At 33.4% G+C, this 115343-nt stretch carries 124 protein-coding genes, 4 tRNA genes and 1 riboswitch (2 of these 129 running past the window's edge); of the genes, 27 read left to right on the forward strand and 101 right to left on the reverse strand.

Going from position 1 to position 115343, the window contains the following annotated elements:
• The 22 genes from WKK_RS00780 to trmB all read right to left on the reverse strand — a co-directional run.
• Positions 1–42, reverse strand: the start of a protein-coding gene (locus WKK_RS00780) for a Na+/H+ antiporter NhaC family protein (RefSeq protein WP_013989140.1). The gene continues 1326 nt to the left of window position 1, outside the view; 42 of the gene's 1368 nt are visible here — the first part of the coding sequence; it begins with the start codon at positions 40–42; its stop codon lies beyond the left edge, outside the window.
• 285 nt (positions 43–327) lie between these two features.
• Entirely contained in the window at positions 328–1206 is an 879-nt protein-coding gene (gene dprA / locus WKK_RS00785) for a DNA-processing protein DprA (RefSeq protein ID WP_013989141.1), read from the reverse strand.
• Positions 1207–1249: 43 nt separating this feature from the next.
• Positions 1250–2014 carry a ribonuclease HII gene (locus WKK_RS00790; RefSeq protein WP_013989142.1) on the reverse strand — a complete coding sequence of 255 codons (765 nt, stop codon included), beginning with the start codon at positions 2012–2014 and terminating at the stop codon, positions 1250–1252.
• Positions 2007–2885, reverse strand: a complete 879-nt coding sequence (ylqF, locus tag WKK_RS00795) for a ribosome biogenesis GTPase YlqF (RefSeq protein ID WP_013989143.1) — start codon at positions 2883–2885, stop codon at positions 2007–2009. Before ylqF ends, WKK_RS00790 begins: the two co-directional genes overlap by 8 nt.
• Before the next feature lie 12 nt (positions 2886–2897).
• Positions 2898–3119, reverse strand: coding sequence for a YozE family protein (locus WKK_RS00800; protein WP_006845552.1), 222 nt, complete (start codon positions 3117–3119; stop codon positions 2898–2900).
• Entirely contained in the window at positions 3119–3727 is a 609-nt protein-coding gene (locus WKK_RS00805) for a YpmS family protein (protein ID WP_006845553.1), read from the reverse strand. The genes WKK_RS00800 and WKK_RS00805 overlap by 1 nt, the downstream gene beginning before the upstream one ends.
• Positions 3727–4572 (reverse strand): GDSL-type esterase/lipase family protein, encoded by an 846-nt coding sequence (locus WKK_RS00810; protein WP_242821444.1) that lies wholly within the window; start codon positions 4570–4572, stop codon positions 3727–3729. The genes WKK_RS00805 and WKK_RS00810 overlap by 1 nt, the downstream gene beginning before the upstream one ends.
• Before the next feature lie 249 nt (positions 4573–4821).
• Complete coding sequence (locus tag WKK_RS00815) at positions 4822–5676, reverse strand: DegV family protein (protein WP_006845555.1); 855 nt, start codon at positions 5674–5676, stop codon at positions 4822–4824.
• 44 nt (positions 5677–5720) lie between these two features.
• Positions 5721–6587, reverse strand: a complete 867-nt coding sequence (locus WKK_RS00820; RefSeq protein ID WP_006845556.1) for a DegV family protein — start codon at positions 6585–6587, stop codon at positions 5721–5723.
• Positions 6588–6700: 113 nt separating this feature from the next.
• On the reverse strand, positions 6701–7117 hold the full coding sequence (locus WKK_RS00825; protein ID WP_006845557.1) for a MarR family winged helix-turn-helix transcriptional regulator: 417 nt from the start codon (positions 7115–7117) through the stop codon (positions 6701–6703).
• Between the two features lie 309 nt (positions 7118–7426).
• A complete protein-coding gene (locus WKK_RS00830; protein ID WP_013989145.1) occupies positions 7427–8761 on the reverse strand; it encodes an FAD-dependent oxidoreductase in 1335 nt (444 codons plus the stop codon).
• 106 nt (positions 8762–8867) lie between these two features.
• A complete protein-coding gene (locus tag WKK_RS00835) occupies positions 8868–10340 on the reverse strand; it encodes a sensor histidine kinase (RefSeq protein ID WP_013989146.1) in 1473 nt (490 codons plus the stop codon).
• Positions 10341–10356: 16 nt separating this feature from the next.
• The gene (locus tag WKK_RS00840) at positions 10357–11046 is read right to left on the reverse strand and encodes a response regulator transcription factor (RefSeq protein WP_006845560.1); all 690 of its coding nucleotides are present in this window, start codon (positions 11044–11046) and stop codon (positions 10357–10359) included.
• Positions 11047–11204: 158 nt separating this feature from the next.
• Entirely contained in the window at positions 11205–11969 is a 765-nt protein-coding gene (locus WKK_RS00845; protein ID WP_006845561.1) for a YibE/F family protein, read from the reverse strand.
• Complete coding sequence (locus WKK_RS00850) at positions 11969–13081, reverse strand: YibE/F family protein (protein ID WP_013989147.1); 1113 nt, start codon at positions 13079–13081, stop codon at positions 11969–11971. The genes WKK_RS00845 and WKK_RS00850 overlap by 1 nt, the downstream gene beginning before the upstream one ends.
• Positions 13078–14061 (reverse strand): primosomal protein DnaI, encoded by a 984-nt coding sequence (gene dnaI / locus WKK_RS00855; protein WP_006845563.1) that lies wholly within the window; start codon positions 14059–14061, stop codon positions 13078–13080. Before dnaI ends, WKK_RS00850 begins: the two co-directional genes overlap by 4 nt.
• Before the next feature lie 2 nt (positions 14062–14063).
• Positions 14064–15356: a replication initiation and membrane attachment family protein gene (locus WKK_RS00860; protein WP_013989148.1), complete on the reverse strand. Its 1293-nt coding sequence runs from the start codon at positions 15354–15356 to the stop codon at positions 14064–14066.
• Positions 15357–15378: 22 nt separating this feature from the next.
• Entirely contained in the window at positions 15379–15969 is a 591-nt protein-coding gene (gene coaE, locus WKK_RS00865) for a dephospho-CoA kinase (protein WP_013989149.1), read from the reverse strand.
• 13 nt (positions 15970–15982) lie between these two features.
• Positions 15983–16810, reverse strand: coding sequence for a bifunctional DNA-formamidopyrimidine glycosylase/DNA-(apurinic or apyrimidinic site) lyase (gene mutM, locus WKK_RS00870; RefSeq protein ID WP_006845566.1), 828 nt, complete (start codon positions 16808–16810; stop codon positions 15983–15985).
• Between the two features lie 357 nt (positions 16811–17167).
• A complete protein-coding gene (locus WKK_RS00875; protein WP_013989150.1) occupies positions 17168–18046 on the reverse strand; it encodes an aldose 1-epimerase family protein in 879 nt (292 codons plus the stop codon).
• Positions 18047–18203: 157 nt separating this feature from the next.
• On the reverse strand, positions 18204–20345 hold the full coding sequence (gene topA, locus WKK_RS00880) for a type I DNA topoisomerase (protein ID WP_013989151.1): 2142 nt from the start codon (positions 20343–20345) through the stop codon (positions 18204–18206).
• Between the two features lie 332 nt (positions 20346–20677).
• Positions 20678–21340 carry a tRNA (guanosine(46)-N7)-methyltransferase TrmB gene (trmB, locus tag WKK_RS00885; protein ID WP_006845569.1) on the reverse strand — a complete coding sequence of 221 codons (663 nt, stop codon included), beginning with the start codon at positions 21338–21340 and terminating at the stop codon, positions 20678–20680.
• A gap of 359 nt (positions 21341–21699) precedes the next feature.
• On the opposite strand from trmB, the gene WKK_RS00890 reads away from it, so the two are divergent.
• The 4 genes from WKK_RS00890 (at position 21700) to WKK_RS00905 (ending at position 23536) form a co-directional block, all read left to right on the forward strand.
• A complete protein-coding gene (locus tag WKK_RS00890; RefSeq protein WP_006845570.1) occupies positions 21700–22122 on the forward strand; it encodes an HIT family protein in 423 nt (140 codons plus the stop codon).
• Positions 22123–22125: 3 nt separating this feature from the next.
• Positions 22126–22374, forward strand: a complete 249-nt coding sequence (locus WKK_RS00895) for a hypothetical protein (protein ID WP_006845571.1) — start codon at positions 22126–22128, stop codon at positions 22372–22374.
• A 159-nt stretch (positions 22375–22533) separates the two neighbouring features.
• Positions 22534–22893: a DUF1304 domain-containing protein gene (locus tag WKK_RS00900; protein WP_013989152.1), complete on the forward strand. Its 360-nt coding sequence runs from the start codon at positions 22534–22536 to the stop codon at positions 22891–22893.
• Positions 22894–23071: 178 nt separating this feature from the next.
• Positions 23072–23536 (forward strand): TspO/MBR family protein, encoded by a 465-nt coding sequence (locus WKK_RS00905; RefSeq protein WP_006845573.1) that lies wholly within the window; start codon positions 23072–23074, stop codon positions 23534–23536.
• A gap of 415 nt (positions 23537–23951) precedes the next feature.
• Here WKK_RS00905 and WKK_RS00915 read toward each other — a convergent pair whose 3' ends face one another.
• The 3 genes from WKK_RS00915 to WKK_RS00925 are packed head-to-tail and all read right to left on the reverse strand — an operon-like array spanning position 23952 to position 26232.
• Positions 23952–24893, reverse strand: a complete 942-nt coding sequence (locus WKK_RS00915) for an aldo/keto reductase (protein WP_013989154.1) — start codon at positions 24891–24893, stop codon at positions 23952–23954.
• Positions 24894–24935: 42 nt separating this feature from the next.
• Positions 24936–25469 carry a DapH/DapD/GlmU-related protein gene (locus WKK_RS00920; RefSeq protein WP_013989155.1) on the reverse strand — a complete coding sequence of 178 codons (534 nt, stop codon included), beginning with the start codon at positions 25467–25469 and terminating at the stop codon, positions 24936–24938.
• Between the two features lie 7 nt (positions 25470–25476).
• Positions 25477–26232: an SDR family oxidoreductase gene (locus WKK_RS00925; RefSeq protein ID WP_013989156.1), complete on the reverse strand. Its 756-nt coding sequence runs from the start codon at positions 26230–26232 to the stop codon at positions 25477–25479.
• Between the two features lie 128 nt (positions 26233–26360).
• Between WKK_RS00925 and WKK_RS00930 the strand changes: the two genes are divergently transcribed.
• Positions 26361–27230, forward strand: coding sequence for a LysR family transcriptional regulator (locus WKK_RS00930; RefSeq protein WP_006845577.1), 870 nt, complete (start codon positions 26361–26363; stop codon positions 27228–27230).
• An 83-nt stretch (positions 27231–27313) separates the two neighbouring features.
• On the opposite strand, the gene WKK_RS00935 is transcribed toward WKK_RS00930, so the two are convergent.
• The 3 genes from WKK_RS00935 to WKK_RS00945 form a co-directional block, all read right to left on the reverse strand.
• Complete coding sequence (locus tag WKK_RS00935; RefSeq protein WP_006845579.1) at positions 27314–27556, reverse strand: GlsB/YeaQ/YmgE family stress response membrane protein; 243 nt, start codon at positions 27554–27556, stop codon at positions 27314–27316.
• Positions 27557–27588: 32 nt separating this feature from the next.
• The gene (locus WKK_RS00940; protein WP_006845580.1) at positions 27589–27795 is read right to left on the reverse strand and encodes a CsbD family protein; all 207 of its coding nucleotides are present in this window, start codon (positions 27793–27795) and stop codon (positions 27589–27591) included.
• A 156-nt stretch (positions 27796–27951) separates the two neighbouring features.
• Entirely contained in the window at positions 27952–28494 is a 543-nt protein-coding gene (locus tag WKK_RS00945; protein WP_006845581.1) for a nucleoside 2-deoxyribosyltransferase, read from the reverse strand.
• 527 nt (positions 28495–29021) lie between these two features.
• Here WKK_RS00945 and WKK_RS06990 point away from each other — a divergent pair.
• Positions 29022–29726, forward strand: coding sequence for a hypothetical protein (locus tag WKK_RS06990; RefSeq protein ID WP_013989157.1), 705 nt, complete (start codon positions 29022–29024; stop codon positions 29724–29726).
• A gap of 124 nt (positions 29727–29850) precedes the next feature.
• Positions 29851–31359, forward strand: a complete 1509-nt coding sequence (locus tag WKK_RS00955; RefSeq protein WP_013989158.1) for a glycosyltransferase family protein — start codon at positions 29851–29853, stop codon at positions 31357–31359.
• Positions 31360–31879: 520 nt separating this feature from the next.
• Here the strand turns inward: WKK_RS00955 and WKK_RS00960 are convergent.
• The 8 genes from WKK_RS00960 to WKK_RS00995 all read right to left on the reverse strand — a co-directional run bounded on the left by WKK_RS00960 (position 31880) and on the right by WKK_RS00995 (position 35579).
• A complete protein-coding gene (locus tag WKK_RS00960; RefSeq protein ID WP_420794673.1) occupies positions 31880–32176 on the reverse strand; it encodes a CsbD family protein in 297 nt (98 codons plus the stop codon).
• 278 nt (positions 32177–32454) lie between these two features.
• Entirely contained in the window at positions 32455–32709 is a 255-nt protein-coding gene (locus WKK_RS00965; protein ID WP_013989159.1) for a hypothetical protein, read from the reverse strand.
• A gap of 14 nt (positions 32710–32723) precedes the next feature.
• Positions 32724–33086 (reverse strand): iron-sulfur cluster biosynthesis family protein, encoded by a 363-nt coding sequence (locus tag WKK_RS00970; protein ID WP_013989160.1) that lies wholly within the window; start codon positions 33084–33086, stop codon positions 32724–32726.
• Positions 33087–33255: 169 nt separating this feature from the next.
• Positions 33256–33498 (reverse strand): GlsB/YeaQ/YmgE family stress response membrane protein, encoded by a 243-nt coding sequence (locus WKK_RS00975; protein WP_006845588.1) that lies wholly within the window; start codon positions 33496–33498, stop codon positions 33256–33258.
• A 22-nt stretch (positions 33499–33520) separates the two neighbouring features.
• Positions 33521–33727: a CsbD family protein gene (locus tag WKK_RS00980; protein ID WP_006845589.1), complete on the reverse strand. Its 207-nt coding sequence runs from the start codon at positions 33725–33727 to the stop codon at positions 33521–33523.
• Between the two features lie 305 nt (positions 33728–34032).
• Entirely contained in the window at positions 34033–34287 is a 255-nt protein-coding gene (locus WKK_RS00985; RefSeq protein WP_006845590.1) for a hypothetical protein, read from the reverse strand.
• Positions 34288–34583: 296 nt separating this feature from the next.
• Complete coding sequence (locus WKK_RS00990) at positions 34584–34973, reverse strand: tautomerase family protein (RefSeq protein ID WP_006845592.1); 390 nt, start codon at positions 34971–34973, stop codon at positions 34584–34586.
• Between the two features lie 138 nt (positions 34974–35111).
• Entirely contained in the window at positions 35112–35579 is a 468-nt protein-coding gene (locus WKK_RS00995; protein WP_006845593.1) for a GNAT family N-acetyltransferase, read from the reverse strand.
• A gap of 324 nt (positions 35580–35903) precedes the next feature.
• Here WKK_RS00995 and arsC point away from each other — a divergent pair, with 324 nt between their 5' ends.
• Positions 35904–36314, forward strand: coding sequence for an arsenate reductase (thioredoxin) (arsC, locus tag WKK_RS01000; RefSeq protein WP_081461275.1), 411 nt, complete (start codon positions 35904–35906; stop codon positions 36312–36314).
• Between the two features lie 145 nt (positions 36315–36459).
• Here arsC and WKK_RS01005 read toward each other — a convergent pair whose 3' ends face one another.
• Positions 36460–37188 carry a class I SAM-dependent methyltransferase gene (locus WKK_RS01005; protein ID WP_013989163.1) on the reverse strand — a complete coding sequence of 243 codons (729 nt, stop codon included), beginning with the start codon at positions 37186–37188 and terminating at the stop codon, positions 36460–36462.
• Positions 37189–37540: 352 nt separating this feature from the next.
• Between WKK_RS01005 and WKK_RS01010 the strand changes: the two genes are divergently transcribed.
• The 6 genes from WKK_RS01010 (at position 37541) to WKK_RS07190 (ending at position 40134) form a co-directional block, all read left to right on the forward strand.
• Positions 37541–37921, forward strand: coding sequence for a PH domain-containing protein (locus WKK_RS01010; protein ID WP_006845599.1), 381 nt, complete (start codon positions 37541–37543; stop codon positions 37919–37921).
• 494 nt (positions 37922–38415) lie between these two features.
• Positions 38416–38664, forward strand: a complete 249-nt coding sequence (locus tag WKK_RS01015; protein ID WP_038241142.1) for a SemiSWEET family transporter — start codon at positions 38416–38418, stop codon at positions 38662–38664.
• Positions 38665–38712: 48 nt separating this feature from the next.
• A tRNA-Ile gene (locus WKK_RS01020) sits at positions 38713–38786 on the forward strand.
• 42 nt (positions 38787–38828) lie between these two features.
• Positions 38829–39194: a TIGR02328 family protein gene (locus tag WKK_RS01025; RefSeq protein ID WP_013989165.1), complete on the forward strand. Its 366-nt coding sequence runs from the start codon at positions 38829–38831 to the stop codon at positions 39192–39194.
• 29 nt (positions 39195–39223) lie between these two features.
• Positions 39224–39721, forward strand: a complete 498-nt coding sequence (locus WKK_RS01030; RefSeq protein WP_006845601.1) for a GNAT family N-acetyltransferase — start codon at positions 39224–39226, stop codon at positions 39719–39721.
• Positions 39722–39993: 272 nt separating this feature from the next.
• Positions 39994–40134: a hypothetical protein gene (locus tag WKK_RS07190; RefSeq protein WP_006845602.1), complete on the forward strand. Its 141-nt coding sequence runs from the start codon at positions 39994–39996 to the stop codon at positions 40132–40134.
• A gap of 359 nt (positions 40135–40493) precedes the next feature.
• On the opposite strand, the gene WKK_RS01035 is transcribed toward WKK_RS07190, so the two are convergent.
• The 7 genes from WKK_RS01035 to WKK_RS01065 all read right to left on the reverse strand — a co-directional run bounded on the left by WKK_RS01035 (position 40494) and on the right by WKK_RS01065 (position 44432).
• A complete protein-coding gene (locus tag WKK_RS01035) occupies positions 40494–40763 on the reverse strand; it encodes a hypothetical protein (protein WP_006845603.1) in 270 nt (89 codons plus the stop codon).
• A gap of 106 nt (positions 40764–40869) precedes the next feature.
• On the reverse strand, positions 40870–41685 hold the full coding sequence (locus WKK_RS01040) for an FtsK/SpoIIIE domain-containing protein (protein WP_013989166.1): 816 nt from the start codon (positions 41683–41685) through the stop codon (positions 40870–40872).
• Positions 41686–42023: 338 nt separating this feature from the next.
• Complete coding sequence (locus WKK_RS01045) at positions 42024–42245, reverse strand: hypothetical protein (RefSeq protein ID WP_013989167.1); 222 nt, start codon at positions 42243–42245, stop codon at positions 42024–42026.
• 446 nt (positions 42246–42691) lie between these two features.
• On the reverse strand, positions 42692–43054 hold the full coding sequence (locus tag WKK_RS07295) for a phage portal protein (protein WP_423219057.1): 363 nt from the start codon (positions 43052–43054) through the stop codon (positions 42692–42694).
• A gap of 143 nt (positions 43055–43197) precedes the next feature.
• Positions 43198–43599 carry a type II toxin-antitoxin system HicB family antitoxin gene (locus tag WKK_RS01055; protein WP_041942383.1) on the reverse strand — a complete coding sequence of 134 codons (402 nt, stop codon included), beginning with the start codon at positions 43597–43599 and terminating at the stop codon, positions 43198–43200.
• Positions 43600–43682: 83 nt separating this feature from the next.
• Positions 43683–43808, reverse strand: coding sequence for a type II toxin-antitoxin system HicA family toxin (locus WKK_RS07130; RefSeq protein WP_013989171.1), 126 nt, complete (start codon positions 43806–43808; stop codon positions 43683–43685).
• A 204-nt stretch (positions 43809–44012) separates the two neighbouring features.
• On the reverse strand, positions 44013–44432 hold the full coding sequence (locus tag WKK_RS01065; protein ID WP_013989172.1) for a hypothetical protein: 420 nt from the start codon (positions 44430–44432) through the stop codon (positions 44013–44015).
• Between the two features lie 655 nt (positions 44433–45087).
• On the opposite strand from WKK_RS01065, the gene WKK_RS01070 reads away from it, so the two are divergent.
• From WKK_RS01070 to WKK_RS01100, 8 genes are all read left to right on the forward strand, one after another.
• Entirely contained in the window at positions 45088–45426 is a 339-nt protein-coding gene (locus WKK_RS01070) for a helix-turn-helix domain-containing protein (RefSeq protein WP_006845609.1), read from the forward strand.
• Positions 45427–45537: 111 nt separating this feature from the next.
• Complete coding sequence (locus WKK_RS01075; protein ID WP_006845611.1) at positions 45538–45879, forward strand: ImmA/IrrE family metallo-endopeptidase; 342 nt, start codon at positions 45538–45540, stop codon at positions 45877–45879.
• A 24-nt stretch (positions 45880–45903) separates the two neighbouring features.
• Positions 45904–46122: a hypothetical protein gene (locus tag WKK_RS07050; RefSeq protein ID WP_242821446.1), complete on the forward strand. Its 219-nt coding sequence runs from the start codon at positions 45904–45906 to the stop codon at positions 46120–46122.
• A gap of 125 nt (positions 46123–46247) precedes the next feature.
• The gene (locus WKK_RS01080) at positions 46248–46703 is read left to right on the forward strand and encodes an Ltp family lipoprotein (RefSeq protein WP_423219061.1); all 456 of its coding nucleotides are present in this window, start codon (positions 46248–46250) and stop codon (positions 46701–46703) included.
• Between the two features lie 74 nt (positions 46704–46777).
• On the forward strand, positions 46778–47116 hold the full coding sequence (locus WKK_RS01085) for a hypothetical protein (RefSeq protein WP_013989176.1): 339 nt from the start codon (positions 46778–46780) through the stop codon (positions 47114–47116).
• Between the two features lie 256 nt (positions 47117–47372).
• Positions 47373–47446, forward strand: a tRNA-Ile gene (locus WKK_RS01090).
• 47 nt (positions 47447–47493) lie between these two features.
• The gene (locus WKK_RS01095) at positions 47494–48429 is read left to right on the forward strand and encodes a hypothetical protein (RefSeq protein ID WP_013989177.1); all 936 of its coding nucleotides are present in this window, start codon (positions 47494–47496) and stop codon (positions 48427–48429) included.
• A gap of 282 nt (positions 48430–48711) precedes the next feature.
• Positions 48712–49617: a site-specific integrase gene (locus tag WKK_RS01100; RefSeq protein ID WP_013989179.1), complete on the forward strand. Its 906-nt coding sequence runs from the start codon at positions 48712–48714 to the stop codon at positions 49615–49617.
• Between the two features lie 134 nt (positions 49618–49751).
• Here the strand turns inward: WKK_RS01100 and WKK_RS01105 are convergent.
• Positions 49752–49840, reverse strand: a tRNA-Ser gene (locus WKK_RS01105).
• A gap of 113 nt (positions 49841–49953) precedes the next feature.
• A complete protein-coding gene (ccpA, locus tag WKK_RS01110; protein WP_006845618.1) occupies positions 49954–50952 on the reverse strand; it encodes a catabolite control protein A in 999 nt (332 codons plus the stop codon).
• Positions 50953–51166: 214 nt separating this feature from the next.
• Between ccpA and WKK_RS01115 the strand changes: the two genes are divergently transcribed.
• Positions 51167–52267: a M24 family metallopeptidase gene (locus WKK_RS01115; RefSeq protein ID WP_013989180.1), complete on the forward strand. Its 1101-nt coding sequence runs from the start codon at positions 51167–51169 to the stop codon at positions 52265–52267.
• Between the two features lie 133 nt (positions 52268–52400).
• Here WKK_RS01115 and nrdF read toward each other — a convergent pair whose 3' ends face one another.
• The 3 genes from nrdF to nrdH all read right to left on the reverse strand — a co-directional run bounded on the left by nrdF (position 52401) and on the right by nrdH (position 55909).
• Positions 52401–53363 (reverse strand): class 1b ribonucleoside-diphosphate reductase subunit beta, encoded by a 963-nt coding sequence (nrdF, locus tag WKK_RS01120; protein ID WP_006845621.1) that lies wholly within the window; start codon positions 53361–53363, stop codon positions 52401–52403.
• 26 nt (positions 53364–53389) lie between these two features.
• Positions 53390–55561 (reverse strand): class 1b ribonucleoside-diphosphate reductase subunit alpha, encoded by a 2172-nt coding sequence (nrdE, locus tag WKK_RS01125; protein ID WP_013989181.1) that lies wholly within the window; start codon positions 55559–55561, stop codon positions 53390–53392.
• Between the two features lie 114 nt (positions 55562–55675).
• Complete coding sequence (nrdH, locus tag WKK_RS01130) at positions 55676–55909, reverse strand: glutaredoxin-like protein NrdH (RefSeq protein ID WP_006845623.1); 234 nt, start codon at positions 55907–55909, stop codon at positions 55676–55678.
• Between the two features lie 280 nt (positions 55910–56189).
• On the opposite strand from nrdH, the gene WKK_RS01135 reads away from it, so the two are divergent.
• Entirely contained in the window at positions 56190–56879 is a 690-nt protein-coding gene (locus tag WKK_RS01135; RefSeq protein WP_013989182.1) for a class Ib ribonucleoside-diphosphate reductase assembly flavoprotein NrdI, read from the forward strand.
• Between the two features lie 88 nt (positions 56880–56967).
• On the opposite strand, the gene WKK_RS01140 is transcribed toward WKK_RS01135, so the two are convergent.
• The 25 genes from WKK_RS01140 to WKK_RS01260 all read right to left on the reverse strand — a co-directional run bounded on the left by WKK_RS01140 (position 56968) and on the right by WKK_RS01260 (position 82558).
• The gene (locus tag WKK_RS01140; RefSeq protein ID WP_013989183.1) at positions 56968–57417 is read right to left on the reverse strand and encodes a MarR family winged helix-turn-helix transcriptional regulator; all 450 of its coding nucleotides are present in this window, start codon (positions 57415–57417) and stop codon (positions 56968–56970) included.
• Positions 57418–57613: 196 nt separating this feature from the next.
• Positions 57614–60409, reverse strand: coding sequence for an isoleucine--tRNA ligase (ileS, locus tag WKK_RS01145; protein WP_013989184.1), 2796 nt, complete (start codon positions 60407–60409; stop codon positions 57614–57616).
• A 254-nt stretch (positions 60410–60663) separates the two neighbouring features.
• A complete protein-coding gene (locus WKK_RS01150; protein ID WP_006845627.1) occupies positions 60664–61464 on the reverse strand; it encodes a DivIVA domain-containing protein in 801 nt (266 codons plus the stop codon).
• A 15-nt stretch (positions 61465–61479) separates the two neighbouring features.
• Positions 61480–62271, reverse strand: a complete 792-nt coding sequence (locus WKK_RS01155) for a YlmH family RNA-binding protein (RefSeq protein WP_013989185.1) — start codon at positions 62269–62271, stop codon at positions 61480–61482.
• Positions 62272–62295: 24 nt separating this feature from the next.
• Positions 62296–62559, reverse strand: a complete 264-nt coding sequence (locus WKK_RS01160; protein ID WP_006845629.1) for a YggT family protein — start codon at positions 62557–62559, stop codon at positions 62296–62298.
• A gap of 12 nt (positions 62560–62571) precedes the next feature.
• Positions 62572–63060, reverse strand: a complete 489-nt coding sequence (locus tag WKK_RS01165; protein WP_006845630.1) for a cell division protein SepF — start codon at positions 63058–63060, stop codon at positions 62572–62574.
• Between the two features lie 13 nt (positions 63061–63073).
• Positions 63074–64321, reverse strand: a complete 1248-nt coding sequence (ftsZ, locus tag WKK_RS01170) for a cell division protein FtsZ (RefSeq protein ID WP_006845631.1) — start codon at positions 64319–64321, stop codon at positions 63074–63076.
• 30 nt (positions 64322–64351) lie between these two features.
• On the reverse strand, positions 64352–65701 hold the full coding sequence (gene ftsA, locus WKK_RS01175) for a cell division protein FtsA (protein ID WP_006845632.1): 1350 nt from the start codon (positions 65699–65701) through the stop codon (positions 64352–64354).
• Between the two features lie 140 nt (positions 65702–65841).
• Positions 65842–66699 (reverse strand): cell division protein FtsQ/DivIB, encoded by an 858-nt coding sequence (locus WKK_RS01180; RefSeq protein ID WP_006845633.1) that lies wholly within the window; start codon positions 66697–66699, stop codon positions 65842–65844.
• A gap of 27 nt (positions 66700–66726) precedes the next feature.
• Positions 66727–67821, reverse strand: a complete 1095-nt coding sequence (gene murG / locus WKK_RS01185) for an undecaprenyldiphospho-muramoylpentapeptide beta-N-acetylglucosaminyltransferase (protein WP_013989186.1) — start codon at positions 67819–67821, stop codon at positions 66727–66729.
• Positions 67821–69173 (reverse strand): UDP-N-acetylmuramoyl-L-alanine--D-glutamate ligase, encoded by a 1353-nt coding sequence (gene murD / locus WKK_RS01190; RefSeq protein WP_006845635.1) that lies wholly within the window; start codon positions 69171–69173, stop codon positions 67821–67823. Before murD ends, murG begins: the two co-directional genes overlap by 1 nt.
• Before the next feature lie 45 nt (positions 69174–69218).
• Complete coding sequence (mraY, locus tag WKK_RS01195; protein WP_006845636.1) at positions 69219–70208, reverse strand: phospho-N-acetylmuramoyl-pentapeptide-transferase; 990 nt, start codon at positions 70206–70208, stop codon at positions 69219–69221.
• A 48-nt stretch (positions 70209–70256) separates the two neighbouring features.
• Complete coding sequence (locus WKK_RS01200; protein WP_013989187.1) at positions 70257–72386, reverse strand: penicillin-binding protein; 2130 nt, start codon at positions 72384–72386, stop codon at positions 70257–70259.
• A 16-nt stretch (positions 72387–72402) separates the two neighbouring features.
• Entirely contained in the window at positions 72403–72762 is a 360-nt protein-coding gene (locus WKK_RS01205; RefSeq protein ID WP_013989188.1) for a hypothetical protein, read from the reverse strand.
• Positions 72763–72786: 24 nt separating this feature from the next.
• The gene (gene rsmH, locus WKK_RS01210) at positions 72787–73731 is read right to left on the reverse strand and encodes a 16S rRNA (cytosine(1402)-N(4))-methyltransferase RsmH (protein ID WP_013989189.1); all 945 of its coding nucleotides are present in this window, start codon (positions 73729–73731) and stop codon (positions 72787–72789) included.
• Positions 73732–73754: 23 nt separating this feature from the next.
• Positions 73755–74195 (reverse strand): division/cell wall cluster transcriptional repressor MraZ, encoded by a 441-nt coding sequence (gene mraZ, locus WKK_RS01215; protein WP_013989190.1) that lies wholly within the window; start codon positions 74193–74195, stop codon positions 73755–73757.
• 302 nt (positions 74196–74497) lie between these two features.
• Entirely contained in the window at positions 74498–74884 is a 387-nt protein-coding gene (locus tag WKK_RS01220) for a hypothetical protein (RefSeq protein WP_006845641.1), read from the reverse strand.
• 12 nt (positions 74885–74896) lie between these two features.
• Entirely contained in the window at positions 74897–75658 is a 762-nt protein-coding gene (locus WKK_RS01225; RefSeq protein ID WP_013989191.1) for an RsmE family RNA methyltransferase, read from the reverse strand.
• Between the two features lies 1 nt (position 75659).
• Positions 75660–76616: a 50S ribosomal protein L11 methyltransferase gene (prmA, locus tag WKK_RS01230; protein WP_013989192.1), complete on the reverse strand. Its 957-nt coding sequence runs from the start codon at positions 76614–76616 to the stop codon at positions 75660–75662.
• 249 nt (positions 76617–76865) lie between these two features.
• A complete protein-coding gene (locus tag WKK_RS01235; RefSeq protein ID WP_006845644.1) occupies positions 76866–78341 on the reverse strand; it encodes an amino acid permease in 1476 nt (491 codons plus the stop codon).
• 128 nt (positions 78342–78469) lie between these two features.
• Positions 78470–78638, reverse strand: a riboswitch (Lysine riboswitch).
• A 59-nt stretch (positions 78639–78697) separates the two neighbouring features.
• Positions 78698–79057: a DUF1634 domain-containing protein gene (locus tag WKK_RS01240; protein ID WP_013989193.1), complete on the reverse strand. Its 360-nt coding sequence runs from the start codon at positions 79055–79057 to the stop codon at positions 78698–78700.
• Positions 79057–79896, reverse strand: a complete 840-nt coding sequence (locus WKK_RS01245; protein WP_013989194.1) for a sulfite exporter TauE/SafE family protein — start codon at positions 79894–79896, stop codon at positions 79057–79059. The genes WKK_RS01240 and WKK_RS01245 overlap by 1 nt, the downstream gene beginning before the upstream one ends.
• A 90-nt stretch (positions 79897–79986) precedes the next feature.
• Positions 79987–80835: a rod shape-determining protein MreC gene (gene mreC, locus WKK_RS01250; RefSeq protein ID WP_006845647.1), complete on the reverse strand. Its 849-nt coding sequence runs from the start codon at positions 80833–80835 to the stop codon at positions 79987–79989.
• Between the two features lie 54 nt (positions 80836–80889).
• A complete protein-coding gene (locus WKK_RS01255; RefSeq protein ID WP_013989195.1) occupies positions 80890–81894 on the reverse strand; it encodes a rod shape-determining protein in 1005 nt (334 codons plus the stop codon).
• Positions 81895–82141: 247 nt separating this feature from the next.
• Positions 82142–82558 carry a JAB domain-containing protein gene (locus WKK_RS01260; RefSeq protein ID WP_013989196.1) on the reverse strand — a complete coding sequence of 139 codons (417 nt, stop codon included), beginning with the start codon at positions 82556–82558 and terminating at the stop codon, positions 82142–82144.
• 107 nt (positions 82559–82665) lie between these two features.
• Here WKK_RS01260 and WKK_RS01265 point away from each other — a divergent pair.
• Together WKK_RS01265 and WKK_RS01270 are read left to right on the forward strand one after the other, a co-directional pair.
• Positions 82666–82749 (forward strand) — tRNA-Leu (locus WKK_RS01265).
• 860 nt (positions 82750–83609) lie between these two features.
• Positions 83610–84689 (forward strand): type I restriction endonuclease, encoded by a 1080-nt coding sequence (locus WKK_RS01270; RefSeq protein WP_013989197.1) that lies wholly within the window; start codon positions 83610–83612, stop codon positions 84687–84689.
• Between the two features lie 321 nt (positions 84690–85010).
• On the opposite strand, the gene WKK_RS07240 is transcribed toward WKK_RS01270, so the two are convergent.
• The 6 genes from WKK_RS07240 to WKK_RS01300 form a co-directional block, all read right to left on the reverse strand.
• A complete protein-coding gene (locus tag WKK_RS07240) occupies positions 85011–85928 on the reverse strand; it encodes a hypothetical protein (RefSeq protein WP_013989198.1) in 918 nt (305 codons plus the stop codon).
• Positions 85929–86082: 154 nt separating this feature from the next.
• Complete coding sequence (locus WKK_RS01280) at positions 86083–86580, reverse strand: hypothetical protein (RefSeq protein WP_013989199.1); 498 nt, start codon at positions 86578–86580, stop codon at positions 86083–86085.
• Between the two features lie 33 nt (positions 86581–86613).
• Positions 86614–87336, reverse strand: a complete 723-nt coding sequence (locus tag WKK_RS01285) for a CPBP family intramembrane glutamic endopeptidase (protein WP_013989200.1) — start codon at positions 87334–87336, stop codon at positions 86614–86616.
• Positions 87326–87538, reverse strand: a complete 213-nt coding sequence (locus WKK_RS01290; RefSeq protein ID WP_006845656.1) for a hypothetical protein — start codon at positions 87536–87538, stop codon at positions 87326–87328. Before WKK_RS01290 ends, WKK_RS01285 begins: the two co-directional genes overlap by 11 nt.
• A gap of 3 nt (positions 87539–87541) precedes the next feature.
• Positions 87542–88381 (reverse strand): Cof-type HAD-IIB family hydrolase, encoded by an 840-nt coding sequence (locus WKK_RS01295; protein ID WP_013989201.1) that lies wholly within the window; start codon positions 88379–88381, stop codon positions 87542–87544.
• A 210-nt stretch (positions 88382–88591) separates the two neighbouring features.
• On the reverse strand, positions 88592–89299 hold the full coding sequence (locus tag WKK_RS01300) for a glucosamine-6-phosphate deaminase (RefSeq protein ID WP_013989202.1): 708 nt from the start codon (positions 89297–89299) through the stop codon (positions 88592–88594).
• A gap of 194 nt (positions 89300–89493) precedes the next feature.
• Here WKK_RS01300 and WKK_RS01305 point away from each other — a divergent pair, with 194 nt between their 5' ends.
• Positions 89494–90405, forward strand: coding sequence for an AraC family transcriptional regulator (locus WKK_RS01305; RefSeq protein WP_013989203.1), 912 nt, complete (start codon positions 89494–89496; stop codon positions 90403–90405).
• A 118-nt stretch (positions 90406–90523) separates the two neighbouring features.
• Here WKK_RS01305 and galT read toward each other — a convergent pair whose 3' ends face one another.
• The 21 genes from galT to rpsT all read right to left on the reverse strand — a co-directional run.
• On the reverse strand, positions 90524–91993 hold the full coding sequence (gene galT / locus WKK_RS01310; RefSeq protein ID WP_013989204.1) for a UDP-glucose--hexose-1-phosphate uridylyltransferase: 1470 nt from the start codon (positions 91991–91993) through the stop codon (positions 90524–90526).
• 24 nt (positions 91994–92017) lie between these two features.
• On the reverse strand, positions 92018–93193 hold the full coding sequence (locus WKK_RS01315; protein ID WP_013989205.1) for a galactokinase: 1176 nt from the start codon (positions 93191–93193) through the stop codon (positions 92018–92020).
• A gap of 18 nt (positions 93194–93211) precedes the next feature.
• Positions 93212–94642 (reverse strand): glycoside-pentoside-hexuronide (GPH):cation symporter, encoded by a 1431-nt coding sequence (locus WKK_RS01320; protein ID WP_013989206.1) that lies wholly within the window; start codon positions 94640–94642, stop codon positions 93212–93214.
• A 518-nt stretch (positions 94643–95160) separates the two neighbouring features.
• Positions 95161–97041, reverse strand: a complete 1881-nt coding sequence (locus WKK_RS01325; RefSeq protein WP_013989207.1) for a hypothetical protein — start codon at positions 97039–97041, stop codon at positions 95161–95163.
• Positions 97031–98050 (reverse strand): WxLIP family cell surface protein, encoded by a 1020-nt coding sequence (locus tag WKK_RS01330; RefSeq protein WP_013989208.1) that lies wholly within the window; start codon positions 98048–98050, stop codon positions 97031–97033. The genes WKK_RS01325 and WKK_RS01330 overlap by 11 nt, the downstream gene beginning before the upstream one ends.
• 94 nt (positions 98051–98144) lie before the next feature.
• Positions 98145–98708 (reverse strand): WxL domain-containing protein, encoded by a 564-nt coding sequence (locus WKK_RS01335; RefSeq protein ID WP_013989209.1) that lies wholly within the window; start codon positions 98706–98708, stop codon positions 98145–98147.
• 238 nt (positions 98709–98946) lie between these two features.
• Complete coding sequence (locus tag WKK_RS01340) at positions 98947–99459, reverse strand: cysteine hydrolase family protein (RefSeq protein WP_006845666.1); 513 nt, start codon at positions 99457–99459, stop codon at positions 98947–98949.
• Positions 99460–99551: 92 nt separating this feature from the next.
• Positions 99552–99887, reverse strand: coding sequence for a DsrE family protein (locus WKK_RS01345; protein WP_013989210.1), 336 nt, complete (start codon positions 99885–99887; stop codon positions 99552–99554).
• 1078 nt (positions 99888–100965) lie between these two features.
• Complete coding sequence (locus WKK_RS01350; RefSeq protein WP_013989211.1) at positions 100966–101211, reverse strand: type B 50S ribosomal protein L31; 246 nt, start codon at positions 101209–101211, stop codon at positions 100966–100968.
• 131 nt (positions 101212–101342) lie between these two features.
• Positions 101343–103178, reverse strand: coding sequence for a translation elongation factor 4 (gene lepA, locus WKK_RS01355; protein WP_013989212.1), 1836 nt, complete (start codon positions 103176–103178; stop codon positions 101343–101345).
• A gap of 187 nt (positions 103179–103365) precedes the next feature.
• On the reverse strand, positions 103366–103722 hold the full coding sequence (gene rplS / locus WKK_RS01360) for a 50S ribosomal protein L19 (protein WP_013989213.1): 357 nt from the start codon (positions 103720–103722) through the stop codon (positions 103366–103368).
• A 159-nt stretch (positions 103723–103881) separates the two neighbouring features.
• Positions 103882–104424: an NADPH-dependent FMN reductase gene (locus WKK_RS01365; RefSeq protein ID WP_013989214.1), complete on the reverse strand. Its 543-nt coding sequence runs from the start codon at positions 104422–104424 to the stop codon at positions 103882–103884.
• Between the two features lie 133 nt (positions 104425–104557).
• The gene (locus WKK_RS01370) at positions 104558–105511 is read right to left on the reverse strand and encodes a 3'-5' exoribonuclease YhaM family protein (RefSeq protein WP_013989215.1); all 954 of its coding nucleotides are present in this window, start codon (positions 105509–105511) and stop codon (positions 104558–104560) included.
• A complete protein-coding gene (locus WKK_RS01375; RefSeq protein ID WP_013989216.1) occupies positions 105504–107831 on the reverse strand; it encodes an ATP-binding protein in 2328 nt (775 codons plus the stop codon). The genes WKK_RS01370 and WKK_RS01375 overlap by 8 nt, the downstream gene beginning before the upstream one ends.
• On the reverse strand, positions 107821–109029 hold the full coding sequence (locus WKK_RS01380) for a metallophosphoesterase family protein (RefSeq protein ID WP_013989217.1): 1209 nt from the start codon (positions 109027–109029) through the stop codon (positions 107821–107823). Before WKK_RS01380 ends, WKK_RS01375 begins: the two co-directional genes overlap by 11 nt.
• A 96-nt stretch (positions 109030–109125) precedes the next feature.
• Positions 109126–109464, reverse strand: a complete 339-nt coding sequence (locus tag WKK_RS01385; RefSeq protein WP_006845728.1) for a YlbF family regulator — start codon at positions 109462–109464, stop codon at positions 109126–109128.
• A gap of 12 nt (positions 109465–109476) precedes the next feature.
• On the reverse strand, positions 109477–111621 hold the full coding sequence (locus tag WKK_RS01390; RefSeq protein ID WP_013989218.1) for a transglycosylase domain-containing protein: 2145 nt from the start codon (positions 111619–111621) through the stop codon (positions 109477–109479).
• The gene (locus WKK_RS01395) at positions 111622–112080 is read right to left on the reverse strand and encodes an arginine repressor (RefSeq protein WP_013989219.1); all 459 of its coding nucleotides are present in this window, start codon (positions 112078–112080) and stop codon (positions 111622–111624) included. It abuts the gene before it with no gap.
• 200 nt (positions 112081–112280) lie between these two features.
• Positions 112281–114098 (reverse strand): FtsX-like permease family protein, encoded by a 1818-nt coding sequence (locus WKK_RS01400; protein WP_013989220.1) that lies wholly within the window; start codon positions 114096–114098, stop codon positions 112281–112283.
• Between the two features lie 23 nt (positions 114099–114121).
• Complete coding sequence (locus tag WKK_RS01405) at positions 114122–114871, reverse strand: ABC transporter ATP-binding protein (RefSeq protein WP_006845732.1); 750 nt, start codon at positions 114869–114871, stop codon at positions 114122–114124.
• A 257-nt stretch (positions 114872–115128) separates the two neighbouring features.
• Positions 115129–115343, reverse strand: partial view of a 30S ribosomal protein S20 gene (rpsT, locus tag WKK_RS01410; protein WP_006845733.1) — the 3' portion only. The gene runs 37 nt beyond the window's last position; only the last 215 of its 252 coding nucleotides appear in the window; its start codon lies beyond the right edge, outside the window; it ends in the stop codon at positions 115129–115131.

The following is a 115343-nucleotide window of genomic DNA, read 5'->3' on the forward strand; positions in this document are numbered from 1 at the left end:
TAATGCTAATTTAAAGCTCACTTTATTTGTATTTTCATTCATATTCATTTTCCTTTTCAATAAAAAAGTCCCAACTACGTTAAAAAACGTAGTTGGGACGAAGCATCATTTTCCGCGGTACCACCCAAAATTACCCGTCCAAAAAAGAACGAGTCACTTTACAAAGTTAAATTGTTAATAGTTCAACGAAATTACCTGCACCACTCACAGCAACCGTGGCTTCTCTGACATTGAATAAGGTCGTCTACTGAATATCAAAAGTCTAACCAAATTTTCATAAACTGTCAACCATTTTAATTATCTTACAAATATACAAAAAGTTTTATATTAATTTAACCAATAATATTCATTAAAAGCTGATATCACATCTTTAGCAGATAAAACTGGTTGAGCACCCTGTACTAATAATTCATTACAACCCCTTGATAAGGCAAAGTCCACCCGACCTGGAATGGTCAAAACACCTCGGTTTAAATCAAGTGCTAAATCAGCAGTAATTAAAGATCCCGATCTGTACCGTGCTTCTACTACCAATACGCAGTGACTTAAAGCCGCAATCAAACGATTTCTTTGCGGAAATTGATATTTACGAGGACCCTGATTTGGTAAATATTCACTAATAACTAATCCTTTTTCGCCAATAGTTTGTTGGAGCCTCTTATGGTGCCGTGGATAAATTTGATTCAAACCCGTCCCCAACACACCAATCGTGCGTCCCCCAACCTTTAAGGTATTATGATGAGCAATCGCATCAATACCCTCAGCTAACCCTGAAACAATAGTTAATCCCGCCGTATTTAAAGATGGAATCCAAGATTGCAATAAAAAATTACCATAGCTACTATTTTTACGTGCCCCAACAATCGCTAAACAAGGCGTTTTTAACAAGTCCAAATTACCTTGATAAAACAAAACCAGTGGCGGATATGCTAATACATGTAATTTTAATGGATAAAATTCATCTAAAATACAAATATAATCTGTTCTTTCGATTCGTCGTAATTGTTCAATTAAATCTTCTAACAAATTGTCTAAGCCAATCTTTTTAGCTAAATTAAGTTTATCCATAGCAATCATTAAACAGTCCATCCATGACGACCAGGACTGTTCTTGAGGCCAATCAATATTTTGATAAATTTTAATACGCTGTTCCAAGGTTATTTTTGGAATTAACAATAAAACTAAAATAAAAATTCGATTTGTCATAGACCACTTCCTCCAATATAAAGAAAGGATCTCAAAAATAATATTAATTCAGATAATTTTTAACGGGTGAAAAAGTTTTTCGGTGAATTGGTGTAATGCCAAACTTTTCTAGTCCAGATAAATGCTTAGCAGTACCATATCCGGCATTATTTTTAAAATCATAACCTGGATATTTTAAATCGTATTCTGCCATTAAATTATCTCGATAATCTTTAGCTAAAATGCTAGCAGCTCCAATACTAATACTACGATCATCACCTTTAATTAAACTAGTTTGATCAAGCTCTATGTCCAAGTCCATTGCATCGATTAATAAACCATTTACATTATATTGGAGCCCTTTATAAGCCTCAAGCATAGCAACTCGAGCAGCTTGATATATATTAATTTCGTCAATCTGTTCAGATGTAACTACTCCAAAGGCATAATCTAAAGCTTGGGATTTTATTTTAGGAACTAGCGCTTCTCTTTTTTTCAAAGACAATTGTTTTGAATCATGGACTTCAATTAAATCAAAATTGTCATCTAATACCACTGCTGCCGCAACAACAGGGCCAGCTAAAGGGCCACGTCCAACTTCATCAATACCAGCAACAAATTGACCTTTTTTCCAATATGCTTGTTCAAAAACTTGTCGTTCATTAAAAGTAGCTTGCATCTTTTGCTGCTTCTCAATTCGGCGTTGATAACTAACTAATAAACGTTGAACGCCTTTACGATCATCCTCTGCTAAATGTTTTAAAATGTCAGCCTTAATTTTTGGTTGTTGTAAGATTGATTTAACTTCGGCTATCGTTAATTTATCCATTTTTAACATCATTTTGCCCGATTTGATCATTAGGCACTTCAATCGTATATTTTCCCAATTTACCACGACGCAAATCTAGCAGAATTCTTTCACCAGCACGATTATAATCATCCTTAAAACCTAATTTTTGAGTAATCAAAAGCAAGATGTTAACATCAGTTTCTTCGTCCCAAATATCTGATGGCAGTTTATACCGCTCAGTAATCGATTGTGGATTATACTCACGCATAAATTTCAAAACTTCTAAAGCAATATCATCCACATTAATCAATTGATCTTTAATTGCACCAGTCATAGCTAAATGTTGACCAACGCGTTGATCATCAAATTTAGGCCATAAAACTCCTGGTGTATCTAATAACTCTAAGTTAGTAGGTGTTTTTAGCCATTGTAATTTTTTAGTAACTCCAGGTCGATCACCAGTAATGGCTACATTTTTCATCACCAGATGATTCAAAAGTGTTGATTTACCAACGTTTGGAATCCCAGCTACTAAAGCTCGAATCGCCTTGTCTTTAACTCCTTTTTCCAAAAGATGATCCCACTTTTCAGCCAAAACTTTACGCGCCGCTTTTGTAATAGTCTGAGGGGTCTTCCGGTCACGTGAATCAAGAGCGACTACTGCTAATCCTCGTGTTTCAAAATATGTAATCCATTCCTTAGTCCGGGATGGATCAGCTAAATCGGTCTTAGTCATTACCAATAACCGTGGCTTATCTCCTAAGACATCATCTAGTTCAGGATTCCGTGAAGACAATGGAATCCTGGCATCTACTAATTCAAATACAATATCTACATACTTCATATTTTCGCGCATTAAGCGGAAGGCCTTCGCCATGTGGCCTGGATACCACTGAATAATTTGTCCCATAAAAATAAACCTCTATTCTTCTGATGCTAGATATTGACGCCAAGCTGCATCAAAAATATCCATTGCTTGTAAATAATTGCCATTTTCTTCCAAATATCTTGAAAGTTCATCAAAATCTGTGCTTTGCTTTGGAAATGCTTGATCATAAAAAGTTCCATTCGCAAAATTTTTAACTTCATCGTGTGTGACTGGATCTCTTTGTGTCATCAACCATTGATAAAATGAACGCCTCATTATTTTGGTAACCCCACTTGGAACACAAAGTGATCCTTTTTCATATTAATTTGCTTAATTTTAATCTGCATACCAGAAACCTTAGGAACTTTTTTAAAATCAATTAAAATTGTCTGCTTCTTAGGATTCACATCGGCCCATGCTGGCAAATCTAAGTGCGAAGCTAGTCCACCCATCACATAATTGACTGGTAAAGGCAACTGCCCCACTGCAACTGAATCAGCGTGCAATAATAAATTACCATCTTTAGTGACAGATGGTGTCATCTTCATTCCATAGTCTACATCTTGCCCTAAAAGGCGTTCTGTTCCATAGACCATCATACTTGACTGCCCCATTTCAAAGCGTAATCGTTTTTTCAATGATGGATCATCATTCAAATATTTATTCATCCAAGCATTCAAATTTTTCTTCGTTAATTGTACATCCATTGAAGCATCGGTCATTTTAACTTGTTGCTGGGTACTAAATTGTTTTTCCTTTCCTTGTGGCATCACCATTAAAATTAAAGCCACAAAAACTAAAACAATTAAAGCTCCTCCAATCCCCCACAAAATTCCTTGTTGTCTAAACTGATGTTGTTCTTTAGTCAATCCTTTTTTAACCATTATTTATATATCCACTCATCCTTTTGTTTTTGAACAGTTTTAAAAAGTGCCTTACTCATCTGATCATACCCCTTATTATTTGGATGATAATGATCTGAACTAGTAATATATTCGTTTTTCTCTTTATTGGGACCATTTAAAGTCGATTTAACTACTTTATTATCTACTGTTCCTGTAAAAGACGCTGCTGATTGTTTTTCTAGCTTAGCCTGCTGTTTTTTGCTTTGAAACTGACCATAAGTAAGTTTATTAAAAACTGAAACATAATATGCATTATTATTCTCACGAGCTGTTTCACTATTTATTGAATTATAAAGATGCACAGCTTGATTAATATCAGGTCGATTAGCTAAATAAACATACAAAGGATTATAATTTCCAAAAATAAATATAGGAGCATCTGGGTTCAAACTTCTAATGTAATTCATAAGTTCATTCAAACTATCAGAATATTCGTCTTTATGTGATTTTACCTTTAACAAAATATCTTTTTCTTCTTTAGTTTGAATTAATTTAAATAATTCTTGTTGTAAGTCATTTCCACCTGATGTCATTACAATGATATCAGCCTCTTTAATATTTTTCTGTGCTATTCCATTTTTTTGAACACGCTTTAAAATTTGGTCGGAACGATCACCCGATTTACCATAATTATTGGTTTTAACCTTAACATGATCTTTTTTCTCAATTAATTTCGCAATTCTTTTTTCATAACCACCCTGATTAGTGGTATCTCCCACACCTTGTGTTAAAGAATCACCAACCGTCACTAATTGAACTTGATTCTTAACAATTTCCTTAGCCTCAATATACGGTGAAAGACTAAAACTAATCAATAATGTCATTAAAACGATTAGTATTCTTTTCATAATCGATCCCCCCTTTCACGCAGAAATTAATTATACCAAATAAAATTCAAGACATTTCTAATCATTATACTTTATTTTTAGTAAATTCTAACATAATACCTTTTCCTAATCATGAATTAACAATTATTAAGACCTTATTTTAAGGATGATATACTAAATTATTTCTGTTAAATGAAAAAAAATAGAACTGAAACAAGTTCCAGCACTATTCTTCATTAGTAATAATTAATATTGTTTTAAATAACTAAGCCCAAATGCACCAGCGCCAGTATGCGTTGATACAACTGGTGTCGTTTGTTGAACATGAACTTGGGCTTCAGGAAACTCAGTTCTTAAAATATCAGCTAATTCTTGCGCCAATTCTGGAATTCCAGCATGTGATAATCCAATTCTTTGAATACCTTTAGCTTCATGCATTTGATCCACAATTTTCTTCAAATAATTCTTAATTGTTTTTGACCCACGTCCTTTAGTCTCGGCAATAATGTCACCATTAACAATATGAGCCCCAATTTTAATATTTAACAAACCACTAATAAAGCCAGTTGCTTTCGAAATACGTCCACCCGCTGTTAGATTATCTAAAGAACTCAAAGTTAAGTACAATTCCGTATTTGCATGAACCGCTTTAATTTCTTGCATAATTTCTGTCGCAGACTTACCTTGTTGGGCTAATTCAGCAGCCTTAATTGCTTGGAACCCTAATGCACAATCAATGAAGGTTGAATCAATAACATGAATTTTATCAGTTTCCAACATCTTAGCTGCTTGTTGTGCAGTGTCAAAAGTCCCTGACAAACCTGGAGTTAAGTGAATACTAATAATTTCCACATCATCATCATTAGCTAATAAATCTTCATAAGCATCGGTAAAAACACCCAACGCAGGAGTTGATGTCTTAGGTAGATTTTTGGCCTGTGCCATTTTATCCATGAATTCCTCACGTGATAAATCAACACCATCTGTATACGTCTTATCATCAATCATAACATTCAAAGGAATTACTTTAATCCCCAAATCCTTAATTTCTGCATCTGACAAAACTGCCGTCGAATCGGTTACAATTTTAACTTTAGTCATCTTTCTCTCCTACCTAATAAATGTAATACTAATAATTTAATTTTTTACAAACTTTCTGGATCACGCATCCAAGCAACCGCTAATGCTCCCTGACCCAAATGGGTTCCTACCACCGGGCCAAAATAAGAAAGTTCAAAGTTCAATTCAGGATACATTCCTTCAAGCTCTTGACGCCACTTCTCACCTTCAATTGGATCATTTGCATGAATAACCAATGGTTTCAAAGGATAATCAGTATTCATCAATACATCCTTAAAAATGGCTTCAACTCGTTTTTTAGCTTTCTTCATTGAACGAACTTTTTCAAATGGGACAATATAGTTTGAATCGTTATCAAAGGTTAAAATTGGTTTAACCTTTAACATTGTTCCAATAATGGCCCCAGCATTTGACAAACGTCCGCCACGCACTAAATTATTCAAATCATCAACTACGAAATATTCATCTATCGAATCACGAAGTTGATCTAAAGTTGATAAAATTTCATCAACACTTTTGTCATCTTGTGCCATTTTAGCAGCTTTTAAAACCAACCATCCCATCAAACGAACCGTTATTTTTGAATCATATGGAATAACTTCCAAACCATCAATTTTATCTGCAATTGATGCTACATTATTGATAAACCCTGAAATTGTAGATGCTAAGTGAATTGAAATTACTTTATCATAGCCTTCGGATTTCAAATCTTCATAAATTTCCATCAATTCTCCAATAGCTGGTTGGGAAGTTGATGGAAATGAATCTGAAGTTTTTAATTTCTCATAAAACTGTTTTGGTGTAATTTCAGTTCCTTCTTTATACGCCTTACCATCTAAAATAATTGGAATTGGAATTACTTTAATATTGTATCGTTCAGCCTCTTCAGAGCTAATTGTTGCCGTTGAATCGGTCATAATTGCAATCTTCATAAATAAATCTCTTTTCTAATCTAAAAATATTTGGGCATCTAAATAATTCAAATAATAAATTAATTATTCATTATACGCTGTTCCACTAGAACTGACTAGCTTCCACCCGAGATTTACAATCCTTTTTGAATTGATTTGTCCAATCGATTTATTAAAATTTGCAACATTGACTTTTCTTCTTCAGACCAAACGGAAAAAATTTGTTGCTCAGTCGCCTGATACTGTGCTTTAATTTTGGCCAAACTTTCTGCCCCTAACGGTGTAACTTGATATATAAAATGTCGATGATCATGGCCAACAACCTGATGTTCAATCATCTTTTTTTTCATTAAAGCATTTAACTGTCGTGAGAGGGTTGAAGTATCTAACCCTGTTGTTTGGCTCAATTGATCTTGAGTATCAAATTCATTGTCCACTTTCATTAAAAGATGCCATTCTGCAATGGTTATTTTATAATCTTTCATAATTTCTTTTAAAATTTTTTGAAAATCTTTATCTGTTTCATGTAATGCATTTAAAATTTCTTTCATTAGCAACTCCTCCCAATAGGACTAGCTCAATTTTAAATAATCTTAAATCATGGCTACTTTTTCTCAAAATTTAAAAATAAAAGTGCTTAATAAATATTATAATCGCTTCCATGGTAGTTTCCTATTAAATTTTATGATAAGAATAAATATATTTAAAAATAAAGAATAATATTATCTATGTTTTATTTAAATTATATTTTTCACATTCCGCCGGTTAGATTTAAAAAATATTTAGTGTTTATATAAGTTTATAAAAAGGCTGGGACAGACTGTCCCAACCTTAAAAATTTTTAGAAATTTAACAATAGCTTATTGCTTTGCTGCTGCCATAGCCACTGCCCCTAAGAAATTAATTGGTTGGCTGAAATTTGGTTGGAATAAGAAGTCTGAAAGCGCCAATTCATCAATTGTCATCTTATTTTGAATCGCTAATGATAAGGCATTAGCAGTTTGTGAAATATCATGTTCAGAATAAAATGATCCACCCAAAACAGCCCGAGTGTTTTCATCCCAAACCAAAGTAGCACGTACAGGGGTTGTCGTTAACATGAAATCAGGTCGATAATCTTGTTCAATGGTAACGGTCTTGATTCCTTCAATACCACGTGCTTGAGCTAATTGCTGATTTAATCCAGAACTGGCCATTGCCTTACCATAAAGCTCAACAGCCGACGTTGCTTGAGTTCCCAAGTATGCTACAGTGGGCTTCAAAATGTTTTTACCAACTAAAATTCCTTGACGTACTGCATTTGTTGCCAATGGAATGTAGTCATCTTGCTGTGTTGGATTATAAAATACAGTCGCAGAATCACCAGCCGCATAAACATCTTTAACTGAAGTTTGCATATACTTATCAACAATAATAGCTCCATTCTTAATCATATCAACTTGCCCAGTAAATAAATCAGTCCGTGGTAAGAATCCAATTCCTAAGACAACAATATCTGCTTCATAAGATCCCTTATCAGTTGTTACCTTAACACTGTCATCAGTAGATTCAAACGCTTGTACCATTTGCCCTAAGCCTAAAGTAACATCGTGTTTTTGATATTCAATCTCAACTTCATCCGTAATATCTTTATCAAAGTTTTTTGCCAGAACCCGATCAAGACCATCAATCAAAGTTGTTTTAATTCCGCTTACTGAAAATTGTTCTGCAATTTCAGCTCCAATATATCCAGCCCCGATTACGATCGCTGATTTAACATCTTTGACGGCCTCATTAATAGCTTTGGCATCATCCCAATTCTTGCATAGATAAATATTTTTTCCATTAATTCCAGGAATTGGTGGCATAACTGGCTTTGAACCAGTTGTCACAACAATTTTATCGAATTTTTCAGTTTTCTCTTGTTGATTCTCCAAACTTTGATATGTTACAACTTTATTTTCCAAGTCAACATTCGTAACTTCATGCTGCATCTTCATATCAATACCATCATTTTTCATGGCTTCAACTGAATCATAAAACATTTTCTCAGGGTCAGAAACGTGATTACCTACCCATAGAGCAATTCCACATGAAAGAAAAGAGACAGTATCATTCTTTTCAAAAACTGTAATTTCAGCCGTTGGATCTGTTTCTAGAATTCCACGAGCTGAGAAAATACCTGCATGAGTACATCCGATAATTGCAACTTTCATTAGTCCATCCTCCGATAATAAAAAAACGCTTTCATTTGTATAAGTCAATTATACAACGTTAGCGTCTTTTTTCATATACTATCTTTTAAAGAATATATATTTATAATTATTTCGACTTACGATCATTGTTTTTAATAGGTAATGTAATTCTAAAAATCGACCCATGACCTTCAGCAGATTCCAAGATGATGGTCCCACCATAGCCCTCAATCAATTTTTGAGCAATACTTAAGCCCAAACCATTTCCACCTTGCTTACGTGATCGAGCTTTATCAACACGATAAAAGCGATCAAAAACATGATGGGCTTCCTCAGGACTAATCCCTTCACCAAAATCTTGTACCGCAATCTGAACTTGTCCTCCATTACGTGACACAGAATAGTGAATTTCTTTGCGATCGCGTGAGTATTTCACAGCATTATCAGATAAAATAATCATAATTTGCTCCAAATGATCTCGTGACATATTTACAAAAGTTGGATGTTTTAAATCATCATCCAGAATAAAAGTAAAATCATCATGGATCATTTTGAAATTATTATATACTAAGGTTACCACTTCACGAATATCAGTATTTCCATCTTTAAAAGCTAATTCCACTTGGTCTGCACGTGTCAAATCCAACATTTCTTGGACCAATCCTTGCATCCGGCTAATTTCCTTTAAAGATGCTTCAATTGATTCATTTAAAATCTTAGGATCATCCTTACCCCAACGGTTTAAGAGTTCCATATGGCCCTTAACAATTGCTACTGGCGTACGAAGTTCGTGCGAAACATCTTCCACAAACTGATGTTGAGCCATCATAGTATGTTGCATTTGATCTAAACTACGATTCACAATTTTACCTAAATCAGTTATTTCATCATTTCTAGTTCCATCTGAGTCAACTCGAGCCTGCGATTGAGAATCAATTCTAGCTGCATCTACCACTTTTTTAATATCATCCATCGGTCTCAACAGATAATCAGCTAACCAGTAACCCCAAATTGCAGTAAAGAAAACTCCCAAAAGTGTTGCTATAATCGTAATCATATAAATTCGATTAAATAAACGGTTAAATTGTTCTAAATTATTATCTAATCGAATGACTCCGATCGTTTTACCATTTTTATTATGAATGGTTTTATAACCAACCAATGTTTGATTACCATTTTGGTCATGTTCTAAATGAATCTTTCTATTTTCTAAATTAATCATTGCCGGTTTATGTTTGGGATAAACTTGATACGATCCATCGTAAATTATGATTTTAAAGTCAGGGCGCATAGTTTCTACCAATCCGACCTCTTGTTTTTGTGACAAGGCGTTATCTCCAATAATCGCTGATTCAATTTCTTGCGATTTAACCTTGTCAATTGGGACCTTTTCTAATCGTTGGGCTACCCAATTAAGAGATTCCCGCGATGAAATTTTTTCATCCACCAACATACGATTAGCAAATGCCATAATTAAAATGTAACTAAAAATTATAAATATTAAAAAAAATCCCAATGCTGAGCCCATGGCCCACTTCCATTTAAGTGACAAACCTGGCTTTTGCTTGGGATTATTTTTAACAATGGCTGTTTTATCCATTGTATCTCTCCAAATTCTATTGACGCATCACATAACCGGTTCCACGAACAGTTTGAATATATGAAGTTTTAGAGTCACTATAATCAATTTTATTACGTAGGTAACGGATATAAACATCTACAACATTGGTTTCAACGTTATCATCATATCCCCAAACCTTGGCCAAAAGTACTTCTCTTGATTGAACAACATTAATATTCTCCATCAAAATAACAAGTAATTCATATTCGCGTTTCGTTAAATTGATAATTTCATCACCACGTCGCGCAATTCGATTTTCTTTTTCAACCACCAAATCACGATACTTTACAATACTTTGATGACTAGCATGCTCTTCAGTTTCAATATTAATTCGACGCAATAAAGCCCGGATACGTGCCAACAATTCTTCAATTGCAAACGGCTTTACAACATAATCGTCAGCCCCATAGTCTAACCCTGAAACGCGATCAATAACTGAATCACGAGCCGTCATCATAATAATAGGTGTGTTTTTGACTTCTCGAAGTCTACGTGCAACTTCTAACCCACTTAATTCTGGTAACATTAGATCTAATAGAATCAAATCGAAATTTTCTTCTAACGATATTTCTAACCCAGTTCGACCATTATCGGCAACTGTCGTTTCATAGCCTTCATGTTGTAATTCTAACTCAACAAATCGTGCTAAATTTTCCTCATCTTCAATTATCAAAATTTTATTCATCTTAGCACCCTATTCTTTCAAAACATTATTTTTAACAAACTTATTAAGTTTAACATAAATATCTAATTTTCATCAAGTAAATACTAATTTAATAGAGTTTTTTCATATTTAACGCAGCGAGGTATTATATTGCATACAATTTAAAAATATTTTTAACTTTAATTCTCAGAATTTATTACTTTTAGTTGATGAATCTTAATCAAACCCAAGGTTATTGGTAACACCATAATAACACCAAAAAAGGCATACAGCATTGATAAAATAGCTGAAACTAATAATTTAGAATTAACGATATCTCCAATACCATAATTAAGTTTAGCAAACATAATTCCCAAGCTCAAAAAATCAGCCATAAAACCAAATAAAACAGTATTTAAAGCCGTTCCTATAATTTGATAACCTAGTTGGTAACCTGATCGTATTAATTTATTTACTTCCATATCTGGGTGGTGTTCCATAATCTCAGATAATCCTGATGTAATTGCTACAGACGCTTCAGCGATTGCTCCAAGTGTTGCTAACAGTGCGGCTGCAATTCCCAACTGCCCAAAATTTAAACCAATTTGCAAAGATAAGCCTTCCAACTCTTCTGAATTTTCAACGGTAAATCCTTGTACAAAGTTTAAATGTTCAACAGGAATAATCACCAAAATTAAAATCAACATAACGATTAAACTACTTTTCAATGATACCATCGTAGTTTCTTCATCAGCTCCAGCACTATATATCGTAATCAATAAGACCAAACTACTCCCAATTAATAACACCATAAACATACTAAATCCCCAACTAATTAAGAGAAGCATGCCCATTAATAAAATAAAATTAATCCATAGACTAACAAAAGCACCCATTCCTTTTTTACCACCAATAACTACCATTAATACTAGTAAAATGAGTGCTAAAACGAATGTAACTGACATTAATTAAGCCTCCTTTTATGCATTTCATACTTAGAATCAATGATAACCCACAAAATTCCAGCTGGAACTGTTAACACAATTCCGATCGCACTAATCAGAGTTTGAACCATCCCCAATGCCATGTTCATATCATAAGTATACCCAATGTTATTCCCATTTCTTAAAAACAAAATAGCCATCGGGATCTGTCCAGCAATAAAAATCAAGAATAACACGTTGGTTAATGCTCCGAATATTTCTTGTCCTACATGTCGTCCTGCAATTATTAATTCTTTCGTTGTTACATCATGATTTTCTTTTCTTAATGCAAATAAAGTAGCAATCATGTCCGTTGATTCATCCATGACTGCCCCCAAAACTCCTACTAACGTCATTGAAAAAAACATTGGAACTGGTAATTGTGTAATGAACCCTAACAATTCAAAGTTAACACCTTGATTATGATTCAACTTAAAAACTAAAGCAGCTAAAAGCATTATAATAAGTGTAGTTGTAACCACTGTTGCAAAAATCACCCATGTTTGCCTTTTTTTAAATCCCATCACCAATCCAAGAGTCAATGCAGACACAATTAAACTAAAGATCACAAATAATGGTAATAAATAATGGGTCCCAGTTTTTAAATTTAAATCAATAGTAATAATAAATAAAATTGTATTTAAAACCAAAGAAATGGCTGTTAGACGTCCAGACTTCCCCATCAAATTAATTAACAAACCAATTAGTGCAATTAATAACGGAATCCAGGTGGCATCTCTTTTAACATTATCAAAGTTCCAAGCATCCCCTTGTTGACGTAAAAAAATCTGCATTTTTGGCTTTAATTTTTGATCCATTCCTTGACTACTATCATAATTATTTTCAATCCAAATTTTTTCACCTTGACGATCAGTGTTTAAAAATTTAGCTTTAACTTTTTGTCGATAATTAGTCACATGATTCAGATATGCATCAGTCGAATTATTTTCATCAATTACTTTAACTTTTTCTATCAATACAACAGGTTTACTGTATAACGATGCATCATGCCGTAATCCAAAATATGTAAATAATATAACTGTTAATAAACATAGCCAAAACAAAAAATGTCTCTTGCCTTTATTTAATATCATGGATTTAGCCTTCTATTTTGGCCGTTAACTGGGATCTCCTTTGCTAAATATTTAATTCTTTGCATAATTCGAGCAGCTTTAACTGGTTCAGCCCCATTCTTGGTCAATGTGAAGTGTTCTTCCTCTAATTGTTTCATAGAGAAGTTAGATGTAAAAAATGTTGCTAGTCCATTTTGCATTCGATAATCAAGAACAACACTCAAAACATCATCTCGAATCCAACCACTTCCATCACTTTCAGCTCCAATGTCATCTAAAACTAGAATATCTACCAATTTCATATCTGACCGTACTGTCTTAGTGTCAATACTGTGATCACTTATTGCATCTTTCATATTGGTAGCCAAAGTTGGATAGTGCAACAATAATACATCAATATCATCAAAAGACAGTTGATTAGCCATTGCTCCCATCAAATAAGTTTTACCTACCCCATATGGTCCTTGTAAATAAGCACCTTGATGAAATTCTTGAGGCCGATCAACATAATCTTCAATAAATTCCGAAACTGCTAAGACAGCGGCAGTCATTCCCGAATCCATTGACTTAAAATCATTCATTGTGGCCGATTTTAATTGTTTAGGCATACCAATTGCCATAATTTTACTAGCTGCTCGTAACTTTTCATGTTGTTTTTGCATTTTTTGACTTGCTCGATATTGAATCACCACACGTTTATCAACAAATAACAACTCTGGATCATAACCAGGATGAACATCTGGTAAGCCATCTTGTTGTTTTTTATTTTGCAAATAATATTCATAGATGGTTGCTAAATCGCGATTGAAAATTGCTTCGCTTAAATCCGGCTGATGCTCTTGAATAAAATTTTTAATTTCTGCATCTTCCAACATAATTTGCCTTATTTTTTCATATTCATTTCTCATTTGAGGCCGCTTTTTTAAAATATCTTGGAATGATTTTCCGATATTTTGAGTTCCTCGATTATTTTGAAAATTAAATGGTTCTACATTTGGCATTATCACTCCTTTTTGATGGCACGCTTAGCTTCCATCTGGGCTAACATTTTATCTAGTTTAGCCTGATCGGCTGAGCTAACCTCCTGAATTGGTTGATTTTCCCAATCGGGTTTTGTTTCATGTTTCTGCTGTCCAGCTCGACTTGATGTACGATTTTGCTGACCTTGTTTAATTTTTCTCTCTCGTTGCTGAATATACTTAATGGCCTCACTGGGCGTTTTAATGTTAGCCTGAGCCCAGTCTGAATAAGTTGCCTCTAAGATTGCTTTCGGCAAAGTTTTGCGATCTTGTAAAACACTCAGTGTATATAATTCTATATTTATAACCGGGTTAGGTAACCGTCCATATTTTATTAATTGCTCAATTGCATATTGTTCGCTTGCCGTTACGACACCCCCACGTTGTTCGCGAATATTTTTTAAAAATTCTAATGGGCTCAACTGGTTAGCTTGATCAATTAGGATATTTCCTGTCTTGGGTTGTACATCAGTTACAGGTTGGATCGTAACTTCTTGTCGCTGCTGAAATTCTTGACGTAACTCATTTTCGATTCCTTTGATGTCAATTTGATGATCGTCAAGCATATGCCCTTGTATAAGTCGAATTAATTTTAAATCATCAATTGCATATAATTTTTTGAAAAGCATTAAATTATCTTTATTTTTCAATAAAGTCATCCGAGAAACTCCATACACCTTTAACATTTCAAACATTAAATCAAAATCAATAGTTGGCTGATCCTTTTGACGAGCTTCATCCCATGCTGTTGACCTTTTATTAATCGGCTTCAACGGTTCAATCTGATCAAAATTATCCTCTCGAATAATATCAAATAATCCCTTTGACACATTATTTCCCTCGATTTCTGCTGAATCAGGTAATAAACTTGTTTTTAATATCTCAAATTGATCATCACCTAAATAAGATGAAAGAAGTTTCACTAGCAATTTATCACTAAGAAAATTTTCAGCATCAATCGGTTGATTTATTTCATAAACCCATTGTGATTCTAATGTTAATACTTGTTCGAAAGTCCGAATCAGCCCATAGCCTTCTAGCTTTTCACGTGCTTGAATCAAACGTGGACCAGATAGGTTCAATTGATTCAATAATTCAACGTGCGTGATGGTTACATCTTTATTTGATCTTTGAGGTTGATGCATCAAGGCCATATAAACTGTAAAGGCTTCAATCCCAATTAATGGTAAGTATAAATTACTTAAACTGGTTAAATTTTTAAGGGTTAAATTTTCAATACCCACGACTTTAAATTTTTGATGAATATTAAAAGACATTAGTCCCCCACTTTCATAATTTTTAATTCTTCAATTCACTGATAATATGATCAACTTTAGCATGCATTCGATCTAACCGATCATTTTCAACAACATAATCAGCCATCTGCACTTTTTGGTCTAATGGCATTTGTGCCTTAATACGCTGACGAGCTTCTAGTAAAGTTAGATGATTTCGCTTCATCAACCGTATTTGTTGCTCTTCAGGTTCAACCGTAACCACAATAGTTTTATCTACTCCTGCTGCATTGTTAGTTTCAAACAATAAAGGAATTTCCAAAAACACAAGTTCATGCCCATCATTAAATAGTTTTTGTGCCTGTTGAATCAAAATTTGATTGATTTTTGGATGCATAATTGCATTCAATTGATCTATTTTTTGTGTATCACCAAAAACAACACTCCCCAACAATTGTCGATTGAGTGACCCGTTTTGGTTTATGATTTGAGGACCAAATTGCAACTCCAGCGCATGTAACGTAGATGAACCAGGTTCAACAATTTCACGACTAATAACATCTGCATCTAAGACTGGATACCCTTTTTCACGAATATAATTTGCAACACTCGATTTACCGGTTGCAATCCCTCCAGTAATTCCAATTTCAAGCATGTTTAAATCCTCTTTAATCGTGCAACACTTGGCAATGTGGGCAATAAGTAGTTCCACGTTGTGCTACCTTAGTTTTAACAAGAATCGTTCCACATCGATAACAAGGTTCTCCTACTCGACCATAAACCTTCAATTGATTTTGAAAGGTCCCGGCCTCACCAAAAGCAGTGGTAAATGAATGAACTGTTGTTCCATGATTTTTAGTGGCCAAAGCTAATTCATCAATAATAGCTTTGCGTAAATGGGTCAGATGTTCTAAATCAATAGTATTTGCTGGTTGTAATGGGTGAATTTTTGCCATCCATAATGTTTCATCAACATAAATATTACCTAACCCAGCGATATGACTTTGATCCAATAGAAATGGTTTAATAGCACCTTTCCTTTGAAACTCTTTTTGCATGTACTCTAAAGTCAAATCATCTTCAGTTGGCTCAGGTCCAATTTTAGCCAACCCGGCCACCTGCATTGTATTAGGTGTATCGACTAAATTCATCCGTCCAAATTTACGAGTATCCCGATAAAAAAGATCGATCTCATCATCCAGATGGAAGGTGATCAAATCATGCTTTCCTGGCTCTGTCCCAGCGGGAACTGTATAATACGCCCCTTCCATGCGTAAATGCGACACTAACGTTTTATTTCCACTCAATCTGAATAACAAATATTTTCCACGACGATCTATTTTTTCTATCTTACGATCAGCCATTTCTGCATCAAATTCCGCTTCTGACATACCGACAATTTTTTCCCAACGTACTTCAACTTTTAAAATTGTCCGACCTTGAACAAGATTTGTTAATCCTCGTCGAACTGTTTCTACTTCTGGTAGCTCTGGCATATAGTCTCCTAACCGTTGATATAACAACACTTTAACGTACAACCACTAACTGAGGCGCTAATTTTTTATTTTATATCTTTTTTCTTTGTGAAATCAAATAATTCCATGTCAATTATTACTTCCCTATTGTACCAAATAATTGAAGAATTTATTAATATCAGTTATGCGTTGTATCACACTGAAATTAAATTTAAAGAAAGCTATCATTTAATGTTTCATCATCGCATGCAAAAAACGTCTTACAAATAAATGCATTTATAATTTAGTACAAAAAAACGTATTCCTTCCTTACTCTGGAATACGTATTAAACATAATAACAATTAAAACTCTTATTTTTTATACAAAACATCAATTCATTAAAAAACTTGAATTGAATACTCACCAACATATTCATCATTTACATCTAACCGATTAATAGCATATTTATCAACTAATTGCCCAGTTGTTTCCAATGTATCCGCAATTCCCCACCAAGGCTCGATGCAAATAAATGGTGCTTCAACATTCGATTTGGTCCAAATACCTGCAAATTTAGCATTTTCAATATTAACTTTAATACCATGTTTCTTATCAGTATCAATGATTTTGATTTCAACTGGACGTTCATCTAGTTCAAGAATTATTGCATCATTTTTGTAGTCTGAACGATTTAATACCAATTCTTTTTTGGCATCAAACATAATGTCTTGGTGTAAATCTAAAAACGGTCCATTTAAAACTTTACGTTGATACAACTTAGCTGGCGTAATTTGGATTTGATAGTCTTCAAATTTTTTGACACCTGACAATGGAATATTGAAACCAGGGTGTCCTCCCAAGCCAAAATAAATCACTTGCTGATCAATATTTTTAACTAAGTATTTAACTCCAATTTCACCAATTTCAGATAAGGTAAATATTACATCAAATTGAAATTTAAAAGGATATTGCCGGTGTGTCTCAATAGAATCTTCTAATCGTAATTGAATCATCTTTGAATCAGCATTAATTATCTTAAAAACTAGATCACGAGCAAATCCATGTTGCGTCATATCATATGTTTGGTCTTCAAATTGATATGTATCGTTTTGTAAGCGTCCAACAATGGGGAAAAGATGAGGTGCATGTCTTCCCCAAATTTCAGGATTAGCTTGCCAAAGATACTCTGTCTCATTATTTTTCAAATAAATACTATTTAATTCCGCCCCCTGTTCATTTACAGCTACTCGGACTTTTTCATTTTCTAAATATAGCATGCTATCCCCCGTGAATTGTATAAAGCGCTTTCAATAATTTTATTTTACCAAAGTTTAATCTATTTTCAAAATATAATTTAGATAATAAAAGGCTGAGATTATAACAATCTCAGCCAAAAATTCAAAATGATCATTCAACTGCGCTTATCAAGCTTTATTACTTTTTAGCAGCTTTCTTTTTAGTTGCTTTTTTCGTGGCTGGTTTCTTACTTTTAGTGGTCTTAGATTTTTTATTATCTTCACCATCTTTAGGTGTAGTTCCATCAGCTAATGTCTTTTCAGTTGGCTTATCCCATGAGATAAACTCACAATCAGGATAACGTGAGCAACCATAGAAAGTCCGACCGCGTTTTGTCTTTCGTTCAATAATTTGACCTTGATGACACTTAGGGCAAACTAAGCCAATTTCTTTTACAATTGTTTTAGTATTCCGACAATCAGGAAAACGTGAGCAAGCAAAGAATTTACCATATCGTCCAAGGCGTTCCAACATAGGAGCCCCACAAATTTCACAGTTTTCACCGGCTAACTTATCTTTGACAACAATTTTTTCCATTTCTGATTCAGCTATATCTAGCTCACCTTTAAATGGTTTATAAAATTCATCAACTACTTTAACCCAATCTTCATTCCCAGTTTCAACATTATCTAGTTCCCCTTCAATTTGGGCAGTAAATTTTAGATCAGCTACATCAGGGAAATAATCTCGAACGGCGTCTTGAACCATTTTACCAATTTCAGTTGGAATAAATTTCTTTGCGTCCATTTTGACATATGCTCGTGATTTCAAAGTTTCAATCGTAGCAGCATAAGTTGATGGTCGTCCAACACCAGCTTCTTCCAAAGCTTTAACCAACGCAGCTTCAGTATAACGTGGCTTGGGCTGAGTAAACTTTTGTTCAGGATTAATTTTATCAAGCTTAACATTACCACCCTCTACCATTTCAGGTAGAACATTATCTTTAGCTTTAGCAGCTGGGTAAGCTTTTGTATAACCAGCAAATTTAGTCGTAGCTCCATTAGCTCTGAACATAACTCCATTTTGTGTCAAAGTAACTCGGACCCGATCAATAACTTCTGCTGTCATTTGAGAGGCCACAAAACGTGACCAAATCAATTGATAAAGTTTAAATTGGTCATTAGTTAACTTGTCCTTAATTGATTTAGGTGTTCGGAAAACCGAAGTAGGTCGAACTGCCTCATGAGCATCCTGTGCCCCTTCTTGCAATTTACCTTGTACTGGTTTAGTGGCAGCATATTCATCACCATATTCTTCATGAATAAATTTAGATGCATCATTTTTAGCAATGGATGATATTCGTGTGGAATCGGTACGCATATAGGTAATTAACCCAACTGAACCTTCTTTACCACCCAGATTAATTCCTTCATATAATTGTTGCGCTGTAGACATCGTACGCCGAGTTTGAAAACTCAATTGCGTGTTAGCTGCCTGTTGCAAAGTTGAAGTTGTAAAAGCTGGACTGGGATTGTTTTTTCCTTCGCTCTTAACGACTTCACTTATATCAAATTCTTGATTTTGATCGATTCGTTTCAAAATTGATTGAACCATTTCATTGTCTGGGATTCGCTTAACCTTTTGACCATCTAACCCATAAAATCCAGCTTTAAATTTCTTATTAGATTTTTTGAATTCAGCTGGTAATTCCCAGTATTCTTCAGGCTGAAAGGCTTGAATATCATTCTCACGATCAATAATTAAACCCAATGCTCCAGATTGAACCCGACCAGCACTCAGTCCTTTTTTAATTTTCTTCCATAGAAGAGGCGAGATTGAGTAGCCAACCAAACGGTCTAAAATTCGGCGTGCCTGTTGAGCATTAACCAAATTCATATCCAATTGGCGTGGGCGTTTAAAGGCATCTTTAACTGCATCTTTAGTAATTTCATTAAAGACCACTCGATTTTCTTCAGAACTAGTATCAAGATCTAAAATATGCGCCAAATGCCAGGCAATTGATTCTCCTTCACGATCCGGGTCAGATGCTAAATAAACATGTTTAGCTGCTTTAGCTTCTTTTTTCAAGTTTTTTATGACATCCCCCTTTCCACGAATATTTATATATTTAGGGTTATAGTCATTTTCAGTATCAACTCCCATTTGTGACTTTGGTAAATCACGAATATGTCCGATACTGGCAACTACTTTATATCCAGATCCTAAGTATTTTTCAATGGTTTTGGCTTTTGATGGTGATTCAACAATTACTAAATTTTTCTTTCGTTTAGTGGTGGTACGCTTTTTAGCTTTTGGTTTATCTTTTGTCGTTGTTGGCACGTACTCATCCCCTTTTCTTTAATATTTTTATTCTTTATGTTTGCTTACTATAATATAAAAAATAAAAAATTACCATACTATTGTAAATAAATCATTTTTTTCAACATTGGCTAATGTTATGCCAATTATGAATTTTTTTAAAGTAACAGATTATCCCATTAACTTAATTTACCATACTTAAATCATAAATTCAGTTTAAATTTCACCCTTTTAAATCTATACTTTATTAATGAAACTTTTGAAACAATATATTGCTTATTTTATACAAAAGTATTCATTTAATATCTTATATAAAAAGCTTGAAACATAAAATGCTTCAAGCTTTTTTAAGGTTATTCAAAATGACCTAAAAATTGATAAATTGGGAAACCGGCACTTGAAAACTTCTCTTCATATTCAGTTTCTATATTATCTTCCATCTTTTCAGTGTCTTCATGTAAATTCAAAGAAATTCCCTTTGGATCAAATTTAATACCAAAATTAGCAAAACTATATAGTGAATACTCAAAAAGTCCTCGATTGTCAGTTTTAAATGCAAGATCTCCACCAGCTGGTAAAATTGACTTATACCCAGCTAAAAATGATTTATACGTTAATCGACGGGTTTCATGTTTATTTTTGGGCCATGGATCTGAAAAGTTTAAATAAACTTTACTTACTTCACCCTTTGAGAAATAGGTTTCAACTCCTGCACCATCACCATATATAAATTTAAGATTAGGAAGTTCAGCTTCATCTTCATCGGCTTTTCGTGCTGCAACAGCAATTGCTGATTCTTGAATTTCCATCCCAATAAAATTAATATCGGGATATTTTTTAGCCATTCCAATAATGAATTGACCTTTCCCAGTTCCAACTTCAATATGAATTGGGGCTTCTTGAGCAAAAATATTCATCCAATTTCCTTGAAGTCCGGTTGCTCGATCTTGTGTAATAACTAATTCATCATGATTAGTTAACCAAGTATCAGCCCATTTTTTATTTCTTAATCTCATTTTTCTTCCTTTTCCTGAATTTAAAATTGAATCAACACGTAAATAACAATAATTGATTCTAATGAAAAATTCAACGTCCCAGATAAGATAAACTCTTACCAACATTAATTGCCATAGTTAAGCACTAATAAATCTAAATTGGCTAACTTTTAAGCTAAAACCAATTAAAACACAACATTGTCAATAATAACAAGATAATTACTAGATTGGTACCTAAATTTATTATTGAACGATCTAGTGCTTTAAAAACATTCGATAATTTAAGTATAGTAATAAGTCTGAATATTATGCTGATTTAATTAACAACATGGTACAATATTCGTATATTGAATTTTTTATTCTACGGAGGAAATCCTATCATGCCTGATATTTTTGATAAAATTATTGCTGGTGATGTTCCATCATTTAAAATTTATGAAGATGATGACGCCCTTGCCTTTTTAGATCTCTCTCAAATCACACCTGGACATACCCTTCTAATTCCGAAAAATGACGTTACTGATATCTTTGATTATGATGATGAAACGGCCGCTAAAGTTCTTTCTAAGTTACCAATCATCGCCCGCGCCATTCGTGCTTCTAATCCTGATATTATCGGAATTAACATCTTTTCAAATAACGGAACTGGAGCCGGTCAAGTTGTTCCCCATTCTCATTTCCATATTGTACCTCGATATAAAGATGATGACTTTAATATTACTGAATTTAGTAACGCTGACCTTTATGATACTGATAAATATCAGACAATTGCAGATTCCATTATTGAAAAATTAGAGGATTAATTTATGCCTATTAACAATTTTTCAAGCCGCTTAAAAAAAGAATTTAATAGTTGGAAAGTCCTTTTTAATCAAGCCAAGGACGCTAATCACCACTTTCAAAAGGCTCAAGCGGATTTGAAACATGAAATTCCAAAAGCAGAAGAAACGATTGTTGACTTACAACATAAACTTGATTTATACCAAGAAAAAAATTCTTTTAAAATTAATCGCATAAAAAACACTTCCGAAAAAATAAATCGCAAATTAAAGTAAGAATTGGAAACCTAAGTTACTTTTATAAAGTAACCTAGGTTTTTATTCTTTATCAAAGATAACAATGTTTTTACGTATTCAATTTTATATAATTAATGATATTAATAGTTTCTATTAATAATATTATTTTAGAAGCAATACATTCAAAAGGAGAAATACATGATTTTATTCTTGACCACTATTATTGCATTAGAATATCTTATTTTTATGCTTATTGAAATATTTGCTAAGCCTGAATTACAATCCAAATTGTTTGATTTGCCAACATCATTCTTAGAAAACCCCTACGCTAAAAGTGCTTTGGGAAATCAAGGAATTTACAATGGAATGTTAGCAGTAACCATTATTCTATCTAATTTTCTAATCCCATACCCTCAACTAAAAACCATCTTAATTTTGTTAATGTTTTATATTTCAGTTGTTGGGATCTATGGTTCACTTACCGTGACGAAAAAAATATTCTTTATTCAATCCTTACCAGCGATGATCACAATGCTTCTTATCTTTATTACTAAATAAGTAATAAATTAATCGCAAAATTGATAATTATATAAAAATAATATGGTATAAAACATTTTTATTTAGAATGGGCATAAAAATTAATATATTAGATATATTGATTAGTCAAAGTGTAATTGTTAAAATTAAATTAGTTAATTATGTGCTTTATATAATCAAACAAACATGGAGGTTTTTAATGAATCATTCTAATACTCTATCAAAAAGTTTCTTATATTCTATAATAATTATTGTTCTAGGTTCTATCTCATCTTTTCTCGTCCCTATCTTTTCTAATATGTCGATAAAAGATATTTACAGTTCATTATCATTGCCTGCAATCTCGCCTCCCAATTGGATTTTTGGACCAGTCTGGATTATTCTCTACATTCTTTTAGGAATTTATCTAGCTAATTCAAATAAGCATAATGTCAAGCTTAATTGGCTGATGTACATTCAACTAATCCTAAACTTCATTTGGACCCCTATATTCTTTGGGACAGGTAATTATCTATTAGCATCAATCATCATTGTTTTGATGGATGTTTTCACTTTAATAATATTCTACAAAGATAGAAGCAATCATAAGTATCTACTATTGCCCTATATTGTCTGGATACTATTTGCAACGTATTTAACAATATCAGTATTCATTATGAATTAAATCAAAAAAGGCCACTGACAATTAAATCGGTAGGCCTTTTAATTTCAACTAACATTTAAGTTGTGATATTATCTTAGATAATTAAAATATTGCTTCAATAACTCAAATATGGGAGGTGTTACTTTGAAAATAATAATCAATACTAGTTTAATAATTATGCTAATTATAACAATTACCTTAAATTTCATGTACGACGCAGACTGGCTCTACCTGGCCATGGCTATTGTATTATTTATATGGCAAGTATCTCAATTTCAGCAAACTAAAAATCATACTAATAAATATCTAGCAATAACGTTTTTAATTTTAGGCATATTCTTCGTTTTTATGAAATTAATTGGATGGAATTAAAATATTCGATGGTAAACTAACCATTTTATAAACATGTTTAAATTTGAATATATTGGGTACTTACTTAAGCTTTGCCTTCCCAACCGCCTTTAGTATTAACGTTTGCTTCCAAAGCAGCCGTTTCTAATTGCTTCATCTCAAAATCACTTAATTGAATATTTAATGCCAGTTTTGCATCAGAAACCTGAGGCAATTTAGTCACACCAAGAATGGGTGTTGTTCCTTTTTTAATAGCCCAAGCAACCGCAATCTGCGCAGGATTGACTTGGTGAACATCTGCAATCTGATTCATTAAATCTAGCAAATTATCCATCTTAGAGAATATTGGATTATATGTTTTTCCACGAGTGGAATCAGCTGGCATTGGATTATCAATATTGTACTTTCCAGACAAAGCTCCTTGCTCCAAAACCATGTATGAGAAAAACTCAATGTCATTATTTTTACTATATTCTAATAGACCAGAATCAATTGATGCTGGATATAACAAACTAAAATGATTTTGAACTGCATCAAGTTTTATACCGTGTGGTGCTAAAATTTCTTGAACTCTTTTTACTTGTTCCAGATCATGATTAGATACACCAATCCGCTTAACCTTACCTGACTTTACAACATCTACAATATATGGCGTCCATCGTTCAATATCAGCAGCATTATGAATCCAGTACATATCAATGTAATCAGTACCCAAACGTTCAAGACTACCATTTAACATGTCCATAATTGGGTTTTCGGCATTATCATTCTGCATTCCTGGGGTAAATTTATCAGAAATAGTTAAATCTTTACGAATATAATTTTTAGCTAATAACCCTAAAATTTTTTCAGATTGACCATTCGCATAAGCATAAGCTGTATCAAATAATTTAAGATCATTATCTATTGCTGCATCAAAGACTGGTTTTAATTCATTAACGCCTAAATTATTACCAAATACAACGTTACCGCCAGCTGCTCCGCCGACCCCCCATGACCATGTTCCAATTGCAATTTTATTTTTCATTTTAAAGCCTCTTACTTCTTTCTTCTAATTTATAATTACTAACTATGATAAAAGACTTGCTGGAACACCAACGACAGTACTATCATCCGCGACATCATGAGTAACTACTGAACCAGCACCCACAATTGCATTTTTACCGATTGTTACTCCTGGTGTAATCGTACTATTTGCGCCAATCCAAGCATTTTCTTTAATATGAACTGGTTTTAATTCTAAATCGCGCCGTCTATTCGGATCTTTAGCATGATTCACAGACACAATGGTTACATTTGGTGCAATGAGAACATTATCGTCGATTACAATACCGCCAACATCAACAAACATCGCATTTTTATTAACAAAAACATTTTTACCAAATCTAATATTCGCTCCATAATCCGTTTGAAACGGTAAATTAATTTCTACAGTTTCATCAATATTTGAGTTAGTTATTATCGAAATTTTTTCCCTAACTGATTTAGGACTTTGCACATTAGTATTTAATTGTTGTATTAATATCTCATTATCTGTTTTAATTTCATTTATATTATTAAATTCCGAACTATTAGCAGAAATAATCTTGTTTGTAAATTCCATCTGTCCATTAAACCTCTTGAGCCGTTGGTCGTACAATCATATCTGAAATCGTGACATGTTTTGGTTGATCAATAATGTATGCAACTGCATTAGCAATATCCTCAGGGTCGAGAACATTCATTCTTAAGTCTTCAGGGTTAGACCCCGCAAACATTTTAGTCATTTCTTTTTCTAGTGCTGGGTTATCTAATGTTGAGTTTAGTTCAGAATTAACTGCACCAGGCGATACTATTGATGATCTAATTCCATGCAAACGTTCTTCTTGACGAAGACCTTCCATAATAGCTCGAACGGCAAATTTTGTTCCATTATATACAGCTGATTCAGGATAGACGACATGTCCAGCGACAGAATCTGTCGTAATAATGAGACCATCATTTTGTTTTTTCATAATTGGCAAAACTGCCCCAATCCCATGTAAAACTCCCATAATATTTATTTGAATTTCATTTTCCCAATTTTCATATTTTGCATCTGAAAGATTTTCTCGGGGCATAATACCAGCGTTGTTATATAAAACATCTACTCGACCATATTTGGTCATTGCAAAATCAATTAGCTTTTTTACGTCTTCTTTACTTGCTACGTCGGTAACCTTATAATCAATCTCGCCATCAATTTCAGTCACGAGTTGCTGTAAGCGTTCTTCACGCCTAGCACCTAGAATTAATTTTGCTCCTTTGCTAGCAAGTAATTTTGCCGTCGCTGCTCCAATCCCTGATGAAGCCCCTACTATAACTACTACTTTATTTTCGATTGCCATTATTTTTTCCTCTTTTTAGATTAAGTTTTATCAATAAATATATCTTACTACCATTCATTAATGATGTATAATATCAATATTGCATGTCTAATTATGCAAAAAAACGCATACATAGATAAGGATATTTTATGGAAATTCAAACTTTGAAAAATTTCATCTCAGTTATTAACGAAGGGAATATATCTGCTGCTGCCAAAATAAATAACATTTCACAGTCAACTTTATCAAGACAAATGACTGAACTAGAAAGAGAAATAAATATTAAATTATTCGATCGAGGTAGTCGGAAAATTTCATTAACCGAGGCGGGAACAATATATTATCAACGAATTAGAGAACTTCTATTATTACTAAATAGAGCCGAAAAAGAAGTTCATCAAACTAAAATATTGTCAGGTGAATTATATATAGGTGCCCCAGAGACTGAAGGTATGGAGATAATTGCAAGTGCAATCAGCAATCTTACGAAAAAGAGCCCTGATATTCGTGTCCATTTATATAGTGGAAATGCAGAAGATTTGAATTTCAAAATGAATAATGGAATCCTTGATTTTGTAATATCACTTAATAACGATACCCAAAATGCCAACTTTATCCGTCTCCCAAAGGCAGATTCTTGGGGAATAATAATGAAGTCCAATGATTCTCTAGCCAATAAACATGAAATAACCCCTGAAATGTTAGAAAATAGAAAATTAATTATCTCTAATCAAAGTAGTGCAAGAAGTGAACTAGAATCATGGCTAGGATACTCGCTGCTAGATTCACAGATTACTGGTACTTATAATCTGATTTTTAATGCGGCCCTTTTAGTCCAAAAAGAAATCGGGATTGCCATCGGTATAGACAAATTAATCGAATCAACGGCAATGAATGGCTTAATATTTAAACCATTCGCTAACTATCTAACTTCTCATCTAGATATTACTTGGAGTAAAGGGAAAGAATTATCAGAAATTTCATCGGCATTTTTAGAAGAATTAAGAAAGTTACTTTAAGGTAAATAAAAATAAGAGAGGTGTCATTATGACCACCCCTCTTTTTTAATTTATAGTAACAATTTATTAAATATATTGTAACTTTAATTTTTACTGCGTCCATATAGCCATGAAACAATTGCTACAATGATAACGGCTCCAATAATAGATGGCACCAATGCCATTCCAGCTACTTGTGGTCCCCAAGAACCAAATAACATCTCGCCTATCCAAGAACCTGCTAACCCAGCAATAATATTAGCAATCCATCCCATCGATGTCTTTGTAATAGCCCCACCGATAGCTCCAATAATTGCACCAATAATAAGTGTCCAAATTAATCCCATAATAGAACTCCTCCTAACATATTTTTTAGCGCTTACTTTTTGATCTTTTCTTTTAATTTATCATCCATGTCTGATGCTGCATCCTTAACGTCACCTACAACTTCTTTAACCTTACCCATAAATCCTTCAGCTTTTCCTTCGGCTTCAGTCTTAGTGTCACCAGTCACCTTACCTGATACTTCCTTAACTTTACCTGTTGTCTGATCCTTCATTCCAGCTAACTTGTCGTCTAAAGCCATAATAGATTCCTCCTGTAGTTGTGTAAACGAATATTTCATTTAGGGCGTCATTTGTTTGTACTTAAATTATAACACAATTAACAAAACGTTACCATTGCCATCGTTTTATAATAAAAAAGCAATAACATAAGTCATTGCTTTAAATATAATTTAAAATTAAATGATTTTTGCCTCATATGCTCTTGAAGCGATATCCAAGAAATTAAATGATTCAAACTCATCTGGATTATATACATAATTATCAGCACTAAAGCTAACCATCAAATTAACTGGATTTTCATTAATATCGCCATAATAACCTATCACAACTGGTTTATTAGTTCCAACAGCATATCCAATTTCTATGGCTCCACCCATATCAGGAGCATCAGCAGGATACGTTGCAACCACTAAATCAGCATTATTAATTGCTCGAATATCTGCCTTATACGTCATAGTTGCCCATTCGAAATCTGGCTCAAACTCGCCACCTTCGACAAAGACTAACCCTTTATATTGATGTAACAATGGAACATGGATATGTGCGATTGTTGGGTTTTGCAATAATGCTTCATAAGTAGCTAAAGTTGCATCAATTTGTGTTTCAGTCCACCATGAATGAGCTAAATAAACTGAACGAGCTCCTGGAAGCTTTTCAAGATCTTGGTACTTTTCTTCTAACGCAAGTAGTTCTTTCATAACTTCATTTTCAGATAACATTGTCTAATCTCCTAAAGTATTTGATCTAATAAGTTTACGATTTATTTTCTTATTTTTCAAGAAATGAATAATCATGTTACTAATTTATAAGTACTTAAGATACATGAATAATCTAACATGATTTTATACGATTAAATGAGCCTATAAATTATTATCATAGATGAATTCTTGAACTTTAACCGTAACTTCAATTAGTAAAACATTCAATTTATTCTTAATAATATTAAAAAAATATATATTGATTATTTTTTTATTTATTACTTAACATTTTTTTGATATTATTAAATTGTTTTGGCTTATTACTGCCCTAAACTTACGTAATAAATCATATACCATTACTATAAGCTATAATTACGAATTAACTTGTTTAGTAGATCTGGATAAAGATCTACAATAAAAATTTAGATCTAAAAATCATTCATGTCTAAACATAAATATTCAATAAAATGTCTTATATACATTTACTTAATAAATACGTGCTGAATATCCACGTTAAACTGTTCCCTTTAAGGAGTAGATAATTCGTCATGAATAAGATCAAAGAATTATGGACCACTACATTGTGGTTTAAAGTCGTTATCATACTAATTGCAATTTTTATCGCGTATAGTTTACCAAGCTTTGCCGTCTTTATTGGTTTTATAGGTTTAATTTATTCTTTTATTTCGTATATACGAAAATTATTATTAAAAAAGAAAACAAAATTTAATCCAAACTATCTTTTATTAGCTGGTTTAATTTTTATAATCATTGGCTCAAGTAATCCTGCTTTTCATAAAGGCACTACGAACCAAAATGAGCCAATCTCGTCTTCATCATCTATTAAAAAGTCTAAAGCAGAGTCTGAAAGCAAAGTTAATTCTGAGAGCAAAGCTAAGGCCAGCTCAGAAAGCAAAGCTAGGTCTGAGAGCAAAGCCAAAGCCACCTCAGAAAGCAAAGCTAAGTCTGAAAGTCAATTAGAGTCTGAATCCATTGCTTCTAGTGAGTCTGCTGAAGAATCACAAAGAATAGTTAATTCGGAATCAGCCGCAAGTTCCAGCGTTGCTGCAGCTGCATCTCAAGTACAGCAAGCCCAAGTTCAATCCACACCAAGTAGCTCTGGTGGTTCTAGAACTGGTAGCCATTGGGCAATTCAAGACGGTTATGATTGGTCTACTAGAAAAGGGCATTCTCATATTATTCCGGCTGGTGGCGCTCTTCCTGCTGGATATCATTGGGAAGTCGCCCAATAGACATTTTTATCGATTAAATATAAACCAACGTATTAATGATTTATGATATTATAGAATAGGCTCAATACCCAGTAAATTTTAGTATTTAGTTTAATAAACATTATATTTTTAAGGAGTAGTTGACTTGCGTATTAATAAATTGTCGATATTTAGCCTTATTGAAAAGATAATAAATACATTATTTTTTATCTGGATTTTTATCATTTTAATCGGGGCTTTATATTCAGACCATCTTTTTTCTTTAGATAATCCTTATCGATTATCCACAATAACTGGTTTGGTCGCATTAATATTAATTGTATTAGGTGCTTTTAAATTCTCAAAATTCAAATCCTTATCATTGCCCATTTTTAATTCATCTAAAAAACATAAAATATATTTACTATTATGTATATCTGTAATTGTTTTTTCATGGCAAATATATTTTATAAATAAAGCGAATACCGGAATTGGTTTTGATGCTGGAATCGTTGCTTCTGAAGTAATAAATCATAGTAATATTAATGACTGGTTTAGATACAATTATTTTAGCTTTTATCCAAATAATTTGTTACTTTTATATACAGAATATTTTTGGAGTAGCCTTTTCGGTTCATCATGGTTATCTTTTAGTTATCTATCTTTACTTTGCGTTGATTTATTCATGGTTACTTCTTTAATATCAATATATTTAATTGATAAAACTAAGACATTTAAAACTTGGTCAATTTTCCTTATATGGTTAAGTGTATTTCCTTATATCATTGTCCCTTATACTGATACTACAGTATTACCACTAATTAGCACTTATATTTTAGGCTACACGCTACTTAAAAAAGCTACAAGCCGTAGTCAACAAATAATCGGTGCTTTCTTACTTGGTATTTTTGCAATGTTGGGATATTTGATGAAGCCTACAGCAGTCATACCTTTAATAGCCATTATCGTAGTTGAATTATTATACCTATTTTTTAATCGATCAAAAAAAGAAGATAATCTAAAATTAATAATAAAATGCATACTAGTTATCATAGCTGCACTTTGTGTTCAATTTGGTTACCAAATAAAAACAAATAATCAAAAATTTGTACATATTGATCAAAAATTAAAGGTACCTGCTATTCACTTTATCTCTATGGGTATGCATGACGAAGGCGGATTTTCTCAGATTGACGCAGGGCCTATGTACTCGGCTCATAGTTCAGATGAAATGAAAAAAATATCAAAAAAAGATATTCAAACTCGAATTAGTGAATATACACCTTATACATATGGTTTATTTTTAATTTATAAAAATTACAATAATACCGCTGATGGTTCGTTTGGATGGCTACAAGAAGGTAACTTTATAGATCAACAACCAAGTAATTTTGTGCAAAATTGGGTTTATCCCAATGGTAAGTATTTAAATAGCTTTTACGTTATCGTACAAATATTGTGGATTTTGGCGTTATTAATGTTGATACTAACCAAGGCATCTTCCGAAAATTCACGGTTATATTTACTATTATTTAAAGTAGCTTTGCTTGGTGGTTTTGCTTATCTTTTGATTTTTGAAGGTGGTAGAAGTAGATACTTAATTCAATTTATTCCAGTTATAATATTACTATTAGGATTATCAAATTTTAGCCATTCAACAAATAACTTAAACTAAAATATTATTTATAAAAAGATTATTGAACAAGATATATGTTTTTGTAGCATATACCGTTAATAATTCCTAATGTTAGAAAAAATAAATTTATTTATATCAAAAAGGACTTTGTTAAATATAACAAAGTCCTTTTTAGTATATTTTATCAATATGGCAGGTTCTAAAATTAATCTAACACTTTAATTTGGAGGAATAAGAATGAAACACGAGGAACGTCACAATTTAACAACACCTGCTTCACTTCCATTGATAAAATAAATCATTTTATGCACTGATAAGTTGATAGTGACACAAACAAAAAAGCAATAACCTGAGTCACTGCTTTAATGTGTAAAAATAATTAAACTAGTAACGCTGGAATAGCTTATTTATAGATTAATAACTAATTCAATCTTATAAACAGGGGAAGGCTACCCAGCGTCACCGCAAGCATAACACTTTAATCTATATATACCTATTTCATTAATCAATTTAAAAAACGCCTGAACCTGATCAGACGTTAATATATAATACTTATAATTTAATTCTTTTTATGATGTACCAAAACAGCGGTTGTAACCGCCGCAACTGCTGCGGCGACAATGATTGAAGTCATTATTGGCATTTGAGAAGCGTTATCTTTAACCACTTCCCACTTCTCCTCAGTCTTACCCATCAATTCTTCAGCCATACCTTCAGCTTCAGTTTTATGATCACCAGTGACCTTACCTGCTACATCTTTAACTTTACCTGTTACTTGATCCTTCATTCCATCTAACTTGTCATCTAAAGCCATAATAGATTCCTCCTCTAGTTGAATAAATGAATTTTCATCCATAGTTAATACTGCTAATATTTATATTATAACACGATAAAGAAACCGCTGTTATTGTTATCTTAAAACAAAAAAACAATAACCGAGGCCATTGTTTTTCATTATGGACTATGTCCATTGACGCCGGATAAGCTTTTTAAAGAGAGTGCTTCTTACATAAAAAAGAGGAATAATATCCGACGTCTGAGCAAGCATAACACGTTTATCTAATTATACCTATTTTATTGGTAAATTTAAAAAACGTATGTTACGACTATCAGACGTCCATAAAATATTTTTATTTAATCTTCTAACATATAATCAGTGACATAAAGATGATCCAAAAAATCCTGTGCATTATCTTTATCCGTAGTTTCATTATCAATTTCAGACTGTACAGACTTTTCAATTTCTTTGCGCACTTCTTCTGAGCGTCCATATTCAACACTAATGTGAACACGGTGGACTTTTTCATTCCAATCAATAGTAGTTGGGCCCCATGTGCTTAAGTGTAAATCTTCTATCCAGTTTGATACCTCTTCTTTTGAATATGCCATTCTTCACTCCTTTATTATGCCATCATGGGCCCATCACGGACAATAACACTATCATCCAAAATACCTTGTTCACTAGTAATAACTAGTCCACCAAACGTTGACACTTCAACCTTCATATTTTCTGCTAAGTACTCTTTAGCATAGCCTTTAACTGGAATCTTTCCATAATTAGAATCGACTTCCATATCAAACCATGGTAATAGTGGTTGATCATTTCGCAAAATTAATATGACTAATGAAATTTGCATTGCTCCTTCTGCTGTTATTGAATAGGGTGAAACACCATCTTCATACATAAGTACAATACGTCGATCATTCTTTTGATTTAAAATGGGACTGATTTTTTTCATTGCTTCATCAGTGAAAGTAATATACATTTGCTTACCTCCTAATTTTATAAATAAATTATACAACTTTTTCAAAAATATAGATTAAAAAAAGCAACAACCTAAGTCATTGCTTTTCGTATGTGACATTAAAAAATCTCGGTGTATTAATACTATTAAGAAATATATAATACTAATTCAATGTCTTTTTAAAATTTAACTAGTTTTTACTACGTCCCATTAACCATGAAACTAAAATTACAACAATTACTGCACCTATAATAGATGGGAAAAGTGCCATTCCTGCTAAATGTGGTCCCCATGATCCCAGTAATGTTTCACCTAACCATGAACCAATCAATCCAGCGACAATATTACTTATCCATCCCATCGATGTTTTGGTAATAGCACCACCAATTGCTCCAATAATCGCTCCAATAATTAACGTCCAAATTAATCCCATATTGCCCCCCTAAATTAATTCTTTAGTTTTTAAATTTTTCCTTAACATCTTCAGCCATTTCAGAAGCGGAATCTTTAACCTCACCTAACTTCTCTTTAGCTTTACCCATTAAGCCTTCAGCTTTACCTTCAGCTTCTTTTTGTGAATCACCGGTAACCTTACCAGAGACTTCCTTAACCTTACCTGTTGCTTGATCCTTCATTCCATCTAACTTGTCATCTAAAGCCATATAGAATCCTCCTCTAATAAAAAAATGAATTTACATTCATAGTTACGTTATTTACATTAATATTATATCATAGCCAAGAAAGCGCTGTCATCATACTTTTTAAATATTTAAAAAAGCAATAACCGAAGTCATTGCTTTTCATTATGGACGGCTGTCCCTGACGTCGAATATTTTTTTAATAGAGTTAAAAGAAATAATATTCGTCCGACGTCTGGGCAAGCATAACACGTTTATTCATTTATACCTATTTTATTTAAAATTTAAACATTATTAGCCGCTGTAGGATTAACTCTTTAGAATAAATATTAACCTTTTAGTCCCTTTGCTTGGCGTTCCATATTTTCTATCACTACATCAAATACAGTCCCAATAGTAATTAGATAATCTATAACACGTCCTGGATTATCAGTATGATAATGTACCTTCATTAGTTCATCATCCCCACCAACGATTAAACTATTACCTGGAAATTTAGTTTCTATTTGTTCAGTTAAATCATCTTCATTTAAAGTTGATCCTTCAATCAGTGCTTGAGTATCAAAAATATATTCATCATTCATTTTGTAGGCCTCCGTAAATTTTAAGATAATTATACTGCTTTAATATTCTTAATACCATTTATATATACAAAAAAAGCAACGACCTAAGTCATTACTTTTATGTAGAACAATAATTCCACGCAACGTCAAATTATACTTTTAGATATGTGTCTCTTGAGGGGTAACACAAATCCATTCGACGTTATTATAAGCATAACACTTTTGTTCTATGAAACTTAAACATATCATATTGAACCAGTATGTTAAAATCGATTACTCAATTTTTAAATTCACATGGGTCTGAATGAATTATTTAATTATAATTTATCGTTTAAAAATTGTGCTTCTCCATTTCCAAAGCTCCAGTCATCATCATTATTAGGAATAAGGCTAAACATAATGTCCTCTTCACGTATACCTAATTCATTATGTAGTCTTTCAACCACCTTGCTATAAAATTGTTGTTTAGCCTTCGTCGAACGTGGTCGTGTTACTAGATTGAATAAAACAAAATCATCAGTACGTTCCATCCCCAAACCTGTATCCAAAATTTGCATCTCAAACTTTTCATGTTGCGTCAAAATTTGGTATCGGTCTGCTACTGGTGTTTTAAAAGTTTCCACTTGAACCTCATAAGCAATTTGAAGTAATGTTTTTAAATATTTTTCATCATGACCTTTGATCACGTCAATCCTCATTAATGGCATATTATTATCTCCCGTTTATGGATCATTATATTCCTTGCAAGTCATACATTCAAATTAACCATTAACAATATATTTAATTGAACAATAAGCCAATAAATTTAGTCTGACCTGATTTAAGTCATCCCATAAAAACATGTTCTATAATTTTTTATACATTTTATAGTTATATAATTCTACATGGTCCCTTATAACCGATTGCTTAAGCAAAATTTTAAATCCTTGATTTTGGAACATACTTTTTGCAATGGCACTAGCATGTACCGTCATTTCTTTTAGCTCTAATTCATAAGCATGGATTTCAAGTTCTTTTAAAATTTTTGTAGCTATTTTTTGATGTTGGTATTCAGGAAGTACATACATTAAATCGATGTATCCATCATTTTTGATATTCGAAAAACCAACTATTTTATCATCTTTAATCGCAACTAATGTATATGTTTTTTGTAACTCATATTGCCATATAAGCATTAATTCGTCTCTTTTATCTATATTTCCCCATGCTTTCAATTGCTCCACAGAGTAAGATGTATCTATGGAAAGAATTGCCGTAAAAAATATATCTATTATAGACTTGAGATCATTATCGGAGTATTGTCGTATAATCATTAAATTAATTCCTTTTTATTAAAAATTATTTGCTAAACTAAGTCGGAAAGCTCATAACGCCTTTAATTAAATGTTTTAAATATCTGTATTATACTCAAATACAGTAAGCAAGGATAGCTAGTTGAAAATGTTAAAAAGACCTTTAAAGACAATTATTGGATATGAATTATTTTGATCACATATTTACATAGATTAAAAAAATTATTATTATGGATGAAATTAATTTATATTTATATCTTACTATTAAGTTATTGATAAATTGTTATATTTAAGCTAAAGTATAGTATCATTAACTTAATAATATAAATAAGTAAGGATTAAAATATGCAAATATATTTCTTGTGTACTGGTAACTCATGCAGAAGCCAAATGGCTGAAGGATTCGCTAAGCAATATGCCCCTTCAGATTGGATTATTAAAAGTGCTGGTGTCGAACAACATGGTTTAAATAATATTGCTGTTAAGGTAATGGCTGAACGTGGCATTGATATTTCCGCCAACACATCTGATTTAATTAATAATGATTATTTACAATCAAGCGATTATGTCATTACATTATGCGGAGATGCAAAAGATAAGTGTCCTATGACGCCAGCCAGCGTTAAAAAAGAACATTGGCCATTAAATGACCCCGCACAAGCTACTGGGTCAAATGATCAAATATTAAATGTTTTTCGAACTACCCGTGATGACATTGATAATTTAGTATATGACTTAATAAATAAAATAAAATAGCTAACATCACTTCTAAAACGTCGTCTTGGACGTTTATTTTTTTACAATAATTTATTGCAATTTCCTTTTGCTTGAAGAACATTTAAAAAGATAATCCTCCATAAAAAACGTCCGATAATAATTATCGGACGTTTCAATTTATAAATTATAATTTTCTTGCTGATAAAATCATCATCATTGGACGACGGAACTCATCCTTCATACCAGGAATATCCAGCATTGAATCTGGTGGTGTTGGCTCAACTAGATGTTGAATTGTAAATCCATTTTTAATCAAAGTTTCAATATACGTTTCCAACGTACGGTGATACTTGATAACTGGTGTCTCCCAAAAGTTTGTTTCCCTAACTGACTCATCAAAATAACGATCAACTGGAAAATTTTTAATTGACCCATCTTCATTTAACGTCCATTGTTCCGTTCCTTCAGACGTAAATATTGGATGTTCCACTGAAAAAATAAATTCTCCATTTGGATTCAATAATGTTTGAACATTAGCGACGACTTTTTCAAAATCTTCTACATAATGTAAAGCTAAAGAACTAAATACTAAATCGAATTTAGCATTCATAGAATTCAAATTATTAATATCAATTTTCTTAAACTCTACATTATTAAATTTATTTTTTTGCTTTGCAATAGCCAACATTTTATCTGAACTATCTATTCCTAAAACGCTATTAGCTCCATTTTCCGCAGCATAAAAACTATGCCAACCATAACCACTGCCCAAATCTAACATAGTTTTATTTTTTAAATTAGGTAATATTTTTTTTAGCTGCTCCCATTCACCAGCGCCATTTAATCCATATTTACTTCTATTCATTTTTGAATATTCATCAAAAAACTTTTCATTATCATATATATTGCTCATAATCCCACCTCTAATGAAAAATTATAGCAAAAAAATCTTTATTCCTGTTTATTTTTATTCTAATTTTGTTATCTATACCGATTAAAATAAAATCTAAAATCAATCGTTTCAATCAATGTATCCGTAAATTTCAAATAGATCGTATTATATTTCAACCACTATCCCTTGGATTTTTTAATCATCATACATACAAACATATCTTTGATATACTTTTATTTATGAATATTGAAAATGACTTATCATTTATTTATCAAGGTAAAGTTTTCGGAATTAATATATTTATTGCTCGCTTTTAAAGCAGGTAGAAACACGTGCTAAGTAACCACGTTAAAAGACAAAAGGAGAATGAAACATGGACTTAATCAATGGTTTGATGGGTAATGCTTCGGAAGTATCGATTAAAAGTGTTCGATCAGAAATAGCACCATTACTAATTCCAAATGAGGGAATTGAACATGCATTCAAGTTAGTTAGGGATATGCTTATATTTACTAACAAACGATTAATTGTTGTTAATAAGCAAGGAATTACTGCTTCAAAAGTTGAATATAAATCAATTATCTACCGCTCTATTTCAAAATTTTCTACTGAAACTTCTGGACATTTTGACTTGGATGGAGAAGTTAAAATTTGGATTTCAGGTCAAGCTGAGCCATCTGAAATTTTAACTTTCAAAAAAGGCGGAGATTTGAAAGATGTTCAAAGATTACTTGCAGTAAATGTTTTGTTATAAAAAATCAATGAATATTAATTGACCTGTAAGTCATTAAACTGCCACGGACTCTTAGCTCAGTTAGTTAGTTCGAATGGTTCAATAATCGTTCGATCGTTGGTTCGAGTCCGACAGGGTCCTTTCATCTAAGCTCTTAGTTAAAATAGTGATATCAAACTCATTATTTTCAGTTAATAATTAATAATAATGACTTAAAATATCATTGATGCTGCTCATTTTTATGTACCAATTTTGTGACCGATCAAAAATGATTATATTGATCCCTTCAACAAAGGTTTTACAACATTGAGTGATAAAGATTTGGTATTCTAAATAAAGATATATTTGATCATGAAAAGAAAAAAATGTAAAATAATGCATAACTAATACAATCAACTCTTTTCAATATTAATTGTATTGGTTATAAAGTTTCCTAAGCATTTCTCGAAACTGCTTAAATAATAAAAAGTAGAGGTTTCAATATATTGAATAATAACCAGAATAAAACACTACATATGATCGCTGTAATTGCTTCTATCATGTCTGTGCTTATGTATGTTTCTTACATTCCTCAAATCATGTCTAACTTGAGTGGTGAGCAAGGTAATCCTATCCAACCATTAGTTGCTACTATTAACTGTGTTTTTTGGACAATTCATGGTATCTTTGGTGAAGATGGTCATACTCGCGATGCGTCTATTATTTTCGCAAATGTCCCTGGAATCATTTTTGGACTATTAGCATTTATCACTGCTATAATTTAATAAAATAATTAAAATTAAAACTTGACCTACAAGTCGTTAAACTGTTTTGGACCTTTAGCTCAGTTGGTTAGAGCACACGGCTCATAACCGTTCGGTCGTCGGTTCGAGTCCGACAGGGTCCATAAATAAAGATATTTATCTATAAATAATTGAGGATTATGAACATGAGACTCTGGCATGAAAATTTAATCTCTAAATTACCAAGGCAGCAGCTTTTAGGCCAACATAGGGAATGCTGCGCTTTAAGAGGTGGAGGATGGGGAAAGAAGCACTCTACCGTTGATTATGTGTTTAATTACTCTCCTTATAAATTATTTCAGTACCATCAAAAGGTTATGTCCGAGATGGCAAGACGTGGTTACAAACCTAATGAATTATGGCTAGATCAAAATTATAGAGGATCGAAACTTTCACGTCACACAAATTTACAAAAAACATCTCTTGATTCACCAATCTATCCTGAGCATAATGATAATTACTATTTAGATTGTATTTTGAATTTAGAATCAAAAGGTATATATATAAAATAACAAACACCCTAAAATATAAGGATAAATATATGAAAATAAGACCGTTAGAAAAGAAAGACTTGAGTTATATTTATACGCAAGAAAATTCACGTAAGATTATGGCACTTTGGTTTGAAGAACCATATACGTCTTTTGATGAACTACAAACTCTCTATGATAAGCATGTACTCGATCAAACTGAGAGACGTTTTGTTGTAGAAGAAGATTCTCAATTTATAGGCGTAGTTGAATTGATGGAAATTGACTCGCTCCATCGTAATACTGAAATTCAAATTATTATTCATTCAAAATACCAAGGTCATGGCTATGCACAAATGGCAATGAGTGCTGGTATTGATTATGCATTTAATGTTTTAAACATGCATAAAGTTTATTTATATGTTGATGCAGATAATTCCACAGCTATTCACATATACAAAAAATTAGGTTTCGTTGAAGAAGGTAAATTAAGAAAACACTTCTTTGCAGAAGGTGATTATCATGATAGTTTGATCATGGGAATTTTTAAAGAAGAAATTTCAAATTAGCTTCTATCAATGGATTCGCCACAAAAGCTACTACTCTTTGGCCTCAAATAATTTATTAGATTTAAATAAAGTCAGCTACCTCAAGCCGGATACTAATATTTTTTATATAGTCTTCGACCTGTAAGTCGTTAAACTACTACGTACCTTTATCTGATATCTGACGGTTAAAACACGTGAATAATGAATATTCAAATCGCCAATCATAGTCTGACATATTCATTGTACTATTAAATTAATATTAAAGTGTACTAAATATTATATAGGAGTTTTATATGCACAAAAAGAAAATAAATAACATTAACGAAGCCTATGGTAATGAAATATTTGATAGCCCAGAGCTTAATTTTTCAGATGAATTTAAAGAGATCATTTTAGATGATTTAAATAATTTTGAAGGACTTAACAAAGCATAAAAATTAGATTAAATAGATGTTTTTCAAGATAAATATAAAAAGTAGCTGCTAAACCCAATTTGAGACTTAAAAGTTAATAGCTAGCTAAACATCAACCATATTTTTTTATAAAAAAGCATAAAATAAACTCCTTATTTAAAAGATAAGGGGTTTATTTTTTCTAATAGTTCCTTACGTCTTATACTTGATCTAATATAGGTACAGGATGAATATTTCTTCAAGTTGTTCACTTGCATATTAATTGTTAACTTGCCTGATAATTTTCTGTTTTGGAAAACATATTCTTAATTATTCTCTCCCTACTTATATTTTAACAAACAAAAAAAGAGCCATAACATTAAAAGCTCTATCAACAAACATTATTTATTTTTTCGAACATAAGTATCACCGATTTTAAAAATATTTCCATCTTCTAAGTGGTCCCTAGCAAAACAATAATAATCAAATTCTTCTTCATTATTTTCCAATACCAATTCTGATAAACCACCAATATTATCAACTAACTCTTTACCCAAATCATTTAAATTATGAGATGCAAAAACATCGAATTTTTTAACTTCATCTAAAATTGTATTAGATAAATCTAGTAAATCGTTATCAATTAAAAATTTAACCTTATCCCCATCCATAATCTAATACCCTCACTTCCACTTTTATTATGGATTATAGCCTGCTTATTATTTTTTGATGTATCAAATGTAACTGAATTTTTAATGATTTCATTTTTTTACTTCCTTAGATTCCAATATATTTGATGAATTCATGCAAATTATTATTTTTTGGAATTTCCGGTGAGTAGAATGTATGCATCGACCCATCATGCTTCTTTACAGCACCCCAACCTTTTAATTCAGAATACAAAGCAGGAACAGTTCCATTATCATCTAACATACCCATGAAAATATTTAAATTTATCTGGCTACGTATTATTGAGGGTAATACACTTAATAAACTGTCCTGTATAGAAATAATTACATAAATTCCTAAAGCACGACCTCTAATCAAAATTTCAAAAAAATCTGATAACGCTAATTTATAAGCTTGACGTTCATCAGAATTATCAGAATATTTTTGGCCATCTAAAATCCACAGACTAATTTCATCAAATACAATAAATTGAGGCTTCACATCATCTTCAGTATAAGAATTTAATTTGTCTTCAATATTCATTTTCATATTTATTTTAGATCGACGAATCATTCCTTCATAAATATTATGAATTTGCTTACTAATTTCATAATTATCATTAAATATTTTATCTTTTAAACTGTCTATATCATTAAAATTAGATATATATGAATAAGTCGGATCAAATATATTCACAAATTTAGTCTTAGTTAATATTTGTACTAACATAGATAAAATCAAGCATGTCTTACCACTGCCACTTTTACCTTGAATCAATAAGTTTGGCGAATTAATATAATCCCAATCAATATCTTTATCGATTTTAATTTTTTCATTTTCGATTTTTAAATTAAAAATACTGTATCTATTTTCTATCATATTAATAAGTTCATTAATTGATCCTTTATTTTTTAAATTAAACATAAGTGTCTATCTATTCAACCTCTCTTAAACTCCCCATATGCCCCATAAATTATTAATGTCGATTCAAATGATTTAGAATTGAATTGCTTGTTAAAAAATGCACGTACAATATATCAAAAGAATTCGTTAAAAACTACACAATATCCATAATAACTAAATATCAAAAAATATACGTAACAATTGATACATCCATCATTTGAAGTTAAATTCAATTAATAATATAAAAGCACTAACAATTAAATTATAAAAAACATCCTCGCTAGTACCTAATTCTGATATTTAATTTTCTTAAACCATTTCCTGCTTTAATTCTAAGACGTACCCAATGGTATCAAAAGCTATTTTGAACTTTCCCTATCTTTTTCCAATTTTCTATTCTTATAAAATTTGCGTACAGTCCACGCATTTACCAACACAATTGGCCAGAAATATGAACCCTCTAATTTAAAACCACCATTGCTCATCTCAATCAAAATAGGTTCATTATTAAAGTAAACAGCTATCAACGCCATTATGGTTAAAATAATTGAAATTATGAACCAAAATAATACTTTTTTCATGTGCTATTCCTCCTTACACCAAGGTTAATTCAACAGAGAATCAATTACAAATATATAACTAACAATGAGCATAAATTAATAATTACTTCTGTTTCGTTTATGATTAACTTTAAATAAGCAAAACAAAACAAAAAACACATAGCCCCTACTTCGCAAAAAGTTAGGATATGTGTAAAACTGAAAATAACTATTACTAGCTCTTTCCGGTATTAATTATAACAGAACTAAATATGATCTAAAACTGTTTCGCTTTTAGACAAAGGAATTACAGAATAACATAAGATAAGTATTCAAAGATTCAAAAGTGTAAATAATTTTGTTCCAATTGGCTATACAGTTTAAACTTGATAACACATCATTATTTAATAAATATCTGAAATACCTTATTTCAGACAATAAACGTGACATGATGTATCTATTTTACTTTTACATCAATAAAATCAAAACTACAGACAAATCTTTTTCCAGTTCGGTATCGTGAGATATAATGTCCATCTCATCAAAAGAATCTTGAATTCTTTCCTGGTGATGCTGTATGGATAAATGGGTTTCCTGTAACAAATCCCAACAGCCATGTCAGTAACATACTTAGAGTGATTTATTACTACCTTATTATCTTTACTATTATTACTTAACTTACGAGTCAACACATCGTGTTTGCCGTTATAATAACGATCTAACTTATCGAATCGTTTCTTGCTATGAGCTTGTTTTCGCAATATAAAGTCTAATAATTCAAGACTAGGATTATTAACGTCCCCTGCCAATTCTCTATCAATTGGAAATCCCAAAATGTTACTCCTAACCAAAAAGGCCAGACGGTTTGTCTGACACTTTTACTGTTCTATTCTTATAAAGAACCATGAATACAAAGTAACGTATTGCGTCCATACTATGATCATGTTCTTTAACTGGCTTATCTTCACCACGTTTTCTGCGGTTACGTCCCAAATTATTCGTTAAAAAATAATTCTTCAAGGGCTTCAGTTGTCACCTTAGAAACATTAATATTTTGCTTCTTAGCAATGTTATTTAAATATTCTGGAATAGATATATTACGTCTAACTGTCTTTGAACGACCTTTTCTATACTCTTTCATATCATACGCAACAATAATAACTTTGGTATTTTCTTCTGATTCCCATTCTTCTAAATCAATATCAAATAAGTTACTTGGTTCTGGATAGTCGGTTTTTTCTTCCAACATTAATCCGACTGCATCTTGAGCCATTCTTACAGCATCTTGATAATCCGATCCAAAGGTAGAAGCTCCTACGTCCGGAATGCGTACATTTACAGCTCCATCTTCCTCGGAAAAAACAGTGGGATAAAATAATAACGTATTTTTTGTCATAATTATATACAGCAAAACAAACAAGGTTATTTCAACCCCGCTTGCTTTAAGATGCTACTTTCAGTTCCTTTTGGTATTTCTCTTCAGCTGGTGTGATATGGTACAACAGCAATCTTTCCAGTAGCCTTATTTTCAAATTTTTTATGACTTACCTCTTTGAAACCATTATCTTCCAGCTTTTTAATCATCTTACGAACTGACAACGGCACCTTGCTAACTCCTTTCCATAATTTATAATTATAGCATACACAACTATACACACAGATTCGATCTTTTTTTAAATATATTCCCAAACTAAATAGCCGATATTTCCATTTACCCTGGATAAATACCGACTATACATTTATAAAGTTAACAATTAAACTATTATTGTTTATAGAATTCATCAATATTATTAAAAATAAGAATATTGTTTACAATGTTCGTATTAAAAAATATACTAAAATTCCAATCCATAGTCCACTAATCAAATATTCCATATTAATTCCAATATGATATATTTCATAAGTCGGATATTTTATACCACTAATTTGAATCGCTATAGTAACAACCAGAACTATTAAAGAGCTGGTTATTGCCATCATCATCACATCATTTAATTCCCTTCTGCTTTTTTTGTCATTTAGAATACGCTTCATAATGTTTGTACTTGTTATAGATATTAATACTCCAAACATGCCAACATAGAATCCAAAAACGATAGATACAAAAGTTACTATAGAATTCATTTCATCTTTAATTCCACTCATAGAAAAGATATTAAATTTAAAATTATAAATAAATATTCCAATAAATATAGATATAACTATTGGCATTACTTTAAATTTATTCATAGTATCACCTCTTTTCTCTAATCCCTTATATCCTCTTTTATTGTATTAGGTGTAAAAACGGTTTGCATCTTTATTCTTATCATATGTAGGCTTTACGTAAATCATCTATAAACTTCCATCTTCGCTTACCACTCATAAAATAATATTCTTGAAAGTAAAGTCCATCTGTATTTTTATATGCGTATTTCATCGCCCTAACATCTTTTCTAATCTGCAAAATTTAAAATATTCTTCATTTCTTCAATGTATTTCTTTTCATATTTTGTAAATTCTGAATCGTTTTGCATTTTTTGAATTAATGAACTCAAATAAAAACCTTTTAATGTTGTTCCCTTGCTGTTATAAATTTATCCAGCCAACCACTCATATGATCCATCTCCTTTTCTGTTTAATTTGTTAATTGAATTAATAAATTCATTTACGAAAAGTACAATATATTGTACTATAAATACATACGAAATAAACCTATATATAACGCGCTTGCACTTTTTATAGTATGACAGCTAAAGCTTTCTTGTTATATTTCTAGGTTTTATTTGTTATTCAAAATAATTAATTGTCTTAACAAACGTTATAGTACAACCTTTTGTGATTATTATAAAGGGTTAATTTCAATCAATTGTACTTTTATTAGAAATACCGGAGTGAATTAAAAATGTCTCTTTTAGATATAACTAAAAAAACAGCTAAAGAACGTGGCTTATCCCTTACAGATGTAGCAACAAAAGCAGGAATTGCACAAAAATCAATTTATCAATGGAAGACGGTTACACCGAAAGTTGATACTTTGAAAGCTGTTGCAGATGTATTAGGAGTAACTACCGATTATCTTTTAGGGACCACAGATGAAAAAAATCCCCATCGAGCTGATGAGGATGGCATGGAAGAATTTTACAGAATAGATCTCTCTCGTGTCCCAAAGTCAGAAAGAGACACGATTAAAAAAGCGTTAGATAAATATACACGTTTCCTCTTAGATGATATGTGGAAATAATATATATGCTAGATACTCAATTTAAATCATTATTCAATAAATCAGCATCCTTAGCATTAAAAGTGGCAATTTTTACTGATACAAAAGTTGACTTAATAACATGGGAAAACTATGTCCAACTTAAACTTAGAAATAAAAATAGGTGAAGAGTATTTCCCATATGAAATTAAAGACTTTTTATCTGGTAAGACTGTCTATAAAAATGGTCAACCAAGAATTGGAATAAACCCATACCTGCCTATAACTCGTCAGCCTTTCACTCTATCTCACGAATTGAGCCACTATATTTTACATATAAATAATAATTTATTTCAATCTCAAAACTTTAATAGTTTGATTAACGATGAATTTAATGGACGAAATTTAGAAGAACAAGAAGCTGATACGTTAGTAAGCTATATAATGGTTAATCCGTATGCTTTTATGCGTGCATTCGCTCTCAAAAACAATTAGGATGACATAACAGAATATTTTGAAATGTCCTCCACTGCTCTTTATCATCGAGTAATGTATTATCATGTTTCTCAAAAAGAGTGCGATTTTTATGAATCACAACGCATTATTAAAAACTATGAAAATGGTAATTATGATGAGTTGTCTTCTATGCTATATATGGATATAAATAATTTAATCGATTATGCTGGTAGTTCTGAATTCGATTTGATTTCTGAATCTACATTTGAAATTATAAGTTAATATCATGTGCTAAGCATCCACAATAAAAGGCTCAAGGAGTAGGTATTATGAGTAAGAAGATCACTGACGAGAACGGAAACACATACGTTCAAAAGAAGCCTTTTTATAAGCGCGTCTAGTTCTGGATATTAGCAATCATTGTTGTAGCAATTATTGCTTCAAGTATGGGTGGAGATTCAGATGATAATAGTTCAAATGGATCATCACAAGCTGCTGATTCAAGTATTAGTAATGATTCTGAATCTAGTTCAGAATCAGAAAGTGACTCATCAGTTCCAACTGAATATAAATCAGCATTAAACAAAGCTAAGTCGTATTCATCTATGATGAACATGTCTAAGGCAGGTATTTACGACCAATTAACCGCTGATGCTGGTGAACAATTTAGTGCTGTAGCTGCACAATATGCAATTGATAATTTAGATGCTGATTATAATAAAAATGCTCTGAAGAAAGCAAAGTCATACCAAGATGATATGTCAATGTCTCCAGATGCAATCCAAGAACAATTAACTTCTGACGCTGGAGAAAAATTCACTCCAGAAGAAGCAGCTTATGCTATTCAACATTTGAACGATTAATCCACTTCCCGCCTCTGGCGGGATACATATACGTGTTTAAAATTCACGATAAACTTTTTAAGGAGTAGTTAGTTATGAATGAAGAAAATAGTAAAGTAACGCCGCAAGAAGTTAAAGGATGGAGTTGGGGAGCCTTTATGTTTAGTTGGATCTGGGGATTTGGAAACAAGTCTTATCTAACATTTTTTACATTAATTCCTATCTTTGGTTTCATTTGGCGTTTCGTTTGCGGATTCAAAGGAAACGATTGGGCTTGGAAAAAAGGTAATTATTCATCTGTTGATGAATTTAAAAAAGTTCAGTCTACTTGGAATCGTGCTGGATTGTTCTTATTTATTTTCGCCATAGCTTTATCCGTTATTATTAACATAGCCATCCGCTTTATTTTGATTCCCGATCTTTTAAACATGTAATACTAGTAACCTCATCCCGTCTCTGCGGGATACATAAATATTTACATTGAAAGGCATAACAAGGATTTAATATGACACACTTTTCAAACACTATAGCTCCACCCTATATAATGTTAATTACAGCTTTACTAACATTTTTATGCGTAATAATTTTCATTATATTGCTTAATTTTTATGAAAAACATTTAAAAAAATAATAAATAAAAATTTCTACCAAAGTAAGGAATTATTGACCTGCAAGTCATTAAACTGCCACGGACCTTTAGCTCAGTTGGTTAGAGCAAACGGCTCATAACCGTTCGGTCGTCGGTTCGAGTCCGACAGGGTCCATACGTGCTTAATATCCACGGTAAACTGTTTATTTTAAGGAGCAGGAAATGGATTTAGATAAAATATTATCTATATTTAAGAAGAAAAGTTTTTTGATAACATTGCTTTGTGTATTGTTAAGCATTGTCATGCTAATTGTGAGTGATAAAGCTAGTAAACAAAATACAGAACATAAACATGATCAAAAAACTTATTTATATATATCTGATAAATTGCTCTCTTATGATGATCTTTCATATCATAATACTGATAAAAATGGATTATTTAAATTCAAACCGAAAACCCATAAAAATACTCATTTGACAATTTATAATGGTGAAGTTAAAAATAAAGAAATTATCTTTGAATCTAAAAAATATGATAATTCTGAAATAACTTTAGATCTATCTAAAACAGAAGATTTTGAACAAAGCGGTGGCTTTCACATCATCGTAGTTGCAAAGCAAAAAGGACTTCCTAAAAATAAGAAATCATTTGATTTATCAAATAAATCTCCACTATATGAATCTTACGTTAGTTCACTAAATAGCGTTGAAGATGAAAAAGCAAGAAAAGAATATAGTGAGAGTGTTGAAAATGCAAAAACATCTAGTTCGAGTTCCGAACAAAGTTCCACAGAAATATCTACTTCGTCAGACTCTTCTACTGATATGAATAGCACAATTAAAGATTTAGTTGGTACTAGTTCTGATTTTAAGAAGGTAAAGGTCAATGGTAGTTACGTTGCTGATCCATATAATGCAGTAATAACCGTAACTTCTGATAAAGATGTTCGTGTAGTCATGGCGGCCATTCTTGGAAATATGCAAAAAAATGCTGGTGATAAGTTAAATAATTTTGATTCTATTTCAATCAGCATAAAAGATTCTAATGGAAATTATGCACTTAAAACTGATTACAATGTATCTACTATTATGAATAATTCAAAAGTGTACGAACCATTTAAGGTCAAGTCATTGGCTAATAGCTGGTCTGAAAATTAACACAACAAATAAAAAAACGCATATCCCCCACTCCGCTAAAAGTAAGGATATGCGTAAAAAAAGAAACTAAATAATTAGCTCTTCCTGGTATTTATTATACCAGACCTAAGCATGTCTTTAAACTGCTTACTCATTATTCGATTTTTTAGGCTGGGGGCCTTAAAGGAGAAATAAAATGAGTATTAAAAAACAATCTGACGGAACTTATAATGTTAGAGTTACTTTCTCGGATAATTTAGGTAAGCGCCGTGAGAAAAATAAAAAAGTATCAATTCCCTAACTTTGGCCAAGAAATGGGAACGTGATATCTTAAATAAAGTTGATGATGGTGAATTTGATAAGTTCAATTCAAACATGACACTAAATGACGCTTTTAAATCTTGGTTAGATATTTATTCTAAAAAAGTTTTGCCATCAACTTATCGTAAAGCTGAAAATTTTATCCATTTAAACAAGGTCATGAGTACATTGGTTTCACTTGAAGTAATTCAGAAGAACCCATTTGATAAAGTTACTTTTCCAAAAGCAAAGCCTGCTCCAGTATTCATGGACCGAGTTGATTATTATAAAAAGGATCAGCTAAAATCATTTTTAGATACAGCTGAAATTTTATATGCTGATAAAAAGTACCATGTGTATGCTCTCTTCCGTCTCTTAGCGTTTTCTGGAATGCGTAAAGGTGAAGCTTTAGCTTTGGAATGGAAAGACATTAATTTTGACGGATGTACCATTGCTATTAATAAAGCCTTATCAGTAGACAAGAATGGCAATACGATTTTGAGTACGCCTAAGACAAAAGCTGGTAATCGTATTGTCAAAATTGATAAAATTACCATTAACATATTAAAACATTATCAAGCTATTCAAGCCACATCTATTCTTAAAAGTGGTCTAAAGGCTAAAGGATTTGTCTTTACGAATAATGACCTACAATCTTATATGAAAATTCAAAAGCCACGTAAATGGTGTGAAACAATTACTAAGAAAGCAGATTTACCTCGTATTAAAATTCATGGATTTAGACATACCTATGCTGCTCTTTCAGCTCAAGCTGGAATGAATATCAAGCAACTTCAATATCAATTGGGGCATGATGATGTTCAAACAACCTTGGCAAATTATACTGCTGTAACTGAAGAAATGAAGGAAACTACTGCTGATATCTTTACCAGTTTAGTTAATTTCTAAAAAGTACCCACTCAGGTACCCTTTTATTCGAACTTCGGCGAACATTTGGGGACTTCAACGAACACATGTATAAAAAACAAACCCCGTCATATCAACGATTATCGCGATACAACGGGATTTGTTTTTTTATATTAAGGAGACAACGGGATTTGAACCCGTGCGCCGGCTCTACACCGGTTCGGCGGATTTCGAGTCCGCTGCATTACCACTCTGCCATATCTCCAACAAATACTATAGTTAATTATAACCATAATATTTAAGCGAATCAACTAAAAAAACCACATCAAATTAAATTTGACATGGATTACAAATGTGATTTAAGTAAAAAAAGAACCCTTAATTCTTTGTTGATTCACGTTTAGCATAGCCGTGTGCCAACAAGACTTCAGACGTTTCTAATTCTTCATTATTCATTAATTTTGTTAACATCCGCATCGAAACAGCCCCAATATCATAAATTGGTTGGATAACTGAACTCAATTGTGGTCGAGTCATAAGAGTAATATGTGAATTATTCACAGTAACTACTTCAAAATTATCAGGAATCTTAACATTATTATCAGTCATATAGTTAAGTACTCCAGCAGCCATTTCATCATCTACTACTACAGATGCTGTAGCACCAGAATCACGAATTTCATCACCTAATTGGTAACCACTCTCATACTCATATTCACCAGCAAAAATCAAATCTTCATCATATTCAATTCCAGCATCTTCCAATGCATTTTGATAACCCTTTAATTTAAAATCACTATTAATTGTTTGATTAAGTGGTCCTGAAATGAAACTAATTTTTTTATGTCCGCTTGCAATTAATTTTTCTGTAATTTCTTGCACAGCAGAAATATAATCAATGTTGACTGACGGCTTTTGATTTTTTAAATCTACCGATCCTGATAAGACAACTGGCACATTAGACTTATCCAATTCTTCTCGTAAACGATCATCAATGATATTTCCCATGTATAAAATACCATCAACTTGTTTACTTAATAATGATTCCACTACTTCAGATGCATTCTTTTCTTCCGAATTAGCTAAAATAATTTGATAGTTGTACATTCGTGCAACGTCATCAATTCCACGTGATAATTCTGAAAAATAGATATTTGTTACATCAGGAATCACGATTCCAACAGTTGTACTTTTCCGTGATGCCAATCCACGCGCAACTGCATTAGGTCGATAATTTAAATTAGCAATAACTGCTTCAACTTTATCTTTAGTTTCGCTACGCACATTTGTATTTCCGTTGACAACCCGTGAAACGGTAGCCATTGATACTCCTGCTTCGCGTGCAACATCATAAATTGTAACCGCTTGTTTTTCCATATTAAGTACCTCCTTTTGATAAATTAATTGATATAAAGGCTATTATATCAATTTATGAAAATAAATACAACCGTTTTCATTCCTAATTTACCAGGGGCTAAGCAACATTTTCACAATGTCTTTATTAAAAAAACTACTAAATTATGTAAATCAAATGAAAATTTTATCATAAAAGTGTAAAATATACATTAATATATTGATAAGGAGTAATATTATGTCTTCAAAAATTAATCAAGTTCAACAATGGCTAAACACCAACCAATTAGATGTTGCATATTTTTCGGATTTCCATTCTATCTCATACTTAACTGGTTTCGAGTCGGACCCTATTGAGCGCATTTTAGCATTAGTTGTTTTTGCTCAAGATGATCCAATTATCTTCGCTCCGGCGCTAGAAGTTGAGGCGGTTAAATCAACAGGTTGGCAATTCCCAGTTTATGGATACCAAGACCATGAAAATGGTTGGCAAATCCTTGCTAATCACATTAAAGAAAATACCAATCACTTAACTCATTGGGCGATTGAAAGTGAACAATTAACATTAGCTCGCGCCAAATTGATTAAATCTGCATTGCCCGAAATTAAATTTGAAGGTGATCTGACAGAAATAATTCAAAATATGCGCTTGCATAAGTCAGACGATGAAATTAAGAAAATGCATTTAGCTGGTGATGATGCCGACTTGGCATTCGAAGCAGGCTTTGCTGCTCTTCAAACTGGAACGACTGAATTATCAGTCGCAGCCAGTCTAGAATTTGAGACTAAGAAACGTGGAATTCCTGGAATGTCATTTGAGACATTAGTCCAATTTGGTGCCCATGCTGCCGAACCTCATGGTGCCACGGGGTTAACTGAATTAAAGAAGGGTGATATGGCGCTCTTTGACCTAGGTACAATTCATGATGGTTATGTCTCTGATGCAACTCGAACAGTCGCTTTTGGTAATGTTTCGGACCATCAACGCGATGTTTATCAAGTCGTCTTAGAAGCTCAACTTGCTGCTCAATCACAAGTTAAGCCCGGTATGACTGCCAGTGAATTAGATGGTATTGCTCGTGATGTCATTACCAAAGCAGGTTATGGAGAATACTTTGTCCATCGTCTAGGCCATGGACTTGGTTCTTCTGTCCATGAATTCCCACAAATCATGGGTGGAAATGATTTAGTACTTGAACCTGGAATGGCCTTCTCAATTGAACCTGGAATTTATATTCCTGGTGACATGGGAGTTCGGATTGAAGATTCAATCGTATTAACAGAATCAGGTGCTGATTCATTTACTCATCTATCAAAAGATCTTAGAATTATTGATTAATTTAAAATATAATAATATCTCTTGTAAACTCTGAAAATTGAGCTTAATTTTCAGGAATTTATGCTGTTTAATATGTTAACTCCAAATTAAAAGACTAGTTAGAACCAATCTCTAACTAGTCTTTTTTTACTTATTAATTTAACCCATAATTGTAATCACTATCATCCATAACTTCAACTTGACCAAGTCTATAACCGTTTCCAACCTGTGAGAAGAAGTCATGATTAGATGTAGTCGTTGAAATCCCATTCATAACAATGGGATTAACATCATCAGCACTATCTGGGAAAATAGGATCTTGCCCCAAATTCATCAAAGCCTTGTTGGCGTTATAACGAATGAAAGTTAAGACTGATTCTGACCATCCCATTGGGTCATATAATTCATGTGTAAATTGCTCTTCATTATTATATAAATCTAGTAAGAATTCATACATCCAATTCTTAAATTCAGCTTGCTCACCTTCACCCAACTCATTAAAGCCAAGTTGGAATTTATATCCAATGTATGTTCCATGCACAGATTCATCACGTAAAATTAATTTAATAATTTCAGCAACATTGTTCAACTTATTATGTCCTAAATAGTAAAGCGGGGTGTAAAATCCTGAATAAAATAAGAATGTCTCCAAAAAGACAGATGCTACCTTCTTTTGAAGGGCTGTTCCATTTTGATAGACAGCATTAATTTTATTTGCCTTATATTGTAAATATTCATTTTGATTAGTCCATGAAAAAATCTCATCAATTTCTTCTGAACTATTTAATGTTTCAAAAATTGATGAATATGACTTAGCATGCACTGATTCCATAAACTCGATATTATTTAAAACCGCTTCTTCATGTTGTGTTCGAATATTTTCCTTTAATGAAGTCATCCCATCTTGAGATTGTAGCGTGTCTAATAGGGTTAAACCACCAAACACATGCCCTACCAAATAATGTTCCTCTTCAGTCATTTTTCGCCAATCATCCAAGTCATTTGACAAAGGAATTCTGGTATCGAGCCAAAACTGTTCAGTTAATTTCTCCCATGTTGCCTTATCAATCTGATCCTCAATAACATTCCAATTGATTGCTTGATAATTCTCCGCCATAACTAATAATTCTCCCTATCATTTACTTAAATTGAACATGATTCACACTCATTGACACCCAATTCACCGTCATCATCAGTATAAGTTCGAATATAATAAACTGATTTAATATTCTTATGATAAGCATACATTCTTAAGATATTCAAATCACGAGTGGTCATCTTATTGGTACGCCCATTTTTCCACTCATAAAGTCCTTCTGGTAAAGTAGAACGCATAAACAAAGTCAAAGCCATCCCCTGATCAATATGTTGTTGAGCAGTCGAATAAACATCAATTACTTTTCTCATATCAAGATCATACGCTGATTCATAATATGGAAGTGTATCATTTTGTAAATAGGGCGCTGGATAATAAATTTTACCAATCTTTTTCTCTTGTCGTTCCTCAATTTTATTAATAATCGGATGTAGCGAAGCCGTTGAATCATTTACATATGAAATTGATCCAGTCGGTGCAATGGCTAACCGGTAAGCATTATAAAGTCCAAATTCTTGTATTTGCTCTTTTAAATACTGCCAATCAGATTGATTTGGAATATGGTGTTGTTTGAATAATTCCTGAACCTTTTCTGTCTTAGGTTGGTAATTATTTTGTAGATACTTATCAAAATATTTTCCATTAGCATATTCAGATTCTTCAAATCCATCAAAAGTAATTTTACGTTCTTTAGCAATCTTATTTGAGGCCAATAATGAGTAATAGTTTAACATCATGAAATACATGTTGGTAAAGTCCAAAGATTCTTCATCACCATAATACATCTTGTTTTTAGCAAAATACGCTGCTAAGCCCATAGCACCAAGGCCGACAGCATGTAGGGCTTGATTCCCCTTTTGAACTGATGGTACAACGTCTAATTTTGAATTATCTGAGACGAATGAAAGGGCCCGAATCATAGTTTCAACTGATGAAGAAAAATCATCAGTCTCCATCATATTAACAATATTAGTTGATCCCAAATTACATGAGATATCAGTTCCCATTTCTTCATACTCTTGTTTATTATTAATAATGCTTGGCGTTTGAACCTGCAAAATTTCTGAACAAAGATTGGAAGAAACTACCTTACCTGCAATTGGATTAGCGCGATTCACTACATCCAAATTAATAATATATGGATAACCCGACTCTTGCTGTAACTTTGAAATTTCATTTTCTAAATCGCGGGCCTTAATCATAGTTTTCTTAATACGCGGATTAGCAACCAAATTATCATACTCAGCAGTTATGTCGATATAGTTGAAAGGTTTCCCATACTCTCTTTCCACGTCATAAGGTGAAAACAGATGCATCATAGCGTCTTTTTTGATTAATTCATAAAACTTATCTGGAACAGTAAGCCCCAAAGAAAGGGTCTTAACCCGTATTTTCTCATCAGCATTTTCTTTTTTAGTCGATAAAAATTGAATAATATCTGGATGGAAAACTGATAGATATACTACCCCTGCTCCTTGACGTTGACCCATTTGATTGGAATAACTAAATGAATCTTCTAATAACTTCATCACTGGTACAACCCCAGATGCGGCATTAGCAATTCCTTTAATCGTTGAACCTGCTTCTCGTAAATTAGACAAATTAATTCCAACACCACCACCCATTTTAGACAACTGTAATGCTGAATTAATAACGCGTCCAATTGAATTCATATCATCAGTCGTCTGCAAGACGAAACATGAAACTAATTCTCCTCGACGTGCCTTTCCAGCATTCAAGAATGATGGAGTAGCCGGTTGGTAACGTTGATGAATCATTTCATTAGCTAAATTCATGGCTAATATCTCATCCCCATTAGCATAAAACAAAGAGTTCATGGCCACACGATCAATATAATTTTCAACATAGAAACGTTGGTCGTTTGTTTTTAATGCATATTGTGCATAAAATTTGTATGCTGCCATAAATGATTTAAATTTAAATTGTTCTGACTTGAGGAAAGCATATAGTTGTTCAATAAAAGCAAAGTCATATTGATTCAACATATCTTTATCAATAAACTCGTTCTCTAGTAAATAATCAAATTTAGCTTTTAAAGAATCAAATTTAAGTGTATTTGGAATAACATTTTCTTTTAAAAATGCTTCTAATGCTTCACGATCTTTGTCAATTTGAATCATCCCATTTTTTGGAATATTTAATTCATTATTCAAATCAAAATAAGTTACTTCATCTTGATTCAACGTGTCTAATGCCATTTCATATACTCCCTTATTATCAGATCAAATAAAAAAGACCAATGGTTAAAATAACTTTGGCCCTCTTTATAAACCAACCACTCAATTAATATTTTGTATTAATTGCATCTTAATTTAGATTGCCATACGTAATTTCTTTAATAAATCTGGTCGGAATCCCTTAATGGGCTCTTGTTGATCTGCAAAAACAACTGGGACAGCTTGATAACCTGCACTTTTCAAAAAGTTCATTGCTTCAGCATCATCCTCAACATTTTTTTCAGTAAATTCAATCCCGTACTGTATTAATGTTTTCTTAGTCATCATACATTGCACACAATTATTCTTTGTATAAACTGTGACTGACATGGTTAAAATCCTCCAATTTATTTCTTTTATTTGCACCTTTTTCGGAATGCTTTATGTGCTTTAGTATACCTACGAAAATAACATAAAGCAATATTGAAATTAAATCATTTTCGTGTTAAGGATAAAATAAACCGCTTTAATTAGCTATTTAAAGCCATTTAACAACAAACGTTATTGAGAAACTAAATCTAACGCAATGTTATATTTATTATGCAAAAGAGTTGTTTAACTTTTAAAAATGGAGTATCTTTATACTATTATATTTAACAAGGAGCCTCAAATGATTATCAACTTAATCTATACCTCAATTGCTGGAAATACTAAAAAATTCATTGATAATTTAATTGAATTCTCACAACATAACGAAATTAATTATCAATTTAAAGCTATTGAAATTTCTGAAAACACACAACTAAACACTTTAAATCACCCAAGTTTTGTTTTTGTCCCAACCTATTTAGATGGTGGTAATGGCATTCATAGCGGTGTGAAAGAGATCCTCACTACTCCACTCTTTGAATTTCTTGAAGATCTACCTGATACCAAAAATCTTTTAGGCGTCATTGGATCAGGCAACAAAAATTTTAATGCGCAATATGTTTTAACTGCTCGACGTTATGCTATTAAATTTGGTGTTCCTTTAATTGACAACTTCGAATTACGTGGTGTTCCAACAGATGTTGAACGTATCTTTAATAATATTATGACCAGGCTAGATCAAAAGATATCAAATCGACCACTTCAATTTAAACCAACAAAGGCCTATCAATGCATTTCTAACGCTGTGACTGAACTTATAATGATTGATGAAAACCAACAGTTGGTTTCCCCTATCTTTGCTGGAAGCAATTTTAACTTGTCTTCGCAGGCATTAGACCCTATAGAATTAGAAAGACCCGAGGAACTGTATTCTATTCAAGTTAAAGCCTTAACCATTCAACACTATTGGTTGGTACCTCGAACAATCTAAGAACAATCTAATTTTTTATATAATTAATAAAAATACCCTTACCATTGAAAGTTAAACTCCAACGGTAAGGGTATTTTTATATTTTTAACTAATCAACTAAATTTTTCAAATAGTCTTGCAATCTAAAAATAGCATTTTGTACTGTATTTGATTCTTCACTATCAAGGTCACTAAACATCGTATGTGTAAGTCCCCGGTGAAAAGCATCATGGGGACGACAAACTGCTTGTCCTTTGGCAGTTAAAACGATTAGAACAAGACGTCGATCAACATCATCACGCTGACGTTCAACATAACCCTTGCGGAATAATTTATCAATCGAACTAGTCATTGTACTTGGTGTTACATGTACAATATGAGCTAGTTTTGATGCGGCCACTTCACCTTGTCCACCAATCGCCGCAATAATGTGCATATCCTTTAGTGTAATATCACTAAACTCAGAGTCACGCAGTGAGGCCTCTTCTATCCACATTGCATTATTAAAAACATCAACAAGTGAAGTATTCACATCTTCAAAAGAAATTTTATCCGCCATTTTCACCATCCTTATTTCTATCAAATTATCTAGAAACATCCGATAATTTGAACTTCTAAATATTCGACACTTCATCTTAACGTGATATTTATTTTTTGTCAAATATCATCGTAAAGATAAAAGCGACCGGGTAAAAAAATTCCGATCGCTTCTCTTCTATTCAGTAATTTATCAAATGATAGAATTATTTATTAAATTATTCTAAACCTTCATCCAATGCCTCTGGGAAATTATCACGAACAATCTGTGCTTCGTGTTTAGACAGCATTGGGAAGTCTGAATCTTGACCAAGATCCAAGTGATACATTCGATCACGTGGTGACATTTCACCAGCAGCATGTTCCACCTCAACAAAGTAATCATCAAATTGATCAACGGTGTCTGGCTTATCTGCAATTGACTTCAATTCCAACTGTGATACCAACAAAAGAACTCGAATGTCTTGACCCAAACTATCGATTAATTCTTTTTGTTCTGGTTGTAGATACAAAGTTACAGCGGCTTCAGCTGGCTTACCAATCAAGTCATTATTACGAGCTACTTCTAAGGCTTTATTGACCGCTGATCGGATATCCATAAACTTAGTCCAACGCGTTAACAATTCGCTATCATGATCCAAATCTTCCACTTCAGGCATATCTGTCAAATAAGCAAATTCACCTGTCTCATTAGGCAAATATTCAAAAATTTCTTCTGCTGTATGAGGCAAAATTGGTAGCATCAGTTTATTTAAGCTCACTAAGATTTTATACAAAACTGTTTGCACTGAGCGACGTAAAATACCATTTGGTGCTTCAACATACAAAACATCCTTGTTGAAGTCCAAGTAAAATGCTGACAAATCAACATTAATAAAGTTCATTAATGATTTATTAACGGCTTGGAAATCATAACGATCATATGCAGACTTCAATTCAGCAACTAGATCATTAAAACGCGCATAGAAATATTGATCAACAGGTGTCATATCAGCAAAAGCGACTTGATCTTTCTGAGAATCAAAGTCACTAGTATTAGCTAGCAAGAATCGCATTGTATTTCTAATCTTACGATAACTGTCTGAAGTTTGCTTAAACCCATCCATGGTAACACGGACATCCTGAGATGTATCAACCGTTGATACCCAAAGACGAATAATATCAGCTCCCATACTATCAGTAATCTCATTTGGTTCAATCGTATTTCCAATGGATTTAGACATTTTTTCACCATTAGCATCTAAAGTGAATCCTTGTGAAAGAACGCTCTTGTATGGTGCATGACCAGTTGCTGCAACCGAAGTAATAATTGATGAGTTAAACCATCCACGGTATTGATCAGAACCTTCCAAGACAAGATCAGCTGGGAACTCCAAATTATCTCGCGTTGCCAAAACACCTTGATGAGAAGTCCCTGAATCAAACCAAACATCCATAATGTCATTTTCTTTAGTAAATTGGCCATTTGGTGAATGTTCATTTGTATAACCTTCTGGCAAAAGTTCCTTAGGCTCTTTTTCAAACCAATAAGTTGAACCATTCTCTTCCACTAATTTGGCTACATGTTCAATAACATCTGGGTCTAGGATTGCTGTTCCATCTTCTGCATAGAAAATTGGAAGAGGCACGCCCCAAACACGTTGTCGTGAAATTACCCAATCACCACGATCTTTCAACATATTGTAAAGGCGTTTTTTACCCCAAGCTGGTGAGAAAGTAACATTATCCAATTCAGATAGTAAATCATCTCTAAAATCAGCTACTGAAGCAAACCATTGTGGCACAGCTCGATATATAACTGGTTTCTTAGTTCGCCAATCAAACGGATATGAATGCGTAATATCTTCTTGCTTTAAGAGAACCCCTTGATCAGATAACTTCTTTAATGAGATTGCATTTGCATCCTCATAGAAGACACCTGCAAAGTCAACTCCAGCTTCTTCAGTCATTTTACCTTGATAGTCTACCGGTACTGCTATTTCTAGGTTGTACTTTTGCCCAACATAAAAATCATCTTCCCCAAATCCAGGCGCAGTATGAACTAATCCGGTCCCTGCATCAAGAGTAACAAAGTCTGCCAACATTACTAATAACTCAACATCATCATAGAATGGATGTTGTGCAGTAATATATTCCAAATCTTTTCCAGTAAATTCAGCCAAAACTTCATAGTCTGACCAACCAAATATTTCAGCATCATGAGCTAACAATTCAGTAGCAATGATATACTTCTTATCTGATCCAGATGGCTTTACTTGTGAATACTTAAATTCAGCATTCAATGAAATTCCACGAGAACCAGGAATGGTCCAAGGAGTTGTCGTCCAAACCACAAAGTAAGTATCATTATCTAGAAGTCCCTTACCGTCCTTCACTTGCTCTGCATAATATGCAGTTGGTGAAGTTACATCATGATACTCAATTTCTGAAAGAGCCAAAGCAGATTCAGAAGACCATGACCAAAAGACTGGCTTTTTACCTTTATAGATATAACCTTTTTTAGCCATGTCACCAAAGACTCGCAATTGAGCTGCTTCAAATTCAGGCATTAAGGTAAGATATGGTTGGTCCCAATCGGCAGCAATTCCCAAGCGCTTAAAGTCATTCATTTGCTTTTTAACTTGCTTGTGAGCAAATTCATCGGCCATTTTACGCCAAATTACTGGTCCAACTGCTTTACGATCTTTTCCCATCTTGGTCAATTGTTGTTCAATTGGCAAACCGTGTGTATCCCAACCAGGAATAAATGGTGAACGGAATCCGTTCATTGACTTGTAACGAACAATAATATCCTTAGAAATTTTGTTCATCGCATGTCCAATATGAATATTTCCATTGGCGTATGGAGGTCCATCATGCAAAATAAACGTAGGTTTTCCTTCGTTTAGTTTCTGACGAGCTTCATAGACTTTATTCTCTGCCCAAATCTTTTCACGTCGTACTTCATTGACGGGTAAATTACCACGCATCGGAAATTTAGTTTTACCGATATTCAATGTATTTTTAATTTTCATTAATTTAGCACTCCTATTTTGTATTTTTAAATAAAAAGTCCGCATTGATTAACTTAATAATCAATGCGGGACGTTAGTTTATTAACGTGGTACCACCCGAGTTCGCCAAAAGGCCTCAAAATATTATCATCTTTAATTTGGTCTTTTAGTGATAAGTATTAAGTTTAACTTTTTCGGCTCACACCATCCCGAAATCGCTTAAAAGTACTCTTAATACCGTTTGGTTAAAAAACTCTATTTATAATAAACTAAAATTAATCTTTATTCAAGAATTGATCCCGATTTTGATCTTTTTCAGGTAGAACAACTACAGTATCAACGTCATCAGATTTAGACGTTGCTTTAGCTTCATCAGAAAATTCTGCTAACTTTGCTTGTACAGCAGACTCAAAATCTAAATCAGCTGTTGAAGATATTGGCATAGTAGCTGCTGAAGACATTGGATTAACCGCAGCTGAAGATGTTGGCATAGTAGCTGCTGAAGATGCGGCTACTAATTTTTCATTCGCTGCTGAACCAACTGTTAAGCCTTCAATTTCAGACCAACCATTATCATTATTCACTAAATCAATTTGATTTTTAAGAATTCCTGTCAACTTACTTTTAAATGATAACATTTCTTGAGTTAAAGCATCTTTCTCGGCTTTCAAACGATCAATTTCAACTTGTGAATCATTCTTAATTTTATCTGCATCTCCATTGGCCTTAGTAATAATTTCATTGGCCTTTGAAGTAGCATCCAAAACAGTCTTTTGAGCTTGAGATTCGGCTTGTGAACGAGTTGCTTCCACCTCTGACTCAGTTTGCTTCTTCAAACGTTCGGCAGCTTCTTGCGCAATCAAGATTGAGGAATTAACTGATTGTTTCATTTCCTCTACTTGTTGGGCGTTGGCTTCTGCATCAGCCACCTTAGTCTTCAAAGTTTGATTCTCATTAATCAAATTTTCAAAATCAATTACAATTTGATCCAAAAAGTCATTAACCTCAACTTTATCGAATCCGCGACCGCGACTAGTAAAATCTTTTGAATGAATTTCTTGTGGTGTTAATGCCATATCTCTAACCTCTTCCTATTTTTTGATAACATTTAAGCTAATTCGCCATTTATCTTTTTTTGTTTGTCCATTTATTTCAGTTATTTTTAATCGGCCATAGCGCCGGACCGAAATCAAATCGTTAATTGCTACGACCTCATCCGGGCGATCCATTACGGTCCAATTGATTTTAACTGAACCATGTTCAATCAACTCTTTTGCTTTGGACCTAGATATATTATACCCATTTGCGACAATAATATCCAACCTTAACGAAGCTGCCAACGTTTCTTCTAGTAAGTAATCCTGTAAGGGGTGTAATACGTCCCTGATATCTACTTCTAAATATCGAACTTTAACCCGTCCAATCCGCTCTAAATCAGGTGATTGTTGAACAAATTGTGCAATTGGATTAGTGACAATAATTTGCCAATTTTTCTGTTCGTCGGTAATAATATCGCCAATTCTATTTCGCTGTAAACCAGAATTAATTAATGCCCCTAAAATATCACTGTGATGTAATTCAGCAAATTTGATTGGATAATTAATTTGTATAACTTTCAAATCAAAATCATTAATATTCCAATCATAATAACTAGGAACTAATAAACCACGTTGGCTTTCAGCGTCTTCATAACCGCCCCAAAAATTAACTTTAATTTCATCATCACCATTAATCAACGTTTCCAAAATATAACGTTGACGAGGGTTCAAAAAATTGGTCAGGATAGGTCGATATTCATCATGCGCTTGTCGTAAAAGTCCTTCAGCAAAATCAATAAATTCTGATTCATAAGGTCGAAAATGTTGTTTAATTTTATCAACCATTTTCTCATCTCATTTCATTTTTAATTAATAAAACATTTGGCTAAGCATTCTTAATCCGAATTCAGCTGCTTCTAAAATTAAAATTGCAATCAGTGGTGAAAAATCTAACATACCAGTTCTAGGTAAAAGTTTTCGAACTGGTTCAACAATTAAATCACTCATCCATGTAGCCCATTGACCAAATTTACTTTGTAAGGCACCTGGAAACCATGACATCAAAGCAGTAATTACAATTAATAATTCTAATCCAGAAATTGCAAAGTGTAATAAAGCAAAGATTAAATTCATAAATACCCCTATTTAATTTTCAAAAGAGTTTCCTAGATTTTGTGAAATCGTTCCTGAAATTTCAAAATTATGTGGTGTCGCTAGGAAAATAGATTCTCCAATTCTTTGGACACTACCTTCAACAGATTGTGCAGCTCCAGCTAAATAATCTACTATCCTCATTGATTGAGAATTATCAATTGAACTAAAATTGATCAATGCTGCATTACCATTTAAAATCTCATTTACAATTTCTTTAACATCAGAATAAATTCGCGGCTCAAAAACCACTATTTTAGCTGTGTCTCCTAATTGTGCATCCATAGCTAACACATTTGGCCGTTGAACTTTAGGCTTTGGTCGTGAATCCGCATTATTAGCTGTATTAGCATTTCCAGTATTAGTGGATGGCTCTTCTTCATTATTATTTGATTCATCATAATACTCTTGTGATGATGAATTATATTCATAGTCTTCTTCATTAGAATTAAAAAAATTAGAAACTTTTTGCATAAAGCTCATATCCTATTCTCCGTTAGTTGTTACCCCGGTTTTTCCAGTTAAAGAATGGTGGACGTTCTACTTCTTCGTCATCTACTGTGTCATTTGATGAAAAAGTATCAAATGATTGAGTCCCAGCATTAGGGTCAGTCATTTTTGTTGCATCCGCTGGATTTGAATTCATATTTTGATTCGTATCGTAAGCATTCCATCCATCAAAAGGATCATTAGTTTTGACATTATTATTGATAGAAGAATTACCATCTGTCGCTGCTGCAGTATTATTAGTATTTGCTTGATTTAAATTTAATTCTGGCTTAGTTTGTGCTTCTCGATCGATTCCAGTTGCAACAACCGTCACAACAATTTCTTCACCCAAAGCTTCATCCAAAGTGGTACCAAAGATAACATTGACATCATCCCCAGCAGCCTCTTTAATTGCATCAGCTGCTTGCTGAGCCGCAAACAATGGCATACTGTAGCTTCCCTTAACAGAGAGCAAGACGTCTGTTGCTCCATCGATCTTAGACTCTAATAAGGGTGACTTAATGGCAGCCTTAGTGGCATCGGTTGCTGCACTTTCTCCACTAGCTGAAGCAATTCCCATGACAGCAGTTCCCTTATTCTCCATTACCGTTTTAACGTCAGCAAAGTCGACGTTGATTAGTCCTGGATTCGTGATCAATTGTGAAATTCCACTAACTCCATTTACGAGGACAGAATCGGCCATTTTAAAGGCGTCAACCATTGTAGTATTTCGATCCAAAACTTGAAGAAGGTTGTTATTTGAAACAACGATTAATGAATCAACATTTTTCTTTAGATTGGCAAGTCCTTCTGCTGCTGCTGTTCCACGCTTAGGGCCTTCAAAACTAAATGGTCGGGTTACAACCCCAACAGTCAAAGCACCTGCTTCTTTAGCAATACGGGCAATAATAGGGGCAGCCCCAGTTCCTGTACCACCTCCCATTCCAGCAGTAACGAAGACCATATCAGCACCGTTTAAAGCTTCTGCAATTTCAGCTTCAGATTCAGATGCCGCATCGGCTCCAACTTCTGGTCGAGCACCAGCACCTAATCCTTTAGTCTCTTTTGATCCAATTTGGATTTTAATTTCCGCTGGTGAACTAGCGAGGGCTTGAGCGTCGGTATTGGCAACAATAAATTGCACACCACTAACACCACTGGCGACCATCTGAGCGATTGCGTTTCCACCACCACCACCAACACCAATTACTTTAATTGCTGCTCCTACCGGTTGATTTTCGATTTGCATTTCCATTCGGATAATCCTCTTTCATAAATTAATTCTTTAATTAAACAACTCACTAAACCAATTTTTTATTCTATCCATAATACCAGGTTTACTATCATTGTTTATTGAGTTATTTGGAATACTTGGTTGAATCAGTTGTTCTTCTTCAATAATCTGTTCATTTGGAACTCGAACAACATTTTTTTCATATTTCTTAGATTCATCATTTGTAGGCTCAACTGTAAATGGTAACCCTAGCATCGCCTGTTTTACAATTAAAGCAACTTTATTTTGTTGTGCTGCATAATTCACTAAAGCCCAAGCCCCAACGTATGCCGGATTCTGCAAACCAATTTCATGAGGCATAAATAATTTTGCATTAATCCCATATGCTGCTTGTAAAATATCTTGGGTGTATCGCAAGGAAGAACTCCCTCCTGACACGATCATACCACCAGGTAATTGAAAGGCCGAAATAGTATCTAAACGTTCACCTAACTTAGTTACAATTTGTTGCATCCGAGCACCGATAATTTCACTTAATTCTAATTCAGAAATTCGAATCGGCTTTTTACCAACTGGTTCAACAGTTAGTAAATGTGCCTCATTAGCATATTGTGGTGCCGACACTCCAGCATCTAGTTTAAGTTGTTCCGCATCTTGATTACTGATATTCAAGACCTGACTGATATCATTAGTAATATTAAATCCACCAGCCCCATAGGTTGAAATGAATTTAATTTGATGATTTTGCACGATTGTGGCAGTCGTTTGACCTGCACCCAGATCCAGCAAAATTGTGCCAAATTCTTGTTCGGCATCTGTTGCAATGGTCTGGCTTGCAGCCAAGGGGGCCAAAACCAAATCTCGAAGATTTAGACCAGCCTTTTGAATTGCCGAGCGTAAGTTAGAAACCAATAGACGTGGACCAATATAGGCCGTGGCACTCAATGTTAAATGCGTTCCAACCATATCATTTGGATCAAGAACCCCACCTAAATCATCAACAGTGAATTCTTGAGCCGTTAAATCTAATACAGTTTGATCATGTTCCAATGGGATATTAACGGCAGCTTTTGTTGCAGCTACTACATCTTGGTAAGAAATATGTTGTGAATCTTGTGTTGTTACTGTTCCACGCACCAACCTCATTTGAATTGAATTGGCGGGGATACTTGCAATAACTTCAGTAAATTCTTGATTTGTCTGTTTTTTAACTTGCGATAAAGCTGCTTTGATATCCTGCGCCGTAGCGTCTATATCAACAACAACTCCTCGTTTTACGCCGTGGGAAATTGACCTCCCGACCGCAATCACATTCACTTGTTGATCTCTAACATCAGAAACTAAAACCTTAACTGTACTAGTTCCTACATCAAGACCAACAATAACGCCGTGATTAGCCATTGCCGATCCTCCTCTACCGTCTATTTTTTTATTATATTATTTTCAGTTTTATACTTAAAATAATACCATACATAACTGGATAAATCCTATTAATTATACGCATCATTCATGTTTTTTCAAAACAAATGATGCGTTTTCATTTAATATTGCTGAAAATAAGTTCCCACTTGGAAATTAAATGTTCCATTTTTATCGATCTGTGCAACCATACCTGGATAGTATTTTAATTTATTTTTAATATCAGACGCTTTAATTAAAACCTTATTACCATCATCCATGATCAAAATAACTTTCTCATCATCTTCATGATCTGGGCTCCAGATTACTTCTGAAACACTATTTTGCAATGCCTTAGAGATACCATTAAATTGCATCGCAACTCTTTTTATTGTTTTGTCATTTGGAAATTTCTCATAATTAGGGAGCCGTTGTGGTTTTTCGCCTACGGATTGAGCAGGGATAAATTTACCATCAGCTAAAATATAATAATTCTTATCTTTTTTGGTGACTAACCCCACCTTGGAATTCTCTTCAATTTTAATTTGAGCTACTTGCATGTTCAAATAACTAATTTTAACTTTTTTAATTTGTGAATTTTTTTCTGCACGCTGTATAAAATAATGCTGTTCACTGAGAAGTTGCCAGGCTGGTATTTTTTTATTAATACCACTTGCTGCTAAAACTTCTGCCTTAGTTAAGTCATGATTACCCGTGATTTCCACCTTTTGAAAACGCATCAAAGGTGATAATAACAAGATTAAAAGCAACGAAATAATTGATAGTATCACGATCATATGTATGCTATTTCGTTCCATCGCATTAAATCGATTTAATATTCGAAATGATTGTGATTTTGAAATAGCCTTAGGTTTCGGAGCACGTTTAGCTGATTGTCCTATACTTCTCGAAAAAAACTTATTGATCCTATTCCACATTTTTTGATCTTGTAATTTATCTTCTTGATGCTTCGATTCATCATTTTTATTTTTTTCATTCATAAGTGCTCCTCCCCTCCTTTTTGATATTTAGATAGCTGACTTAATTAGAGTAATAAATTGATCAGCAGAATCTGTTACACCCAATTCTTTAGCATGCTGAGCCATTATTTTTCGTTGATCCTTATTTAACATTAATTGATTAACTTTATTAACTAACGTCCCGCCTGTCAATTCATTTTCAAGAATCATCAACGCTGCACCAGCATCAACCATACTTTGCGCATTTTTCGTTTGATGATCATTTGTAACATACGGACTAGGAATTAGAATCATTGGTTTACCTAATGCTGTTTGTTCCGCCAAGCTTGTTGCTCCTGATCGCCCGATAACCAAATCAACACGAGGCATAAGATCTTGCATGTTTGCAATATACGGAACAATTTTAATATTATGCTTTACTGTTAGTTTTTCAGACATGATTTGATCTTGAACTTGTTGAAATCTATTCTTACCCGTAGCAAAAATAATTTGGTAATCTTGCTCATTAAATGCTGGTAATGCTTCGACCATAGCTTGATTTATTTTTGGTGCTCCTTGTGAACCACCGAAAACTAAAACAGTTGGTAAATCATTTGATAAATTAAGTTCATCAAAATTAAATTTAGAATTCAAACTACCAGTCACCACCTGCTGCGCTCGTGGATTACCAACTAATGTAGCTGTATCAAAGAATTGTTCTGCCGCTGGAAATGCGATTCCAACTTTGCTCACCTTGCGTTTTAAAAATTTATTTGTAACTCCAATAACTGAATTTTGTTCATGAATCACTGTCGGAATTTTTAATAACTGAGCTGCGTAAAGGACTGGTCCGGCTACATATCCACCTGTCCCCACAACAACATCCGGTTGAAAGGCTTTTAGCAATTTTTTTGCTTTGGTTACAGCTTTTAAAAACAAGTAAACGGTTTTGAAATTATCCAATGAAAGACTACGCACAAATCCTTGAATTTTAACTGATTCAAAATAGATACCTGCTGCTGGAACAATTTCTTTTTCCAACCCCCGTTCACCACCAATATAAAGAAATTCGACGGATGAATCCTGTTTCGACCATTCATCAATGGTCGCCAATGCTGGATAAATATGTCCGCCTGTTCCACCGCCTGAAAATACAACTTTCATTAATTTTGCTCCTTTTGCGCAATGAATTCCTGCATCGATTCTACGAAAATATCACCGCGAATTTCAAAGTTGTCAAATTGATCCCACGAAGCTGCTGCTGGTGAAAATAAAATAATATCGTCTTCATCACTAAACTCAAAAGCAGGTACAAAAGCATCTTTGACGCTCTCAGTTTCAACCACCGGAATGTCTAATTCAGACGCCAACTTTGTTAGTTTCGAACCTGTTTGACCAAATGTCACCATTGCTTTAACGTGCTCTTTTATATCTGGCAATAGCCGTGATAGATCGTCTCCTCGATCTAATCCACCAGCTAATAATATAACCGGTTGAGTAAATCCAGAGAGGGCTTTTTGTGTGGCTTCAATATCAGTAGCCTTGGAATCATTATAAATTTTACGATTCTTATATTCACTAACAAATTGCAAACGATGCTTAACTCCACTAAACTCATGTAACACTTTAGCAATAATCGAGGCTGGAACTTGATTTAAACGACCTATCGCTATCGCGGCCAGTGCGTTTTCTATATTATGATCACCTGGAACGCCTATCTGATCAGCAGCCATAATTTGTTCATCTTTAAAATAAAGCCAACCATCTTTCAAATACGAACCTGTTTGCGTTAGATTGTTCCGAGAAAATGGAATAATTTGAGCATGACTAGTCCGTGCAAGCGTCTGCCATTCATCATTATCCCAATTAATAATCAAATAATCATCATTTGTTTGGTTGCTTGTAATCTTTCTTTTCGCTGATACATATGATTCACGTGTTTTATGCCAGTCCAAATGAGACGAAAATATATTGGTAATAACGGCAAAATGCGGATGTATATTTGGGGTATCAGTCAGTTGAAAACTCGACAATTCAGTAACAATGACATCGTCTTTTGATGAATCTGGTGTCACTTCACTCACAGGGGTCCCAATATTTCCTGCAACCAAGGTGTGACCCTTAGCATTTGGCATTGCTCGCATCACGGCGGCAATCATCTCTGTCGTAGTCGTTTTACCATTTGAGCCTGTGATAGCTATCCAATTACCTTTGATATATTTTTGAGCTTCTGCTACTTCAACTTCAGTCTTAATACCACGTTCTTGGGCTGCTTGTAAAATCGGAATCGTATGAGGAATTCCTGGATTTTTAATAATTAAATCAATTTTATCCAACAATTCCACTCCTTGTTGCTGAGTGAATTTTATTCCCTGAGTTCTTAATTGTTGAATATGCGAATCTTCCAAATCCAAATTTGGATCTGAAACAAGTACATTTGCCCCTTCACGGTTTAATAATTTCGCTGCTGCAGCACCTGAACGTGCAAATCCAATTATTAATACTTGCTTAGTCATCAATCAACGCCCCTTTTCTTACTATTAAAATTACATTTTTATTCTTTATAACCAAATCACAAGATATAAAATTGCTGCTAGAAGACCAACTGCCCAAAATAATGTGTCAACTTGCCATTCATTCCAAGGATGCTTAGGATCCATTCGCCAACCACCTTTTTCAAAGGCGTGATGAATCGGTGCCATCAAAAAGACCCGCTTTTTGAAGAAATGATAAGTTCCAACTTGGATCATAACAGATAAAGTTTCTAGCATAAATACTAATCCAATAATCAGCAATGACCATTCAATATTTAAAACTAAAGAATTCATTGCTAAACCAGCCCCCAAGGCCAAAGATCCAGTATCCCCCATGAAAATTTTAGCAGGATTTTGATTCCAAACGAAGAAGCCTAACAAAGCTCCAATTACTAAGGCATTTAATGCCACAACGTCATAATTTCCTTGCTTTAAAGCCACAATTAAGTAAGCACCATAAGCAATCACTGTTAATCCAGTTGCCAAACCATCTAATCCATCAGAAAAATTAACTGAATTAGACCATCCGACCAACCAAATAATCGTAAACAATCCAAAAATAACCACATTTTGAATATTAACAAAACCTAGGTGTAGGACAAAATCAAAGTTACCCAATAACAAAAGTGAAAAAGCAACTAACGCTGCTAAGATCTCAGCAAACAATTTTGGCAAAAATCGAAAACCTTCATCCCGTTTTTCAAATATTTTTACACTATCATCAAAACCACCAACTAAGGCATACAATAAAATTGCTAACAAAATTGCCCAACTAGTAGGGTTCATTGATCCAAAGAAAATTTGCTTAATGACAAATAAAATTGTAATCGTCAAAATAAAACCTGCTCCACCCATTGTGGGTGTTCCTGCCTTAGCTTGATGATCAGGACCTTTTTCAGAATTTCGAATCACTAATTGTTGAAACTTTATTTTATTAAACCAATTCTTTAATAGATAAGTTCCTCCTAGGGAAACTAAAAAGGCAATTAAAAGCTCAGGTAACCACTTTTCGATCATTATTCATACTCCTCCAAAATTATTATTATTAATTTTAACATTATTTAATCACGGGGTTTTAAATTTAACAGTAATTTCATGGATTCCGTCAGCAATTCTAGTATCGGGCAAAACCGACTGTTCTACTAAGAAGCCTTCACCACTTGAATTGATTTTAATATCCACTAATCGTCCCCAATTTTTAACATCTTTTTTAGACCAACCTTGCATATTAGGGACTTTAACGTTTCCTCCAGATACAATAAATACCCGTTGATTCAACAAGGTTTTCCCTCCACCTAATGGGTACTGATTTTTAACAACTTTACCATCACCAATCACTTCAGGTTTTAAATGGTTAGCTTCAATTTCAGATTTAGCTTTTTTCATTGACTCATTTTTAACAGCTGGTATTTTCGTCTGCTGCTTATCACTGATCACTGCTTTTTTATCTGAAGTGTTCATCTGCAAAGCTTGTTCCATCGTTGAAACGAATACATTCGACATATCCTTGGCAATATTATCGGTATTAGATTGTGGTTCTTTAACAACAATATACATCATGTAGCGCGGATTATCAGACGGAGCCATTCCCATCCAAGAATGTATTTCGTTAGTATTATCACCAGGTTGAGTATATCCAGCTGATGTTGAAATTTGAGCCGTTCCAGACTTACCAGTCGTTTTAACATTCGGAATTGCGTACATTGCACCTAATCCCTTAGGGTTATAAATAACATTTTCTAATTCTTTTCGAGTTGCTTTAGCCGTTGACTCTTTAATTGGCTTAGCCACTTTTGTTCGTTTTGCGCTATAGATAACTTTTTGTGTGTTAGGATCAACAATCTTAGAAATAATATTGGGCTTAATTTCCTCACCATTTCCAGCAATTGCTGAATAGGCTTGAATCATCTGAGCCGGCGTTACTTTAATTCCTTGACCAAATGCAGTATTCGCCTGTTCAATTGGATAGCGAAAATTCATTGATCCTGATGTTTCGGAGCTAAACCCCATGTCAGTAGGTTTTAAGAATTGGAAACGATCCAAGTACTTACCCCAAGTTTTAGAACCCATTTTTTGCTCAGTTAAAACCATTGCCACATTCGATGAAAGTGCAATTCCGTCAGTATATGAAATTCTTCCCCAACCATCACCGTTGTTCCAATCCTTAACAACCTTGTCATCAACTTGAATTTTCCCAGAAGAATAAGTATTATCCCCATTCCAATTGTTTGTATCAATCGCTGAAGCTAAAGTAATTCCCTTTAAGACAGATCCTGGTTCATAAGGTTCCTGTACTAACAAATTTGACCAAAAATTACCAAAGCCAGATTTAGTCGTCGCGTTATAGGTCGGTCGTTGCGTCTCAGCAACAATATCACCCGTTTTAGTATCAACTATCGCTGCAAACGCCTGTTTTGGTTGCATATCAGCTTGCAATGCATTCATTTTATCTTCAAGAGTCGACTGAAGTTTAGTATTCAGAGTTGTGTAGATGTCATAACCATTTTTAGCTTCCACATTTTTAGTTTTTTGACTAAGATTACCATTTTTAATATTATTAGCACTAACCCCAGACTGTTCTGTTAATTGTTTGTTCCACGAACCTTCTATTCCCGAAACCCCTTTAATCTTATTTGAACCAGACGAACTGGCTTCACCAATTAAATCTGAAGCAAATTGTCCATTTGGATAAAGACGTGCCGGATGGGCTTCAAAAATCAATCCAGGAATATTTTTTTTCTTAATAGTACGATATTTTTCTTGAGAAATATTAACCCCATTACTTCCAAACTGAACTTGAAAATAATGATGTTTAATTCCATTTTTAATTATTTTTTTATAATATGAAGCATCGCCGCCTAACTCTTGCGCAAGCTCTTTTGAAACAGTGTTAACTTGGCTATTTTTTAAATATTTAGGCTGATCTTTTTGTAAGACAATAATAGCCGTGTAAACTGAAGAATTTTCGGCTAACACATTTCCAATTGAATCATAAATTTGTCCTCGTTTAACCGATTCTTGATCTTGATTTTCATAAAGATTTTGGGCTCGTTGCTCCAAATTAACGTGATCAACTGAGTGAGTTACGGCAACACTAAAAAAACGGGAGCCAATATAGAAAATCACTCCTGTCAGAATACACAGCATAAAAATAATTGCGCCATGTGATCGCTTCATGTTTCCTTTATTTAACATCCGTTTTCCTCTGTTGTTATTTAACATTCTTAATATTACTATTCTCTAACGACATTCCCGCCTTCTGTGCGACTTCATTGAGTCGTTGTTGTGTCGTTAAATTACTAATTTGTTCCTTAGTATCATTATTTTTATTTCTAACATTGTCTAGTTTCGTAGAGTTAGCTTGAGCAACCTCATTTAGAATCGTAGCTCGGTTAGAAATCCAGACGCTGGCTACTCCAAAACACATCGTAATGAGAATCGCACAAATAATATGTTTTATTTCATTACGCCAAGGCGTTTTAGCATATCGAACCCGTTGTGCTGGCATTTTCTTTGGCCGTTGCTTTGGATTTGGTTGTTGCGGTTGCCATTGTTGCGCATTTTGGGCCATAGTCTCATTCCTTTCATACCCGATTTAGCGAATTCTTTCAATTATTCTTAATTTAGCCGAATGTGCTCGACGGTTTTCTTCTAATTCATGTTCATTAGCATAAATTGGCTTGCGATTGACTAATTTAAAATCGGGCTGCATCTCATCTGGTATTACTGGTAGTCCCGATGGTAAATCTGGCAACTGTGTTTTTTCTTTAAACATCGTTTTAACCAAACGATCTTCTAAACTATGAAAAGTAATCACTGCAATCCGGCCATTAACGTTTAACATATCTAATGCTTGTTGGAGTGATTCTTCAACTGCCCCTAATTCATCGTTTACGGCAATTCGAATTGCTTGAAATGATTTTTTGGCAGGATGACCACCTGTTCGCCGAGCTCCCATAGGAATTGCTGACTTAATAATATCAACCAATTCAAACGTGGTTTCTATTGGTTGTTCCATACGAGCCCGTTCAATAGCACGGGCAATTCTTTTAGCAAATTTTTCTTCACCATAACGTGATAGAATTCGCATCAAATCATTGAAAGACCATTCATTAACTACTGTTCGAGCATTCAAAGTTTGCTTCTGATTCATTCGCATATCTAACGGTGCATCATAATTGTACGAAAACCCGCGTTGACCATCATCAAATTGAGGCGATGAGACACCCAAATCATAAACAATTCCATCAATGCTTTGTACACCGACCTCATTTAAAGCTGTCGTTAGATTTCTAAAATTATTTTGAATTAAAGAAACTTTATTTGTTTCAATTTCATTTTTTAAATGTTCTTGATTATAATCAATTGCCGTTTGATCTTGATCAAATGACCATAATTTTCCAGTCGTTAACTCACTGGCTAAAAGCTTAGAATGTCCGCCTCCGCCTAAAGTTGCATCAACATAGGTACCTGTTGGCTGAACTGCCAGATTTTCAATTGCCTCGTCTAAAAGGACCGTGATATGTTTAAATTCCGTCATACTATTTCCCTTCATCCATTCAGTTAAATATCAAAGCCTAATTCAGCTAGCTCATTTGAAATGTCATCAAAGTTATCCGTAACATCAGCATTGTATTGCTCAAAACGTTCAGTATCCCAAATTTCAAATTCATCATCTCCATAACCAATAATGGTGATGCTTTTTTGTAACAAGGCGTGTTCTTTTAAATTATTAGGTAAAACAATTCGGCCTTGCTTATCAAATTCAACCTCTGTTGCCCCAGCTAAAATAATTCGCTTAAATTGACGCACTTTTGCGTTATTTGATGGTAATTGATTCAACTTACTCTGGTAGGTCTCCCATCCAGCCTGACTATATGCATGTAAAGAATGTTCATTCCCTTTGGTAATAACAAAACCGCTTCCTAATTGATTTCGGAATTTAGCCGGAATAATTAAACGATTTTTAGAATCCAACATATGTTGGTATGTTCCCATAAACATTTAACTATCCCTTCTTTACACTTGAATTAGAGCATATTTTTAAATTTATTAATTGCTTTTCAATATGTATAATTTACCACTTTACACCACTTAATACCACTCTAAACCACCGCCATTCACCATTCAGTGGAATAGTTTTTGCAATTTTTTTTTTAAAGCCTATTCCTATGCGTATAATTCGGTTAAGCTCAAATGTTAAAAAACGTTTAAGAATATTTATATTCAATTAATTTTTATACGTTTTATCAAAAAAAAGACCTAATTCTTTCTTAGAATCAGATCTTGTTATAATTAATTTTAATCTATTTAACTTCTTTAATTCCCCCATCAATTGGGATTTGGTCATCAATATCAACTTCAGATTCTTGTCCCATCGTGTATGCATAAAGTTCAATAATAAAATATACAATTCCAAAATAGTATCCATATGCATCTGGAAATAGATTTAAAACAACGCCTAGGCAAAAAATAAGTGGCCAAACAATTAATAAATACCAAAATGATCCATGACGACGTAGATAAATACCCACAAAGACACTAAAAATAATATTAATAATAAATAAGCTAATAATTACTCCCAAAATTTTTAAATTACCTGTTAATTCTTTAATAGCAAATGGGATTAACAATCCAAAAACTGGCATTAAAATCCAAAATTTCCAGTCAGCAATCTTTTTAAATTCGCGCATAATAGCCCCTCCTTATTTAATTTTAATTTGCGAATGATCTAATTCTAATGCAAAGCTCAATACACTCATGGCATACAAAGGTGCTGTTTCTGCTCGTAAAATACGCGCACCTAAACTAGCTTTTTTGAACCCTAAGTCCTCTATCCTACCTAATTCTTGCACTGAAAGGCCACCTTCAGGTCCTATCATAAAGCCAATTGATTTGGCTACCTCTGCATCTTCAATCGATTGAACTAATTGACTTTTTTCACCGGATTTGGCACTTTCTTCCCAAGCTACCACTTTAACCATTTGATCTGGTAAATCAAGCTGTTCGATTTTTTCACAATACTGAACCGTTGGTATTCTTAAACGATGACTCTGTTCAGCTGCCCCTTGAGCAATTTTATTTAAACGTTCGATTTTACGCGGAGCTTTGCTTCCCCAATGTGCTACCGACCAGTCCGTTTCTACTAAAATAAAATGATGTGCTCCTAATTCCGTCGCTTTTTTTATGACATCATCAGGTTTATCACCCTTTGTTAATCCTAGAATCAACGTTACTTCCACAGGCAATTCTACAGTTTGCTCTAGAAGTGGTCCCAACTTAACAATTGTTTCCATATCATCAATTGAAATCACCTCACCCACCCGAATGGTTTGCTGATCATTAAAAACAAACTCAGCCTTTGTACCAATTTTACCACGCAAGACTTTCATCAAATGATGTTTTATGTCATCTGGTAATTTAACTAAATCATTTTCAGGTATTTCATCTAAAAAATAACGTTGCATATTATTCTCCTGCAATTTTCAAATGTGCAATTACTCCGTACCAATCACCAATCTGCATAACCTCATCAATAGCATAATTTGCATTAACCAAATTAGTTTTTATAACCTCAATCTTATCAAAATAGATACCTGATAATAAGAAATCACCACCTGGTTGCAAATATCCCTCCACTTCTGGAATTAACGGTAGCAAAACCTCTGTTAACATATTTGCTACTACCAAATTATATTTTTCCGTTTTTGGAACACTTTTTAATAAATCACTAGCTATAACAGATACATCTTTTGCGATCGGATTTAAATCTAAATTAGTCTGAGCTGATCGAACCGCCACTTCATCAATATCAGTGGCTAAAATATCTCCCACGCCCAATTGTTTAGCCGCAATACTCAAAACCCCAGATCCCGTCCCGACATCCAAAACGCGTTCGTTTCCCCGAACTACCATTTCTAAAGCTTGCAGCATCAATTTAGTAGTTGGATGTGTCCCCGTTCCAAAAGCCAAACCAGGATCTAAAACAATTAATTTCTCCATTTGATCTTGGGGTGTATATTCTTCCCATTTAGGAACGATTGTTAATTGCCGAGTTACACGAACTGGATGATAATACTTTTGCCATTCTGTTTCCCAATCCTGATCCAACACTACATTTGACGTAACAGTTCCTGGTGCAGCATCTAATCCAAATTCATTTAGTTGTTGCACTTTGTTAGTAATTTCAAGTGTTATTTCAGGCAGATGAAGTCCAAATGCAAAGAAGCCAATGACTAATGCTCCATTTTCACGATGTTTTACATCATCCCAATCTATAAAAACAGTTGCATCATTTGGTTCAAAGTGATCAACGTCAGCAGAATCTTCAATTTGAACACCTTCAGCCCCTGCTTCCATTAAAATATTACTAACTGCATCAACTGCTTCAGTTTGAGTCTCCACTTCAATTGTGTGCCAGCTCATCTTATTTTCCTCACTTAATTTAATTTAATAATATTAAGAATATCATATCATTCTATTTAATACATTCTGAATTTTAAAGATAAAATTATCCTTTAATATTTTACTTAACTTTTAAACCATTTTATTTTCTATCAATTTAAAATAATATTTTATTTAAAAATAAAAGCCCGAATGTCAAATTGACATTCAAGGCCCATCTAAGGAAAATAATTCCTTATTTTATTTATAATAATATTTCAAACATTAAGCCTATTTTTTAGCCTCACCAACAGCTCCTAAATCAATTTCTTCTAATTTTCTTAGTTTAGATTTATTTTTAATCTTATATCCAAAATATAAAAGCAAAAATAAAGGAATTGCCATATAGGTAGTAATAATACCTTCCCAGTTCCACTCGGAAATTTTTCCATGAAAGGCACTTAAATCTTGTCCGACTACGACAACAATACTCAAGAACAATGCTAGCAATGGACCGATCGGGAACCATTTAGCATGATATTTCAATTCATGAACTGAATGGTTTTGACGGTGTAGGGCTCGACGGAAACGATAATGTGAAATAGCGATTCCCATCCAAGCGATAAAACCAGACAATCCAGAAGCGGCTACCAAGTAATAATAAATATTTGGCCCCAAAATGGCAGTTAAAAATGTCAATAAACCTATAAAGACTGTTGCCAAAACTGCTGGTACTGGTATTCCTGTTTTACTATTAACTTTACTAAAAATTTTCGGTGCTAACTTAGTTTCACCCATTGACCATAACATTCTTGATGATGCATATAGACCAGAATTAGCAGCTGAAATAACGGCCGTCAAGATCACAGCATTCATAATCGAAGCAGCTGCAGCAAATCCAGCACGTTTAAATACCAAGGTAAAGGGTGACATCGCAATATTACTTTCTGATGACCGTAATAAATTTGGATCTTTGTAATAAATGATGGCCCCAATGATAAAGATAGCTAAAATATAAAATATCAAGATTCGCCAAAATACTTGTCGAATCGCCTTTGGAATAGACTTAGTTGGATTTTCTGATTCACCAGCTGTAATTCCAATTAATTCAGTTCCTTGAAATGAGAATCCTGCAACCATAAAGACAGCTAAAATCCCATTAATTCCGCCTACAAATCCATGTTTACCACCAGCACTCAAATTATGAGCTACATCTGGCTGATAAGTGAAAGCTCCAAATATCATTAAGGCTCCAATAATCAAGAAAGCAATAACTGCAATCACCTTGACCATCGACATCCAAAATTCTGTTTCACCATATGCTTTAGCCGAAAGTAAATTGATTGATGTAATTAAAACTAATACTAATGCTGACCAAATCCAAGATGGAACATTAGGTAACCAAAAGCCCATTACCACACCCACAGTAGCTGCTTCAACTGCAACTGTGATGGCCCAATTAAACCAATAATTCCACCCCATAGCAAATCCAAGGGCCGGTTCAACATACTGATCGGCATAAACCGAAAATGATCCCGAAACTGGATTGTTAGTTGCCATCTCACCCAAAGAAGTCATTAGGAAGAAAACCATAATTCCCATAACCCCATATGCAGTTAACGCTCCTAGAGGGCCGGCTTGCGAAATTGTAGCTCCAGAAGTAACAAATAAGCCTGTTCCTAATGTTCCTCCTAATGAAATCATCGACAAATGTCGTGTTTTCATGGTTCGCTTAAGCTTTTGCGGACTATCACCATTATCTGACATAAAAAGTCTCCTATCCTTTTATTCATAACACAATATAGTATATTTAAACAAATAAAAAGCCTACGAAATACTATGTAAGATTGTTACATAACGTTTCGCAGACTTATTTAAAGTCAATTCGATAGGAATCATCGATAAGCGCTCCGTAATGTATCATTACGACAATCTAGTTGCTATTAACACCTAGACCAATGAAAAATATGTCTATTTTCCATTTCGGCAATATCCCCTTTCTTTAGTCTCTAAGCCTACCAGCTCCGCTAAATAATGATGTCAATTGCGACCTCTAATCTTTATTCGTTTATAATAGCAAATTATACTTTGCTATATAATATATGTCAATTATTAAATAATTATTACTTTTGACTAATTCCAAAAATCATCGCAACAATCAATATCAGCAAAACTAATGATGTAATCCACATGTAAGTCCAATCTTTAACCTTCATAAAAGCAAACACAGAGGTTAAAACTCGTATCACTGGCGTTAGAATGAGGACAAACAATCCACCCATAAGCCATGCATTGGGCTGTAACACTAAAATTCCACTTAAAATTTTATTTAATTCAAGATATGAATAGTATGGAATAATCTCTTTATTATTCCTAAAGACTAAGAGCAAGCAACCAAATAGCATTAACCCGATAGAAATTGCTACTCCAACACGCAATATTTTACCGATAATTAATTCCAATCGACTCATTTCATCTTTCATTAGCCTATCCCCAACCCCTTCAAGATTAACTGTAACGCCATCAATAACACAAATGGTATAAAAATTTGGCGAATTAACTTAGCTGGTAAATGTTGCATTAATCGAGCTCCAATGGAAGACCCTACGATAATTCCTAAAGCAATTGGTACTGCAATTACTGGCTGAATCATCCCACTGAAAAAATAAATCACAGCCGAGGCCGCTGCAGTAACTCCCATCATTAGATTAGAAGTTGACGTTGAAGGCTTAAGTGGCATTTTCATTACGCCATCCATCGCCATCACTTTGAAAGCACCTGAGCCAATTCCAAGCAATCCAGATGCAATACCAGCTCCAAACATAACGGCTGCTCCCCCTGGAACATTCTTCAAAGAATAACTTACATATTTTTTAATGTTTTTATCATAATATGATCCATTTAATTGTAGTTTTTCAGCTAAATCATCATGATTAACCTCAATTTTTTCATAATTTTTTGCCCGTAATTTCTTCCACATATTCCAAGCTTGAAATATCAATAAAGCTCCAAATAGGAAATATAGAACTACTCCATTAAAATAACCGGTTAATAAAGCCCCGATTAATGCTCCAACAGTAGTAAATATTTCTAAAAACATGGCAACTCTAAGGTTTAAAACATCATCTTTTAAAAATGCAATGGATGAACCAGAAGAAGTTGCGATAACCGCAATAATTGATGCTGCAATTGCATATTTAATATCAACACCCATTAAGGTTAACGCCGGCGTTATTAAAATACCCCCACCTAATCCTAAAATGGAACCTATTAAGCCTGCAATAATACCAACTAATAACATTATCATTGCTTGTGTAAGCATTTTTAATCCTCATTTTCTTTACTCGAAAAAACAAGAGATTTGGAACAATTCCAAACCTCTTGTAATTAATTTCAATGATCAAGTATGTAGTTACTTCTGAATAGCAACAGAAACAACTGGAATATTATTGAAATTCATTGAAGGTTTGATATAGATTTTCTTTGACAAACCATAATCATTCGCTTCAACTGAGCTAACTGTTCCAACAAATAATCCTGCTGGAGTAACTCCGCCTAATCCTGATGTAGTAACTTTATCTCCAGGTTTGATTTCAACATCTGAAGTAACATATTCCATTAAAATTTTATTCTTAGTCTGATTAAATCCAGTAATTAGTCCATCAACCATTTGTCCCTTGTCAGTTGCAATACGAATCGCAAATCGATTTGCGGTTTGACTATTATCTGACAACAATTCAACCTTTGAACTGGTATTTGAAACCTGTGAAATTCGACCAACCAAACCACCTGACCCCATGACTGGCATATTCTTCTTAATTCCAGCATTTGACCCCTGATCAATCACCAATTGAGTTTGCCAATTTACAGGTGAACGTGAAATAACTGAGGCATTCACTAAGGAATAGTCTGTTAATGTATCTGTTAATTTAAGTTGATCTTTTAACGCTTTATTTTCTGAGCGCATAACTTGTAGTTGAACTTTAGCTTGTGCTAATTCGTCCACCTTCGCACTCATTTGTTTATTTTCTTGATAGGTACTAATTAGATTATCAATACTGTTAAAACCATGTTGTACACCACCAACTGGAATGGACACTGTATTGGAAATCCAACTAGTAACATCGTTTAACATTCGATTTGGCATTGATGGTCCTTTATCAGAACGCAATGAATACGAACTAAATGTCAAAACACCTAGAGTCAAAATTGTAATAATAACCCCAATTACTAATCGTCGTGCCGTAAATATTTTTTTCATTACAATACCCTTTTTTCAGTTCCACTTTCTTAAGCGAATCCGGTCCCTCCAGGATTAATTGTTTTTCATTGCATCAATTGACTTCAACGCTTCTCCAGTACCGATCGCCACAGCTTCCAATGGATCATTCGCAATAAACACCGGCACTTTAGTCTGTTCTGAGATCACTTCATCAATATTTTTTAACAAAGCGCCCCCCCCAGTCAGTACAATTCCATGATCAATAATATCGGCTGCAATTTCAGGTGAAGTTTCTTCTAGGGTTTCTTTAATCGCAATAATAATTTCTGCGATCACATCACGTATAGATGTAGCCACATCCACGGCCGTAATTTCGATTGTTTTAGGCAAACCAGTCACTAAATCACGTCCCCGAGCACTACTTGATGGCATTTCTTTTGCAGATTCAATATCAGCTGATCCGATTTCCATCTTTAAGCGTTCTGCTGTCTGTTCCCCAATCAAAACTGAGTACTTTTGGCGAATATATGATGCAATTGATTCATCTAACCGATCACCCGCTAAACGAATCGAACGAGATGAAACAATCCCCCCAAGTGAGATCGTCGCAACATCAGTTGTTCCACCACCCATATCAACGACCATTGAACCAGTTGGCTCTGATACAGGCAATCCAGCACCTACAGCAGCAGCAAATGGTTCCTCAATTACATAAGCATCTCTGGCACCAGCTACCCGAGCAGCATCAATCACAGCTCGTTTTTCAACTGCCGTTACACCTGAAGGAACTCCTACAGTAACATAAGGTTTTGAACCATAACCCGATAATGCAGTTCCTAAATAATGTTTGAGCATTTCTACCGTGGTGTCGTAATCAGCAATTACACCATCGCGCATTGGACGAATAGCATTAATTGATCCAGGAGTACGTCCAAGCATATCTTTGGCAGCAGACCCCACAGCAACAACCTTATTTGTTTTCTTATTTCTTGCTACAACGGTGGGTTCTCGAAGTACAATACCCTTCCCCTCAATGTAGACAAGTGTATTAACAGTTCCTAAATCGATTCCTACATTTCGAGTTCCAAATGAAAACACAACAATCACCCACTTTTCTCTATAATCTGATCTTATCCAATAATAGTTTAAATTTTATCACAAATATGACTTGTCTTCCAATTAAATATCATAATAATTATGCCAGCTTGTAAACTTATTCTACACCGTTTATGAAGCACAAACTATCCCCAATGTTAACGACCTTTTTTAGACTGATTTTACTATCAAAATTAAGTCTATAATTATTAAACTAATTCCAGGATAATATAATTGTAATTCGCACCTACTATTGATTAAAAATCGATGTATCAAAATTCCATAATTCCATAATTGTTCTTACGTCATAATGTAATGAAAAACTGCAATAGTCTACTTGACTGATGATAATGAAGTCTTGTACGTGAATTTGCATTAAGGTTCCACAAATTGCAATTTGGCGAGCCGTTTTTAGATCCGATTGTGATGGCGATAAATTTCCGCTAGGATGATTATGTATTAAAATCAAAGCATAAGCATTTAAGGCAATGGCATTTCTAAATACATCACGTGGATGAATTTGGACATTAGCCAAGCTTCCTTTAGCGACACAAAAATCGCCAATAATTTGTGCTTGTGTATTTAGATAGACAGCCCAACACTCCTCTTGTGGTTCTGATCCTAACTTTATTTGATATTGTTGGATTAATTTATTTGTTTTTCCCATTATTATCCCTCCGGTTAACAATCATTTTTATACACATTAGTAAGGATCGAGAAAATATATTTTATCCAAAATAAAAATAAATTTATGCTATAATTATAGTCGTATTTGCCACTGTGGCGGAACTGGTAGACGCGCATCGTTCAGATCGATGTGAGAGTATTCTCGTGCAGGTTCGACTCCTGTCAGTGGCATTTTGGCATAATTCGTTGATTTTACAAAACCCCACCATATCAGCCTAGACGTTGATGTGATGGGGTTTTACTGTGCTTTCTGTTTTTCGCTTTTCCCGTTGTTCCCCATTAAAAACCACTAATAACCATACCATTTGCTACAAATTTGCTACAAATTGATACACCATTTTAAGCTTGTTAATGCCGTTTTGAATGTAAACAAAAAACTGACGACAACTTCATAAGTTTAACTGAACCTGCAGACGTAGATTGGAATACTATCCTTTCATAAAAAAGAATGGCTATGGTCAGCAACTATTTAAATAATATAAAAAAGTATTGATAGCTACGTTAAAAAGTTGTGAAAGGCTTAAACGATGTGAAAAGGACTTGAAGCTCGTAAGTGTCACTTGTGTCCCTCATTAAGATGAATTTATTAATTATACATACTTAAATGATATTCCATTAAATCAATGAGATTGTTCAGACACTGGTCCATTTTTACCAGCCACAGCCTTTACTAAAGAGTTATAATTATAAATATATAAATTCCAATTCTTCAATTGCGATATTTTTCACTTGTAATACGAAATATAGCATATTAAAGATAGTATTCCCCCGATTTCATTGATTGTGTAGATAGACAAGAAAAAAGGAATGTTCACTATTAAGCTGCTACTATGTTATGCAAGTTTTTTCAAAATACATCAGTTGAATAATAGAAAACGTACTAATTTAATAAAAAGATTTAAGCTACCATTTATGTTTTAAGATATTGTTACAAAGGTACATATTAATTGTAATTAAGAGTTATTCTTTTAGTTTAACTTGTGAAAATATGTGCTAAGTATCCACATTAAAAGACTTGAGGAGCAGGTATTATGGATAAACAAGAATTTGCATCAAAGATAAAGCAATTATCATCTAATTTAAATAATTTAAAAGATAACATTAATAATGAGGAACAAACGAAAAATGCGCTGATCATGCCCTTTTTTATGAATTTAGGATATAACGTTTTTGATCCCATAGAATTCATACCAGAGTTCACAGCAGATGTTGGAATAAAAAAAGGTGAACGCGTAGATTATGCAATCACTTTAAACGATCAAATAGCAATGCTAGTTGAAGCTAAAGAGTTAAAATCGGATTTAAATAACCACTCTTCTCAACTCCACAGATACTTTAATGTAACAGAATCTAAATTTGCCATCTTAACTAACGGTGATGAATATCGTTTCTTCACTGATTTAGATAAATCAAATATCATGGACAGCAATCCATTTTTAACCATACATCTATCAAATATTAAAGATTCACAAATTAATGAATTATTTAAATTTTCAAAAGAAAACTTTGATTCTGAAAAAATTGCAAGTACTGCAAGTGATTTAAAATATGTAGGCCAAATTGCCAGTTTCTTTACACAACAAATGTCCAATACCAGTGATGATTTTGTTAGAATTGTACTAAATGAAATTGGTTTTGAAGGTCAAAAAAATTCTAGAGTTATTGATGACTTCAGACCAATGGTCAGTCGTGGAATACAAGCGCTAATTAACGAAAGAGTTAATGACCGTTTAAGTCATGCTTTGGACTCTACAAAAACAGAAGAAGAACCTTCATCGGTTGTTGTAAGTATCGATGGTGATGAAGCTGATGAAGAAGCAAAGAATGAGATAGTAACTACTACTGAAGAGTTAGAAGTTTATACACTGGCTAAAGCCATTTCGAGGAATACTATTGATATTGATCGTATTTATTATCGTGATAATACAGCATACTTCAACGTTTTAGTAGATGATAACATTCGTCGCTGGGTACTTCGTGCATACTTTAATAGCGTAAGATCATGGATTGTTATCAATGATGGAAATAATACTAAAATTGAATTTGAAAAGCCCGTTGATTTATTCAACGTTGCTGATCAAATAATTGAAGTTACAGCCCAATTTATTTAGTTTGGTATTCAAAATTCGCTAGTCACTTGCCACTGCAGGGATACGTATACGTGCTAAATATCCACAGCAACCTGCTTTTTTAAGATATACAATTTATATTTTGCAGCAAATGTTCTTTTAAAATTATTTGATGCATAGTTTCTATAAGACAAGACGACTATAAAAAGACATTTATCGTCATAATTATTTGCCTATCAATAAATATTAAAAATAAAAAGGACTAACAAACACTCCCACATCGGAGTTTGTTAGTCCTTTTTATTTTAAACATGTTAAGTTTAAACACAAATCAATATTTCCTAATTAATTCGACTCCACTCATCAATTTATAACCATTTTCACTATCTGAATAATTCTTTCTTTTAAAGAATACTTTTTCAAAATATAAACACAACCTAAACTAAATCCACTAGCAAACATTGTATATAATCCCAATTGTTGAGTCATAGGTGTTGGAATAACTAAAATTAGCAATGGAAAAGCATAGACTGCTGGTAATTGAATTCTAAACATTTTTAAAATTATCAGAATCAAAGGCATCATCATTGCAATAAAAATGACATCATTTGAAATTAATTGATGCACGCCCATACTAAGATATGCAATGCCAGTTAAAATGACCACCTGTTTCAAAAATACATTTACAGGATAATGCTCTTTTTGAATGACTTCCAACAACAAAACTAAAACCGGCGGAATGGCAATCATCATATCAACGCCCAACAAATGTACTAATATAATCCATAATAATAATATTTCCAAATATTGACGCATTGCATCTCTTTCAAGAGATTTTATAGGATTTTGAATATTTTTATAACTACCACTCAATAAAACTCCAAGCATTAAAATACTTGTCATACCCACAACAACTAAAATAAAATACCAATGACTAGTATTAGTAACAATTGGTAAAAGTCCCGTTGCAAATGAAGGTGCTAATTTTGAATTAGCTATTTTCAACACAACTAACATTATTAATATAACTAGATATATTTTAAATAAGTAATCTATTTTCAATAAATTAATACTAAATCCCAATATTGCAGTAATCGATGGCATCAAAACAATTTTAAAAGGATTCACAATCCAATGTGACTCTTGCAAAGCTAAAACTCCCACACATAGTACTGCAAATTCAGGTAAAATCAAATGATGGTTCCCCATTTTTACTGAAAATTCTACCATTAATAGGATTAATATATATCCAATTAAATAATTAATTCTTCTAATTTTCATTTAACACCTACCATTTTCAGATTTTAATCAAACACAACAAGAGTAACTATACACGTTTCATCGCATAAATTGTAGTTTTTCAGTTCGGTTATTTTATAAAAAAGATCAGAAACCCAGAATAATCTGAAGTTTCTGATCTTTAATTTACTTATTGTTAAAATTTAGCAAATTGGAATTTCTTCTCACGGTAATGAACATTTGATGCATACTGAAATGATTTGAAAAAATCATCTATTATCGGTTTAAATTCCTGTAACTGTTTTTCCGTTTTCCAAGTCGTTAAAATTGCATAATCAAAACCTTCATTTACTTGTAGTAAAAAGATATTAATTAATCCAGTTTCATCTTGATGATCAGTAATCCATGCCTTCGCGCGCATAATAAAATGTTCTCGCTCGTCATCATTTAATGTTAGATAGTTCCAATCCATCAATCCTCGTAAATCCAGTGATTGATTTTGTTTAAATAAAACATCATATTGCACTCCAGAACTAAATGGGCTTTTCTCATTGATTGAATATTCAATCAATTGAAAATGTTCATGATCATCTAGATCAAATGTTAAATATATTGGTCGATTAGAATAACGTTGTTGAACAGTTTGTAAGACATCTTTAGTACCAAAAGTAGTATAAATATATTCTTTTACCATTATATTATCCTCCATCTTTCAAATTGAAAGTAATTATTGAAATAATAAAATCAACATCGCAACCAAGTTATTTAAGCAATGTGTTGCCATCGAATATTGTAATTTCTGAGTCTTCTTATAAACAAATGCCAAAATTATCCCAGTTAATGAATATTGTATAAATGCCATTAATTGAAATGGTTGAAAAATGACATGGAATAATCCAAAGGCCATTCCTGAAACAACTACATTGGCCCACCAATATGAATTTTTCATAAAGTAATTCATCAAAATTCCTCGGAAAATCGATTCCTCTAGTAGCGGAGCCAAGATAACTGATAAAAAGATTAAATATATTTTAGTTGCTAAACCAGCATGTGCCATTTCAACTAGCGCCAACTGATTAGCAGGTTCAACATTATTTCCAGTAATTAAAATTTTTACGATGGTCACTAACATACCAGCTAAGATAATTAAAACGTATCCCTTAATAATCCAAAGCGTCTTTTGACGTCGAAAGGGCTCAAGTTTATTTTCAGGAGCAGCTAGTTGAATGTACTTTTTCATATACATCAATGTGATATAAAGCAACCCGCCCATCGTTAAAAGCATTGCTAAAATTGGTATCCAGGTATTTTCGTTTATATTGAATGCCTTAGCTATTAATTTGAGCATCAACAGACCAAAGTTTTGAATAATCACATCACAAAGCAACCCAATTAAAATAAATAAAATTCCTAATCCGCCGACTTTCCAAGCACCTTTATTATTTATCACGACTCTTATCCTCATCAACAGCTTTCTTGTTTTGAATATAAACCGTAATTATGGTCATTATAATCGTCGTTATAACCAATAATACAATGTAACCAATAATCGTTAATACTGTTGATAAATCTAGCTTTGTCGCCAAATTACCCCAAATTAAAAATACAATTAAAATCGCTAATCCTGTTATAAATGACAAGGTTCTTTGCATTTTTTAATCATCCCCCAAAACAAATCGTTCTAAAATTTCCGCAATTGCACCATCATTATTTGTTCGATCAGTTATAACTTGAGCTACATCTTTGACTGGTTGAATAGCATTTTGAACAGCAATACCTAATCCAGCGGATTTAATCATCGCAATATCATTTGAATTATCGCCGGCTGAAATAATTTCTTCAGGATTAATTCCTAATTTAGCACCCAGAACATTCCCAGCTGAGCCTTTATCAACACCTGCAGGATTAAATTCAACATATCTTCCAGAGGAATAAGTCGCTTCAACTGCTTCAGAGCCCACTGCTACCAAAACATTTGCCATTATCTTTTCACGCACTTCCAAATTAGAATGTTCAAAAATAATTTTCATCAGAGGCTCTTCATGCTTCAAAAAAGATAGATCAGGTTCCTCTAACAATTCATAAGAAACTCCTCGTTCATCCATATAATTTTTATCAGCCACTGAAATATTATAAATAAATAATTTATCGGTCGTATAAATGTGAGCATCCGTCAAAGGATCACTCTGAATCCCAGTTTTGAAAATTAAGTCTGCTAACATCAAGTCCATATCACGAGCAATTAAAACTTCATTATTCAAATTTTCAACAATTGCTCCTCCATTATAGGAAATTACATATTGTTGTGCTTTGTTTTTTAGACCTAATTTATCTAAGACACCCTGAACTGAATTAAAAGATCGACCAGTGTTTGGTACAAATTTAAAACCCATTTGAACAGCTTTTTTAATTGCTTGAACATTTTTTTCATTAATGGTCCCATTATCGTTCAATAAGGTTTCATCTAAGTCAGATATTAACATTTTATATCGCATCTGGTTTGCCTCTTTTTCATAAATTATTATCCTAATTATAACTTATATCTACTAATTTAACTCAGCATAAAATCTACAGATCTTAATTTACATGATATTGATTTTTTCATCATCCGAATGTGTAAAAAAATGACCAGCATTCGAAAAACGAAAACTAGTCATATCATCATTTCATATCAAAATAAAATGCATAGATATTATCTATCTAAATTATTTATTTAAATTGCTAGCCGCAGCCTCATCTAAAATTACAACAACATTGTCATGTCTTTGTAAAATTGATGCAGGTACATTCTCAGTTACTGGCCCCTCAATCATAGCTTGAACTGCTTGAGCCTTATTTGCACCATAAGCCACCATCAAAATTTGCTTGGCTGACATAATTGACTTGATTCCCATTGAGTAAGCTTGGCGTGGAACGTCATTTTGATCGTCAAAGAAACGTGCATTCGCTTCAATCGTTGATGCTGTTAAATCAACTTCATGTGTAGTTGATTCAAAAGAAGTTCCTGGTTCATTAAATCCAATATGCCCGTTTTGACCCAAACCTAAAATTTGTAAGTCACGTGGGAATTGATCCAAAATAGCATCATATCGTTCTGATTCAGCTATTCCATCAGGATTTAACCCATCGGGAACATAGCTTTCTTTGAAAGGCTTCTCGTTGAATAAATGCTGTTGCATGAAGTAACGATAACTTTGTTCATGATCTCCAGATAAACCTTTGTACTCATCTAAATTAATTGAAATTTTATCTGAAAAATCCATATCGCTTTTAGTAATAGCATCATAGATTGAAATAGGTGTTGAGCCAGTGGCTAATCCAAAAACTTTGGCATTAGTTTGTAAGGCATCTTGAAAAACGCGAGCACCAACTTGTCCACCTTCAACCTGATCTTGAACTTTAATAATCTTCATATTCTTATTCCCAACCTTTCACTTCATAATGGTATATACCAATTATATGACACAAATTTTTAAAGTACAAGTAAAATTAAATAATATCTCTAGAAACTGCCAAACATAAAGATCGCATCTGGTATACCATATACACTTTTCGATAATGCTATAATTAGGTTAATGACTTGTCTGTTTGAGAAAGGTTGCTCATTATGGAAAAATCAATTTTTAATGTCGTTAATAATCATACCTTTAATGCTAGTATCTACTACCAATTTAGTGGTATCAGTCAAACCCTACCCTTCCATACTTTTGGCCCCGCCAAACGTCACGACTACATTATCCATTTTGTACTAAATGGGCAAGGAATTTTTTTTGTAGATAATGAGCAATTTCATTTACAAGCTGGTGATTCATTTTTGATACGCCCAGGCGAATCCATTTTTTATCAATCCGATATTAAGAATCCATGGACCTATGCTTGGATTTCCTTCAATGGATCTGAAGCTAAACAAATTATCGAACATTTTTCCCCTTTTAAAAATGAGCATCATGTTTTCAATACAGCTAATCAATTAAAATATTTAGAACTTATCCAAAAAACACTTAGTTGGTCAGATTCATCACCACAAAGCGAATTACAATTGAATCAATTAGTTCATGAATTATTGATTCAAGTAATCCAAGAATATCCATCACAGAAAAATCCACAAAATGATTTCAAAGGATCAAAGCTGGCCCGTCAAGCACGTGAATATATGGATGAATACTTCGAAACAGGAATCAATGTAAATGATGTAGCTAATGAATTAAATGTTAACCGATCATATTTAACTAGAGTTTTTACTAGTAATTTTGGTCTGTCGCCTAAAGCTTGGTTAATTGGGGTTCGGATTAATAAGGCCAGCGAGCTTTTGCAAATGGAAAAAATGTCAGTTGATGAAATTTCCGAATCTGTAGGCTTTAACAATGTCTCAGTTTTCAGTCGATCATTTAACAAAATGGTCGGCGAAAGCCCCAGTAAATATCGTAAAAATCGTCAATTTAAACGAACAACTAATCTACATAATCAGCAAATTAAAGATTTACTAAAAGCAGCTACACCTGTTCGTCAAACTACATAAAAATATATAAAAACCGATGTCTAAAGTCTTTTGATATAATATGCTGTTTATCTTCTCATTTTTAGTGGGAAGCAGTATAAATATCAAATTTAAAGATCATCGGTTTTATTTTTAACTTCTAATCAAAAGTGGCAATAAATTCAGAAAAGCCTCGATGACCTTCTGCATCATCTTTAAATACACCCGCATCGGATAGTACTCTAGTAAAGACATCTGCCACAGCTTGTTTAACATAAGCATCGACATCGGTAAAAGAATGTTGTTTTAATTGATCAGCCCATTCTTGATGAATTGGATTAACCTTCTCAGCCTTATTCATCAAAAACGCCTTGACTTCATCCAATTCTCTGACCAAACGTGGAGGTAAAATCGCTAGTCCCATCACCTCAATTAAACCAATGTTCTCTTGCTTAATATGTTGAACATCTGCATGTGGATGAAAAATACCATCCGGATATTGATCATTTGTATTATTATCACGTAAAACTAAGTCAAGTTCGAAATCATCCCCACGCCGTCGCATAATTGGCGTTACAGTGTGATGTCTTGTACCTTGATCATCACTTGCCTGAATCAATAAATCAATATTGTCATATTGATTCCATTTCAAACGAATCATTTCCGCCGCTTCAATTAAAGCTTCTCTGTCAGCGGATTTAAGACGAATCACACTCATTGGCCAATTAACAATTCCCGCCTGGACCATTGGGAAATTATTTAAATTAATCTTCTCTCTGATAGGTGCCTTAGCCATTGGAAAATCATGTTTTCCAGCTTGGTAATGATCATGCGTTAAAATGGATCCACCCACAATTGGTAAATCGGCATTTGATCCGATCATATATTCTGGAAATTGTTCAACGAAATCAGCTAGATGCTCAAAACTTTTCTTATTTACTATCATGGGTTGATGAATATGATTTAAAACAATGGCATGCTCATTAAAATATGCATAGGGTGAGTACTGAAAGCCCCACTTTTCACCAGATAATTCTAAATTAATAATTCGATGATTGCTTCGAGCAGATTGATTTAAGCTTCCAAAAAAACCTTCGTTTTCAATACAAAGTGCACAATCTGGATAACTATTTTGTGGTAACTTCAATGCTGCAGCAATTTCCTTAGGATTTTTCTCTGGTTTCGATAAATTAATCGTAATCTCTAGCTCTCCATATGGACTAGGTGCAAAATAATGAATATTTTTAGCAATTGATCGCATTTTTATATAATTATTTTGTTGAGATAAATGATAAAAATAATTGGTAGCCGCGTTTGGTTGCTGTTGATAATATTCCCAGAATTTATGATTAACTTGACTAGGTAAAGGCGTAATTGTATCCATAATTAACGCTTCCATCATATCTAGATTAACTTTATCATTAATCATTTCATTGCTTTTAGCCGCATCCATTAAAGTCGATACAATTGTTTCCAATTCCTCTGGCGTTTTAACTTCAGGCGTACCCAAATTATTTGAACCAATCAATCTTAATAATTCATTTTGATGATAAATTCGATCTTCTTCCTCAATTCGACCATTTTTGATTGCAATGGTCGTTAAATCATATACTGCTTGACCAACATTCATTTATCCCATCTCCCCGTTTTGAATTTAATCTTTTAACTTCATTGCACCATCCCCAATATGGGCAACGTAAAATTCTGGTGTATAACCAACAATTTTCAAATAGTCATCGTACACATTATTTTCAAATTTAGTTATCTCAGATTCTTTAACTAAAGCAATGGCACAACCACCAAAACCAGCTCCGGTCATTCGAGCTCCCAAGACACCTTCTTGGGCTTGAGCTGATGATACCAATGTATCTAACTCCAATCCAGTCACTTCATAGTCATCTCGTAATGATGCATGTGATTCATCTAATAATTTACCAAATGCTTTTAAATTACCAGCTGACAATTCAAGCTTGGCATCAATCGTACGTTGATTTTCATAAACTGCATGTCGAGCACGCTTGATCAAAATTTCGTCTTGAATCAAATCTTGGTTTTCATCAAATTCAGCATTCGTTAACTGGCCTAATGAATCAATTTCTAACCCACCAGCTTGAAGGCGGCGTAGCGCTTCTTCACACTCAGATCGTCGTTCATTATATTTAGAATCACTGAGTTCACGTCTTTTATTGGTATTCATAATAACGATCGCATAATCGCCCAGTACAACAGGCACCATTTCATGTTTCATGGTGTTAACATCTAATAAAATGGCTTCATCTTCTTTTCCAAAGCCAATAGCAAATTGATCCATAATTCCAGTATGCAACCCAAAGTACTCATTTTCAACTTTTTGACCAGTCTCTACTAGATCCAAACGATTCACTTCTAATTGATATAAGTCTTCTAACATAACTCCTACCAATAATTCTAACGAAGCTGATGACGATAACCCCGCTCCATTGGGGATATTTCCTTGAACTAATAAATCAAAACCATTGTCAAAATAATATCCCTGTTCTTGTAACTTCTTAATCATTCCCTTAACATAGTTCGCCCAACCATGTTTTGGATCATAATCCAAATTATCAAGATCAACTTGAATAACTCCCTCGGTGGCAAAATTCATTGAGTACAAAAAGACTTTTGAATCATTCCGTTTAGCGGCTACTCCATAAGTACCATAAGTAATCGAAGCCGGGAAAACATGTCCTCCATTGTAATCAGTATGCTCCCCAATTAAGTTAATTCGTCCTGGAGCAAAAAATTGTTGTGTAGTCTTAGGCCCAAATTTTTCAGCAAAAGCTGTATTTAATTCTTTAATTCGCTTCATAATCTTAATCCTCATTTTCTATAATTTTGTATTTTCGTCTTTTTTGTAACGTGATTCAAGTTCCTTAACAATTTCAGCATGCTTTTTCTCTGTTAATGTAATTTTCCAAATGAAAATAATCATTGAAACTAGCATTAGAACACCTGGAATTACGAATGCATACAAATGATATGTTCGAATACCACTCGCCGTAATGTCACTTGCCGTAGCGCTTCCGGTCATACCAGCAGCAATAGCTACAAATCCCACAATGGCATTTGAGAAGGCCCCCGCCAACTTATCAAGTAATGGTCGCAAAGATAAGGTTACAGCTTCCTTTCGAACTCCATTCTTCCATTGACCATATTCAACCGAATCGGTAATTGTCATCAAAACTGACAAGAAAATTAATTGTTGTGGGAAATAGAACAAGATCAAGCCTAAAGTAATAATACCAATATTATTACCGGCTACCAAAAATGACGTATATCCTAATAACATTAAAATAATTCCCAAAATAAAGACATAACGGCGGGTAATTAACCGTGTCAAAATCGGAAATAGTGGGACAGCAATGATTCCAGTAATCATTGAGATAACTCCAACCAAAGCAAATTCTGACACTCGACCGATTACAAACTTAAAGTAAAACATCAAGACACCAGTCGTTGCTACGTTAGCAATCGCATAAAACATATATGAAATAGCCAACCACATTAATTGATCATTCATAAATATAGCCTTGAAAACATCTACAATACTATATTTCTCATTCTTTTCTTGTCGACGTAAGATCGTATTATTTTCTTTTGAGAACTTAGCTGTTATAATTGCTGATCCAGCTGAAATAACTGCAATAACAATTGCAAACCAGAACCAACCAGCTGCACTTTCATCACCTTTACCACCTGTCATTGCCGTAAAGAAAGCCACAATTGGAACTACCAACGCAGTCGTACCATTAGCCCCTAATGAAGATCCGAACCGGGCAAAAGTTGCCAAGGTTCCACGTTCAGCGGTATCATTTGACAATGCAGGAATCATTGACCAAAAGGCGATATCCTTAAATGAATAAAAGCTATCCAAAATAATAAAAATTACGGCAAATAATCCTAAATATAATGATGGTTGACTAACTGCTAACCCAAAGAAATTAGTATAAATAATTACCAAGGCCACCGCTGACACTAACCCACCAATGACTAACCATGGTTTAAATTTACCATACTTAGACTTCGTATTATCAATTATACTTCCAATAATTGGATCAAAAATAATTTCAACTAATCGAATTCCAACAACTAATGAGGTAATTAAACCGATATATTTAGCCTCAGTTGCTTTATCAGCACCTGTAAATAATGTACTTGTAACGAAAATCATAAAATAAGTTGATAACGTTACATAGTATGCATCATGCCCAAACGCACCAAAAGCATAAGCAAAACGCTGTTTCATTTTATCAGGCATAGTAACACTCCTTAAAGTTTACTGATTAATATTTTTACTACGCCTTAACTATAGTTTGAAAGCGCTTTCGCTTGCAAGGCTTTTTGTTACTCTATTTTGACCTTTTGTGACTCTTGATTGTGAATATACTTACAATAAAAAGTTAGAAGTGTTCATTAATTGAAAAAATAAATAACTGTATCGACTCATAATACCTGTAATAAATTATTCAATCATTTTTAATAATTAATTTAATATATGTTAATTCTATTAATTAATGTATATACGATGAGAATTATTTAATTAAATTAAAATTTTATAATTATATTCACTCTCCTCAATGAACATTCATCCAATTTAAAATCATTTGTGATTTATAATACAGTTTACCGTAAATTCATTTAATTAAATTTTATTTTTATATCAAAAAAGGTAGATATAAATATATCTACCTTTCAATAAAAAGCTACTAATAATGAATATTACTTACCTACAATAATTTCTCATACAGTTTTACATTTTTTTACTCTAAAAATATATTATTCAATAGCACCATCAACTAATGTATAAGTAACTGTTCCATTAAATACCCCAGCCTTATCACTTTTTGAACTTTGAACTAATAACCCATGTTCTGCATCTGTAGTATATGTTAGTTTTCCCGCAGAATTAGGGTCACCATTTGTACCGGCATTAAAATCAGCACCCTGTAGAATATTTTGGGCGCCAGATCCTAAATTAATAACATCTGCACTGCCATTCTTCTTAAATCCATATTGATGTTCTGGATCTCCGGATACAGAAGCTTGTAATGTGAAATTGTGTTGCTGAGCACGTGAATCAAAAACCGAAAAAACTTGTTGATTATCAGTCGCCCCATTTCGTGGTAACCAAACTTTACTTTTATCATTTGGGAAAATACTATCAGCTAATTGATATACCCAATTTGACGGTTTTACCTGATTAGTATTGTTAATTTCACCTGGTTGAATATCCACTCTAGTTGCATTCTGCAAATTACTTAAATAACTATTACCACTAATTTTAGGGTTCATTTGATCATTTGTTTTCCAATCACCGGTGATGCTACCCAACTCAGCCACAAATAAACTATTTAGCTCATTATTTTGAAAACCTTTAATTGTTAATGGGCTAGTTGTCCCCAAATCTAGTATTAAATTATTGGCCTGAACGGGTGGAATGGTTTGCCCCTGCATCGAAAATAGCTTCACCGCATTTAAATTAATTTTAGAACCACTAGCCCCATTTCCGTTAATCACTCGTTGATTAACATTAGTGCTAGTATTATTGGTTTTCAGTATCGTCTGGCTTCCATTTTGCGCCGTCAATGTTAGTTTCCCCATAGATTGCGGGTTTAGTACCGAAATATTTGAAATGAAATTAGTAACCGCATTATTCCCTAAATTGATATTAGTTGTAGTTGGTAAGATCACCCCGCCCCAAACTGAATTAGCAGCTGGTGTTTCTGAATTGGAATAACCTAGATTATTCCAATTCATTGTTCCATTATTAGTAATGTTCACAGTGTTAGTTGTTATTCCACGACCATAATACAAGATATTTTTTTTAGCGTTATTATTTACTTCCCAAGTAGCACCGGTATTCACCGAAATATTAGATGTATTACGTCCAGTATAAGCAACACTAAACATTCCATCATTACCACCACCACTTCCCCAAGTCATCGCTGTTTTACCGTTAACAACCGTTAAATCAGATATTTCTGCAAATTCTTGGGTAGAAGTACCTTTAATATTAAAATTATTTTGTCCAGTAAATCGTAATGGCACATAATAAGCTGAAAACATTTGTGCACCAGCGTCTGATAAATTAGGATAATTAATACTTACATTATCATAGGTCAAACTACCTGAAAAATTACTAGGTACGATACTCCAATCTCCTCGAAATAAAGAATAGTAAGATAATAGATAACCACTAGTTTTACCCGTCTCATTCGTTGGATCCGGTACAGTCGCATCTCCGTTGGTTGCACTAGTATATTCACTCGAAGATTTAATATTATGCAATGTTACGTTAAGGCTAGGTTGTAAGTTGGACATAATGAACGAAGAAGATATCCGATTCTTGACATAATACATATGATTATTAAAATCGATATCCAAATTTTTAATATTGCTATTCACTCCCAGATTAATGTCTGGAATAGTTATATCTTTATCCACCGATATGGATAAAGAACTTGGTGCTGGATTTGTAATACTCCAATATCCAGCAATATTAGTTGCTCCAATTAAGCTTACTAAATCGGCTCCTGTTGTAATGTGATAAACATTATTAGTATTAGTAATACTGGCTTCAACTTTATTATTACCGTAAAGTCCTGCACCTAACCATACGCCTAAAATGATTAAAACTATTTTCATTTTATTCCGCATTTTCTTGCTCCTTCTTCCGCCTCAGTAAAATAAATAGCCAAATCAATGCAATAATTAGCAATAAGATAATCACTCCCAACAAAATTATTAACCAAGGGCTGGTAGCATTAACTTTAAAATTAGTTTCTTTTTTAACTGCTTCTTTGACCTCAAACGCTTTATTCCATTGCCATTGATTCCCATATTTGTCTTTTGCAGACCCTTTAAAATGATACTTACCCGCCGGAATTTTACCATCATGACGCAGCACATAATTAAATTGAGAATTTGGGGCCACTGATCCTTGATCGACTTTTTTCTTAATTAAAGTCTTACCTGTTTTATCATTTACAACCTTAGTATCCATTTTCAACTCGGTTATATTAATATTTGTTGGATTTCTCATTTTCACAATTACGCCTGGCAAATATTGATATTGACTCGCTTTAATGGAATTAATCGTTAATTTAGGTTTAACTTTGTTATCGTTTTGATGTATTACTAATCCCTTTACAAAAGCAAATTTATTAGTAATTCCTTCTTTACTACTTTCAGTAATCTTTTCAACTCGAATCCCACCAGCAACGATCCCATCATATTTTTTTTGAGGCATTTTTATTTTAATTGAAAAGGCCTTATTTTGATGACTAGGAACAGTCAACTTGGTGTCACTAATTTCAGTAATTTGGCGGATTTGAATATTTGGTTTAGCTCCAAATCCATCTGCATTGCCGCTTTTACCATATTCAATAATGACATTATCAGACGTTTGAGCAGGATTAATTGCAATCCGATAAGTCGCTTTTTCATCTGACAGATTCTGAATCGTTAAATGTAAAGTCGTTTCATCGCCGGGTTGCATTTTCAAATCATAGGTTGTGTCCTTATCGGTTTGAAATTCATTAGCTTTGCCATCCACCGTAAATTCAGCTTGTGGCTGATTATCATCCGCATACACAACGACTCCACCAGTTCCACCACCAATTATTAATAATATCACAAGCGAAAACAATATTTTTTTAATATTCATAATTAATTACCTATTTTATGTAAAAAGCAGACCATTAGGCCTGCTTTTATTAAATCTGATTAGGTGTGAAGCAGGTCTTCACCTCAAAAATATTTTATCTCAAAGCACCATCATTAATAGTATATACAATTGTTCCAGTATATGTACCAACTTTGGCATTATTTGAAATTTTTATGTTACCTTTTGTACTTTGAGTCTGTTTCGTTCCATTAGAGTTACCATTTCCAGATAGAATCAGTGCCTCCCCAGATTTAATATCAGCATTTGTCGCTCCTGTCAAAGAAGCATCGCTCACTGCTGTGTCCAAGGTCATCGATACAATGGGTAAATTAACCTCATCAGTATTTTGCATATCTGTCGCCTTAGCCGTCACTTGATATCCTGCGTCAGTTCCACGGCTATCAGTTACTTGAAGAGCAGGGGATCCAACGATACCGTTTTCATTAATTGCAGCTTTGGTTGTTAAGCTACCCCAATCAAAACTAGGAACAGTATCTAGCGTGATAGCGCTCGGATCACTTGTCAGGCTTAAGGTTGTGCTCCCATTAGAATTTGCTAGAGGTGCTGCGTTAATTAAGATGGGAGCTGTCAATAGCCCTCCAACTAAAGCAGTGGCACCTAGTAATGCACGCATACGGTTTGCATATAAATTAAACATATTGTCGCCTCCTTTGAATTTACATTGAATTAAATTTCCTTATCTATAGAATAACAGAAATGTCTCAAAAATGAAAGCGTATTCATTTAAGAGTTTTTTTCTTATCTTTTTTTAACAAAAGTGCTTCAATGCAAATCTAAATCACATTGTATATTTATAACAAAAAAGGCAAGGAAATAAACATCCTTGCCTTTATATAAAATGATCGTTCTCACAATCTATTCATTTCAATTATTTATTAATCAATAATATCGACTTGTAATGTTTTTAAAACTTCTAATACATTCTCATGCTTTTGTGGAGTAGTTCCCGCTGTTGCGTGGGCACTTACCATTACTTTAATTTCTGGTGCTATATTTTTAATCAAAATAGCATTAGATATTACACAAATATCAGAATCTAAACCGATTAGTTCAACTTCTTCCACCTTTTCATTTAATAATAATTGAGCTAATTCAATTGAACCAAAGGTACTTTTTTCAATAATATATTTAAATCCTACTTGAGCTGCTGGATAAATTTCCCAACCGTGTGACTTATATTGGGTATGTATGACTGGCAAATACTTACCTTCTTGAGTAGATAAATAATTTTCACCATGCGTATCCATCGTAGCAATTCGTTCATCTTTTGAATATTCGGATAACTTTTTCAAAACTGCAGGAATAATTTGTTGAGCTTCAGGCGTTCCTAATGAACCATCAATAAAATCATTTTGAAAATCAATTAAAATCAGCATCTTTTTTGGCATAGCAAGCTCCTTAAGTGATTAATAGACAAGGTTACCATTAATTTAACTCATTTCATCTTAAATATCCACCAATTTAACTTATCTTACTTTACTTAAGGTTTAATATAGCTGAATCCCGCCCTTTGTTGCAAAGACAGTTCAACCACCCCAGATGACACTGATTTAACTTGATCTTGAATTTCATTCAAAAGAATATTCCTTTGATTTAATGAATTTTCACAGATCATAACTTGAACATCTAATTCAGTCAATTTTTTTAAAATTACAGATGAATCTTTTTTAGCCATTTCAACAGCATCTCCATTAATGACTAATTCAATAATCCCATTTTCATGATTAAACTTCATCCACTCAAATAAATGGTATATATTTGAATTTACCATTTCCCATTTACTATTTTCATCAATATGAAAAATTGTATTTAACATACTCTTACCACCTTATCTATTTCTGTATACAAAAAAATGCACTAACGATGAGTTAGTACATTTTACATAGGTGAACTACTCTCACCTTGATTTATTAACAAATGTATCTGAAGAGTTTCGAGCTCATATCTCACTAAATCAGAATCATAACATCTCTCTGTATGGAAATAAAGAATTAAATTGCATTACCATTTATGCTACAAATACACATTCATAAATTTATTTAGGTTTTATCTAAAAGAATCATTTTATAGTTTATTAACTAGTGATTTCTCAAATTTACGAAATTTGTTAAGTGCTTATCAGCACCAATAAACTAATATTAACATCTTTTATTACAAAAAGCAACTTATATTCAGTTAAACTTTATTTTACCAATCATATCATCAGCTTACACTAAATGTTTCATCTTAATTTTAATATACACGACAATCCCATACACTTCTTTTTATCATTATATTTATGATTTACAATATTGATAAAATGATTGTAATAACAGAAAGGATCGAGACCCACATATAAGCTTGATTTCTCTCAGTCCTATAACGCCATATCCCCCACACAAGCATTAATGAATATGAAAATACTATTAGCCAACCAGTATTAATAAACATATTTATAACAGTTGTTGTAATTACCAAAATCATTAAAATTAAATCTACTTTTCTCATTATTTATTACATATGATTATGAATAAAATAAACCTAATAAATATGATCACAATTATTTATATCCTATCGATTAAAGATATTTAAAATTATTGAAATTCATACTTTGGGTCTTTTTATACACTTATTCATATATCCTTTCAATTATATAGACATTATCCCATAAATATTTTTGGTTTATAAACTTCATTAAGAATATAACAGCTATTTTATTTCAATACTACCAAATGTTTTTTAAACGATGCCTAAATGGTGTCCAAGTTTAAAATAACCATGAAAAAGTGCCCAAAAGGTGCCCAAAATTCAATTCCCATCACAATCGATCATATTCCATCACGACCTTTTTAAACAAAGAAAAGCCCTGATATACCAACGTATTTGTTGGAACATCAGGGTTATCATAGGCTTAATTAGTTCTTAAGACCATATTTCTTATTAAACTTGTCAACAGCTCCGTCGGCTTGAGTAAACTTAGCCTTACCAGTGTAGAATGGGTGTGAGTCTGATGAAGTTTCAACACGAACCATTGGGTAAGTTACTCCCTCAAATTCAGCAGTTGCGTCAGTCTTAACAGTTGAACCTGCTAAGAATTGAGCTCCAGTAGTAGTATCAACGAATACAACGTCGCGGTATTCTGGGTGAATTCCTTCTTGCATGATGTTTCTCCTTATAGCCCTGATCCATCTTGGAAACAGAGTCAGATTTATTAACCAAACTATTATAACATATCAGCCTTATGTACAAAAGCCTTATTCATAAGTATCAACAGATCTTTTTATAAATAAATTTAACTTTTGGTACTGTCATCGTCAGTTTTTAAGACTGCCATAAATGCTTCTTGTGGCACGTCCACAGTTCCAACTGACTTCATTCGTGCCTTACCCTTTTTCTGTTTATCCAACAACTTGGCTCTTCGATCTGGGTCACCAGTATGAATTTTAGATGTAACATCTTTTCGATAAGCTTTAATCGTGGAACGCGCAATAATTTTAGAACCGATCGCTGCTTGAACCGGAATTTCAAAATTACGACGCGGAATTAAATCTTTTAACTTTGTCGTAATAAAACGCCCACGCTCCTGTGCAAAATCACGATGCACAATAAAACTCAAAGCATCCACCCTCTCACCATTCAATAAGATATCAATCTTTACCAACTCAGACTTACGATATCCAATTAATTCATAATCTAATGAGGCATATCCACGCGTTGTAGACTTTAATGTATCAAAAAATTCGAAAATAACTTCAGACAACGGTAAGAAATACTTTACGTTAACTCGATTTGCATCTAAGTAATCCATCGTATCGAATTCACCTCGTTTTCGCTGAGCCAAATCCATAACTGATCCAACATATTCATTTGGTACCATGATTTGAGCATGAACAAACGGTTCTTCAATATATTCGATTTCACCAGCATCTGGCAATTCAGATGGGTTTGCAACCTCAACCATCGTACCATTTTTCAAAAATGCATGGTACGTTACAGCAGGGGCTGTTGTGATCAAATCTAAATCAAATTCACGTTCCAAACGTTCTTGAATAACGTCCATATGCAACATTCCCAAGAAACCAGTTCTAAAGCCAAATCCTAAAGCCTGGGATGTTTCAGGTTCAAATTCAAGAGATGCATCGTTTAATTGCAGTTTTTCTAAAGCCTCACGTAAATAATTATATTTAGAATTATCAGAAGGATATAGTCCAGAATAAACCATTGGTGTCATTGGTTTATATCCATCAAGTGGTTCATCAGCTCCATTATCTACAGTAGTAATTGTATCTCCTGGCCGAGCATCTTTAATACTTTTAATCGAAGCTGCCACATAACCAATATCTCCCGCCATCAAAAATTCACGTTTAATTGCGTGAGGTGAATTTACACCAACTTCGGTTACTTCATATTCAGCCCCAGAGTTCATAAATTTGATTTTATCCCCTGGTTTAACTACTCCATCTTTAACACGAACTGTTAAAATAACACCTTTATAAGCATCATATGTTGAATCAAAAATTAAAGCTTTTAAGGGTGCTTCAATTTCACCACCAGGAGCTGGTAATTTGTTGACAATTTGCTCCAACAATTCAGGAATTCCAATTCCTTTCTTAGCAGAAGCTAAAACTGCTTCAGATGCATCTAATCCAATTACATCTTCAATTTCTTGACGAACTCGTTCTGGATCAGCAGCTGGCAAATCAATTTTATTAATCAGTGGCAAAACTTCTAAATCATTATCCATTGCTAAATATACATTGGCCAATGTTTGAGCTTCAACTCCTTGAGCAGCATCAACCACTAAAATCGCCCCATCAGCGGCAGCTAGTGATCTTGAAACCTCATAAGAAAAATCGACATGGCCTGGAGTATCAACAAGATGGAATATATATATTTCTCCATCATTAGCTTGATAATGTACTTCCACTGCATTCATTTTGATTGTGATTCCACGTTCACGTTCTAAGTCCATGGTATCCAATAATTGCGATTGCATATCTCGTGATGCAACTGTATGAGTTGCCTCTAAAATCCGATCAGATATTGTGGATTTCCCGTGGTCAATGTGCGCAACAATACTAAAATTACGAATATGACTTTGGCGCGCTTGCATTTCTTCTAAATCCATTATTTTAATGCGCTCCTTTATGTTTTAATGTTTCCCTTATTATACTAAACCATTTGTAAAACTGCACTGCTCTTTCCGATATTATCTCCAAATAGATCACGAACTTTTCATAACATCCACATATTATTAATTATAAAAAAAGAAAAGCCGCCCAAAAGGGTGGCTTTTCTTAAGCTGCTGTTTTAAATTAACCGCGACGGGCTTCCTTAATACGAGCTGCTTTACCGTGCAAAACACGTAAGTAGTACAACTTGGCACGGCGAACGCGACCATGACGTACAACTTCGATCTTATCAACACGTGGTGAATGTAATGGGAATGTACGTTCCACACCAACACCGCTTGAAATTTTACGTACAGTATAAGTAGCTTGAATTCCAGCTCCCTTACGCTTGATTACAACACCTTCAAACAATTGGATACGCTCGCGTGATCCTTCGACGATACGTGCGTAAACCTTAACTGTATCTCCGGCACGGAAATCAGGCAAGTCTGAACGTAATTGTGACTCAGTTAACTTTTCTAACAATGCATTTTGACGCATATCAAATCTCCCAATCGACATTCATTAATCATCCGACCAGCGGAACATCGTTAATATGGTTTTTAAACCATTGATAACTATAACAATAACTTGATAACATTTCAAGTCAAAACATAATAATATTTAAAAACCGCTTAGTTCTCAATAAAATATTATAAATTAATTATTTTTAACAAATGTATCAAATTGACTTGCTACATCAGCTAAGAACTTTTTTGTATCCTCGTTGGTAATATTACCTTCGTCGTCGCTTAAGCTCGCAGTATTCCCAATATACATCTCTGGTTGTGTCATGATTTTCATGTTTAAAAATTCAATTGTTTGTCGTAAGGTATGATTAGCTAAAGCTCCACCAATTCCAGAAATCGATTGAGAAACAGGCAATACTGCCTTACCATCCCAAACACTTTCTCCCCAAGGACGTGATGCAATATCAAGAGCATTCTTCAAAACAGCAGGTAACCCTCGATTATACTCAGGTGTAACCATGATGAAGGCATCTTGAGCTGCCACTTGTGCTCTAAACTCTGTAAAGCTAGCTGGTGAATCAGCATCAAAATCTTGATTATAAAATGGTAAATTTCCAATTTCTAAATAAGTTACTTCAGCATCAGCTGGTAACCCTTTTACTAAACCATGTGCCACTCCTGCAGAAAATGAATGTTCACGTAATGAACCAATTAATACCCCATATTTAGTCATTTCAAAAGTCCCCATTTCGATTAATTTTATTTAAAGCTAAAATTGCTACAAAGCTGATTAAAACACCATTGCAACCGTTTAACTTATTAAATTAATCATAGCATTTAACTTACAAAAAGTAAATATAGTTTTTCTAATTTCCCATTGGACGATAAATTGAACGATTATCCAAGGCCCAATTTCGTCCCGAAAATTCTCCCGGGTTAGTATCATCCAAGGCATTCGCAAAGCTTTGAAGATTAGCATCCAACTCATCCAACTGATGCAAAACATTAGCTTCTTGAACTAGTGGTCGAACTGGTGATCCATACTCCAATTGACCATGATGAGCTAGGACCACATGCCTTAATAGTACTAAATCTTCACTAAATAGATCTAATTTTAATTCTTGAGCGGCAAGTACAATTTGCTCATCAATTAAAACAATATGTCCAATTAAATTACCTGGTACTGTGTACGTAGTTGCAATCGGTCCTGAGAGTTCAATAACTTTTCCCAGATCATGCAGCAACGCCCCAGCTAATAATAAGCTTTCGTCAATTTGTTCATATTGTTTTGCCACACTTTGAGCAAGACGAGCGATAGAGAGTGTGTGATAGCCTAATCCTCCAGCAAAAGCATGATGATTTGATTTTGCTGCTGGATAAGCAAAAAACTGTTCACGATATTGGTTCAATAGGAATCTTACAATTCGTTGCCAAGTGGGGTTAATAATTTTAAATATTATAGTATTAACCTCTTCTTCCATCTCTGCCGCTTTCATGGGTCCACTAGGTACAAAATCAGATACGTTTTGAGGTTCACCGGATTGTGCTGGCCGTATTTCTAAGAATTTTAATTGAGGTTTATCACGATAAGATTGTCGAATTCCTTTAACAAAAACAACTTGTCCAGCCTCTAATGCTTTAAATTCTGCTTCATTAGAATCCCATTTCATCCCTGAAATTTCCATTGATCGATCAGCAATAGTAATTGCTAAATATGGTTTACCGCTATTTGTAACCCTTGAATCGATTTGTTTTAATAAAGCAAACATTTGAATATTTTCATCCAATTGATAATCTTTTAATTGTTTTTGTTCATTCATAGTCCTCACCCCGTTCCAGATTTGATAAATTTATCATACTATTTTCTTCAATTTGATGAGCCGTAAAATAAATCACTTGATATCCAGTAGCTACAAACTGTTTTAAAATTTTAATTAAATTTACTCGCCGTTTAGCATCAAAATCGACAAAGGCATCATCTATTAGAATTGGAAACTGTGCTGTTGAGTCCATTTGCTGAATAAAGGCCAAACGTAATGCTACATAAATTTGTTCTGCTGTTCCCTTGGATAAATCAATTAAATTAAATAGTTCACCTTTTTTATTTTTTGCACGAATAAGTGTTTTCGTGTATTTAAGTTCAATATAGCGTCCTTCCGTCAGAGACTGTAAATATTCACTAGCTTGCTTCATTAACTGCGGTAACCGTTCCCCAATGGTTTGATTTAATATAGATTGAACCCATTGACTTAGTACTTTATTAACAAAATATTGTTGTAGATCTTCAAAAACCCGTGTTCGTTCGTCAGCTAATTGTTGGCTCAAATATTCTAAACTATCATCTTTTTTAATTTGTTCCAATTGATATTCCAATTGAGTCAAAGAGGCTTGCTGTTGATTAATTTCATGTAGCATTTTTTGTTGATCTTTAATGCGTTGATTATCATCCGGGAGCCCTTCTAGTGACTTTCTATCAATATCCTTCAACTGCTCATTCAATAATCTTTGTTTTTCTAATAATTCTTTGGTTTGTTGATCTTCAATTTGCCGTTGTTCAAATTCTGACCAAGACTGTAAGCCGATTTTTTTCAATAGTGTTTGCATAGTAGCTTGTTGCTTCAATCTTTTAGCCTGTTCTTGATCAAACTGCTGTTGCTTTAATTTAAGCTCTGACAATTTCAAACGCTGCTGATTATGATTACCATCTTGTACAAGCCATGCTAAAGCTTGATTTAATGGTATGATTTGTCCTTGTATATTTTGTAGTTTTTCCCGATCAGTTGCAATGTTATCTTTGAGAACCATTTGTTCTCTGGCATCACCTTGTACTATTTCAACCATCTCTGGATTCCAATTTTGATATTCAGAATCAAATTCAACTAAATCAAGCTTAGATTCAGAAATACCTTGTACATGTCCATATTGCCATACAATTAATCCTAACCCAATAATTATCAAAATACTTGCACCACTAATTTGTTGTACTAATAAAAGCAAAATACCCAAAATAATAAAAACAGCTCCCCATAATATCATAGGTTTTAAGAATTGTTCATTACTATTAGATTCGGTTTCCTGAAACGCACTTAATTGTTCAGTACTCAAGGGCTTAGGTAAGTTGTCAACCTGCCACTTACTTCGCAACATTTGTAATTGTTGCTCGTCATCTTGCAAATCCTTTTCAAGTTGTTGCTTTTTAGAATATATTTGCTCTAATAATTCCAAATGAAGATCAGCTTGATCCAATTGACTTTGAGTCATTGAAGGCGCTTCGGACTGCACATCCGTATGAATTTGAAAATTTAAAGCTATAATTTTCTGTGATAATTCTGGTTCCATCATTTGTTGTCGATTTGATAACTGATCATCCAACTGTTGTAATTGTTGTAAGGCTGGCCGATACGCGGCTAAATCGCTTTGATTTGCAGCCCGTTTTTGTTGCATTTTTTGTTGTTCCTGTAGGTCATTCAAATTTTGTCGTCGTTGATTTAATTCTTGTTCCAATTCTAATAAATTAGGGCTTTGAGTCAACCGCTGCTGATATTGTTGTTCAAGCTGATTTAAGTTTGATAAAGCCCGATTAATCGGACGCTTAGCCGTCTTGGTACGTCCCATTTGCAAAGCCGCCGTCTTATCTAAATCTGTCGCAACTTGCATCCATTCTTCGGCTCCAGGTGTAGCAATACTTCTCAAATGATCATTAAAAGAATCAGGGCGCAAATTAAAAATTGCCAACAACGCCTCCTGATCAAAACTATAAATGGCATTAAATAATTCAGACGTTAATGGCGCTAATATTTCTTGTAGTTTTTTATCAGGATTGTCATATTCTTGTTCACTATTTAAATTAGTTAATTTCAATTTTGATTCCGTTCGGCCTATCCGAGTTATTCGATAGTCTTGGTTATGAACATTGATCGTTAAATTCCCACCATAAGTTCCTCCCACCACATTTTCAAAAGTTTTTTTCTTACTTCCCCGAGCAGTTGGAAAGCCAAATAAGACACCACTAATAAACTGATGCAGAGTAGTTTTTCCGGCCTCATTTAACCCATAAACCACTTGAAAATCATTTTCAAAATCAAATTTGATCTGTTGGAATTGTCCAAAGCTGTTAATTTGTGCTTGTTTAATCCACATCTTGCACACCTCCTTGGATCTTTTTTAATTTCAACTGAATCTTATCTTTAATTTCAGCAAGATTATCTGGATCTATCAACAATTCAAAAACAGCCGTATTATCAACTAAATTTAAGCCCATTTCAACTAGATGTTCTACTGTAACTAATTTATCTAACTCTTTTAAATTAGACTCTGCTGATAATTCTGGCATCGTCATCATTAATTGTTGAGCTTTAGTCTCTAATTGGTAAATATACATGTGATCATCTGGTTGAAATTTACTTTTTAGTTGCTGATAAAAAGCATTTGAATTCACCATTTGAAGTTGTTTTTGGTTATCAACTGTCAATTTTAATTGAATTAACAAAAAAATATGCTCCTGTGGCTCAATTGTACTTTTCACTAATTCAATCAAACTCGATGCTTGTATTTCTTGATTCGCTTCTATTTTTAAATTGATTGTTTGCCATACAATTGGAGCACTGGATACAAAAGTTGGCTGCAATTGATGATTTTCATCACTTTGCACTAGATAAAAGCCTTTTAAGCCATCTTCTTTATGATTTAAGCCCTGTAAGCTACCTGAATAGCCAATAAAAGGTTTTTCTTGTAAGGTTTGACGAATATGAATATGTCCCAAAGCCCAATATTGATAATGTTTGGTATTTAAATCACTAATTTTAAAAGGTGCATAGTCATCCCTACCAGCTATTCCTAATGCTCCATGATACATTCCGATATGATAATCTTCGTTCTGCTTCATTGGAAAATCAATCGTCATATTTTCATTAATATGACGATTATTGTAGCTAAAACCAGAAACTGCAATTTGTTCATTTTGATCTGTGTTAAAAAGCAATGTTTCAACACTAGTTCCTAAAATATGCACATTTTCCGGGAATAATGGTGCATATTCAACTGATTTTACAAAATCATGATTTCCATAGCTTAATACAACTGGGATACTTTTTTCGTGCAAACGTTCAAATTGTTCCATCAAAAATAATTGAATTCGTGGATTTACTTCATTGGTATTATAAACATCCCCAGGTAGTAAAACCAAATCAACTTTTTCTTGTAACGCCATATCAATTAAACGACGAAAAGCATCTAATGTTGCCCGCTGTAATTTTTCAATCAACCAATTAGGAATATCGCTTAATCCAATAAACGCATTTCCTAAATGTACATCTCCTGCATGAATAAATTTAACCATTATTTATATACTTTATTTATACTTTCTAAAAATATTTTTGGTAATAAAAAGGAGGAACGTTCTCACAACCTCCCCCCTTTTTTGACATTTAATAATTTACTTGTATAATTCTGCGATTGGCTTAGTTACAATTTCATTAACCTCTTGCAACAAGTTATTCATTGCTCCTTCAGCAGCCATCAACTTCTTCAATACATCTGATGTATCCATATCAGCAGCCACAGCTTGCCAGCTTTTGATTTGGTCTTCACTAGGCTCTGTACCACCTTGAATGGCAGCTTGCATTGTTTGTTGTTCTGCTTGGAATCGCTTAAAGATTGCTTCAGCTTCCTTATCAGCGTGCATTTCATTTAATGCTACTTGTAATGCAGTATATTGTTCTGTTTTAACCAAATCACTGGCAACAGCGTTGACATTATCATAAATATTAATCATTATGTTTCTCCCTTAAAATCCTAAGTTATTTCTTAATCCATTCCAAACCGTTTCAGCACCTTTTTTAATTGTACTTCCGGTCTCTTTCAATCCTGATGTAATGTTACCAGTAATACCACTAATATTATCAGAAATTTGGCTATTTGTACCATTAAAATTCAAACTATCATTCGCAATTTGTGTTCGGATACTCTTAACCTTAAATGAAGTTTGTGCTGTATTCGGAATAATTTGCTCCAACGAACGTTTCATCAATGGCCCAGCCGTTTGATCTAAGCTTGAAGGTATCACTGATCCATTATCGTTTCCTGTCCAAGTTACATTAACAATATCTGGTGTATATGCAACCGCCCAGGAATCAGTGGCTTCGCTAGTCGTATTATCGCTATCAGTTTTACTACTAAACTCAGTCGTCCCAGTCTTACCTGCCACTTGATACCCACTTGGATCAGCAGCTACACCGGTTCCATTTGTATAAACACCCATCAACATACTGGTCATTTCATTCGTTACCTTAGTTGACCAGAGACGAGTTTTCTTAGGCTTCACCGTATTGACTAGCACACGTCCACTGGCATCTTCAATTTTGGTAATAAAATGTGCGTCTGACATAGTTCCGCCATTAGCAAAACTTGTATAGGCCTGAGCTAATTGTAATGGTGACACTCCCTTGCTCATACCACCAATAGTCATCGCATAATTCTTATCATCCTTCGTCAAAGGTAGTCCGGCCTTAATTCCAGCCTTATATGAGGTATCAATACCGATCTTCTCACTCAACCAAACTGCCGGAATATTATATGATTTTTCCAAAGCTTCATACATTGGCACATCTTCAGTTGTGATATTAGAAGCATTATGCGGTGAGTACTTATTTGTACCAAAAGTCATCTCATGATTTGGCAACATTGAATCATAAGAATAACCACGGCTCAATGCTGGAGCATAATCTACAATTGGTTTAATTGTTGAACCAGGCTGCCGTTTCATTTGTGTTGCACGGTTAAATCCACGGAATTCATGTGCTCCACGTCCACCAATTACCGCTCTAACACCTCCAGTTTGTGCATTTAGCACTACTGTAGCCGCTTGTGAACCCACACCAATTGGGTTCAAATATGAATTAGCATAATCATTTTGTAAATTGGTCTGATCATCTTGATTCATATTTGTATAAATTTTATAACCATTTTGCATAATATCTTGTTCTTTTAAGTGATATTTATTAATCGCTTCATCAATTACAGAATCAAAATAGTATGGATATTCATAATTAGTACTAGTAACTTGATAATCATCAGCCCCAATACTTGTCTGCATCAAATTCGTAGCAGTTGCTTGATCCATTTTTTTATTATTCACCATGTTTTGTAAAACTTGATCTCTACGATTTTTAGCGGCTTCAGGATGCTCTAATGGATCATAGCCATTCGGTGATTGAAGCATTCCTGCCAACATAGCCGCTTGTTTCTCATTCAATTGACTAGCATTGATACCAAAGTATTTTTGAGATGCATCTTGAACTCCCCAAACTCCTTCACCAAAATAGGCATTATTTAAATACATTGCCAAAATATCATTTTTAGAATAGACATTTTCAACCTGAACTGCGAGAAATAATTCCCGGATTTTCCGCGTTATATTTTGATTTTGAGTCAGGAAAGCGTTCTTAACTAATTGTTGGGTAATCGTTGAACCACCAGACAAGGCACCAGAACTTGAAAAAGTAATTTTGTGCCAAATGATTTTCAAGGCAGCACGCGAAAGTCCCGTAACCGAAAAACCATATTCATGATAAAAATTACGATCTTCTGTAGATAAAACCGCAGTAGTCATATTCGAAGAAATACTTTTGTAGGATACAAAAGTTCCTTTACCACCAGCTAATGACCCTGCCTTATTTCCACTAGCATCATAAATTTCAGTTGTACTCTTTAAACGCGTTTTCAAATTCGAAACATCTGTTGTTTTAGCCTCAAATGTTCCCATGATACTAATAACAAAAAACAGGCTTAAAAAAGCCACAATAATCCATCGATTAATTTGGAAACGATACCAGACCGGCCCCAGCGTTTTATCCCAACGATGATGCAGATGGCTAAAACGTTCCTGAAACCAGTTATGTATTTTTTTAATTCTTTCTAAAAAATTATTCATTTATTCAATCCATGTTATCAATTTATTAATCAAACTATCTGATGCTGCTTTAGATTTGCATAATACATGAATGGTATCATGTCCTGCAATCGTTGAAACAACTTCATCAATTTGATTTGCATCGATCAAGGCTGCTAAGCGATTTCCACTCCCGGGCGTTGTTTTGACCGAAATCATAAATTCAACTTGTGTAGCTCCGGTTGCCATCGTCTTAACTCCCTCGATAACTAAGTTAGGCGTTGTCTCTACATTTTCTAGTAAGACTTGATATCTATTTTGTCCGTGCTTATCAGCTCGCCGTACGACCCTCAACTCTTTAATATCCCGAGAAATCGTGGCCTGAGTTACCTCATAGCCCATTCGTTCCAAAGCTTTCATTAAATCTTCTTGTGAATCGATCACTTGATGGTTCAAAATATCTAAAATCAATGCTTGCCGTGCTTTCTTCTTTAAGGCCATGAGAATCTCCTCTACACTTTAATTCAGCTACGCTTAACATTATATCGCTTTATCATATTTCCACGAAATTATTTTTTCTAAATATATCATATCATTCATATATTGAAGCACAAAAATATTGGTGATTAAAAAATGGTATGAAAGATACCTTAAAATGGCCTTTAACCATCTAAGTAATTCTCATACCATTTTACACTTATTTACTTCGTTAAATCACCCTTTAATACTAATTTTTGGTACATAACTACTGTAATTAAGTAATATATCATATAAAAAAGTCCCATAATGACAATCGGAATCCAAATTTGATGATACGGACGAGTCATCATCATCTTAAACATTTGTAATCCAAATAAAACATGAATTAACCCTACACCAGCTGGAATCGCAAACAGCCAACCTAATTCTTGCGCGATCGATTTTTTAATAACCTTTTTTTGCGTTCCAATTTTAAGAAGCATTTGATAACGACGTCGATCATCTTGCGCCCCAGATAGAATCTTAAACATCAAGGTACTTGCCATCATGGCTAAGAATGCAATCCCTAAGAAGAAGCCCATAAATTCTAACCCTTTAGCCATCTCGCCTATTTCTTGTTCACCTTTATAGCGACTTAGATATTGTTCACCATTTAAGTTATTATGTTTAATTTCCAGCTGGTCTAACTTATTCCATATCTTCGAATATTGATGAAAATCATTTGTTTTAACAACTGTAGTAACTTGAACTGGTTCTTTAATTGTGTTGAATTCATTTTTAGTCAAAGTTTCAACCGATTTCAACTTAGATAAATCAGGATTCATAAAATATGGATACAAATCGTTTAAAACCGTTTGCCATGTGTTTGATAATTTTTTGGCTTTTAAATCTGTCTTTTCAGGTACAAAATTTTTACCATCCATTCTAATTTTTGGCACATGTAAAGCTAAATCATCATCTAAATAATATACTTTTTCACCCATAACTTTATATTGATAATTAGTCATTTTAGACTGCATATCACTATTTTTTATCAAATTTTGCTCCTCTTTACTTACGTTATGTAAAACAGCATCATAATAATAATTACGATCATTTACAATTGCCACATTACTCTTAAAACCCAATCCAACTGTTAGACTTCCCAACGCCATCGCTAGTAAAATCGTTACTACCGCTAACATTCTCGCATATTGACCCATCCGAAAGTCAATTTGACTTAATGTAAATGTCTTTAATTGTTTTGAAATAGTTTGTGGTCGTGCTTTGATCCAATTAATAATTTGCGTAACCACAACAAGATAAACAAAATAAGTTCCAGCTGGAATTGTAATCAAACCTGTAATAATTCCATTTAATTGCATTTTGCCATTACCAACTTGGTATAACGCATAATATCCAATTGCCAACAATCCTATTGATAAGATAAATAAAGTGAATCTTTGAGGAGCTTTAATTCTAACCCGCTTAACCCGCTTTTCACCTTTTAATAAGTCAATGACTTTTGTTTTTCCCAAAATTAATCCATTAAAAATTGCTCCTAAGATAAATAAAATAATAAAGAAAATTACTGTAAAACTAAAAGCTTGTCCACTCCATATTTGAAAATGCGGAGCCTTGAAATCTAAAATTTTAATCAATAGATGGCTAACCAATCCAGTTAATCCAATTCCAAATCCAATTCCAGTCAAAAGTGATAATAATCCAACTGAGAATGTTTCACCAAACATAATTTGAATGACTTTGCTTTTTTTAGCACCAAGCATAATATACATTCCAAATTCGCGTTGGCGCATCGTTAATAAGAACGAATTAGCATACATTAAATAAAAAATTGTAATCATCCCTAATAAAACGGATCCTAATTGAAAAATCGTTGGCAAAACACTAAGCGAAGAGCTGGAATGAATAAATGATTTATTAGTCGCAACCGCTTCAAACATATAAAATATTGCCACCGTCAAAACTAATCCTGAGAATAAAACAATATAATCACGAGCTCTTTTTTGAATCCCTGATAAAGATAATTTTAGTAACATTTTTACAAACTCCTAATTCAATCTTATTGTAATTGTGAGACAACCTTTAAAACATCTTGATAAAATGATTCATTTGATTCTTCTTGACCCTTAACTAATTCTTGATAAACTTGACCGTCTTGAATAAATAGAACCCGATTGGCGTAGCTGGCACTCATAGCATCATGTGTCACCATCAAAATCGAAACATCCTGTTGCTGATTCATTTCTTGCATCGTATCTAGAAGACTATGAGCATTTTTTGAATCTAAAGCCCCAGTAGGCTCATCACCCAAGATAATGGATGGATTATGAACTAAAGCCCGTGCAGCAGCAGTTCGTTGTTTTTGTCCTCCAGAAATTTCTTCTGGATAACTAGATAACAAATTTTCAATTCGTAATAACTTAGCAACGTGTTGAACCGCTACCTTAATCTTACCAGCTGAGGTTCCTTGTAGAGATAACGGTAATGCAATATTTTCTGCCACTGTTAAATTCTCCAATAAATTAAACTCTTGAAAAATAAAACCAATTTTTTGTGAACGGAATTGAGCTAACTTATGACCTGATAAATTAGCGATAGATTCACCATCAATGACAATTTCACCAGATGTTGGCGTATCTAAGGTTGATATTGAATTCAACAGAGTTGACTTTCCTGATCCTGAAGCACCCATTATAGCGATGAATTCACCTTTCTCCATCGAGAAACTTAAATTTTTTAAAGCCTCATATGACTTTTCACCCTTTTTACCATAAATCTTGGAAACATTTTTAACATTTAAAATATTCATTTTTAGACTCCTCTAATATTGTTTTTTAAATAACGCTATATGTCGTATAATATATCACCTCTATATACTATATGCGGTATGATATTATGTCAACCCCTTATTATCTTTTAGTTTGGCGTTAATCTTTAATATTAGACTTTAAAGGAGTAATTTATATTATCGCTATACAAAAAAAGACTGGAATAATTTCATTTCAGTCTTTTTGATAAAATTTAGATAAAAAACACCAACTAGCAAAAGCTAGTTGGCATTAATTATTATTTAAGCAAAGCAGCCAAACGTGACTTATCACGAGCAGCCTTGTTCTTTGCAATCAAACCCTTTGAAACAGCACGGTCAAGTGCTGATGAAGCATTTACATATAATTCTTGTAAATTGTCAGATCCAGCTTCAACAGCTTTACGGAACTTCTTCACTTCAGTACGGTATGCTGAACTTTGGGCGATATTACGCTCGCGTTGTACTTTGTTCA

The organism is Weissella koreensis KACC 15510, from assembly GCF_000219805.1.
Taxonomy (GTDB): domain Bacteria; phylum Bacillota; class Bacilli; order Lactobacillales; family Lactobacillaceae; genus Weissella; species Weissella koreensis.

What these genes read in the sequence shown, in the direction of transcription:
- dprA (WP_013989141.1), bottom strand. Translation starts at nt 1,206, where the DNA reads ATGACAAATCGAATTTTTATTTTAGTTTTATTGTTAATTCCAAAAATA.
- WKK_RS00790 (WP_013989142.1), bottom strand. Translation starts at nt 2,014, where the DNA reads ATGGATAAATTAACGATAGCCGAAGTTAAATCAATCTTACAACAACCA.
- ylqF (WP_013989143.1), bottom strand. Translation starts at nt 2,885, where the DNA reads ATGGGACAAATTATTCAGTGGTATCCAGGCCACATGGCGAAGGCCTTC.
- WKK_RS00800 (WP_006845552.1), bottom strand. Translation starts at nt 3,119, where the DNA reads ATGAGGCGTTCATTTTATCAATGGTTGATGACACAAAGAGATCCAGTC.
- WKK_RS00805 (WP_006845553.1), bottom strand. Translation starts at nt 3,727, where the DNA reads ATGGTTAAAAAAGGATTGACTAAAGAACAACATCAGTTTAGACAACAA.
- WKK_RS00810 (WP_242821444.1), bottom strand. Translation starts at nt 4,572, where the DNA reads ATGACATTATTGATTAGTTTTAGTCTTTCACCGTATATTGAGGCTAAG.
- WKK_RS00815 (WP_006845555.1), bottom strand. Translation starts at nt 5,676, where the DNA reads ATGACTAAAGTTAAAATTGTAACCGATTCGACGGCAGTTTTGTCAGAT.
- WKK_RS00820 (WP_006845556.1), bottom strand. Translation starts at nt 6,587, where the DNA reads ATGAAGATTGCAATTATGACCGATTCAACGGCAACAATTAGCTCTGAA.
- WKK_RS00825 (WP_006845557.1), bottom strand. Translation starts at nt 7,117, where the DNA reads ATGAAAGAAATTTTAAATGCATTACATGAAACAGATAAAGATTTTCAA.
- WKK_RS00830 (WP_013989145.1), bottom strand. Translation starts at nt 8,761, where the DNA reads ATGAAAGTTGCAATTATCGGATGTACTCATGCAGGTATTTTCTCAGCT.
- WKK_RS00835 (WP_013989146.1), bottom strand. Translation starts at nt 10,340, where the DNA reads ATGGATAAAACAGCCATTGTTAAAAATAATCCCAAGCAAAAGCCAGGT.
- WKK_RS00840 (WP_006845560.1), bottom strand. Translation starts at nt 11,046, where the DNA reads ATGAATAAAATTTTGATAATTGAAGATGAGGAAAATTTAGCACGATTT.
- WKK_RS00845 (WP_006845561.1), bottom strand. Translation starts at nt 11,969, where the DNA reads ATGTCAGTTACATTCGTTTTAGCACTCATTTTACTAGTATTAATGGTA.
- WKK_RS00850 (WP_013989147.1), bottom strand. Translation starts at nt 13,081, where the DNA reads ATGATATTAAATAAAGGCAAGAGACATTTTTTGTTTTGGCTATGTTTA.
- dnaI (WP_006845563.1), bottom strand. Translation starts at nt 14,061, where the DNA reads ATGCCAAATGTAGAACCATTTAATTTTCAAAATAATCGAGGAACTCAA.
- WKK_RS00860 (WP_013989148.1), bottom strand. Translation starts at nt 15,356, where the DNA reads ATGTCTTTTAATATTCATCAAAAATTTAAAGTCGTGGGTATTGAAAAT.
- coaE (WP_013989149.1), bottom strand. Translation starts at nt 15,969, where the DNA reads ATGCTTGAAATTGGAATTACTGGAGGGATTGCAACCGGTAAATCGAGT.
- mutM (WP_006845566.1), bottom strand. Translation starts at nt 16,810, where the DNA reads ATGCCAGAGCTACCAGAAGTAGAAACAGTTCGACGAGGATTAACAAAT.
- WKK_RS00875 (WP_013989150.1), bottom strand. Translation starts at nt 18,046, where the DNA reads ATGCTATATTTAGAAAATGAAAAAGTCCGAGTAGCTGTAAATGAACAG.
- trmB (WP_006845569.1), bottom strand. Translation starts at nt 21,340, where the DNA reads ATGAGATTAAGAAATAAAAAATGGGCTGATACTTGGTTAACTAATCAT.
- WKK_RS00890 (WP_006845570.1), top strand. Translation starts at nt 21,700, where the DNA reads ATGCCTGATATTTTTGATAAAATTATTGCTGGTGATGTTCCATCATTT.
- WKK_RS00895 (WP_006845571.1), top strand. Translation starts at nt 22,126, where the DNA reads ATGCCTATTAACAATTTTTCAAGCCGCTTAAAAAAAGAATTTAATAGT.
- WKK_RS00900 (WP_013989152.1), top strand. Translation starts at nt 22,534, where the DNA reads ATGATTTTATTCTTGACCACTATTATTGCATTAGAATATCTTATTTTT.
- WKK_RS00905 (WP_006845573.1), top strand. Translation starts at nt 23,072, where the DNA reads ATGAATCATTCTAATACTCTATCAAAAAGTTTCTTATATTCTATAATA.
- WKK_RS00915 (WP_013989154.1), bottom strand. Translation starts at nt 24,893, where the DNA reads ATGAAAAATAAAATTGCAATTGGAACATGGTCATGGGGGGTCGGCGGA.
- WKK_RS00920 (WP_013989155.1), bottom strand. Translation starts at nt 25,469, where the DNA reads ATGGAATTTACAAACAAGATTATTTCTGCTAATAGTTCGGAATTTAAT.
- WKK_RS00925 (WP_013989156.1), bottom strand. Translation starts at nt 26,232, where the DNA reads ATGGCAATCGAAAATAAAGTAGTAGTTATAGTAGGGGCTTCATCAGGG.
- WKK_RS00930 (WP_006845577.1), top strand. Translation starts at nt 26,361, where the DNA reads ATGGAAATTCAAACTTTGAAAAATTTCATCTCAGTTATTAACGAAGGG.
- WKK_RS00935 (WP_006845579.1), bottom strand. Translation starts at nt 27,556, where the DNA reads ATGGGATTAATTTGGACACTTATTATTGGTGCAATTATTGGAGCTATC.
- WKK_RS00940 (WP_006845580.1), bottom strand. Translation starts at nt 27,795, where the DNA reads ATGGCTTTAGACGACAAGTTAGCTGGAATGAAGGATCAGACAACAGGT.
- WKK_RS00945 (WP_006845581.1), bottom strand. Translation starts at nt 28,494, where the DNA reads ATGTTATCTGAAAATGAAGTTATGAAAGAACTACTTGCGTTAGAAGAA.
- WKK_RS06990 (WP_013989157.1), top strand. Translation starts at nt 29,022, where the DNA reads ATGAATAAGATCAAAGAATTATGGACCACTACATTGTGGTTTAAAGTC.
- WKK_RS00960 (WP_420794673.1), bottom strand. Translation starts at nt 32,176, where the DNA reads ATGGATGAAAATTCATTTATTCAACTAGAGGAGGAATCTATTATGGCT.
- WKK_RS00965 (WP_013989159.1), bottom strand. Translation starts at nt 32,709, where the DNA reads ATGGCATATTCAAAAGAAGAGGTATCAAACTGGATAGAAGATTTACAC.
- WKK_RS00970 (WP_013989160.1), bottom strand. Translation starts at nt 33,086, where the DNA reads ATGTATATTACTTTCACTGATGAAGCAATGAAAAAAATCAGTCCCATT.
- WKK_RS00975 (WP_006845588.1), bottom strand. Translation starts at nt 33,498, where the DNA reads ATGGGATTAATTTGGACGTTAATTATTGGAGCGATTATTGGAGCAATT.
- WKK_RS00980 (WP_006845589.1), bottom strand. Translation starts at nt 33,727, where the DNA reads ATGGCTTTAGATGACAAGTTAGATGGAATGAAGGATCAAGCAACAGGT.
- WKK_RS00985 (WP_006845590.1), bottom strand. Translation starts at nt 34,287, where the DNA reads ATGAATGATGAATATATTTTTGATACTCAAGCACTGATTGAAGGATCA.
- WKK_RS00990 (WP_006845592.1), bottom strand. Translation starts at nt 34,973, where the DNA reads ATGCCATTAATGAGGATTGACGTGATCAAAGGTCATGATGAAAAATAT.
- WKK_RS00995 (WP_006845593.1), bottom strand. Translation starts at nt 35,579, where the DNA reads ATGATTATACGACAATACTCCGATAATGATCTCAAGTCTATAATAGAT.
- arsC (WP_081461275.1), top strand. Translation starts at nt 35,904, where the DNA reads ATGCAAATATATTTCTTGTGTACTGGTAACTCATGCAGAAGCCAAATG.
- WKK_RS01005 (WP_013989163.1), bottom strand. Translation starts at nt 37,188, where the DNA reads ATGAGCAATATATATGATAATGAAAAGTTTTTTGATGAATATTCAAAA.
- WKK_RS01010 (WP_006845599.1), top strand. Translation starts at nt 37,541, where the DNA reads ATGGACTTAATCAATGGTTTGATGGGTAATGCTTCGGAAGTATCGATT.
- WKK_RS01015 (WP_038241142.1), top strand. Translation starts at nt 38,416, where the DNA reads ATGATCGCTGTAATTGCTTCTATCATGTCTGTGCTTATGTATGTTTCT.
- WKK_RS01025 (WP_013989165.1), top strand. Translation starts at nt 38,829, where the DNA reads ATGAGACTCTGGCATGAAAATTTAATCTCTAAATTACCAAGGCAGCAG.
- WKK_RS01030 (WP_006845601.1), top strand. Translation starts at nt 39,224, where the DNA reads ATGAAAATAAGACCGTTAGAAAAGAAAGACTTGAGTTATATTTATACG.
- WKK_RS07190 (WP_006845602.1), top strand. Translation starts at nt 39,994, where the DNA reads ATGCACAAAAAGAAAATAAATAACATTAACGAAGCCTATGGTAATGAA.
- WKK_RS01035 (WP_006845603.1), bottom strand. Translation starts at nt 40,763, where the DNA reads ATGGATGGGGATAAGGTTAAATTTTTAATTGATAACGATTTACTAGAT.
- WKK_RS01040 (WP_013989166.1), bottom strand. Translation starts at nt 41,685, where the DNA reads ATGTTTAATTTAAAAAATAAAGGATCAATTAATGAACTTATTAATATG.
- WKK_RS01045 (WP_013989167.1), bottom strand. Translation starts at nt 42,245, where the DNA reads ATGAAAAAAGTATTATTTTGGTTCATAATTTCAATTATTTTAACCATA.
- WKK_RS01055 (WP_041942383.1), bottom strand. Translation starts at nt 43,599, where the DNA reads ATGACAAAAAATACGTTATTATTTTATCCCACTGTTTTTTCCGAGGAA.
- WKK_RS01065 (WP_013989172.1), bottom strand. Translation starts at nt 44,432, where the DNA reads ATGAATAAATTTAAAGTAATGCCAATAGTTATATCTATATTTATTGGA.
- WKK_RS01070 (WP_006845609.1), top strand. Translation starts at nt 45,088, where the DNA reads ATGTCTCTTTTAGATATAACTAAAAAAACAGCTAAAGAACGTGGCTTA.
- WKK_RS01075 (WP_006845611.1), top strand. Translation starts at nt 45,538, where the DNA reads ATGTCCAACTTAAACTTAGAAATAAAAATAGGTGAAGAGTATTTCCCA.
- WKK_RS07050 (WP_242821446.1), top strand. Translation starts at nt 45,904, where the DNA reads ATGTCCTCCACTGCTCTTTATCATCGAGTAATGTATTATCATGTTTCT.
- WKK_RS01085 (WP_013989176.1), top strand. Translation starts at nt 46,778, where the DNA reads ATGAATGAAGAAAATAGTAAAGTAACGCCGCAAGAAGTTAAAGGATGG.
- WKK_RS01095 (WP_013989177.1), top strand. Translation starts at nt 47,494, where the DNA reads ATGGATTTAGATAAAATATTATCTATATTTAAGAAGAAAAGTTTTTTG.
- ccpA (WP_006845618.1), bottom strand. Translation starts at nt 50,952, where the DNA reads ATGGAAAAACAAGCGGTTACAATTTATGATGTTGCACGCGAAGCAGGA.
- WKK_RS01115 (WP_013989180.1), top strand. Translation starts at nt 51,167, where the DNA reads ATGTCTTCAAAAATTAATCAAGTTCAACAATGGCTAAACACCAACCAA.
- nrdF (WP_006845621.1), bottom strand. Translation starts at nt 53,363, where the DNA reads ATGGCGGAGAATTATCAAGCAATCAATTGGAATGTTATTGAGGATCAG.
- nrdE (WP_013989181.1), bottom strand. Translation starts at nt 55,561, where the DNA reads ATGGCATTAGACACGTTGAATCAAGATGAAGTAACTTATTTTGATTTG.
- nrdH (WP_006845623.1), bottom strand. Translation starts at nt 55,909, where the DNA reads ATGTCAGTCACAGTTTATACAAAGAATAATTGTGTGCAATGTATGATG.
- WKK_RS01135 (WP_013989182.1), top strand. Translation starts at nt 56,190, where the DNA reads ATGATTATCAACTTAATCTATACCTCAATTGCTGGAAATACTAAAAAA.
- WKK_RS01140 (WP_013989183.1), bottom strand. Translation starts at nt 57,417, where the DNA reads ATGGCGGATAAAATTTCTTTTGAAGATGTGAATACTTCACTTGTTGAT.
- ileS (WP_013989184.1), bottom strand. Translation starts at nt 60,409, where the DNA reads ATGAAAATTAAAAATACATTGAATATCGGTAAAACTAAATTTCCGATG.
- WKK_RS01150 (WP_006845627.1), bottom strand. Translation starts at nt 61,464, where the DNA reads ATGGCATTAACACCACAAGAAATTCATTCAAAAGATTTTACTAGTCGC.
- WKK_RS01155 (WP_013989185.1), bottom strand. Translation starts at nt 62,271, where the DNA reads ATGGTTGATAAAATTAAACAACATTTTCGACCTTATGAATCAGAATTT.
- WKK_RS01160 (WP_006845629.1), bottom strand. Translation starts at nt 62,559, where the DNA reads ATGAATTTAATCTTTGCTTTATTACACTTTGCAATTTCTGGATTAGAA.
- WKK_RS01165 (WP_006845630.1), bottom strand. Translation starts at nt 63,060, where the DNA reads ATGAGCTTTATGCAAAAAGTTTCTAATTTTTTTAATTCTAATGAAGAA.
- ftsZ (WP_006845631.1), bottom strand. Translation starts at nt 64,321, where the DNA reads ATGGAAATGCAAATCGAAAATCAACCGGTAGGAGCAGCAATTAAAGTA.
- ftsA (WP_006845632.1), bottom strand. Translation starts at nt 65,701, where the DNA reads ATGGCTAATCACGGCGTTATTGTTGGTCTTGATGTAGGAACTAGTACA.
- WKK_RS01180 (WP_006845633.1), bottom strand. Translation starts at nt 66,699, where the DNA reads ATGAATGAAAAAAATAAAAATGATGAATCGAAGCATCAAGAAGATAAA.
- murG (WP_013989186.1), bottom strand. Translation starts at nt 67,821, where the DNA reads ATGAAAGTTGTATTTTCAGGCGGTGGAACAGGCGGACATATTTATCCA.
- murD (WP_006845635.1), bottom strand. Translation starts at nt 69,173, where the DNA reads ATGACTAAGCAAGTATTAATAATTGGATTTGCACGTTCAGGTGCTGCA.
- mraY (WP_006845636.1), bottom strand. Translation starts at nt 70,208, where the DNA reads ATGATCGAAAAGTGGTTACCTGAGCTTTTAATTGCCTTTTTAGTTTCC.
- WKK_RS01200 (WP_013989187.1), bottom strand. Translation starts at nt 72,386, where the DNA reads ATGTTAAATAAAGGAAACATGAAGCGATCACATGGCGCAATTATTTTT.
- WKK_RS01205 (WP_013989188.1), bottom strand. Translation starts at nt 72,762, where the DNA reads ATGGCCCAAAATGCGCAACAATGGCAACCGCAACAACCAAATCCAAAG.
- rsmH (WP_013989189.1), bottom strand. Translation starts at nt 73,731, where the DNA reads ATGACGGAATTTAAACATATCACGGTCCTTTTAGACGAGGCAATTGAA.
- mraZ (WP_013989190.1), bottom strand. Translation starts at nt 74,195, where the DNA reads ATGTTTATGGGAACATACCAACATATGTTGGATTCTAAAAATCGTTTA.
- WKK_RS01220 (WP_006845641.1), bottom strand. Translation starts at nt 74,884, where the DNA reads ATGCGCGAATTTAAAAAGATTGCTGACTGGAAATTTTGGATTTTAATG.
- WKK_RS01225 (WP_013989191.1), bottom strand. Translation starts at nt 75,658, where the DNA reads ATGCAACGTTATTTTTTAGATGAAATACCTGAAAATGATTTAGTTAAA.
- prmA (WP_013989192.1), bottom strand. Translation starts at nt 76,616, where the DNA reads ATGAGCTGGCACACAATTGAAGTGGAGACTCAAACTGAAGCAGTTGAT.
- WKK_RS01235 (WP_006845644.1), bottom strand. Translation starts at nt 78,341, where the DNA reads ATGTCAGATAATGGTGATAGTCCGCAAAAGCTTAAGCGAACCATGAAA.
- WKK_RS01240 (WP_013989193.1), bottom strand. Translation starts at nt 79,057, where the DNA reads ATGAAAGATGAAATGAGTCGATTGGAATTAATTATCGGTAAAATATTG.
- WKK_RS01245 (WP_013989194.1), bottom strand. Translation starts at nt 79,896, where the DNA reads ATGCTTACACAAGCAATGATAATGTTATTAGTTGGTATTATTGCAGGC.
- mreC (WP_006845647.1), bottom strand. Translation starts at nt 80,835, where the DNA reads ATGAAAAAAATATTTACGGCACGACGATTAGTAATTGGGGTTATTATT.
- WKK_RS01260 (WP_013989196.1), bottom strand. Translation starts at nt 82,558, where the DNA reads ATGGGAAAAACAAATAAATTAATCCAACAATATCAAATAAAGTTAGGA.
- WKK_RS01270 (WP_013989197.1), top strand. Translation starts at nt 83,610, where the DNA reads ATGGATAAACAAGAATTTGCATCAAAGATAAAGCAATTATCATCTAAT.
- WKK_RS07240 (WP_013989198.1), bottom strand. Translation starts at nt 85,928, where the DNA reads ATGAAAATTAGAAGAATTAATTATTTAATTGGATATATATTAATCCTA.
- WKK_RS01280 (WP_013989199.1), bottom strand. Translation starts at nt 86,580, where the DNA reads ATGGTAAAAGAATATATTTATACTACTTTTGGTACTAAAGATGTCTTA.
- WKK_RS01290 (WP_006845656.1), bottom strand. Translation starts at nt 87,538, where the DNA reads ATGCAAAGAACCTTGTCATTTATAACAGGATTAGCGATTTTAATTGTA.
- WKK_RS01295 (WP_013989201.1), bottom strand. Translation starts at nt 88,381, where the DNA reads ATGCGATATAAAATGTTAATATCTGACTTAGATGAAACCTTATTGAAC.
- WKK_RS01300 (WP_013989202.1), bottom strand. Translation starts at nt 89,299, where the DNA reads ATGAAGATTATTAAAGTTCAAGATCAGGTTGAAGGTGGACAAGTTGGT.
- WKK_RS01305 (WP_013989203.1), top strand. Translation starts at nt 89,494, where the DNA reads ATGGAAAAATCAATTTTTAATGTCGTTAATAATCATACCTTTAATGCT.
- galT (WP_013989204.1), bottom strand. Translation starts at nt 91,993, where the DNA reads ATGAATGTTGGTCAAGCAGTATATGATTTAACGACCATTGCAATCAAA.
- WKK_RS01315 (WP_013989205.1), bottom strand. Translation starts at nt 93,193, where the DNA reads ATGAAGCGAATTAAAGAATTAAATACAGCTTTTGCTGAAAAATTTGGG.
- WKK_RS01320 (WP_013989206.1), bottom strand. Translation starts at nt 94,642, where the DNA reads ATGCCTGATAAAATGAAACAGCGTTTTGCTTATGCTTTTGGTGCGTTT.
- WKK_RS01325 (WP_013989207.1), bottom strand. Translation starts at nt 97,041, where the DNA reads ATGCGGAATAAAATGAAAATAGTTTTAATCATTTTAGGCGTATGGTTA.
- WKK_RS01330 (WP_013989208.1), bottom strand. Translation starts at nt 98,050, where the DNA reads ATGAATATTAAAAAAATATTGTTTTCGCTTGTGATATTATTAATAATT.
- WKK_RS01335 (WP_013989209.1), bottom strand. Translation starts at nt 98,708, where the DNA reads ATGTTTAATTTATATGCAAACCGTATGCGTGCATTACTAGGTGCCACT.
- WKK_RS01340 (WP_006845666.1), bottom strand. Translation starts at nt 99,459, where the DNA reads ATGCCAAAAAAGATGCTGATTTTAATTGATTTTCAAAATGATTTTATT.
- WKK_RS01345 (WP_013989210.1), bottom strand. Translation starts at nt 99,887, where the DNA reads ATGTTAAATACAATTTTTCATATTGATGAAAATAGTAAATGGGAAATG.
- WKK_RS01350 (WP_013989211.1), bottom strand. Translation starts at nt 101,211, where the DNA reads ATGCAAGAAGGAATTCACCCAGAATACCGCGACGTTGTATTCGTTGAT.
- lepA (WP_013989212.1), bottom strand. Translation starts at nt 103,178, where the DNA reads ATGGATTTAGAAGAAATGCAAGCGCGCCAAAGTCATATTCGTAATTTT.
- rplS (WP_013989213.1), bottom strand. Translation starts at nt 103,722, where the DNA reads ATGCGTCAAAATGCATTGTTAGAAAAGTTAACTGAGTCACAATTACGT.
- WKK_RS01365 (WP_013989214.1), bottom strand. Translation starts at nt 104,424, where the DNA reads ATGACTAAATATGGGGTATTAATTGGTTCATTACGTGAACATTCATTT.
- WKK_RS01370 (WP_013989215.1), bottom strand. Translation starts at nt 105,511, where the DNA reads ATGAATGAACAAAAACAATTAAAAGATTATCAATTGGATGAAAATATT.
- WKK_RS01375 (WP_013989216.1), bottom strand. Translation starts at nt 107,831, where the DNA reads ATGTGGATTAAACAAGCACAAATTAACAGCTTTGGACAATTCCAACAG.
- WKK_RS01380 (WP_013989217.1), bottom strand. Translation starts at nt 109,029, where the DNA reads ATGGTTAAATTTATTCATGCAGGAGATGTACATTTAGGAAATGCGTTT.
- WKK_RS01385 (WP_006845728.1), bottom strand. Translation starts at nt 109,464, where the DNA reads ATGATTAATATTTATGATAATGTCAACGCTGTTGCCAGTGATTTGGTT.
- WKK_RS01390 (WP_013989218.1), bottom strand. Translation starts at nt 111,621, where the DNA reads ATGAATAATTTTTTAGAAAGAATTAAAAAAATACATAACTGGTTTCAG.
- WKK_RS01395 (WP_013989219.1), bottom strand. Translation starts at nt 112,080, where the DNA reads ATGGCCTTAAAGAAGAAAGCACGGCAAGCATTGATTTTAGATATTTTG.
- WKK_RS01400 (WP_013989220.1), bottom strand. Translation starts at nt 114,098, where the DNA reads ATGTTACTAAAATTATCTTTATCAGGGATTCAAAAAAGAGCTCGTGAT.
- WKK_RS01405 (WP_006845732.1), bottom strand. Translation starts at nt 114,871, where the DNA reads ATGAATATTTTAAATGTTAAAAATGTTTCCAAGATTTATGGTAAAAAG.